The organism is Streptomyces sp. NPDC051105, from assembly GCF_040682795.1.
Taxonomy (GTDB): Bacteria; Actinomycetota; Actinomycetes; order Streptomycetales; family Streptomycetaceae; genus Streptomyces.
This window is the reverse complement of record NZ_JBFBBR010000004.1, coordinates 513,697-629,039: the sequence shown is the minus strand read 5'-3', so window position 1 is coordinate 629,039 and position 115,343 is coordinate 513,697. Positions and strand designations below refer to the sequence as shown.

The window sequence follows — 115,343 nt, the reverse complement described above, 5'->3', positions numbered from 1 at the left end:
TCGCGGAGATCGTCTTCGACTTCTTCGACCAGTTGAAGTCGAAGACGCGCGGTTACGCGTCGCTGGACTACGAGCCCACCGGCGAGCAGACGTCCAGCCTGGTCAAGGTCGACATCCTGCTGCACGGCGACAAGGTGGACGCCTTCTCGGCGATCACGCACAAGGACGCGGCGTACGCGTACGGGGTGCGACTAGTCGCCAAGCTGCGCGAGCTCATCCCCAGGCAGGCCTTCGAGGTGCCCATCCAGGCCGCCATCGGCTCCCGGGTGATCGCCCGCGAGACCATCCGCGCCATCCGCAAGGACGTCCTCGCCAAGTGCTACGGCGGTGACATCTCCCGTAAGCGCAAGCTGCTGGAGAAGCAGAAGGAAGGCAAGAAGCGGATGAAGATGGTGGGTTCCGTGGAGGTTCCGCAGGAGGCCTTCATCGCCGTCCTCAGTAGCGATGACAGCGCGGGATCGGCCAAGAGCAAGAAGTAACCGCCGGTAACAGTCGGCGACGGCCGCACATCGGGTGCAACGGGGGTCCGCCGTACGAAAGTGCGGCGGGCCCCTACGCGTGCGTAGGGTCGCTCTGCGTGGAATATGCGGGGAAACAGACAGGCCGATGCCCCTTACGCACAGGCCGATCGCGGCTTACTCTGATCCCTGCTCGATAGTTACTCGCGAGTTAAACAAGAGTGCGAACCGCACCGTGAGTAGACCCAGCCGCACTGAGCCAGCCGCACCGTCGCGGGCCCCCGGAGGATGTCGTGAGCGACACGCAGACACTGATCGAGAACCGCCCGCCGTCCGTGGCGGCCCTCTTCCTGGAGCGCGTGGCGGCCACACCGGACGCCGAGGCCTACCGGTATCCGGTGCCCGCCGCCTCCGGTCAGGGCCCGGACGACTGGAAGTCGCTGAGCTGGGCGCAGACGGCCGAGCGCGTCTACGCGATCGCGGCCGGCCTCATCGAACTCGGCATCCAGCCCGAGCAGCGGGTCGCCCTCGCCGCCTCCACCCGCGTCGAGTGGATCCTCGCCGACCTCGGCATCCTGTGTGCCGGAGCGGCCACCACGACCGTCTATCCGCAGACCAACGCCGAGGAGTCGGCGTTCATCCTCTCCGACTCCGGCAGCCGGGTGCTGATCGCGGAGAACGCGGCACAGGTCGCCAAGGCCGTCGAGAAGCGCGCCGAGCTGCCCGAACTCACCCAGGTCGTCGTCATCGACCCGGAAGGCGTGGAGACGGGCGACTGGGTTCTCACCCTCGCCGAGCTGGAGGAGCGCGGTGCCAAGTACCTGGAGAAGCACCCCGAGCTGATCAGGGAGCGGGTCGGCGCGATCACCAAGGACCAGCTCGCCACGCTCATCTACACCTCCGGCACCACCGGCCGTCCCAAGGGCGTGCGGCTGCCGCAGGACAACTGGTCGTACATGGCGAAGGCGACCGCCGCGACCGGGCTGATCAGCCCCGACGACGTGCAGTACCTCTGGCTGCCGCTCGCCCACGTCTTCGGCAAGGTGCTCACCTCCGGGCAGATCGAGGTCGGCCATGTCACCGCCGTCGACGGCCGCGTCGACAAGATCATCGAGAACCTGCCGGTCGTGCAGCCGACCTACATGGCCGCCGTACCGCGCATCTTCGAGAAGGTCTACAACGGTGTCGCCGCGAAGGCCCGTGCCGGTGGTGCGGCCAAGTACAAGATCTTCCAGTGGGCGGCGGACGTGGCCCGCGAGTACGCCAAGGCCACCCAGGACAACTTCCGCCGCACCGGCTCCGCCACCGCGCCCTTCGGGCTCACCGCCAAGCACAAGGTCGCCGACGGGCTCGTCTACTCCAAGCTGCGGGAGGCCTTCGGCGGGCGGCTGCGGGCCTGTATCTCCGGGTCCGCCGCGCTGGCCCCCGAGATCGGCTACTTCTTCGCCGGCGCCGGTGTGCACATTCTCGAGGGCTACGGTCTGACGGAGTCCTCCGCCGCGTCCTTCCTGAACCCCGGCGAGGCCTACCGCACCGGTACGGTCGGCAAGCCGCTGCCCGGCTGCGAGGTACGGATCGCCGACGACGGGGAGATCCTGCTCCGCGGCCCCGGCATCATGCAGGGCTACCACGGACTGCCCGAGAAGACGGCGGAGGTCCTCGAAGCCGACGGGTGGTTCCACACCGGTGACATCGGTGAGCTGTCCCCGGACGGCTATCTGCGGATCACCGACCGCAAGAAGGACCTCATCAAGACGTCCGGCGGCAAGTACATCGCGCCCGCCGAGGTCGAGGGACGGTTCAAGGCGGTCTGCCCGTACGTCTCCAACATCCTCGTCCACGGCGCCGACCGGAACTACTGCACGGCCCTGATCGCCCTCGACGAGGTCGCGGTCCTGGAATGGGCCAAGGAGAACGGCCTGGACGGCAAGTCCTACGCCGAGGTGGTGGCCGCGCCGGCGACCGTCGAGATGGTCGACGGATATGTCAAGGAGCTCAACGAGGGTCTGCAGCGCTGGCAGACCATCAAGAAGTTCCGGCTGCTGCCCCGCGACCTGGATGTGGAGCACGGGGAGATCACGCCGAGCCTCAAGGTGAAGAGGCCGGTCGTGGAGCGGGATTACAAGCACCTGATCGACGAGATGTACGCCGGTACGCGCGAGGCGTAGGGGGTGGCGGGGGACGTGTGGCGGCCGCGGGTTCGTGGTGGCTCGTCGCGTCCACGCGGCCGAGCCGCGCGTCGTCGCAGTCTCCCGCCCCTCTCAGCCGGACCGCTTAGCGCTGCTTAACAGTCGACGCAGTTCCCTGACTTCTTCCCGTAGCGTCACTACGTCGACGGGTTCGTTGGACAGCTGATCCTCCAGAACCGTCAGCCGTTTGCCCAACTCGCCGAAGTCCGCCTGTTCGCGTGCCAGCAGTGACTGCAACTGCTGGTTCTTCCGGTGCAGTTCCAGGAAGACGTTGACCTTGGCCCGCAGCACCCATGGATCGAAGGGCTTCGTCAGATAGTCCGCCGCGCCTGTCGCGTAGCCGCGGAACGCGTACCCGGCGTCCTCCTCGGCTCCCGTCAGGAAGATGATCGGGACGTCCTTGGTCTGGTCGAGGCGTTTGATGTTCGCGGCTGTTTCGAAGCCGTCCATGCCCGGCATGCGGATGTCGAGGAGGACCACGGCGAAGCGGCGGCGCAGCAGGGCCTTCATCGCCTCCTCGCCGGAACGCGCGCGTACTATCGGCTCGTTCAGGGATGCCAGCACGGCCTCCAGCGCGATCAGGTTGTCCTCCATGTCGTCGACCAGGAGGATGCCGGCCCGCTCGTCAGCGATCATCGTCCCGTCCGTTCCTTGTCGGCGGGCTCGCCGCCTTCCGTGCTGTCGGGGTCCAGGAGTGCGCAGACGACGGTGAGCAGCCGATCGACGTCCACGGGTTTGGGCACGTAGTCGTTGGCGCCGCGTGCGATGGACTTCTCCCGGTCGCCGGGCATCGCCTTCGCCGTCAGTGCGACGATCGGCAGGCCGGTCCAGCGGGGGGCGCGGCGAATGGCCGCGATGGTCTCGTAGCCGTCCATCTCCGGCATCATGATGTCCATCAGGACCAGTTCGACGTCCGGGTTGCGTTCGAGGGTCTCGATGCCCTCCCGGCCGTTCTCCGCGTAGAGCACGGGCATGCCGACGCGGCCCAGGACGTGGGTGAGCGCGAAGACGTTGCGGATGTCGTCGTCGATGATCAGGACGCGCCGGCCGGGCAGGATCTGGCCGGCGCGTCCGGACTGCCACGCCTCCAGCTTGGCCGGAGCCGGCCAGGAGTCGTCGGTGTCGGGGGCGGCGGCCGGGGCGGGGCCGAGGACCGGTGGGGCGTGGTCCTCCAGGGTGGGGCCGCCCGCCGTGTGGCCGGGGCTGACGACCGGGACGTACAGCGTGAACGTCGAGCCCCTGCCCTGTTCGCTCGCCGCGACGATACGGCCGCCGAGCAGGCCCGCGATCTCGCGGCTGATGGACAGGCCGAGGCCGGTGCCGCCGTACTTGCGGTTCGTGGTGCCGTCGGCCTGCTGGAACGCCTCGAAGATCACCGGGAGTTTCTCGGCGGCGATCCCGATGCCGGTGTCCGTCACCTCGAAGGCGATCACCTCGCCGCTACCGCGGACGTAGTGCTGGTCGGGGTCCTTCACCCGGTCGACCCGCAGTTCCACCCGTCCCTTGGCGGTGAACTTGATCGCGTTGGAGAGCAGGTTGCGCAGGATCTGCTGGAGGCGCTGTTCGTCGGAGTACATCTCGCGCGGTACGTCCTCGCCGACCGCCACCTCGAAGGCCAGACCCCGGTCCAGGGTCAGCGGGCGGAAGGTGGCGTGGACGTAGTCGAGGAGTTTGATCAGGGGCAGGCGCTTGGGGCGTACGTCCATCCGGCCGGCCTCGATCTTCGACAGGTCCAGGATGTCGTTGATGAGCTGGAGGAGGTCGGAGCCCGAGCGGTGGATCGTCGTCGCGAACTGGACCTCCTGGTCGGAGAGACGGCCGTCCGGGTTGTCGGACAGCAGCCGGGCCAGGATCAGCAAGGAGTTCAGCGGAGTGCGCAGTTCGTGGGACATGTTCGCCAGGAACTCCGATTTGTACTGGGAGGACGTCGCCAGCAGGGCGGCTTTCTCCTCCAGTTCCGCGTTCGAGCGTTGCAGTTCCGCCTGTTGTTTCTGAAGTTCGTCCGAGCGTTCCTGGAGCTGCATCGCCAGGCGTTGCGACTCGCCGAGCAGGGACTCCGTGCGGGAGTTGGCGATGATCGTGTTGATGGCCACGCCGATGGTGTTGACGAACTGGTCGAAGAAGGCCAGGTGGACGTCGGAGAAGCGGGAGAAGGAGGCCAGTTCGATCACGCCGAGGAGTTTGTCCTCGAAGAGGATCGGGATGATGACGATCGTCGTCGGTGCCGCTTCGCCGAGACCGCTGTTGATCTTGATGTAGTCCGGCGGTGCCTCCTCGACGAGGATCCGCTTCTTCTCGCGGGCCGCCTGGCGGACCAGGCCGTGCACCGGCAGGCCGCCGGTCTCCACGATCGCGCCCTGTGCGGAGCCGTAGCCGGCGATGAACGCCAGGCCTTTCGCCGGTACGGCCGTCCGTACCGCCGCGCCGTCCTCGTCCGGGTCGGCCAGGAAGAACGCGCCGTACTGGGCGTTCACCAGCGGGGTCAGCTCGCGCAGGATCAGGTCGGCGACCTCCATCAGGTCCCGGTGGCCCTGCATCAGCGCGGCGAGCCGGGCCAGGTTGGACTCCAGCCAGTCCTTCGCGCGGGTCGTCTCACGCAGGTTGGCCACCATCAGGTTGATGTTGTCCTTCAGCTCGGCGACCTCGCCCTGCGTCTCCACGGTGATCGACCGGGACATGTCGCCCTGTGCGACGGCGGAGGCGACCTCGGCGATCGCGCGGACCTGGGTGGTGAGGTTGAGGGCGAGTTCGTTCACGTTGGTCGTCAGGCGCTTCCAGGTGCCGTACACGCCCTCCACGCGCGCCTGGCCGCCCAGTTGTCCTTCGGAGCCCACCTCGCGGGCCACCCGGGTCACCTCGGACGAGAACGACGACAGGGTGTCGACCATCGTGTTGATCGTCGTCTTCAGTTCGAGGATCTCGCCGCGCGCGTCCACGTCGATCTTCTTCGACAGGTCGCCCTGTGCCACGGCCGTCGCCACCTGGGCGATGTTGCGCACCTGTGAGGTGAGGTTGTCGGCCATGTAGTTGACGTTGTCGGTCAGGTCCCGCCAGACGCCGGAGACGCCGAGCACCTGGGCGCGGCCGCCCAGCCGGCCGTCGGTGCCGACCTCGCGGGCCACGCGGGTCACCTCGTCGGCGAAGGCCCGCAGCTGCTCCACCATCGTGTTGACGGTGTCCTTCAGTTCGAGGATCTCGCCGCGCGCGTCGACGGTGATTTTCTTGGAGAGGTCGCCGTTGGCGACGGCTGTCGTCACCTGGGCGATGTTGCGGACCTGTGAGGTCAGGTTCAGCGCCATGAAGTTGACGTTGTCGGTGAGGTCTTTCCAGACCCCGGAGACGCCTCTGACCTGTGCCTGGCCGCCGAGGTTTCCTTCGGTGCCGACTTCGCGGGCGACGCGGGTGACTTCGTCGGCGAACGCCGACAGCTGGTCGACCATCGTGTTGATGGTTGACTTCAGTTCGAGGATCTCGCCTTTCGCCTCCACGGTGATCTTCTTGCCGAGGTCCCCCTGGGCGACGGCCGTGGAGACGAGCGCGATGTTGCGGACCTGGGACGTCAGGTTGTCCGCCATGAAGTTGACGTTGTCGGTGAGGTCTTTCCAGACTCCGGACACGCCTCTGACCTGCGCCCGGCCGCCGAGGTTTCCTTCCGTCCCCACTTCGCGGGCGACGCGGGTGACTTCGTCGGCGAACGCCGACAGCTGGTCGACCATCGTGTTGATCGTCGACTTCAGTTCGAGAATCTCGCCCTTGGCGTCGACCGTGATCTTCTGCGACAGGTCGCCGTTGGCGACGGCCGTCGTCACCTGGGCGATGTTGCGGACCTGTGAGGTCAGGTTCGACGCCATGAAGTTGACGTTGTCGGTGAGGTCCTTCCAGACGCCGGAGACACCCCGCACCTGGGCCCGGCCGCCCAGCTGGCCCTCCGTGCCGACCTCGCGCGCGACCCTGGTCACCTCGTCGGCGAACGCGGACAGCTGGTCGACCATGGTGTTGACGGTGAGCTTCAGTTCCAGCAGTTCACCGGTCGCCTCGACGGTCACCGTGCGGGTCAGGTCGCCGCGCGCCACCGCCGTCGTCACCAGGGCGATGTCGCGGACCTGGGCGGTCAGCCGGGACGCCATGGTGTTGACGGCCTCGGTCACGTCCCGCCAGCTGCCGGACAGGCGCTGCACCTTGGCCCGGCCGCCGAGCCTGCCCTCGGTGCCGACCTCGCGCGCGACCCGGGTCACCTCGCCGGTGAACAGGGACAGCTGGTCGACCATCTTGTTCACCGCGCGGCCCAGTCTGCGCAGATCGCCGCGCAACTGGCGGCTGCCGTCGTGCAGATCGACCCGTTGGGTGAGATCACCGCCGGCCACCGCGTCCAGCACGCGCGTGGCGTTCGCCGCGGGGGCGACCAGGGCGTCGAGGACCTGGTTGACGTCGTCGACGCGGGACCTCCAGGCGCCCTGGCCGGGGCTGGCCGACAGCCGTTCGTCGAGGCGTCCGTGGCGCACCAGCTCGCGTTTCACGCGTTGCGTCTCGGTGTTGAAGTGAACGCTGCGGTCCATGATCTGGTTGAAGACCGCGGTGAGTATGGCGACCATCCCGTCGCCGGTCTCGGGCGCTTTGGTGAAGTCGCCGTCGCGGGCGGCGGTCATCGCGGCGAGCAGAGGGCGCAGTTCGGATGCTCGGAGTTGTTCCGGTTTCTGTCCGTCTTCGAGCACACGCGTAGCACTGTTCTCACTCATGGCGGCCCACTTCGGTAACTCGGCGCTTATGGGCGCAGTCAGTCTGTCACTCTGTCCGCATCGATCGGGATGTATTCGTCCGAACTGCTCGGGGAGCTGGACATGGGGGCCATACCCACGCAACGGGAGACCGTCTCCCGGGTCCGTGAGGCGCCTGCGCGCGACGAGGCGCCCGCGCACGAGAGCGCGGGCGCGTACGCGCAGGGGCGCGCGACCTTGCCCGGGGGCCCCCTGGCGCCGGGTTCCGCCCGTGCGCTGGTGCGCGCCTGCCTCGACGAGTGGACCGACTGCGGCCTGCTGGAGCCGGGACGGCGGGTCGCCGAGGACGCCATGATCGTCGTCAGCGAACTCGTCACCAACGCCGTCGTGCACGCCGGCACGGACGTCGAGGTCGACTGGTGGCTGGAGGAGGCCCGGGAGGAGACGGCGTTCGTCGTCGAGGTCACCGACCACCATCCCTCCCGCGCGCCGCGCGACCACCCGGGCGAGACGCCGTACGAGACCCCGGAGTACGGGCGCGGGCTGCGTCTGGTCGCCTCGCTCGCCGAGTCCTGGGGCGTCACTTACCGCATCGGCGCGAAGACGGTGTGGGCCCGGCTGACCGGCCGGGGCGGCACGCTCCCCGACGAGCAGGAGCTGAAGGTGGCCGAGATCCTCGCGCCCGAGCCCCAGCGCCCCGACCGGGACGGGGACTGGCTGGACAGAGGCGTGCTGTCCTTCCTCGCCGAGGCCTCCGACCTGCTCGCCGGGCAGCTCGACGAGAACCTGGTGGCCGCGCTCGCCGGCCAGCTGATCGTGCCGCGGCTGGCCGACTGGTGCGCGGTGTGGCTGGAGGACGAGTCGACCGTGCGGTCCGGCGGCTGGGGCGACCCGAACGACGCGGGCGGGCCGCGGCTGGCCCGGGTCTGGCACGGCAGCGAGAACCGCATCGAGGAACTGCGCCGCGCCCTGGAGAAGGACCCGCCGTGCGCGAAGGACGGGTTACGGTCCGGGCCCGAGCCGTATCCCTGGCCCGGCGAGGCGCTCGGCCCGCAGGGCGCGCGCGGCTCGGCGCTCTCCTACCGGCTGATCGCGGGCGGCCGCCCGCTCGGCACGCTCGTGATCGGACGCTCCGGCCCGGCCGGTTTCCCGGACGAGATCACCGGTCTGGTCGAGGACTTCGGGCGCCGGGTCGCGCTCGCCATCGGCGCGGCCCGCCAGTACGCCCGCCAGGCCACCATCAGTGCCGTCCTCCAGCGTGGGCTGCTGCCGGGTGCGGTCGCCGAGATCCCGGGCGTGCGCAGCGCGCTGGTCTACGAGCCCCGCGACAAGGGCGGCCCCAGCGGTGACTTCTACGACCTGTTCCCGGCCGGCGACGGCCGCTGGTGCTTCGCCGTCGGCGACGTCCAGGGCAAGGGGCCCGAGGCCGCCGTCGTCATCGGCCTGGCCCGGCCCTGGCTGCGGCTGCTGGCCCGGGAGGGGTACCGGGTGGCCGACGTCCTCGACCGGCTCAACCAGCTCCTCCTCGACGACGCCACCGAGGCCGCCGACGCCGCCGCCCGCGCCCTGGTCGCCGCCGGCGGCCGCATGCCGCCCGGCGACGGCCCGCAGACCCGTTTCCTCTCCCTCCTGTACGGCGAACTCACCCTCCTCGAAGCGGGCGGTGTCCGCTGCACCCTCGCCTCCGCCGGGCATCCGCTGCCGCTGCTCCTCGGCCCCGACGGCGCGGTCCGCACCGCCGCCCGGCCGCAGACCCTGCTCGGGGTCGTGGAGGACGAGACGTACACCAGCGAGACCATAGAGCTAGAGCCGGGCGACAGCCTGCTGTGCGTGACCGACGGGGTCACCGAGCGCCGCTCGGGCTCCCGGCAGTTCGACGACGGCGACGGGCTCGCGCGGGCCCTCGCGGGCTGTGCGGGCCTGAGTGCCGAGCTGATCGCCGAGCGCATCAGGCGGCTCGTGCACGAGTTCGGCGGCGGGCAGCCGGAGGACGATCTGGCGCTGCTGGTCCTCCAGGCGGAGTAACCGGCGTCGTACGGGACAATGGGGGACATGCCTTCCGCACTTCCCGACGGCGAGCCGGTCCCCGACGACGGCGCGCTCCCGGCGCACGCGCTGGCCGGTGCCGCCGGCCGCCCCCTCGGGTTCTATCTGCACGTCCCCTACTGCGCGACCCGCTGCGGCTACTGCGACTTCAACACGTACACGGCGACCGAGCTGCGCGGCACCGGCGGTGTCCTCGCCTCCCGCGACAACTACGCGGACACCCTGATCGACGAGATCCGGCTGGCCCGCAAGGTGCTGGGTGACGACCCGCGCGAGGTCCGCACGGTGTTCGTGGGCGGGGGCACGCCGACGCTGCTGGCCGCCGGTGACCTGGTACGGATGCTGGGCGCGATCCGCGACGAGTTCGGTCTGGCCGCCGGGGCGGAGGTCACGACGGAGGCGAACCCGGAGTCCGTCGACCCCGCGTATCTGACGGCCCTGCGCGAGGGCGGCTTCAACCGGGTCTCCTTCGGCATGCAGAGCGCCCGGCAGCACGTGCTGCGCGTCCTGGACCGCACGCACACCCCGGGGCGCCCCGAGGCGTGTGTCGCGGAGGCCCGCGCGGCCGGCTTCCAGCACGTCAACCTGGATCTGATCTACGGCACGCCGGGCGAGTCCGACGACGACTGGCGGGCCTCGCTGGACGCGGCGCTCGGGGCCGGCCCCGACCATGTGTCGGCGTACGCGCTGATCGTCGAGGAGGGCACGCAGCTGGCCCGCCGGATCCGCCGGGGCGAGGTCCCGATGACCGACGACGACGTCCACGCGGACCGCTATCTGATCGCCGAGGAGATGCTGTCCGCGGCGGGCTTCGACTGGTACGAGGTGTCCAACTGGGCCACCTCCGAGGCCGCCCGCTGCCTGCACAACGAGCTGTACTGGCGGGGCGCCGACTGGTGGGGCGCGGGACCGGGCGCGCACGCGCACGTCGGCGGCGTGCGCTGGTGGAACGTCAAGCATCCGGGGGCGTACGCGGCGGCGCTGGCGTCGGGACGGTCACCGGGGGCCGGGCGTGAGGTCCTCACGGACGAGGACCGCCGGGTGGAGCGGATCCTGCTGGAGCTGCGGCTGCGGGAGGGGGTGCCGCTGACGCTGCTGAGGGAACAGGGGCTGGCGGCGTCGCGGCGGGCGCTGGGGGAGGGGCTGCTGGAGACCGGCCCGTACGAGGACGGGCGGGCCGTGCTGACGCTGCGGGGGCGGTTGCTGGCGGACGCGGTGGTCAGGGACCTGGTGGACTGACGGGACCGGGACCGGGACCGGGACCGGGGGCAGGGGGCAGGGGGTGCCCGGCTACGGGGCCGTGACGAAGTCGATGAGTTCCTCCACCCGGCCCAGCAGTTCCGGTTCGAGGTCCTTGTAGGAGCCCACCCGGGCCAGGATCGCCTGCCAGACGGCACCCGTGTTGTCCGAGGGCCAGCCGAGCGCCCGGCACACGCCCGTCTTCCAGTCCTGGCCGTGCGGGACGCGCGGCCACGCCTCGATGCCCACGGCGGCGGGCTTCACCGCCTCCCAGATGTCGATGTACGGGTGGCCGACGACCAGGGCGTGTGCGCTGGTGACCGACTGGGCGATGCGCCACTCCTTCGTGCCGGGGAGCAGGTGGTCCACCAGGACACCGAGGCGCGCGTCCGGGCCCGGTGCGAATTCGGCCACGATCGACGGCAGGTCGTCCACGCCCTCCAGGTACTCCACGACCACGCCCTCGATGCGCAGGTCGTCGCCCCAGACCTTCTCGACCAGCTCCGCGTCGTGGCGGCCCTCGACGTAGATGCGGCCCGCGCGGGCCACGCGCGCGCGTGCGCCGGGGACGGCGACCGAGCCGGAGGCGGTACGGGCGGGGCGTGCGGGGGCGGCCGACGTGGGGCGTACGAGGGTGACCGCCCGGCCCTCCAGGAGGAAGCCCCGGGGCTTCAGCGGGAAGACGCGGTGTTTGCCGAAGCGGTCCTCCAGCGTCACCGTGCCCGCCTCGCAGCGGATCACCGCGCCGCAGAATCCGGTGCCGGGTTCCTCGACGACCAGGCCGGGTTCGGCGGCCACCTCCGGTGCCGGTTTCGGCTTCTTCCACGGCGGGGTCAGGTCGGCGGAGTACTGGCGCATTCGGATGACGATAGGAGAAGCGGCGGCGGCGTGGTCACGACACGCCGAAACGGGTGGCCAGGACGTCGCGTTGCCGTCGTACGAACGCCGCGTCCACCACCGCTCCGTGACCGGGCACGTACCGGGCGTTCTCGCCGCCGAGGGCGAGCAGGCGGTCCAGGGCGGCCGGCCAGTGGGACGGTACGGCGTCGGGGCCGGCCTGGGGGGCGCCGGACTCCTCCACCAGGTCGCCGCAGAACACCACCGGCGGGTCGCCGGGGTCGCCGGGGAGGCCGGGGACGAGGACCGCGAGGTCGTGGGAGGTGTGGCCGGGGCCCACGTCGGCCAGCAGGGCCCGGCGGCCGTCGCCGAGGTCGAGGGTCCACTCGCCGGAGACCGGACGGCGGGGCAGGGGCAGCGCGTCGGCCGCCTCCTCGGCCTCCGGGGCCGGCAGGCCGTTGCGGATCGCGTCCAGGCGGAGCGCCTCGCGGCCGTGCGTGAGGACGGCTTCCGCGCCCGCCGCCACGTGCACGTCCGCGCCCGCGAACGCGGGGGTGCCGAAGACGTGGTCGAAGTGGGGGTGGGTGAGCGCGAGATCGGTCACACGGCGTCCGGCCAGCCGCTGTGCCTCCGTACGCAACCGCGCGCCCTCCGCCAGGCTCGACCCGGCGTCCACCATCAGGACCGGGCCCGCCCCGAGGACCAGCCCGGCCGTGCAGTCCCAGCCCGGCAGCCGGCACCGGCCGACACCCTCGGCCACCCGCTCCCAGCCCAGCTCTTCCCAAGTCACCGTCATACCGCGACGCTAACGGCAGAACGCCCCGGGTCCTCACCGACCTTGCCCAGTCGGTACCCGGCGGCCGTACACTGGGCCGGGGACGTTGGCACTCGGGATCGCAGAGTGCCAGGCGAAAGACCCGAAAGGCCGCGGGGACGACTTTCTGGAGGTGTGGCGCTGGATGCTGAGTGAACGCAGGCTTCAGGTATTGCGCGCCATCGTCCAGGACTATGTCGGCACCGAGGAGCCGGTGGGGTCGAAGGCGCTGACCGAGCGGCACAACCTCGGGGTCTCCCCGGCGACCGTGCGCAACGACATGGCCGCCCTGGAGGACGAGGGGTACATCGCCCAGCCGCACACCAGCGCCGGGCGGATCCCCACCGACAAGGGCTACCGGCTGTTCGTCGACAAGCTCGCCGGCGTCAAGCCGATGAGCGCGCCCGAGCGGCGGGCCATCCAGAACTTCCTCGACGGCGCCGTCGACCTCGACGACGTCGTGGCGCGGACGGTGCGGCTGCTGGCGCAGCTGACACGGCAGGTCGCGGTCGTGCAGTACCCGTCGCTGACACGGTCCACCGTGCGGCACGTGGAACTGCTCGCGCTCGCCCCGGCCCGGCTGATGCTGGTGCTGATCACCGACACCGGGCGGGTCGAGCAGCGGATGGTCGACTGCCCGGCGCCCTTCGGGGAGTCGTCGCTGGCGGATCTGCGGGCGCGGCTCAACAGCCGGGTCGCCGGTCGCCGGTTCTCGGACGTGCCCCGGCTGGTGGAGGACCTGCCGGACGCCTTCGAGGCCGAGGACCGCGGTACGGTCTCGGCGGTGCTCTCCACCCTGCTGGAGACGCTCGTCGAGGAGAACGAGGAGCGGCTGATGATCGGCGGCACCGCCAATCTCACCCGCTTCGGACATGACTTTCCCCTCATGATCCGGCCCGTCCTGGAGGCCCTGGAGGAGCATGTCGTCCTCCTCAAGCTCATGGGCGAGGCGGGGGATTCGGGCATGACCGTACGCATCGGTCACGAGAACGCCTATGAGGGACTCAACTCCACGTCCGTGGTGTCGGTCGGCTACGGTTCGGGCGGCGAGGCACTCGCCAAGCTCGGCGTGGTCGGACCGACCCGCATGGATTACCCGGGAACGATGGGAGCGGTACGAGCGGTGGCACGGTACGTCGGACAGATCCTGGCGGAGTCGTAAGTGGCCACGGACTACTACGCCGTTCTCGGCGTGCGCCGCGACGCGTCGCAGGAAGAGATCAAGAAGGCCTTCCGTCGGCTCGCGCGCGAGCTGCACCCGGACGTCAACCCGGATCCGAAGACCCAGGAGCGGTTCAAGGAGATCAACGCCGCCTACGAGGTGCTCTCCGACCCGCAGAAGAAGCAGGTCTACGACCTCGGCGGTGACCCGCTCTCGCAGAGCGGCGGCGCGGGTGCGGGCGGCTTCGGGGCCGGTGGCTTCGGGAACTTCTCGGACATCATGGACGCGTTCTTCGGTACCGCGTCGCAGCGCGGGCCGAGGTCCAGGACCCGGCGCGGCCAGGACGCGATGATCCGGATCGAGGTCGAGCTCGACGAGGCGGCCTTCGGTACCACCAAGGACATCCAGGTCGACACGGCGATCGTCTGCAACACCTGCAACGGTGAGGGCGCGGCGCCGGGCACTTCCGCCCAGACCTGTGACATGTGCCGGGGCCGAGGTGAGGTCTCGCAGGTGACGCGGTCCTTCCTGGGCCAGGTCATGACCTCGCGGCCGTGTCCGCAGTGCCAGGGCTTCGGTACGGTCGTGCCGACGCCGTGTCCCGAGTGCGCCGGTGACGGGCGGGTGCGGTCGCGGCGGACGCTGACCGTGAAGATCCCGGCCGGTGTCGACAACGGCACCCGGATCCAGCTCGCCGGTGAGGGCGAGGTCGGGCCCGGCGGCGGTCCCGCCGGTGACCTGTACGTCGAGATCCACGAGCTGCCGCACTCCACGTTCCAGCGGCGCGGCGACGATCTGCACTGCACGGTGACCATCCCGATGACGGCGGCCTCGCTCGGTACGAAGGTGCCGCTGGAGACGCTGGACGGGATGGAGGAGGTCGACATCCGGCCGGGAACGCAGTCCGGGCAGTCGATCCCGTTGCACGGGCGCGGTGTCACGCATCTGCGCGGCGGCGGGCGCGGTGACCTCATCGTCCATGTCGAGGTGACGACCCCGACCAAGCTCGACCCCGAGCAGGAGCGGCTGCTGCGCGAGTTGGCGAAGCTGCGCGGCGAGGAACGGCCGACGGGGCAGTTCCAGCCGGGGCAGCAGGGTCTGTTCAGCCGGCTGAAGGACGCGTTCAACGGGCGTTGACCCGTCGGCGGGCGCTGAGGGGCCGGCGTACGGGCGCCGGCGGCCCGTGGTGCGGGCTCTGACCGGTCGGCGCACGGGCGTGGACGGGGCACCGGGAGGGGGCGACGGCCCTTCGCGGCCCGGACATGTCTGGCATGTGCCAGAGGGACGGCCCGATTCGGTCTTGTTCGGAGGACGTGACAACATGCCGTCATGTCCTCCGCACTGACCGATCTCTTTCCCCTTCCGATCGTGCAGGCCCCCATGGCGGGCGGGGTCTCCGTGCCGCAGCTCGCCGCCGCCGTGTCCGAGGCGGGCGGGCTGGGGTTCCTGGCCGCCGGGTACAAGACCGCCGACGGGATGTACCAGGAGATCAAGCAGTTGCGGGGGCTGACCGGCCGTCCCTTCGGGGTGAACCTGTTCATGCCGCAGACGGAGCACGCCGAGACCGGGGCCGTGGAGGTCTACGCGCATCAGCTGGCCGGTGAGGCCGCCTGGTACAAGACGGAACTCGGCGACCCGGACAGCGGCCGGGACGACGGGTACGAGGCCAAGCTGGCCGTGCTGCTCGACAACCCGGTGGCCGCGGCCTCGTTCCACTTCGGAGTCCCGGGCAAGGACGTCCTCGACTCCCTCCGCCGCGCGGGAACCCTCACCCTGGTCACCGCGACCACCGCCGAGGAGGCGCTCGCCGTCGAGCGGGCCGGGGCGGACGCGGTGATCGCACAGGGCGTGGAGGCCGGCGGTCACCAGGGCACCCATCGGGACGTGCAGGACAACGAGGGGGCCGGAATCGGGCTGCTGTCGCTGGTCGCCCAGATACGGGAGACGGTGGGCATTCCCGTCGTCGCCGCCGGGGGCATCATGCGTGGCAGCCAGATCGCCGCCGTGCTGGCCGCGGGGGCGAGCGCCGCCCAGCTGGGTACGGCCTTCCTCGCCACCCCGGAGTCCGGCGCCACCGATCTCCACAAGCGGGCGCTGACGGACCCGCTGTTCATCCGGACCGAACTGACCCGGGCGTTCTCCGGGCGGCCCGCCCGGGGCCTGGTCAACCGCTTCATGCGCGAGCACGGCCCGTACGCGCCCGCCGCCTACCCGGAGGTCCACCACCTCACCTCCCCGCTGCGCAAGGCCGCCGCCAAGGCCGGGGACGCGCAGGGCATGGCCCTGTGGGCCGGGCAGGGCCACCGGCTGGCCCGCCCGCTGCCCGCCGGGCAGCTGGTGGAGACCCTCACGGCGGAACTCGCCGCCGCGTCGACAGCGTTGTCGGGCAAGGGCGAAGGGCACGAAGGGCACGAGGGGCACGAGGGGTACGAGGGGTACGAGGGGTACGAGGGGGGCAGGCGGTGACCGCCCCGGTGTTCGTGCTCGACCCGCTCGTGGTGCCCGACCGCTCCGGCGGCGAGGTCGTCCTGGACGGGCCCGAGGGACGGCACGCCGTCTCCGTGAAGCGGCTGCGGCCCGGCGAGGACGTCATCCTCACCGACGGGCGCGGACGCTGGACGGAGGGCGTCGTACGGGCCGCCGAGGGCAAGGACCGGCTGATCGTCCACATGACGTCGATCTCGGAGGAGCCGGAGCCGTCTCCCCGCATCACCGTCGTCCAGGCCCTGCCCAAGGGCGACCGCGGTGAGGTCGCCGTGGAGACCATGACCGAGGTCGGCGTCGACGTGATCGTGCCCTGGCAGGCCGCCCGCTGCATCACCCAGTGGAAGGGCGACCGGGGCCTGAAGTCCCTCGCGAAGTGGCGGGCCACCGCCCGCGAGGCCGGCAAGCAGTCCCGCCGGGTGCGCTTCCCGGAGATCGCGGACGCGGCGACCACCAAGCAGGTCGCCGCGCTTCTCGCCGAAGCCGACCTGGCCGCCGTGCTCCACTCCGACTTCGAGCACGGCAGCGACCCGCTCGCCGGGGCCCGGTTGCCCGCCGGGGGCGAGATCGTGCTGGTCGTCGGGCCCGAAGGGGGCGTCGCCCGGGACGAACTGGCGCTCTTCGAGGAGGCGGGTGCCAGGGCCTACACCCTGGGGCCTACCGTGATGCGGACATCGACCGCGGGCACCGCGGCCGCGGCCCTGCTGCTGGGCCGCACCGGCCGGTGGTCCTGACCCGTACGACACCTCAGGGGGAACACCGTGGAACTCGCCCAAGTCCGGCTCCTGGTCTCCGACTTCGCCGCCTGCTACCGCTTCTACGCCGAGGTGCTCGGGCTGAAGCCGCAGTCGGGGGCGAGCGAGGGACCGTACGAGAAGTTCAGCCCGCACGCCGGGTCGGCGGGGATAGCCCTGCAGGACCGGGCCATGATGGCCGAGGTGCTGGGCGAGTTGGGGGACACCGCGACCGGGCACCGTTCGCTGGTGGTGCTGCGCGTCGACGACCTGGACGCATACTGCGAGCAGATCGTCGCGCGGGGCGCGGTCCTGGTGCACGGGCCGGCGCCGATGACGCAACGCATGCGCGTCGCCCACCTCAAGGACCCGGAGGGCAACCTGGTGGAGCTCCAGGAGTGGCTGCTGCTGCGCACCTGAGGAGCCCGTCGGCCGGCCGGGGGACCTCTCCGAACACGTGAGTGGCCGTATGCCCCCTACCGTCACGGAGGAGACGGTGGCAGGCTGCCCTCCATGGGGGCATTGAGGCCGATTTGGCGCCGACCGGGCGTGACGCGCCGGTCGCGTGTGACCAGGGCGGCGGCTGTGGCGGGGCTCGCGGTGGTCGCCGTGGGCGGTGTGGTGGGCTGTCAGCCGACCGACCTGAACTCCGCGACCGTCGCGTACACCACCGACCGGACCGCCACCGCCGAGCTGAAACGGCAGCACGTCGACGTCAGCTGGCTCACCTGCACCGGCGACTACGGCTCGTCGGCGCAGAAGACGCCCTCGGCGTCCGAGACCACCGTCGTCTCCGTGGACTGCCGGGGCAGGACCAAGGACGGCCGGGACATCACCGTCACCGGACGCGTCACCAAGGCGGTCAGCGGCGCCTGTGTGCGCGGGAACCTCGTCGCGACGGTGGGCGGCAAGGAGTGGTTCCGGGTGAAGGGCCTCGGCGACTGCGACGCCACGCCCGGACCGATCTACAGCACCTACCGGCCGCCCACCTACGGACAGCGGCCGGGCCCCACCGTGACCGTGACGAAGACCGTCTGGTGCCAGGGCGATCCCAAGTGCTGGCCGGTGCAGGGCAAGTGATCGAAATCGGCCACCGCGATCGTGCCGCGATGCATAGGCTGAGCGGGTGACTCAGGGTGCAGCGACAGGACCGCGGTCCTACCTCCGATTTCCCCATGTCCACGGCGACCTGGTCGCCTTCACCGCCGAGGACGACGTGTGGCTCGCGCCCCTGGACGGCGGCCGGGCCTGGCGGGTCAGCGCCGACAACGTACCCGTGACGCTGCCGCGTATCTCGCCCGACGGGACCACGGTCGCCTGGACCTCCACCCGCGACGGCGCTCCCGAGATCCACACGGCCCCCGTCGACGGCGGCTCCGCGACCCGTCTGACGCACTGGGGGAGTTCCCACACCCAGGTGCGCGGCTGGACCGCCGACGGGCAGGTCCTCGCGATCAGCGCCTACGGCCAGTCCAGCCTCCGGCGCAGCTGGGCCCGCACCGTCCCGCTCGACGGCGGACCGTCCACCGTCCTGCCGTACGGCCCGGTCGGCCATGTCGCCTTCGGGCCGAACACCGTGCTGCTGTCCGCGCCGATGGGCCGGGAGGCGGCCTGGTGGAAGCGGTACCGGGGCGGTACGGCCGGGAAGCTGTGGATCGACCGGGACGTCCACGACGGGGAAGGAGCCGGGGAGTTCGTACGGCTGCACGAGGAGCTGGACGGGAACCTCGAAGACCCGGTGTGGGCCGGCGACCGGATCGCCTTCCTCTCCGACCACGAGGGGACGGGCGCGCTGTACTCGTCCCTCGCCGACGGCTCCGACCTGCGCCGGCACACACCTCTCGACGGTTTCTACGCCCGGCACGCGGCCGGTGACGGCACCCGGGTCGTCTACGCCTCGGCCGGTGAACTCTGGCTTCTCGACGACCTGGAGGGCGCCGAGCCGCGCCGGCTGGACATCCGGCTCGGCGGGTCCCGGGTGGACCGGCAGCCGCGCCCGGTCAACGCGGCCCGCTGGTTCGGCTCCGCCTCGCCCGACCACACCGCCCGCGGCAGCGCCGTCCTGGTGCGCGGCGGCGTGCACTGGGTGACCCACCGGTCGGGGCCGGCCCGCGCGCTGGCCGCCCAGCCCGGGGTGCGCGCCCGGCTGCCCGTCACCTTCCGCGCGGACGCGGAGGAGTGGGTGGTGTGGGTGACGGACGCCGAGGGCGACGACGCCCTGGAGTTCGCCCCCGCCACCGGTGCCGTGCCCGGCTCCACCCCGCGCCGGCTCGCCGCCGGGCAGCTCGGCCGGGTCCTGGACCTCGCCGTCGCCCCCGACGGCGGCCACGTCGCGGTGGCCGCGCACGACGGCCGGCTGCTCCTCGTCGAACGCGAGACCGGCGAGGTCCGGGAGGTCGACCGCAGCGAGGACGGCGACGTCTCCGGGCTGGCGTTCTCGCCCGACTCCGGCTGGCTCGCCTGGTCCCACCCCGGCGTCGGCGGGCTCTGCCAGCTCCGCATCGCCCACACCACCGACCTCACCGTCACCGAGGCGACCCCGCTGCGCTTCCGGGACTACGACCCCGTCTTCACCCGCGACGGCAAACACCTCGCCTTCCTCTCCACCCGCTCCTTCGACCCGGTCTACGACGAGCACGTCTTCGACCTGGCCTTCGTGGTCGGCGACCGCCCGCACCTGATCACGCTGGCCGCGACCACCCCCTCGCCGTTCGGTCCGCAGCGGCACGGCCGCCCCTTCGAGACCCCCGACAAGGACGAGACCCCGGACGCCGAGGGCACCCCGGCCACCCGGATCGACCTGGAGGGCCTCGCCGACCGGATCGTGCCCTTCCCCGTCGAGGCCGGCCGCTACTCCGGGCTGCGCGCCGCCAAGGACGGCGTCCTGTGGCTGCGCCACCCGGTGCGCGGCGTGCTCGGCGCCTCCCGCGCCCACCCCGAGGACCCCGACCCCAAGACCGAGCTGGAACGCTACGACCTCGCCCAGCAGCGCATCGAGTACCTCGCCTCCGGCGCCGACCACTTCGAGGTCAGCGGCGACGGCAAACGCGTCCTGCTGTGGTCCGACGGAAAGCTCAAGGTCGTCCCCAGCGACCGGCGTGCCTCGAACGACGACGACAGCGACACCAACATCACCGTCGACCTGTCCCGGGTCCGGCAGACCGTCGAACCGGCCGCCGAGTGGCGGCAGATGTTCGACGAGACCGGCCGCATCATGCGGGACCAGTTCTGGCGGCCGGACCTCGGCGGCGTCGACTGGAACGGCGTCCTCGACCGCTACCGCCCGCTCGTCGACCACGTCGCCACCCACGACGACCTGGTCGACCTGCTCTGGGAGGTCCAGGGCGAACTCGGCACCTCGCACGCCTACGTCACCCCGAACGGCGGCTACGGCCGCGGCGCCCGCCAGGGCCTCCTCGGTGCCGACATCTCCCGGCATCCGGACGGCAGTTGGCGCATCGACCGGATCCTGCCCGCCGAGACCTCCGACCCCGGCGCCCGCTCCCCGCTCGCCGCACCCGGCGTCGCGGTACGCCCCGGGGACGCGATCGTGGCCGTCGCCGGCCGCTCCGTCGACCCGGTGACCGGACCCGGCCCCCTCCTCGTCGGCACCGCAGGCAAGGCCGTCGAACTGACCGTGTCCCCCGCGGGCGGCGGCGAGCTGCGCCACCCCGTCGTCGTCCCGGTCGCGGACGAGGAACCGCTGCGCTACCACGCGTGGGTGGCCGACCGCCGGGCCCATGTGCACGAACTCTCCGGCGGCCGCCTCGGCTACCTCCACGTGCCGGACATGCAGGCACCGGGCTGGGCGCAGATCCACCGCGACCTGAGCGTGGAGATGGCCCGCGAGGGCATCGTCGTGGACGTCCGGGAGAACCGCGGCGGGCACACCTCCCAGCTCGTCGTGGAGAAACTGGCCCGCCGGATCGTCGGCTGGGACCTGCCGCGCGGCATGCGCCCGTTCAGCTACCCGAGGGACGCGCCCCGGGGCCCGGTGGTCGTCGTCGCGAACGAGTTCTCCGGCTCGGACGGGGACATCGTCAACGCGGCGATCAAGGCGCTGGGCATCGGCCCGGTGGTCGGCACCCGCACCTGGGGCGGTGTGATCGGCATCGACAGCCGCTACCGCCTGGTCGACGGCACGCTGGTCACCCAGCCCAAGTACGCGTTCTGGATGGAGGGTCACGGCTGGGGCGTGGAGAACCACGGCGTCGACCCCGACGTGGAGGTCGTCCAGACCCCGCAGGACTGGGCCGCGGGCAGGGACCCGCAACTGGACGAGGCGGTACGGATCGCGCTGGAGGCACTGGAGACGACGCCCGCGAAGGTGCCGCCGACGCTGCCGATGTAGGGGGAGGGGCGCCGGGTCCCACCCGGGGGCGCGGGGCCGCATCGGTGTGCGGCTTAGCCGCGTGGGCGCGATCAACCCCCACGCACCCGCGCCCGACGACGATACGATGCCCCCGAAGCTGATCACCGGTCGAGGAGAAGACATGGCAGGGGAACCCCAGGACGACTGCCTGTTCTGCAAGATCGTCGCAGGCCACGTCCCCGCGACGATCGTCCGGGAGACGGACACCACCGTCGCCTTCCGGGACATAAACCCCCAGGCACCCACCCACGTCCTGGTGATCCCCAAGGTCCACTACGAGAACGCCGCCGAGCTCGCCGCGGGCGAACCCGCCGTGGCCGCCGACATACTGCGCGAGGCGCAGGCCGTCGCCGACGAGGACAAGCTGGACAGCTACCGCATCGTCTTCAACACCGGCAGCGGCGCCGGCCAGACCGTCTGGCACACCCACGCGCACGTCATCGGCGGCCGCGGCCTGCAGTGGCCGCCCGGATAACCCCGGCACGTCACCGTGTCCGTCCGTGAACTGGTGGTCCTCGGCACCGCCAGCCAGGTTCCCACCCGGCACCGCAACCACAACGGCTACCTGCTGCGCTGGGACGGCGAGGGCATCCTCTTCGACCCGGGCGAGGGCACCCAGCGGCAGATGCTGCGGGCCGGGGTCGCCGCGCACGACCTCAACCGGATCTGCGTCACCCACTTCCACGGCGACCACTGTCTCGGCCTCGCCGGGGTCATCCAGCGCATCAACCTCGACAAGGTCCCGCACCCGGTCACCGCGCACTACCCGAAGTCCGGGCAGCGCTTCTTCGACCGGCTCCGGTACGCCACCGCCTACCGGGAGACCGTCGGCATCACCGAGGCCCCGGTCGACGCGGACGGCGACCTCGCCGTCACCTCGTCGTACACGCTCCAGGCCAGGAAGCTGTCCCACCCGGTCGAGTCCTACGGCTACCGGCTGGTCGAGCCCGACGGCCGCCGCATGCTGCCCGACCGGCTCGCCGCGCACGGCATCAAGGGCCCGGACGTCGGCCGGCTCCAGCGCGACGGCGTCCTCGGGGACGTCACCCTCGACCAGGTCAGCGAGGTGCGACGCGGGCAGCGGTTCGCGTTCGTGATGGACACCCGGCTCTGCGACGGCGTGCACGCGCTCGCCGAGGGCTGCGACCTGCTCGTCATCGAGTCCACGTTCCTCGACGAGGACGCCGAACTCGCCGCGGAGCACGGCCATCTGACCGCCGGGCAGGCGGCGGCCGTCGCGCGGGACGCGGGGGTACGGCACCTCGTGCTGACCCATTTCAGCCAGCGCTACTCGGAACCCGAGGAGTTCGAGCGGCAGGCGCGGGCCGCCGGCTACGAGGGCGAGCTGACCGTGGCGTACGACCTGCTCCGAGTGCCGGTTCCGAAGCGCAGGTGAAACGGCCTTACCATGCTCTGATGCCCCTCCCCAAAGCTGAACTGCACCTCCACATCGAAGGCACTCTGGAACCGGAGCTGGCGTTCCGGCTCGCCGCGCGCAACGGCGTCGAGCTGCCGTACCCGGACACGGACGCGTTGCGCGAGGCGTACCGGTTCAAGGACCTGCAGTCGTTCCTGAACCTGTACTACGAGCTCATGGCCGTCCTGCGCACCGAGCAGGACTTCGAGGAACTCGCCGACGCCTATCTGGCCCGGGCCGCCGCGCAGGGTGTGCGGCACGCCGAGATCTTCTTCGACCCGCAGGCGCACATCGCCCGGGGCGTGCCCATGGCCACGGTCGTGGACGGCCTGTGGCGGGCACTCGGCCGGAGCGTCGAGAACCACGGGATCTCCACCCGGCTGATCATGTGCTTCCTGCGGGACGAGTCCGCCGACTCGGCGCTGGAGACACTGGAGGCCGCACGGCCCCACCTCGGCCGGATCACCGGGATCGGGCTGGACTCGGCCGAGGTCGGGCATCCGCCGGCCAAGTTCCGCGAGGTGTACGCGGCCGCCGCCGACCTCGGGCTGCGGCGCGTGGCGCACGCCGGTGAGGAGGGGCCGCCCGCCTACATCACCGAGGCGCTGGACGTGCTCGGCGTGGAGCGCGTCGACCACGGGCTGCGCTGCATGGAGGACCCGGACCTGGTCGCCCGGCTGGTACGGGAGCGGATCCCGCTGACGCTGTGCCCGCTGTCGAACGTGCGGCTGCGCGCGGTCGACGTGCTCGCCGAGCACCCGCTGCCCGCGATGCTCGACGCGGGCCTGCTGTGCACGGTCAACTCCGACGACCCGGCCTACTTCGGCGGTTACGCCGACGACAACTTCCGCGCGGTCGCCGACACCCTGGGCCTGTCCGAGGAGCGGCTGCGGGAGCTGGCCCGCAACTCCTTCCTGGCGTCCTTCCTGGAGGACGACGAGGAGCTGCGGGCCCGGTACCTCGCCGAGGTGGCGGCCTACGAGTTCGGCTAGGCGGCGACGTCCAGCCGTACCGTCTCGTCGGTGAGCGCCGGGTGGGTCGTCGTGACGGTGGTGGACCTGCGCCGCAGCGCCACCGCCGTCAGCGGGACCGCGACCGCCAGCAGGCCCACCGCCAGGATCGTCCCCATCGCCGGGAAACCGGCCCGGGCCGACAGCAGGCTGCCCGTCATCGGGCCGACGGCCGTCCCCAGCGACGACGCCGACCCGACCAGCACCGCCCAGCGGCCCCGTGGGTCCAGGGCGGCGGCCAGGCCGATGACGTACGACAGGACGACCGGGTAGAGCAGGTTCCAGGCGATCTCGCCGGACGCGAACGTCGTCAGGTCCGTGGCGGACGCGCTGAGTGCGATGCAGCCCGCGATCAGGGCGGTGCCGAGGCCGATCGGCAGGGCCTGCCCGAGCCGCGGGCCGAGCGCGCCCGCCCCGACCACGCCCAGCAGACCGGCGCCGAGCGCCACCGCGAACACCACGCCCACGGTCACCTCGCTCAGATGCGCCTGCGTCAGACCGATCCGGCCGCTCACGCCCCACAGCGAGTTCTGCGCGGCCGACCAGCAGGGCATCGCGGCGGCCAGCAGCAGACCCGAGCGCAGGTGCGGGAGGCGGGAGCCGGTCGCGGTACGGGGCAGGGCCGGGGCGGTACGGGGGGACAGGCGGGCGGTCAGCGGCCAGACCGCCAGTGCGGTGAGCGCGATCGCGGCGAGGGGCTGCGCGTGGCCGGGGCCGAGGTGCGGGACCGTCAGATAGACGGCACCCGCGAGGGCGGAGACGCCGAGCAGGCCGAGGGTGGTGATGCGGTGCGGGTCCCTCGTCGCGGCGATGCCGGTGGCGGCCACCGCGGTGACCGTGCCGGAGCCGAAGCCGCCGGCGATCGCGCCGGCCACGACGGCCGGGACGTGGGTGGTGAGGGCGGCGCCGCCGTAGCCGAGGACGGCGAGGAGGAGGCCGGCGCGGGCGAGGGCGCGGGGGCCGACGCGGTCCACGCGGGACGCCAGCAGGAAGCCGGCCGCGGCGGAACTCAGCAGCAGGGCACTGCCGATGGCGCCCGCCTGGGTGGCGGAGATCGGGAGCCCCGATTCGAGCCTGCCGACGGTGGTCGGGAGGAGGTACGGCGCGAGGTACCCGGCCGTGAAAAGGGCGACGAGGGGCCAGGGGGTGGTGCGGGCGAACACGGGCGTTCCCAGGGCATGCGAAAGGACCGACGGAGGAGGGGGGTTGGGCGCAGGCCGTCGACGGACAGGAACGCGCGGGCAATTTGTATCAAGCGGGGGAGGGCGGAAGAAGGGCGGGTGGTGTGATGTGGGTCATGTTCCGTTTGAGGGGTGGGGGGAGGGGTAGAAGCGCCGCGCGCCGTAGGGGTTCGACGGGGGCGCGGGTGCGGGTCGCGGGTGGCTGGTGGCGCCCACGCGGCGGAGCCGCACATCGATACGGCCCCGCGCCCCTGGGTTGGTTGCGGAGCCGCGTGCTGACAGGTCCCGTGTGCCTGGGTCGCCTGCGGAGTTGCCTGCTGACGTGTTGTCGCGCCCCTGGACGGCGACGTTGCGGTCAGCGCCAGTTGACCGTGCCGCCGGGGGCTGTCGCCGACTCGATCCTTGCCCGGATCTCTCTCATCACCGTCACGATCTCCGCCTCGTGGTCCGGGGTCAGGCGGGTCGTCGGTACCGAGCAGCTGATCGCGTCCTGGGCCGGGGTGTCGTAGCGCAGGGCGAAGCCGAAGCCGATGATGCCGGTGACGGCTTCCTCGCGGTCGATCGCGTAGCCGCGGGCGCGGATCCCGGCGAGGTCGGCGGCCAGCGCGTCCCGCGTGGTGTGCGTGCGGGGAGTCAGCGGCTCGTACGGGCCCTCGGGGAGGTCTCCGGCGGGGCGTTCCGCGAGAAGTGCCTTGCCGAGGGCGCCCGCGTGGGCCGGCAGGCGTCGTCCCACCCTGCTGATCGTGCGCAGGTATTCGTGCGACTCCCGGGTCGCCAGGTACGCCACGTTCGGGCCGTCCAGGCGGCCCAGGTGGATCGTCTCGCCCAGCTCCTGGGACGCCTCGTCCAGGTAGGGGCGTACGAGGCGGACGCGCGGGTCGGAGTCCAGGTAGCTCGTGCCGGTCAGCAGGGTGCGGATGCCGACGCCGTAGAGGGAGCCGGTCGTGTCGGTGCGTACCCAGCCCCGTGTGATCAGGGTCTGGAGCAGGGCGTACATCGAGCTGCGCGGGACGCCGAGTTCGTCCGCCAGTTCCTGGAGCCGGGCCGGGCGGTCACCGCGGGCCGCGAGGAGCTCCAGCAGCTCCACCGTGCGCGCCGCGGACTTCACCTCGCGGACGCCTGCTGTCTCGGACATGTGCAGATCGTAAGGGGGCGGGGGCGGTGCGCCGTTGACGGGGGGTGTTCGCATATCTAGTCTTTGTTTCTATACATGGATGACGTCTACATGGGGAGATGAATGCGGTGGCCGGACAGCCGGAGGACGTGGTGCGGAGCCTGCGCGACGGGATGGCGGCCGGGGTGCTGTCGTTCCCGCTCACCGCCTTTCACGCCGACGGGTCCCTCGACGTGGACGGATTCCGGGAGTACGTCCGCGGACAGCTCGCCGCCGGGCCCGGCGCCGTCTTCCCGGCCTGCGGGACGGGGGAGTTCTTCTCGCTGGACGAGGACGAGTACCGGCGGGTCGTCGCCGTCACCGTCGAGGAGGCCGGCAGGGGGGTCCCCCCGCGCGAGGGTGTTGGAGCGCGGGGGAGGGTGCCCGTGGTCGCCGGGGTGGGGTACGGCTGGGCGCAGGCCGTGCGGTTCGCCCGGGTCGCCGAGGAGGCCGGGGCCGACGCCCTGCTCGTGCTGCCGCACTATCTCGTCGCCGCCCCGCAGGACGGGCTGGTCGCGCAGCTGGAGCGGATCGCGGCCCGGACGTCCCTCCCGCTCATCGCCTACCAGCGCGGACAGGTCGCCTTCACGGCCGACTCGTTGACCCGGATCGCCCGTATCCCCGGCGTCATCGGGCTCAAGGACGGGCACAGCGACCTTGACCGGCTCCAGCGCCTCACCCTCGCCGCCCCGGAGGACTTCCTCTTCTTCAACGGTGCCGCCACTGCCGAGGTCCAGGCCCGCGCCTACGCCGCCGTCGGCGTCCCCGCCTACTCCTCCGCCGTGCACGCCTTCGCCCCCGAGATCGCCGACGCCTTCTTCGCCGCCCTCGGCGCCGGCGACCACGGCACGGTCGACAAACTGCTGCGCGACTTCTACGTGCCGTTCGTCGAACTCCGCGACCGCGTCCCGGGCTACGCCGTGTCCCTCGTCAAGGCGGCGGCCCGGCTGCGCGGCCGTCCCGTCGGCCCGGTGCGCGCCCCGCTCACCGACCCGTCGGCCGCCGACCTGGCCGACCTGGAGGCCCTGCTGACCGCCGGACTCGACCTCGTGGGAGCATCCCGGTGAACCTCACGATCGCCGACGCTCCGCGACCGCGACGACGCGGCGGCGATGCGGGCGGCCGAGCCGGGGTGGACCACACCGGCCGTGCCGCGCTGGTAGCGACGCTGGTCGCGACGCTCGTTCGGGCGGTCGTACGGCGAGAGCCGCCGCCGCTGTCCCGGCATGGTGCAGACTGGCCGGATCCGCACCACGTCCAGGGAGCGCACCGTGACCGCGTCCAACGCGTTCGCCGGAGAGGAACCGGAGTACCTCGACGACGACACAGGAGCAACGACCCCGCACTGCGCCGCGCAGGTCGACCCGCTGGCCGGCCTGCGCACGCCGGACGATCCGCCCTGGGACGTCTACCTCACCGGCACCGTCTTCCTCGACATCATCTTCACCGGCCTGCACTCCGCCCCCGTACGGGGCACCGAGTCCTGGGCCCGGGGCATGGGCTCCAGCCCCGGCGGCATCGCCAACATGGCCACGGCCCTCGCCCGGCTCGGCCTGAAGACCTCCCTGGCGGCGGCCTTCGGCGACGACCACTACGGCGAGTACTGCTGGGACGCCCTCGAGCAGGGCGAGGGCATCGACCTCTCCCCGTCGCGGACCGTGCGCGGCTGGCACTCGCCGGTCACCGTGTCCATGGCGTACGAGGGGGAGCGGACCATGGTCTCGCACGGCCACGAGCCGCCCGCCGACACCCTGTTCCGCCAGCAGAACGCACCCGGCCGCCCCGCCCACGCCCGCGCCGCCGTCGCCTCCCTCACGCCCGGCAAACGCAACCCCTGGATCGCCAAGGCCGCCGCCGAGGGCACCCGGATCTTCGCGGACGTCGGCTGGGACGACACGGGCGCGTGGGACCTCGCGGGCCTCGCCGACCTGGAGCACTGCGAGGCGTTCCTGCCCAACGCGGAGGAGGCGCGGCGGTACACCGGCGCGGACTCCCCGCGGGCTGCCGCGCACGCCCTCACCGAGTACGTGCCGCTCGCCGTGGTCACCCTCGGGGCGGAGGGCGCCTACGCCGTCGACGGACGTACCGGCGAGTCCGCGGAGGTCCCGGCGATCGCCGTGGAGGCCCTTGACCCGACGGGTGCGGGTGATGTCTTCGTCGCCGGGTTCGTCACCGGCACGCTGGCGGACTGGCCGCTGGCCGACCGCCTCGCCTTCGCGGGCCTCACCGCGGCGCTCTCCGTCCAGGAGTTCGGCGGCTCCCTGTCCGCGCCGGGCTGGTCGGAGATCGGGGCGTGGTGGCGGAAGGTCCAGTCGGTGGCGGGGCAGGACCCGGCGGCGCTGCGGCGCTACGCGTTCCTGGAGGGCCTGGTACCGGAGGAGGACCAGGTGAGGCCGTGGCCGCTGCGGAGGGCGGTGCCCACGATCGGGTTCGGGCGCGCGGGGTGACTGCCGAGGTTGCGGGTGCGGGTGCGGCGCCGCCGTGGCTGGTCGCGCAGTTCCCCGCGCCCCTTCAGGTGGGACCAGCGCGGGCGCCCCGAAAGGGGCGCGGGGAACTGCGCGACAAGCCCCCACCGGCCCGCGGCCGACGACCGGTCCTCACCACCCCGAGGCTAACCTCCGAGCACCCCGGCGACCTGCTCCCGCAGAAGCTCCCGTCCCGGTCCCGACACCCCGGCCAGCGCCCCGGCGAACAGCTCCTCCACCTCGCCCCCCTCGGCGCCCACCCTCCCGCTGCTCACCACATACCCCTCCCGCACCGCGACCCTCAGCACACCCTCCGTGTCCACCGCCGCCGCGGCGATCGTGGGCACCTCGCCGCCCCCGGGGTCCGCCACCTTCGCGTACGCCCCCTTCACCGGCTCCCGCCAGCGCAGCGCCAGCAGCACCGGCGACTTGGCCTCCAGTTCGGGCAGACCGACCTCGTCCACCCCGTCCGCCGTGAGCACCTCGGCCCACGCGTCCAGCACGATCGCCGCCGGCAGCAGATCCCGCAGGCTCGACCCGGCGATGTTCCCGCCCACCGTCGCCGTCCGGCGCACCGCCCCCGTGCCGACCCCCTTCGCCGCCTTCCGCAGCACCTCCGGCACCCGGTCGTCCAGCTGGTGCAGAAGCACCGCGCCCCCCAGCACGCCCTCCCCGATCGCCGTCGCCTCCGGCACCTTCCGCAGGGACACCGCCTGTTCCGGGAAGCCGTCCCGCTGCCACCGGGCCCATATCAGGGTCGCACCGCCGAGGGGTATCGCCCCCTCGGCCAGGCATTCCCGGGCCTCGGACACCGACGTGGGCAGACGCAGCAGCACGGCTACCTGCTCTCTGTACGTACAGGTGGGCGTGGAGCGAACGCGGCCCCCCGACCACGCGTGGCAGTGACGGCCCGCATTCTGCCCCGGCGTACCGGAGCGCATGCAGGGCTCACGGCTGCAAAGGGGGCGCCTTCCCCTGCGAAAAGCCCTACGGCGTTGTCAGCCCCGCGTCGTACTCTTGGTATCGCGAGGCCGCCCTCAGCTACGCGGCCGTGATGAGGAGGAACCGCAGGCCTTAAGCGCCGGCCCATGACTCAGACACCCACAGCTCACACTCCCGCGCAGCAGCAGGCCCGAGCTCAGTTCGAGGTTCCCGCCCAGCACCCCATGGTCACCGTGCTGGGATCCGGCGACTCCCTGCTGCGCGTGATCGAGAAGGCATTCCCGGCGGCCGACATCCATGTCCGGGGCAATGAGATCAGCGCGGTCGGCGATGCCCGTGAAGTCGCCATCGTCCAGCGCCTGTTCGACGAGATGATGCTGGTGCTCCGCACCGGGCAGCCGATGACGGAGGACGCAGTGGAACGCTCGATCGCCATGTTGCGGGCGAGTGAGAACGGGGAGGGACCGGAGGAGACCCCGGCCCAGGTTCTGACACAGAACATCCTGTCCTCGCGCGGCCGCACCATCCGACCCAAGACCCTCAACCAGAAGCGGTACGTCGACGCGATCGACAAGCACACGATCGTCTTCGGCATCGGCCCCGCCGGTACCGGCAAGACCTACCTGGCCATGGCCAAGGCGGTGCAGGCCCTGCAGTCCAAGCAGGTCAACCGCATCATCCTGACCCGGCCGGCGGTCGAGGCGGGCGAGCGGCTCGGCTTCCTGCCGGGCACGCTCTACGAGAAGATCGACCCGTACCTGCGCCCGCTGTACGACGCGCTGCACGACATGCTCGACCCGGACTCGATCCCGCGCCTGATGGCGGCCGGGACGATCGAGGTGGCGCCGCTGGCGTACATGCGCGGCCGCACGCTCAACGACGCCTTCATCATTCTCGACGAGGCCCAGAACACCTCGCCCGAGCAGATGAAGATGTTCCTCACCCGGCTCGGCTTCGAGTCGAAGATCGTGATCACGGGTGACGTCACCCAGGTCGACCTGCCCAACGGGACCAAGTCCGGTCTGCGCCAGGTGCAGGACATCCTGGAGGGCGTGGAGGACGTGCACTTCTCGCGGCTGTCGTCCCACGATGTCGTACGGCACAAGCTGGTGGGCCGTATCGTCGACGCGTACGAGATGTACGACAGCCAGCACGGCACGGAGAACGGCACGCAGAAGGGCGGCCGCTCGAGGTCCGGGCACAAGGGGAAGTAGACAAGCACAGCGCCATGTCGATCGACGTCAACAACGAGTCCGGAACCGAGGTCGACGAGCAGGCGATCCTCGACATCGCCCGCTACGCCCTCGCAAGGATGCGCATCCACCCGCTCTCCGAGCTCTCGGTGATCGTCGTGGACGCCGACGCCATGGAGCAGCTGCACATCCAGTGGATGGACCTGCCCGGGCCGACCGATGTCATGTCCTTCCCGATGGACGAGCTGCGGCCACCGTCGAAGGACGAGGACGAGCCCCCGCAGGGGCTGCTCGGCGACATCGTGCTCTGCCCGGAGGTCGCCGCGAAGCAGGGGGCCGAGGCCGACACCCAGCACTCCATGGACGAGGAGCTCCAGCTGCTCACCGTCCATGGCGTGCTGCACCTGCTCGGCTACGACCACGAGGAGCCCGACGAGAAGGCCGAGATGTTCGGTCTGCAGGCGGCCATCGTGGACGGCTGGCGGGGGGAGAAGGGTCTGACCGGCCCTTCCCCGGCGCCGACGGTCTCCTAGCCGGGTGGTCGTCCTCGTATGAGTCCGCAGATCGTCGCCGGAGCGGTCGCGCTGGTCGTCGTGGCGTGGCTGGCCGCCTGCGCCGAGGCCGGTATCGCCCGCGTCTCCAGCTTCCGCGCCGAGGAGGCCGTGAAGTCCGGGCGGCGCGGCAGCGCCAAGCTCGCCCAGATCGCCGCCGACCCCACCCGCTACCTCAACGTGGCGCTGCTGGTCCGCGTCGCCTGCGAGATGGCCGCCGCGGCCCTGGTCACCTACGCCTGCCTCCAGGAGATCCCCGCCACCTGGGAGGCGCTGCTCGCCGCGATCGGCGTGATGGTGCTCGTGTCGTACGTCGCCGTCGGCGTCTCCCCGCGCACCATCGGCCGCCAGCACCCGCTGAACACGGCCACGGCCGCCGCGTACGTGCTGCTGCCGCTGGCCAGGATCATGGGCCCGATCCCGTACCTGCTGATCCTCATCGGCAACGCCCTCACCCCCGGCAAGGGCTTCCGGCGCGGCCCGTTCGCCTCCGAGGCCGAACTGCGCGCCCTGGTCGACCTCGCCGAGAAGGAGTCCCTGATCGAGGACGAGGAGCGCCGGATGGTGCACTCGGTCTTCGAGCTGGGCGACACGCTCGTCCGCGAGGTCATGGTGCCGCGCACCGACCTGGTGGTCATCGAGCGGTACAAGACCATCCGGCAGGCCCTGACGCTGGCGCTGCGCTCGGGCTTCTCGCGTATCCCCGTCACCGGGGAGAGCGAGGACGACATGGTCGGCATCGTGTATCTCAAGGACCTGGTCCGCAAGACGCACATCAGCCGGGACGCCGAGTCCGATCTGGTCTCCACCGCCATGCGGCCCGCGTTCTTCGTGCCCGACACCAAGAACGCCGGCGACCTGCTGCGCGAGATGCAGAAGGAACGCAACCACGTCGCCGTCGTCATCGACGAGTACGGCGGCACGGCCGGGATCGTCACCATCGAGGACATCCTGGAGGAGATCGTCGGCGAGATCACCGACGAGTACGACCGGGAACTCCCGCCGGTCACCGACCTCGGCGACGACCGCTACCGGGTCACCGCCCGGCTCGACATCACGGATCTCGGCGAGCTGTACGGCCTCGAGGAGTACGACGACGAGGACGTGGAGACCGTCGGCGGACTGCTCGCCAAGGCGCTCGGCCGGGTGCCCATCGCGGGTGCCGCCGCCCAGGTCGAACTCCCCGACGGACGGAAACTGGCCCTGACCGCGGAGGCCGCCGCCGGACGCCGGAACAAGATCGTGACGGTGCTGGTGGAGCCGGTGCCGGTGGCCGACGACCCGAAGGACGAGCCCGAGTGACCCCCGACCGGCTGCGCGCCTTCTGCCTCTCCTTCAACGCGGCGGAGGAGGACTTCCCGTTCAACCCGGACATCTCGGTCTTCAAGGTGCTCGGCAAGATGTTCGCGCTGAGCTGGATGGACGCCCGCCCGCTGAAGGTCAACCTCAAGTGCGATCCCGACGACGCGGTCCGGCTGCGCGCCGACCACGAGGGCCTGATCGTCCCCGGCTACCACATGAACAAGCGCCACTGGAACACCGTGACGGTGGACGGCGACCTCCCCGAGCGCCTGGTGAAGGAGCTGATCGAGGACTCGTACGACCTCGTCGTGGCCGGCCTGCCGAGAGCGGAGCGGCTGCGGCTGGACCGGGCCTGAGGCGGGTGGCCCGGGTGTCTGACCGGGTCAAGTTGTTCGTATGCTTCGGGGCATGACCGAGAGCAGCGCGCTTGATCCCGAGGACCGCAAGATCGTCACCCTGGCCCGGTCGGCGCGGGCCCGTAACGGGGTGCCCGAGGGGGCGGCCGTGCGGGACTCGACGGGGCGGACGTATGTGGCGGGGACCGTGGAGCTGGCCTCGCTGAAGCTGAGCGCGCTGCGGACGGCGGTGGCGATGGCGGTGGCGTCGGGGGCGGAGTCGCTGGAGGCGGCGGCGGTGGTGACGGTTGCCGACGGCGTTTCGGCCGAGGACCTTGCGGCGGTGCGGGATCTCGGGGGGCCGGGGACGCCGGTGCTGCTGGCGGGGTCGGACGGGGCGGTACGGCTCACTGTCCCCGCGTAGCTTTCCCACCCACCCGACTCGCTCCGCTGAGAAGCGAGGCGTTCTCTGACTCCGTCGAGGGAAGGGTGGGGGTTGGCTGACTGGAGGCGGGTGCGGCGCCGCTGTGGCTGGTCGCGCAGTTCCCCGCGCCCCTTTCGGGGCGCCACGATCGCGTGCATTTGAGACGGCGCCCTCGAAAAGCACCCCCACTGCTCCCACCTGAAGGGGCGCGGGGCTGTATCAAATTGCGGCTCCGCCGCGTGGGCGCGACCAGCCCCCACCCAGCCACCCCCGCCCTCCGGCCGCACCACCCCGTCGCAGTCGGCCAGATTTCAACTTGTCGGTCCCCATCTCTCGCGTATCAATGGGACCGTAAGTTCCGACGGACCGTCAGATTTTGACGGCGCGTCAGATTCGGCCCCGCGGTGTGCCCGCATCCACCCGGACCGGGGCCGCCATCCCCACATGGCATTCCCACGCAACGGGAAGGGAGCCCGATCTCCATGAAACGCTTGACCACCGGTGCGGCACTCGCGGCGGGGGCCCTCGCCGCCACGGCACTGGCCTTCGCGCCCTCGGCCGCCGCCGTCACCCCGACCACCGCCACCGTCACCGCCAGCTGCGGCCTCTTCGGCGGCGGCGCGGCCACCCTCACCGCGACCCAGAGCGGCACCTCGGCCACCCTCACGCTCACCTCCAGCGCGATCACCACCCCGCTCGCCCTGTCGGCGAACTCCATCGCCTCCACCCTCACCATGGCCAACTCCACCGGCAGCAACGTCGTCTTCAGCGGCACCGTGAACCCGGCCATGGCCGCCGGCAGCGCCGTCACCGTCGGCCCGCTGCCCGGCACCGTCGCCTCCGGCGACAGCCTCGACTTCCACGGCGGCTCGCTGAAGATGGTCATCTTCGGCATCACCGTCACCTGTACGTCCAGCGCCGCCCAGTCCCCGGGTCCGTTCGTCTTCTGAGCGTGCTGACGGGTTCGTTCCGGATGCCGCAGAAGCTGATGAACCGTCAGGTTTCTGCGGCATCTCCATTGACTTCTCACGCGCCCTCCACATCAATGGCCCCCTGTCGGCGCAGAGGAGCCGCTGCGCCCGCAACCCTCAGGAGGGGGCTTCCATGGGTTCACCCCCAAGATCACGAAGATCCCGACGGTGGCGCTGGATCTCACTGTTCGGGGCGACCGCGCTCGCGGTCACGACGGGGGGCGCGCTGGCCTGTCCGGCCGGTGCCGCCGGGACGAACGTCGACTTCGCCACCCACTGCATCCCGCCCGCCGTCGCGGGCCTGCCGCCGATCGACGGCACCACCACCGCCAGTATCTCGGTGGACGACACCACCCCCAAGGTCGGCGACACGGTCACCGTGACCTACACCGTGGTCACGCCCGCCGCCAACAACCCCACCGCCCTCGCCCTGCCGGCCGACATCATGACGCCGACCGGGAAGGTCACGCTGGGCGGGGCGCAGAGCGGGGCCATCACGGTGACCGGGCCGAAGAAGAACGACCCGGTGCCCGGCTACGGCACCTTCCCGTCGTTCTCCATGACCGGCACCTTCACGGTCACCTCGCCGGGCGCCATCACCCTCTCGCCCGGTGACTACAACATCCACACCAGCTACATCCTGGAGCTGGACACCCCCTGCACGGTCACCAACCCGCCCGCCCCGGTGTCGGAGACCGTCACGGCGACCGACTCGACCCCGGTCAACAACCGTGCCATCAGCCTGAGTTCGGCCTCCGGGAACCCCGGTGACAGCGTGACCGTCAGCGGGCAGCACTTCACACCCGGCGCGACCGTCACGCTCGCCGGGCGGTCCGGGACCAGCCAGACCGCGGACACGGCCACCGCGACCGCGGGTACCGACGGCTCCTTCAGCGCCCCGCTCACCGTCAACGACAAGACGACGACCGGGATCGTGGCCTACGAGGGCAGTGCGTGGAGCGACACGGCGGGGGCCGGTCCGGCCGCCTACGTCGTCAACGACACCACGCCGGTGCCGGCCGGAAGCCAGAAACTGACGACCACCGTCAAGGCGGGGACCCTGTCCATGTCCCAGGCCGGGGACTCCGTCGCGCTGTCGGCGGTCGACTTCGGTCAGGGCGGCGCGTCGACGGGCAACCTGCAGACCGTCACCGTCAAGGACTTCCGTGGCGGTCCGGCCGGCTGGTCGCTCACCGGCAAGGTCACCGACTTCACCGGACCCGGCGCCAAGATCGATGCCGGGAAGCTCAGCTGGACCCCGTCCTGTGCGACCAAGGCGGGCAGCCCGAGCACCTGCGCGGCCGGTTCCGCGGGCGCCGTCGGCGGTTCCGGAGCGACCCTCGCGTCGACCCCGGACTCCACCGTCACCGGCGGTGAGTTCACCGTCGGCGCCGGACTCTCCCTGAACGTACCGGCGTTCACGCCGCCGGGTTCGTACTCCGGAGTCCTGACCCTGACGCTCACCTGAGCCAACTCCCCTGTGGCGACCGGGCTTTCGAGCCAGCGCAGTCCCGGTCGCCACCCGACCGCTTCCGACCGGGGGTCCGCACCCATGCGTCGCGTCAAGCCGTATGTCCTCCTCCTGAGCCTGATCCTCGGACTCCTGTGCACGGCGGCTCCCGCGCACGCCGCCGACAACGGCAGCTGGTCCGTCTACCCGGTCGCCTCCAAGATCGCGGCGCGGCCGTACTTCTACCTCTCCCTCGATCCCGGGCAGACGATCACCGACAAGGTGGCCGTCGCCAACAAGACCGGCGAACCGCTCACCTTCCGGCTGTACGCGGCCGACGCCTACAACACCGCGCGGGACGGCGGGTTCGCCGTCCGGACGGTGAAGGAGAAGATGCGGGGGGTGGGGGCCTGGGCGAGCATCCCGAAGACGCGGGTCACCGTGGCGCCGCACAGGACGGTCACCATTCCCTTCACCCTGCGGGTGCCCCGGGGCGCCGAACCCGGGGACCATCCGGGGGCGATCGTGGCGCTGGACGAGCGCGTCGATCCGGGGGCCGGCTCCCTCGCGCTCGGTGTGCGGCGGGCCGTCGGCGCCCGGGTCTACCTGCGGGTGAGCGGGCCGACGCTGCCGGCCGTCGCTGTCGAGCACGTGCACCTCACCCACCACCAGCCGCTCGTGCCCGGCCTCGGCGACAGCACGACGACCGTCTCCTACACCCTGCACAACACGGGGAACGTGACGTTGAACCCCAGGGTGCGGCTGCGGGCCGAAGGGCTCTTCGGCCGTACGCTGCTCAGCCGAGACCTCACCGGTGTCCCCTCCGAGCTGCTGCCGGGGGAGCGCGTGCGGCTCACCGCGCCCTGGCGGGACGCGCCCCAACTCGACTGGGGGAACGTGACGCTGACGGCCAGCGCGACCGGCACCAGGGAGTCGGCGAGCACGTCGTTCCTCGCGCTGCCGTGGCTCGTGGTGGGGCTGGCCTTCGTCGCCGGGGTGGCGGGCGGCGTGCTCCTCGCCCGGACCCGCCGGGGCCGCGGTCTGCCGCGGCTGCTCAGAGGGCGTCGGGGCCGCGCTCGCCCGTCCGCACCCGTACGACCGTCTCCACCGGCAGTGCCCACACCTTCCCGTCCCCGATCTTCCCCGTCCGCGCGGCCTTGACGATCGCCTCGATCACCGGCTCGGAGTCGGCGTCCTCGACGACGACCTCGATCCGGACCTTGGGGACCAGGTCGACCTGGTACTCGGCACCGCGGTACACCTCGGTGTGACCACGCTGCCGGCCGTACCCGCTGGCCTCGGTCACGGTCAGGCCGTGCACCCCGATCTCCTGGAGGGCGGCCTTCACCGCGTCGAGGCGGTAGGGCTTGATGATCGCGGTGACGAGCTTCATGGGTGGGTCTTGACCTTCTGGGCGGAGGGGAGGACGGACGCGCTGACCGGGGCGCCGTGGCCCAGGACCCCGTGATCGTAAGCCGACTCGGCGTGCACCGTAAGGTCCAGGCCGGTGTGCTCCTGCTCCTCGCTCGCCCGCAATCCCAGCGTCCTGTCGAGCAGCTTGCCGAGGCCGTACGTCACCGCGAACGCGTACGCCGCCACGGCCGCCACCGCCACCGCCTGTTTGCCGAGCTGGGCGAGCCCGCCGCCGTAGAGGAGGCCCTCGGCGCCGCCGGTCATGGCCCGCTCCGCGAACAGGCCGATGAGGAGGGTGCCGATGACACCGCCGACCAGGTGAACGCCGACGACGTCGAGCGAGTCGTCGTAGTTCAGCCGGAACTTCCAGGAGACCGCGTACGAGCAGACCACGCCCGCGGCGAGGCCGACGACCAGTGCGCCGAGCAGCGAGACCGAGCCGCAGGACGGGGTGATCGCGACCAGGCCGGCGACGGCGCCGGAGGCCGCGCCCAGGGTGGTCGGGTGGCCGTCCCGCTTCTGCTCGACGAAGAGCCAGCCCAGCAGGCCCGTGCAGCCGGCGGCCATGGTGTTGAGGAAGGCGGCGGCCGCGAGACCGTTGGCACCGAGCGCGCTGCCCGCGTTGAAGCCGAACCAGCCGAACCAGAGCAGACCGGCGCCCAGGACGACCATCGGGAGGTTGTGCGGGCGCATCGCGTCCTTCTTGAACCCGAGCCGCGGGCCCAGGACCAGGCACAGGGCCAGACCGGAGGCGCCGGAGGTGATCTCGACGGGGAGGCCACCGGCGAAGTCCAGGGCGCCGAGGTGATGCAGGATCCAGCCACCCGGGCCCCACACCCAGTGCGCGACCGGAACGTATACCAGCAGCGTCCAGACCGGGACGAACACCAGCCACGCGCCGAACTTCGCCCGGTCCGCGACCGCGCCGCTGATCAGCGCGGCCGTGACGATCGCGAAGGTGAGCTGGAAGGTGGCGAAGAGGAGGGTGGGGACCGTGCCCTGCACGCTGTCCGGTCCGAGCCCGTGCATCCCGGCGTGCCGCAGCCCGCCGACGAGGCCCGCTCCGGCGTCCTCCCCGAAGGCCAGCGAGTACCCGCCCGCCAGCCACACCACCGTCACCAGCGCGATCGACACGAAGCTCATCATCAGCATGTTGAGGACGCTCTTCGTGCGGACCATGCCGCCGTAGAACAGGGCCAGGCCCGGGGTCATCAGCAGGACCAGGGCGGTGGCGGCGAGCAGCCAGGCGGTGTCGCCGGTGTCGGCGTGCGCGGCGGAGAGGATCACGGGCGTCTCCAACGTCGTGGGGGCTCGTCAGAGATTCACCGGAACGCGTTTCCGGTCGCGTACGGTTGTGTTTCCGTGACGTTTCGTTGCGTCGGGGTTACCGAATTCTCACGGTGCGGCGGGGTGTCGTGGATCAGGGAGAATGGGGGCCATGAGCGTTCGCAGCCAGTCAACCGAGCCGTCGGAATCGCCGGAGGCCGCCCACCGGGCGGGCTTCGCCTGTTTCGTCGGGCGCCCCAACGCGGGCAAGTCCACCCTCACGAACGCTCTGGTCGGGCAGAAGGTGGCGATCACCGCGAACCAGCCGCAGACCACGCGGCACACGGTACGCGGCATCGTGCACCGGCCGGACGCCCAGCTGATCCTGGTCGACACCCCTGGCCTGCACAAGCCGCGCACCCTGCTCGGCGAGCGCCTCAACGACGTGGTCCGCACCACCTGGGCGGAGGTTGACGTGATCGGCTTCTGCCTGCCGGCGAACGAGAAGATCGGCCCCGGTGACCGCTTCATCGCCAAGGAGCTGGCCGGGATCCGCAAGACCCCGAAGATCGCGATCGTCACCAAGACCGACCTGGTCGACTCCAAGGCCCTCGCCGAGCAGCTGATCGCCATCGACCAGATGGGCAAGGAGCTGGGCTTCGAGTGGGCCGAGATCGTGCCGGTGTCGGCGGTCGGCGACCAGCAGGTGAGCCTGCTGGCCGACCTCCTCGTCCCGCTCCTGCCCCAGGGCCCGGCCCTCTACCCCGAGGGCGACCTCACGGACGAGCCCGAGCAGGTCATGATCGCGGAACTGATCCGCGAGGCGGCCCTGGAGGGCGTCCGCGACGAGCTGCCGCACTCCATCGCCGTCGTGGTCGAGGAGATGCTCCCGCGCCCGGACCGCCCCGCCGACAAGCCCCTGCTGGACATCCACGCCAACCTGTTCATCGAACGCCCCAGCCAGAAGGGCATCGTCATCGGCCCCAAGGGCACCCGCCTGAAGGAGGTCGGCATCAAGTCCCGCAAGCAGATCGAGGCACTGCTCGGCACCCCGGTCTTCCTCGACCTGCATGTGAAGGTGGCCAAGGACTGGCAGCGGGATCCGAAGCAGTTGCGGCGGCTGGGGTTCTGAGGGGGCGGCGGTCCCCTCAGTCGTCCCAAGGGGTGCGCAGGGGTTTGCGGGACCATCGGTCGGGGAGTTGCGCGTGGTCCTTCGTCGGCCGTACCCAGGGACGCAGTGAACCCTCCGGGTCAGGAACGCTCGCCGCGTCGAAGCGGGTGTCCAGCTCGGCCAGCAGCTTGCCGAGCGCACCACCCTCGCGTGCAGCTGTGTGGTGAGGGAGCGGACGCGTTGCGGGTCGCCAGGCGTGGGGTCCCGGTCGAGGTCGAGTGGATGCCAGTCCGCCGGACGATACCCCGCCATAACCCCGCAACCCCCGTTGCCGTTCTTCACTCGTCGCGCGTGCGCCCCGGCGAAGGTATCGGGTGGGTCAAGTGCGGCTCGGTGTCATGTCCTGCAGTCCCACCACCCGTAGCAGTTGCAGGCGTTCGTGGGACTCGGTGCCCGGGCGGGCCGTGTGGATGACGAGGAGCTGGTGGTGGTCGGCGGAGAGAAGGACCTCGCAGTCCAACTCCAGGAGGCCGACGGCCGGATGGCGGAAGCGTTTTGTCGACGCCCGGCGTACCGAGACCTCGTGCTGCGCCCAGAGGTCGGCGAACTCCTGGCTGTGGGCGCGGAGTTCGGTCACCAGCGCGCCCGGCTCCGGGTCCGTCGGGCGGGCCGCCGCCACCGCGCGCAGGTTCGCCACGTGTTCGCGGGCCCGCACCGGCCGGTCCTCCGGCGGGAACAGGGTGTGGGACGCCGGGTCCAGGAAGAAGCGGCGGACCACGTTGCGATCACGGGACGGGCGGCCCGAGACATCGCCGTACAGGGCCCTGGCGAGGGCGTTCTGGGCGAGGACCTCGCCCAGGTCGGTGATCACGCTCGCGGGTGCGTCGTGCAGTCGGTCCAGCACCAGGAGGAGGCCGGGCCGGACGTGCGTGCTCGTCGCCTCCCGGCGCGGGGGTTCCTCGCCGCCCAGGTGGAACAGGTGATCGCGTTCGTCCTCCGTCAGGCGCAGCGCGCGGGCCATCGCCGTCAGCATCTGGCGGGAGGGGCGCGGGCCCCGGGACTGTTCGAGGCGGGTGTAGTAGTCCGCCGACATGCCCGCCAGGGACGCCACCTCCTCGCGGCGCAGGCCCGGGGTGCGACGGCGGGCGCCGGGGGCCAGGCCCACGTCGGCGGGGTCCAGGCGGGTGCGGGCGTGGCGCAGGAAGTCGGCGAGTTCGGGGCGGTTCACCCCTCCAGGGTGGCTTGGGGCGGCCGGTATATCCAGGGACTGCGGGTCCCCTGATCGGGAGGTCTCTCCCGGCGGGGTCCGAGGAAGCCGAGGGTGGTGGCGTCGGAGCGAAGGCGTAGAAGGAGAGAGCCATGATCACTCTTGTCACCGGTACCACGGGACAGGTCGGGCGCCGGTTCGTGCCCAGGTTGCTCGCCCAGACCCGGCCCGGGGAGCGGGTGCGCGTGCTCGTGCGGGACGTGGCCCGCGGCGAGCCGTTCGCCGGCCTCGGTGCCGAGGTCGTCGTCGGCGACCTGCGGGACGAGGAGGCGCTCGGCAAGGCCGTCGCCGGGGTGGACGCCGTGGTGAACGTCGCCGCCGCCTTCCGCGGGGTGCCGGACGAGGAGGCGCGGGCCGTCAACCGGGACGCGGCGGTGGCACTGGGGCGGGCCGCGCTCGGCGCCGGCGTACGGCGGTTCGTGCAGGTCAGTACCGGGCTCGTGTACGGCACCGGGCGCGGTCGCCCGCTGACCGAGGACGACGAGACCCGGCCCGGCGGTGACATGTGGGGCGTCTACCCGGAGTCCAAGGCGATCGCCGAGCGGGAGCTGCTCGCGCTGGACGGCGGCATGGAGGTCCGGATCGGGCGGCTGCCCTTCGTCTACGGCGAGGGCGATCCCCACCTCGCCGACTCCCTGCGCTGGGCGGCGCGCTGGGCACCGACCCAGCGGCTGCACATGGGCCACCACGCCGATGTCGGGCAGGGGCTGCTGCGCCTCCTGTACGCACCGGCGGTGGACGGCCCGGTCTACAACATCGCCGACGACGCCCCCGTCACGGCCGTGGACCTGCACCAGCTCAACGGCGTCGAGGTGCCCGCGGACCCGCACACCCGCACCGACCCCGACCCCTGGTTCGGGATCATGTCCACCCAGAAGATCCGCCGGGATCTCGGTTTCCGGCCGATCTACCCGAGCGTCTGGACCGCCCGTGACGCCGGAGCGCTCTAGCCGCTAGCGGAGGGCCTCGCACAGGTAGACGCCGGCTGAGCCGCCGAGGGCGACGCGGTCGTCGTGCGGATGGAAGGAACAGGAGGACAGGTGGTTGTCCACGCGCAGCCGGCACACCGCGGCCTCCTTCCCGGTGTCCCACAGGAAGGCGGAGCCCTCCATCGTGACAGCCACCAGGCGGTCGCCGTCCCGGGACAGGGCGACGGACCACACCGCTGATCCGTCGCCTTCGAGACGGCGGCGCGGCAGTCCCGTGGCCGGATCCCACAGTATGACGTGGCCGTCGTAGCCGGCGGTCGCCAGGTGTCGGCCGTCGGGTGACCAGGCCACCCCCGCGACCGAGCTGACGTGGCCCTCCCATGAGGCCACCGTCCCCGTGGGGCGGCCGCTCCCGTCCAGGTGGGCGACGCGCAACTCCATGGACGAGGTCGCGACGGCGAGCCGGGACCCGGTGGGCGAGAACGCGAGCGCGTTGACACTGGCGCCCGCCGGAATCCGGTGGACCCGCTGCCAGTCCGTCGTCTCCCAGAGCAGCACCTCGGCGTTGTCCCCGGCGGCCGCCCAGAGTCCGTCGGGACTCCATGCGACGGCCGCCGGGTGGGCCAGCTTCCGGGCCCGAGTGCGGATCACGTCGCGTCGGTCCGCGTCCCACAGGAGCAGCAGGCCGTCGTCACCGACGCTGAGCAGACGCCGCCCGTCCGGGGCCCAGGCCAGGGCCCGCAGCTCACCGCCGTGGCCGGGGGTCCAGCCCATGGTCCGCCGTCTGCCGTCGTGGCCGGACACCGCGTCACGCGGCCGGGCGGAAGGGCCCGGGATGTCGCCCGGCTCGACCATCAGCCTGCCCAGCGCGTCTCCGGCGGCAAGCGCCCCGTGGGGGGACCAGGCCACGGTGTTGACCCGGTCCGCCTGTCGCGAATCCGGGTCCGGGTGGGGGTCGGGGACCCAGAGCCGTACGGCGGGATGACGGGTGCCGACGGCGATCAGATCCTCGTGCGGGTGCGGTGCGATCGTCCTGGCCTGAACGCTGCGGGCGGAGAAGCTGTCGGTGAGCTCCAGGCGTGGCGTGTTCTCCTGCCAGGCGAGTTTCCAGACGAATACGGTCCCGTCGTTGTCGCCCGCGAGCAGGGTGTCCCCCGACGGTACCCAGGCCAGTGCCAGGGCCCAGGTGGCACCGGCCAGCTCCTTCACGAAGAACCGCAGGGAGGTGGGGCCTCCACCGCAGTCCATGAGGGTCACCTTCGCGGCGTGGCCGACGACGGCCAGCAGATTGCCGTCCGGATGCCAGTCCAGCTCCTGGACCGCGAGGTGGCTGGTGAGGAGTACCGCCGGTTCGTCCGCCACCTCCTCCCGCCACAGGTCGACCCGGCCGTTGCCGCGGCCGACAGCCAGCCCTCCCCGGGCGTGCCAGCTCACCGCCGTGCAGGGGGCGTCGCGGGGACCGAGCAGCGGCGGGCCCAGGCTGTCCTCGGTGAACGGCGCGTGCCACAGCCGTACGTCGTTGCCACAGGTCACGGCGATCGCCCCGGAGTCGGGGGCGAAGGCCGCCAGGACGCGTGGACGGTCCTCGTCGCCGATGGTCAGCCGCCGTACGATCCGCCCTTCCGCCGGGTCCACCAGCAGGACTTCGCCCCAGTCGGTGCCCACGGCGAGGTGGAGCACGTCCGGGCTCCACGACAGACCGATCACCGCGCCGGAGCCGGCCGCCGCGTCCACGACCAGGTCCGGTCTGCCGTCCTCCTCGATCCAGTGGATCCGCACGGTGCCGTCGCCGCTGCCGCTGGCCAGCACCCGGCCGTCCGGGCGCCAGCACAGGGCGTGCGCCGGGCCCGTGTGACCGGTCAGCACCCGCCACAGCCGTCCGTCGGGACGGTCGGGGAAGGGGGCCCGGGCCACCAGGCCCTCGGTGAGGACCTCATCGGTGTGGTGCAGCCGCTCCACCACCGGCTTCGCGACCAGGAAGCGGCTGTACAGGGTGGCCGCCAGGTCGATGCGCCGGGGGTGCCCGGCCAGCAGATGGGCCTCCGCGTGGACCAGTTCGCCGAGCTCCGTCGCATAGGGATCCCTGCCCGTAGGCAGGAACCGGTCCAGGCGGCGCGCCGCTTCCGCCGCCAGGGCCGCCGGTCCGCTGTGCCAGACCCGTTCGACGAGGAAACGGAAGTCGGTGGTGGTGCGGTCGAGGGCGGCAGCGTCGTCGGCCCCCGCGAGGTGGTAGGTGACGTTGTCCAGGAACGCGGGGTCGGCCCGGTGTCCGCCCAGGGCATGCCAGCCCTCCCCGTCGCACAGCGGGGCGTGCCCGTCCAGCAGGGCACGGTGGGCCCGCCGTATCGCCTTCGGGTCGCGGCGTCTGAGCACGTCACGGATGACGTCGTGCAGCCGTACGCCCTCCGCATCCTGCTGGGCCAGCAGGGAGTGGTCGTCCAGGTGTACGCACTCCCGCCGCGCGGTCAGCTCGGTGACTCCCCAGAGCCGGGAGAGCCAGCGGTACGGGATGTGCTGGTCCTCCGGGAAACAGGCCATGGCCAGCAGCCGGGCCAGGGAGTCGCGGCCGGTGTTCGGGATCCGGGCGAGCTCGTCGAGGCTGAGGTCGACGGTGGCTTCCACCGTGCGCAGGTGGGACTCCGCGTAGGCGTCGAGGGGTTTCCCCAGACCGTGGTGGCGCAGTTCGTCGATCATGTCGCGTACGACGTCGGGCAGGGCCATTCCGCTGCGCTGCACCATGCTGCGCAGCACGCCGTTGAGCAGGCCCAGGGCGAGCGGCCAGCGTCCGGAACGCTCGAACAGCGGCAGCACGGTGGTGTTGTCGGCTCCGTCGATACCCGCCGTCAGCAGGTTCAGGGACTGGGCCGGGGACATCCGGTCGATGCGGACCAGCGGCGTCGACTCGTCCAGGACGCCGCGCCTGCGCGTGGTGACCAGCCGGACACAGCCGCTGCCGCCCCGCAGGAACGGCTCCATCTCCTCCCGCTGCCACACGTCGTCGACCACCAGCAGGACCCGCCGCCCCTCCAGCGCTCTGCCCAACTCGATGCCCGCGGCCTCCGCGGTGGCGTAGGCCGGGGGTTCGGCGCCGGTGAGGAGTCTGACGAGATCGCGTGCCTCGGCGATGGTCCGCTGCTGCGACACGTCCTGGCCGAGCTGGACCCAGAGCACGCCGTCGGGGAAGGCCGCCAGTACGTCCGGATGGTGGCAGGCCCAGGCGGCCAGCGTCGTCTTGCCGAACCCACCGGTGCCGTGGACTCCGGTGACGGAGGAGGTCAGGCCCACGGTGGCGGGTGCGGCGGCCGTCCCTCCGCCACCGTCGGCCGGCCCGCGCTCGCCGGCCGGTGCCGCGGTCAGCAGCGACCGGACCAGGGCATCGCCCTCCGCGGGCCGTTCGACGAAGTCCGGCGCGACCTTGGGGGCCATGTGCGGGACGGCGGTGAGCCGCCGTGCGCCGCTCGTGAGCGGGCCGGGGGAGGGCGCGGTCTCCGCAGCGGCCTCCGGGAGACGGGCGCCGGGCTCGGTCGTGGTCTCCGCGGCGGTCGGTGGCAGGACCGCCGGGGCGGATGGCGGCGGCTTCACGTTGTGTCGTGCCAGTAACTCGCGGCCCGCGTGGGCCGCCAGCCGGAAGAACCGCCACCTTCCGTCGTCGCGGAGGCTTTCGTACGTGGTGAAGCGCAACGCCGTCGCCTGGACCGACAGGAGCAGCTGGTCCGACCACAGATCCCGCCAGCCGTCCGGGACGAATCCGGTGCAGGCGGCGTACACGCCGTCCAGGAGGTCCGCCAGCCAGGGGACGATGTGCCGGAGATGGGCGTCCTGTGGCTTCACCACCTGGGAGAGCAGCGCGAGTTCCTGCTCCGGGAGGAGGCCGACGGGCGCTTTCTCGGCCAGCACCGACAGCATCAGTGTCGCCACGTCCCGGGTGAGAGGCGCGGTATCGGCGAAGTCGGCCAGGTCGATCAGCCGATAGGCGTCGGGGCGGAGGGTCCCTCTGCGGTAGGGCACCATGACGTTCTGCAGATGCAGATCGCTGTGGGCCATGCCGCGCACCACCGGGAACTCCGGATCGGGCAACGACCGGTTCCCCTGGGCCATGAGCAGCGGATGGGGCGCGACCACGCCGTCGACCTCGATCCACGCGGTGTCCGGCAGGAGCGTGTCGACTCCGGCGACGTACTGCGTCACCGCGCCGTCCGCCGAGACCAGGTCGCCGAGTTCGGACTGAAGGAATTTCGAGAGGGCGACGGACTCGGCCTCCCGGTCCTCGATCCCCCTGTTCCAGTCGTTGACCAGTCCGGTGACCACGGTCCGGAAGGCGGAGCCCAGTTCGTCCCCGGACAGCTGCGCCAGCGTCACGACGTCCCGCAGACTGGCACCGGCCGGACTCTGGAACGTCAGCTGCCGCCCATCGCCCACCGGGTACGGACCGAAGACCTGCTCGGTCAGATGCCGCTCGGCGAAGTCCCCGCGCAGCCGGGAGGCGTGCCACGCCCGCATGTGGACCGCGTGCTCCGCTCGCTGGTCGGCGGGGCACAGCTTGACCACGACGGCTCCCTGCCGTGGGGTGACCGTCACCGCCGTCAGCGCCGCGCCCGTGTAGCCCTTGCCGGAGGGCTTCCAGCGAGGAGTGACCGGCGTGAGCGTCACGCCCTCCGTTTTCGCCCATTCCAGGAGCGCCCGCGCCGCGTCCTCGTCTCCCAGGCACTCGGTCAGTTCACGAAGCACAGTCATCGCCCCCCGCACGAAGGCCCCGGCACACCGGCCCGCCCCCCGAAGCCGAACCTGGCCATTCTGTCACCGCCGAGGGCGGCCCCCGAACCCCTGGCCATGTGTACATCCGGGGTGCCCGCGGGCACAGTTGACAAGTCAGCCGACGACGAGGGGGACGTCATGGGCAGTGAGCCGGCCGGGGGCTCCCGCATACTGTCGGAACAGAACGCCGAGACCTCCAGGCACCGGCTGCGTGCCATGACGGTCTCCCATCGCAGGGCCCAGCGGCTGGCCAACGCCCGCACGGGTGTGTCGCTGCTGCTGGCGGCTGCCGGACTCGCCACCGCGCTGCTGCCCGAACTCACCGTCCCCGTGACGGTACTCGGCGGACTCTGGGCCGTGGCATACTCCGTCGGCCTCACCTCGTGGGAGAGCAACGAGGCCCGCCGCGCGGCGCTTCTCCAGGAGTTGTTCGACGTCCGGCTGTTCCGTCTGGAGTGGAACAGCGCGATGGTCGGCCCCCCGCCCGCACCCCAGCAGATCAACAGCCTCAGTCGGCGGTTCAGGGGCGATGAGGCGGAGTTGCGTGACTACTACGAGATCCCTGAGCTGCCGCCTCCCTACGACGTGCTCGCGTGCCAGCAGCAGAACCTCGGCTGGGGTGCCCGGGTCCGCCGCCGGTACGCCCGGACCCTGCTGACGGTGATGATCGCCTGGCTGGCCCTGGGGCTGGTGGCAGGTCTGACGGCGCGCATGAGCGTGCTCGATCTGTTGCTGCTGTGGTACGTGCCCTCGCTCGGCGCGGTGATGACATGCCTCGACGTGTGCCGGACGCAGTGGGAGGTGGCCGCGGAGCGGGAGCGGGTGATGGCACTGCTGGAGACCAGGGTCGCCGCCGACGACGACCCGGTCGCCCTGCTGACTTTCGCCCGGCAGGTCCAGGACGTGATCTTTCAGTCCCGGCAGCGGCACACCCGGGTGCCGGACTGGTTCTTCCGCCGGTTCAAGAACACGGACCGGGCGGACTTCCAGGCCGCGATGGGTCATCTGCAGAGTGTTGTCGGCCGTACGACACCACAACCCGGCTGACTTTGTGGCAAGTTGGTACGACGCGGCATGCCGGCGGCGATCGCCGGGCCCACCGGGGACGTGCCGACCACGGCGGCGGGCACGGGCAGGTCCGGACGGGGGAAGGCATGGTGGAGGACGAAGCCGGCCTCAGGAATCTCCTCGACGACACGTCGGCCTCCGACGCCCTGGTCGAGTGGGCGAGGAAGGGAACGCACGGCGGCACGGTACGGCCGGTCGTCCCCGCCTGGCGGCCGTCCGGGGTGAGCGCCAGCGGAGCCCTGCTGACCGCGGTGTTCGTCGCCCCCTTCCCGGGAGCCGTGGTGGTCAAGGTGTCTGCCGCCGAAGACTCCGACGAGGGGCACGTCCATGCCCGGGCCCGGCGCACAGCACCGGATCATGTGGCTGAACTGCTCTGGACGTGGCCGGTGAGGGACGGCCGCATGCTGACGTTCCAGTCCCCGGCGGGCGAGAGCCTGTACGAGGTGGACACGATGGCGGGTCTAGGGGCCGGCGAACTCCCCGACGCCTGCGCCTTTGTGACGAATTGGCTGCTGACGGAATGGAACGACGGCCCGGGAGTCCGCAGCCCCGAGCCCACGAGCGTCACGGACCTGCTGCGCGGTGAACTCGGCGCGCTCGTCTCGCGCGGTGGCTCGGCGCTCGCCTACGGCGCGCGGATCACCCGTCTGGAGGCGGACACACCCTGGATCCGGTTCGACGGCCCGGACCTGCCGAATCCCCTGGCGATGGCCGCCGGCCACCCCGAACTGCCCGATCCGGACCTCTATGTGGCACGCGGGCGGGCGCACGGCGACCTCCATCTGCACAACATCATGGTGCCACGCTGGGAAGGCGTCCCCCGGTACCAGGACTTCCGCCTCATCGACCTGGCCACGTTCTCGGAAGACGCGCCGCTCTCCGGGGACGTCACGATGCTGCTCCTGTCCGCCCTGGCCCCGGACGTCCGGGCGGAGGCGGCCGCCGGCGGCGACACCCTGCTCCGGTATCTGGTGCGTCCGCACCAGGATCTCGTGGACGGCATCCCGCCCGCCACGTGCCGCCTGGTGCGTGCGGTCCGTCACACGTGTGCCGAAGCGGCCAAGGGCGGTCTGTACGACGTGTGGGCCACCCAGTTCCTGCTCTCCCTCGTTGTCACGGGACTGCGGTTCAGCACGTACGAGAACATGGGGGACGCCGCCCGGTGGTGGTACTTCCGGCTGGCGGCGCATGCCGGCGGCGAACTGCTGAGCCGTTACCACGACGGCCCGTTCCCCCGGGGACGGACGATCGGCGCGCCCCCACCGGCCGCCCCGCAGCCCCCGTCATCCACCACCCATGAGCCGCGCGGGCAGCGGTCCACGGGACCCGCACCGTCGGTGGACCCTCCGGCGCCGGGCGCCCTCACGACCGTTCCGCCCGTCCCGGAACCGCCCGAGGAGCTCCGCCGGTTACAGGCCTACAGCCGTACCGCCGTGATCGCCGCGGGCCACCAGGACGCCTCCGGCGCAGGCGCGCACCCGCTGGATCTGACCGCGCTCGCCGTCCCCAGGGACCTGGAGCGGTCACTCCTCGGCGCACTGGCCGACGGCCGTTCGGCGTGTGTGACCGGCGAGCCGGGCACGGGCAAGACCACGCTGCTCTGGCGACTCCACCACGAACTCGCGGCGGACCCCCACGGGCCACGCCCCTACTTCCTGCGCGCCGGCGATCTGTGGAACACGGCACCGGGCACCGGACTCACGCTGGAGACGGTGCGCGCCGCCTGCCGGCACCTGCGGGGCCCGGCGGTCTTCCTCTTCGACACCGCCGACCTGCTCGTCTCCGACACCTCCGGCCTCGTCCTGGTGCACGAACTGCTCACCGTCGCCGCCGAGCACGCCGTACGCGTGCTGATGACCTGCCGGAAGGAGGAGGCACGCGTCCTGCGGCCGTACGTGACCGAATTCGTCCCCGAGTGGAAGACACTCGGCCCCTACAGCCCGCGCGAGCAGGAGGCGGCCATCCGCTCGCATGCCCGGTACTTCTACGAGGGCCAGACCGAGGTCTCGGTGGACGAGGTCTGCCGCACGGTCGCGAACGCCGCGGTGCGGGGCCTGCCGATGCGCGAGGTGTGCCGGGTCCCGCTGACCCTGCGCATGCTGTTCGAGACCTTCGCGCCCAGGCTGCCGCTGGTGGAGGAGATCGACGCCACCACCCTGTACGACCTGTATTGGGAGCACCGCGTCGGCCGGGACCAGCGGGCCGGGGACACTCCGGAGGCGGGCGCGGCACAGACGCCCGATCTCTCCGCGGCCGGCGAGGGGGTGGCCCGGCTGATGCTCCAGGAAGGCCGTCTGGACCTCACCGTCGCGGAGGTCGGAACGGGCCTGCGCGCAGAGTCCCGGAGCCCGGGCCTGCTGGGCGACCTCCAGGGGCTCGTGACGCGCGGGGTGATCGAGCGCCTGGGCGCGGACGCCACCGAACGGTACTCCTACTTCCACCAGACCCTGTTCGAGTACGCCGCCGGCCGCGGTCTCTCCCGGACCGCCGTGCCGGACGGCAGGCCCTCTCCTCTCGCCCAGTTGCTCGACTGGCTGCGGGTGCATCCCGACGACCAGTTCAGGATGGCCGTCGCCGAGCAGGCCCTCGTCCAGGCCGGCCGCGCAGGTGGCCGGGTCGCCGAGGCGGCCACCGCCCTGCTGACCGCACTGTTCGCCGCGACCCAGGACGGCCCGCCCGAACTGCACGGTCTGCGCGCTCTGCAGATGCGCGTCTACGCCAGGCTGCCGGCGCCGGACACGCTGCTGCGGCGGCTCTTCGGGCCCGCTGTCGCCGCGCTGCCCCCGGTGCTGGGCAGGATCTACCTGGAAGCCCTGCCCACGGCCTGCCATCGGGACCACGACCGGATCGTCGACGAACTGCTCGGGATCTGGCGTGGTGGGCACGAGGAGCTGAGACAGCCGCTGCTCGTAGCCCTGAGCCGGCTCGCGGAGAGCCTTCCCGCGAGCGTGATCTCGGTCATCGACGCGGCCTGCCCGTTCGCGGTCCATGGCAACGGCGGCTGCCGCGGTGTCCGGTGTGCCCCTCGGGAATGCCTGTGGGCCTGGCTGCTGAACCGGCACAAGTCGGAGGTCTTCAAGTTCCTTGCCGTGCTGGAGGCCCTGGCGCCGAAGCGGCCCGAGTGGGTGTGGCCCCGGCTGCGCACGCTGCTGACGGATCCGTACAGCGACCTGGCACCGATGGCCCGCTGCCTGCGGCTCGCGGCGCGGCGGCAGGACTGGCCGGAGCGCCCCTACCCGGCGGTGCGGCCCGTGGTCAGGTACCGCTGGGGCCGGGAGCGCCCGCGCAACAAGGAGGGTTTCGAACTCCAGGTCGCACTGGGCCGGTTGACGGCTGCCTCGTGGCTCACCGGTGATCGGCCGCCGTCGCCGGCCGCCGTCCTCGCCGCGGCCGTCCGGCGGCCGGAGGACGCGATGTCGTATCCCCAGGTGCGCGCGGTGGGCGAGATGGCGCTGCGGGCGCCCGCCCACGAGGTGCGGCGGCTGCTGGAGGTCGTGGCACGGACCGCGGGACCCCCGGCCATGCCGCTGCTCACCGATCATCTGCTGTTGCCACTGCTGACCGCCGCGGACGGCGACGCCGCCACGCTCGGCGGCGACACCCCGTCGAGCCGGACCTCTGGCAAGGAACCCGGGGCCACGGCCACGGTCCGCGCCTGGCTGGCCGAGGAACTGCGGGCCCTCGACAGCCCCACCACCCCCGTCTCCTTCGCCCACCGGCTGGCGGAACACACCTGGAGCCGCGACCTCGACGTGGCCACCACGGCCCGGCTGGTGGCGGAGGCGTGGCCGGAGGACGGCGACCGGGCGGACCACGAACCCGGGCGGACGGATGCGGAGGCGAGACTCCGCCGGATCTGGCTCTCCGACCAGGGCGCCGTCCAGCTGCTGGTGGCCGCCGCGGCGGCCGGGCACCCGGATGCGCGAAGCGCCCTGCGGCTGTGGCGCGCCGACCGCGCGAGGAAGGGCCGCGTCGAGGGAGCCGGCCGCAAGCAGGGGGTGACCCAGGAGGACCAGAAGATCTCGCTCAATCTGCAGCGGCTGGTACCCGAGCATCCCGAACTGCTGGACGAGTTGCTCGCCCAGGGCGCCCTGGACCCGCGTCTGGACCCGGGCTGGCTGAACGAGGCGCTGGGGCGGCCCGGAGCCGATGTCGACCGGCGCCTGACCGCCGCGCTGCACCGCCACGCAGACACCCTGGAGCGGCTGTGCGACGCCACGTGGACCGGTGCGTACGGCTCGACGAACGCCAAGCGGTCCTTTCTGCTGCGCGGGAAACTCGTCGTCCGGGGTGTCCTCGAACCCCCCAGCGCCCGCCTCCTTGACGAGATCCTCGTCAGGGGCGGCCACCCACATCAGGTTCGCGCCGCGCTCCTGCTGGTCGAGACGGTCATCGACCACAGCCCGAACGGTGCGCTCGGCACACCGGAGTGGCGGCACCTGGAGGAGACCCTGCGCGGTTTCACGTCCACTGCCTCCACACAGGGCCGGCACCCGGACGTCCAAGTGGTGGCCCGCCGCTGCCTGACCGGCCTGGTGTGCCGGCACCACCAACTGCACACGCCCCGGCAGATCGCCCAGGCGTGTTCGAGCGCGCTCAGTCACCTGGCACGGGCCACCGAGGTGGACGACGTGACGGTGGTGGGGCGGTTCGTGGAGCGGCTCACCGAGGTCTCGCCCCAGGACGCCGTCGGTATGGTCAACGCGACCGCAGGGACCCTGCGCGCGCTTCCGCGGGGGCAGGTGATGTCCCTGGCCCAGCGCTGGTACCGCCCGCTCTCCGGCCTCGCCGAACGGGCGACGGGGGAGCAGTGGAAGGAACTCGTGGAAGGTTCCTGGGAAGGTCCCCAGGAGATCCTGCGGGTGCTGATCCGGGCCGGCATCCGCAAGCGCACCGACGATCCGTCGGCCCACCTGCTGGCGATCGCGGACAGCAGCCCATGGCCTGACATGATCCGCGAGACGGTCCGCGTCGGCACTCTCCTGAGCACCGAGAGCAGTCGTCAGCGCTGGCTTCCGTTCCCGGACGACCGGCCCTAGGGCCTGTCTGACAATTCCCGTCTGCCTCGCGACGCCATGCACGCACTCTCGCCGCACCGGGCGCAGACCCGAGTACGTCCAGTACGAGGGCCTACGCCCGGCGCGCCGAGAGCACGCACCTGACGCCGCGAGGCCGCCCTCCGGGCGACGACGGGAATTGTCAGACAGACCCTAGTCCACCCCTCTGATCCGCCCCACCAGCCACGCCCCCGCCAGCCCGATCACCGCCGCCGCCAGGTAGAGCACCCGGTAGCCGCCCAGGTACGTCACGACCGGTGCGGCGAGGGCGGGCGCCGCGACCTGGGGCAGGGCGTTGGCAACGTTGATGACGCCGAGGTCCTTGCCGCGGTCCAGGGCCTTCGGCAGGACGTCCGTCATCAGGGCGAAGTCGACCGAGGTGAACACGCCGAAGCCGATGCCCAGGAAGGCCGCCGCGACGATCGCCCCCGGCCAGGTCTGCCACGCCGCCAGCAGCGCCGTCGCCGCCGCCATCAGCATCCCCGACCAGACCACGAACGGCTTGCGCCGGCCCACCCGGTCCGACCAGACCCCGCCGACCACGACCGTGGCCATCAGCGTCAGCCCGTTCACCGCCGTCAGGATCAGGACGCCCTGGTCGGGGTCGTGGTAGTGCAGGCGGTCCCGTAGGTAGTACAGCAGGTACAGCAGCACCAGCGCGTTGCTCAGGTTGATCAGGAACCGGGTCAGCCAGGCCCAGCCCAGGTCCGGATAGCGGCGCGGGCTCAGCCAGAAGCCCGCCAGGAAGCCCCGCCGGGACCAGGGCGGCCGGTCCTCCGGGGCCAGCCGCAGATCCGGGTGGCGCAGCACGTACGGCAGCACGCCGACCGCCGTGAACACCGCGCACGCCACATAGCCCGCCCCGACACCCCCGGCGGCCGTCGCCAGCCCCGTGCCGCCGACCACCCCGAGGATCTGCGCGGCCCCCAGCCAGCCGCCCACCGAACCCCGCTGGCCCCTCGGCACCCGGTCCGGCACCGCCGCCGTCACCGCCGCGAAGGCCGCGTTCAGCGTCAGCTGGACCAGGCACCAGCCCAGCATCATCGTCCACATGCCGCCGGCGCCCGCGAGGAGCAGCAGCGACAGCGCCCCGCCCGCCGTACCGGCCACGATCCACGGCGTACGGCGGCCCCAGCGGGACGTCGTACGGTCCGACAGCGCGCCGAAGACCGGGTTCGCCGCCAGCGACACCACCGCGCCGACGCCCGTCACCCACGCCAGCATCGTCTCCTTCGACATCCCGGAACCGGGCGCGAAGTCCTTGGCCTGGGAGGCGAGGAGGATCTGCAGGGGGCCGTACCAGCCCACCCAGATCGCCCCGTTGGCGAGGGAGAGCGCCGACGTCCAGCCCCGGCCGACCCTCTCCGCCGGTTCCGCCAGCGCGGCCGGCGCCCCCGTGGTCGTCATCCCCGCGCCTGGAATCTCTGCGCCTGGAGTCTCTGCGCCCGGATCAGGTCCCGGAACCAGCCGTACGACGACTTCGGCGTCCGCGCCTGGGTGTCGTAGTCCACGTGGACCAGACCGAAGCGGCGCGCGTATCCCTCCGCCCACTCGAAGTTGTCGAGGAGCGACCAGACGAAGTAGCCGCGCACGTCCACCCCGGCCTCCACCGCCCGGTGCAGCGCCCGGATGTGGCCGTCCAGGTAGGCGATACGGTCCTGGTCGTCGAGGCCCTGGTAGGAGCAGCCGTTCTCGGTGATGACGATCGGCGGGAGCCTGTCGCCGTAACGGTCCCGGAAGCCGGTGAGGAGTTCGGTGAGGCCCTCCGGGACCACCGGCCAGCCGAAGTCCGTCACCGGCACGCCCTCGATGTCCTGGACCGAGAAGGGGAGTTCGGCGGGGAGGGTGAGTCCGCCGAACTCGATCTCGGCGCCCTGCGGGGCGCCCACCTTCGTCGGGGCGTAGTAGTTGACGCCGTACCAGTCGAGCGGCTCGGCGATCACCTTCAGGTCCGCGGCGACATCGCCCGGCATCAGCTCGCCCATGCCGTCGGGGTACTCGCCCAGCAGGACCGGCTCCGCGAACAGCCGGTTGAGGAGGAGGTCGTAGAAGCCGGCCGCCTCCAGGTCGGCCGGTTCCTGCGAGGCGGGCCAGGTCGGGCCGTGGGAGTTGGCGATGCCGATGTCGGCGGCGCCGGCCGCGCGCAGTGCCTGTACGGCCAGGCCGTGGGCGAGGAGCTGGTGGTGGGCGGCCGGGAGCGCGTCGAACATCAGCTGCAGGCCGGGGGCGTGGGCGCCCAGGGCGTGGCCGAAGAGGGTGTGTTCGGCGGGCTCGTTGAGGGTGATCCACTTCTTGACCCGGTCACCGAGCCGGTCCGCGACCGTCGAGACGTAGTCGGCGAAGCGCGCGGCGGTGTCCCGCTCCAGCCAGCCGCCCCCCGCGGCGGAGCCGCCATCGGACACAGTCTGCAGGGCCGTCGGCAGGTCCCAGTGGAAGAGGGTCGGGACCGGCCGTACGCCCGCCGCGCACAGCTCGTCCACCAGCCGGTCGTAGAAGTCCAGGCCGCCGGCCGAGCGCACCCTCGGCCAGGAGACCGAGAAGCGGTACGCGTCCACGCCGAGACCGGCCAGCAGGGCCACGTCCTCGCGGTGGCGGTGGTAGTGGTCGCAGGCCACCGCCGCCGTCGAGCCGTCCTTGATCCGGCCCGGCTCGGCCGAGAACACGTCCCACACGGAGGGCTCGCGCTCGTCGGCCGCGCCCTCGATCTGGTGGGCCGAGGTCGACACACCCCAGAGGAAGCCGTCGGGAAAACCCGGAAGACCGGGGACACCGGGTATCGGATGGACCGCGTCAGTCGCCATGGCCGGGATCATCCTTACCACCGGTAACAGAAGTCAACGTCCGCACGTGAACTACCCGTTACCGGTGCCGCTTAGGCGCCCTCCTTCAACACCCGTGAGATCAGCTCGCGTTGCTCGGAGGTCAGCCGCGGATCGGCCGCGTACACCGTCCGGCCGTCCACGGTGATCCGGTACGCGAACCCGTCCGGCACCCCGGGCGGCGGCGTGCCCCGGCCGGCCGCGAGCGCGTGCTCGGCCAGGGCCTGCCACTCATGGGCGTCGGGCCGCCCCGAGGTGTCCACCTCGGCCCGCCGCTCGATGCCCGCGAACCCGCCCGTACGCCTCACCTGAATACGCATGGGTCCCTGTGTAGTACGGGATCAGCCGGTCTGCACACCCACCTGCGCCCACGCCTTGAGGACCGCCTCGGTCTCCTCACCCTCCTCGAAGCGGGCCTTGGCCGCCGCCACGGTGAGCTTCGCGAAGTCCGTGAAGCGCGCGTCCGACCGCAGTTCGCCGCCGGTGAGCACGTCGTACCAGATCAGCCCGGCCCGCTCCCAGGCGTTGCCGCCGAGCGCACTGGCGAGGAGGTAGAAGGCGTGGTTGGGGATGCCGGAGTTGATGTGCACCCCGCCGTTGTCCCGGTTGGTCCTCACGTACTCCGCCATGGTCGCGGGTTGCGGGTCCTTGCCGAGGCGGGGGTCGTCGTACGCCGTGCCCGGGGCCTTCATCGAGCGCAGGGCCACGCCGTGCACGCCCGGGGCGAGCAGGCCCTCGCCGATCAGCCAGTCCGCCCGGTCGGCGCTCTGGCCGAGGGAGTGCTGCTTGATGAGCGAGCCGAAGACGTCCGAGACGGACTCGTTGAGGGCGCCGGACTGGCCGTAGTACTCCAGGTTGGCGGTGTACTGGGTGACGCCGTGGGTGAGCTCGTGGCCGATGACGTCGACCGAGCTGGTGAAGTCGGTGAAGATCTGCCCGTCGCCGTCGCCGAACACCATCTGCTCGCCGTTCCAGAAGGCGTTGTCGTAGTCGACGTCGTAGTGCACGGTCGCGTCGAGGGGCAGCCCCTCACCGTCGATGGAGTCCCGCTCGTACGCCGTCAGGTACAGGTCGAAGGTGGCGCCGAGGCCGGCGTAGGCGCGGTTGACGCAGGCGTCCTGGCCGGGCTCGGAGCCCTCGTCGCGGACCTTGGTGCCGGGCAGGTCGGTGCCGTGCCCGGCGTCGTAGATCGTGCGGTGCGGGGTGCCGGTGGCGGCCGTCGCGGTCGGGGCGACGGCGCCGCGGACCGTGGTGATCCGGCGGCGGGTGCGCTGCGCGGCGTCCTGCTGGAGGGTGCGCAGTGCGGAGTCGGCGAGCTCCCGGTCCTCGTGGGTGGCGAGGTGGTCGAGGATGTGCGGCGGCACGATGGTGCAGAAGACGGGCCTGTGGCCCCCGTTGGTCGTCATGGACCGCACCATCGCACTGAGTTATCCGACTGTCACTAGCCGCAACCATGATTGGTGAAATACGGTGACAATTGGCCACTCTCCGTGAGGGGGAGTGGTATAGCGCACTTTTTGTCTCATTTATCCCAGCGGTCCCGCATACTGATACGGCGCCCCGCGTCCGGAGGGGGCTCGGCTAGCATGCGGAGCATCATGCGTTTCGGGCTGCTTCTTCTTAGCTGCCGCGGCGAGGGCCTGTAGTCCAGGTCGACTCCCTCCCCGCGGAGCTTCGCGTTGCGTCGTCGGCCGTCCTTCCGGACACCCTGAGGAGCCCCGCAATCATGGCGAACCGCCAGCAGCCCACCACCATGCCGGTGCACAAGTACGGCCGCTACGAGCAGGTCGACATCCCGGACCGCACCTGGCCCCAGCAGCGCATCACCACCGCACCCCGCTGGCTCTCCACCGACCTGCGCGACGGCAACCAGGCCCTGATCGACCCGATGTCGCCCGAGCGCAAGCGCCGGATGTTCGACCAGCTGGTGAAGATGGGCTACAAGGAGATCGAGGTCGGCTTCCCGGCCTCCGGCCAGACCGACTTCGACTTCGTGCGCTCGATCATCGAGGAAGAGGGCGCGATCCCGGACGACGTCACGATCTCCGTGCTGACCCAGGCCCGCGAGGACCTGATCGAGCGGACCGTGGAGTCCCTGAAGGGCGCCCGGCGGGCCACCGTCCACCTGTACAACGCCACCGCCCCGGTCTTCCGCCGGGTCGTCTTCCGCGGCTCCAAGGACGACATCAAGCAGATCGCGGTGGACGGCACCCGCCTGGTGATGGAGTACGCCGAGAAGCTGCTGGGCCCCGAGACCGAGTTCGGCTACCAGTACAGCCCCGAGATCTTCACCGACACCGAGCTGGACTTCGCGCTGGAGGTCTGCGAGGCGGTCATGGACGTCTACCAGCCGGGTCCGGGCCGCGAGATCATCCTCAACCTGCCCGCCACCGTGGAGCGTTCGACGCCGTCCACGCACGCGGACCGCTTCGAGTGGATGCACCGCAACCTCTCCCGCCGCGAGCACGTCGTGCTGTCCATCCACCCGCACAACGACCGCGGTACGGCCGTCGCCGCCGCCGAGCTGGCGCTGATGGCCGGCGCCGACCGCGTCGAGGGCTGCCTGTTCGGGCAGGGCGAGCGCACCGGCAACGTCGACCTGGTCACCCTGGGCATGAACCTGTTCTCGCAGGGCGTCGACCCGCAGATCGACTTCTCCGACATCGACGAGATCCGTCGTACGTGGGAGTACTGCAACCAGATGGAGGTCCACCCGCGCCACCCGTACGTGGGCGACCTGGTCTACACGTCCTTCTCCGGCTCCCACCAGGACGCCATCAAGAAGGGCTTCGACGCCATGGAGGCCGACGCGGCCGCGAAGGGCGTCACCGTCGACGACATCGAGTGGGCCGTCCCGTACCTGCCGATCGACCCGAAGGACGTCGGCCGCTCCTACGAGGCCGTGATCCGGGTCAACTCGCAGTCCGGCAAGGGCGGTATCGCCTACGTCCTGAAGAACGACCACAAGCTGGACCTGCCGCGCCGGATGCAGATCGAGTTCTCCAAGCTCATCCAGGCCAAGACGGACGCCGAGGGCGGCGAGGTCACCGGCTCCGACATCTGGTCGGTCTTCCGGGACGAGTACCTGCCGAACCCGGAGAACCCCTGGGGCCGTATCCAGGTGCGGACGGGGCAGTCGACCACCGACACCGACGGGGTGGACACCCTCACCGTCGAGGCCACCGTCGACGGCGAGGACACCGTCCTGACCGGCTCCGGCAACGGCCCGATCTCCGCGTTCTTCGACGCGCTGCAGGGGCTGGGCATCGACGTACGGCTCCTGGACTACCAGGAGCACACGATGAGCGAGGGCGCCTCCGCGCAGGCCGCCTCCTACATCGAATGCGCGATCGACGACAAGGTTCTGTGGGGAATCGGCATCGACGCGAACACGACGCGTGCGTCGCTGAAGGCGGTCGTCTCCGCCGTCAACCGCGCCACGCGATAACCGCTCTGACCGGCGGTTTAAGGGCCCTGATCGCGCTGTACGGCGATCGGGGCCCCGTCGTTTACCGGCCATCCGACCGTGGAGGTCACGGAAAGGTCTCGTACGGGGTACTGACTCCACCTCACCGATGTGGCTAACATCACGCCAGCGGTGGCGATGTTGCCACGGCGTTAAGGAGGTGCGACGTGCTGCCAGTTCGGGGACGAGACGGCCGAACCGCCAGGCCTGCCCGCATTCTGGGCACCCGCACCGCATGGACACCCGTCGGCGACGGCGAGTTCTTCTGCCCCGGCTGCGGAGGCGACCGCAACTACCAGCGGCTCACCGGCCGCCGCCGCTTCACCCTGCTCGGCGTACCCGTGCTGCCGCGCGGCACCACCGGGCCGGTCGTGGAGTGCGCCGCCTGCCGTCACCACTACGGCACCGACGTCCTCGACCACCCCACCACCTCCCGCTTCTCGGCGATGCTCCGCGACGCCGTGCACACCGTCGCCCTCGCCCTCCTCGCCGCGGGCGGCGCCTGTGCCCGTACGTCCCTGGAGGTGGCCGCGGCCACGGTCCGCGCGGCCGGCTTCGAGGACGTCACGGAGGAACAGCTGAGCGCGCTCGTCGACGCGCTCGCCGCCGACACCGGCCGGCTCTTCGAGCAGCCGTGCGGGGCGGGCCTCGCGATAGAGCTGCACGAGGCCCTGGACCCGCTGGCCCCGCACCTCGCCCCCGCCGGCCGGGAGTCCCTGCTCCTGCAGGGCGCCCGGATCGCACTCGCCGACGGCCCCTACACCAACGCCGAACGCGAGGTCCTCGGCACGGTCGGCGCGGCCCTGACCATCTGTGCCGACGACGTGACCCGCCTGCTGGCGGCGGCCCGCACCCCCTCCTGAACCGCGGCGGACCACGGCCCGCGCAGCCTCCTGAGCGGTCCGCGGGCATGGCCTGTACGCCCTTTTGGGTCGTCTGCGGGGTATGGCCCGTACGCCCTCCCGAGCCGTCTGCGGGGCATGGCCCGTACGCCCTCCCGAGCCGTCTGCGGGGTATGGCCCGTACGCCCCCCTCGGCCCCCGCCCGGCCCCGCCCGGGACCTGACGGTGTGCCAAACAGCGTGACCCGTTCGGCCGTTGCGGGGATGCCGTGAAGGCGGCGGGGAGGAACATGGAAGGGTGAGCCATGTGTCTCCTGTGACCCGCGTGAGCCGGATCTCCCTCGCCGCCGCCCTGCTGCTCGGGGCGTTCGCCGTCGAACCCAGGGCCTGGGCGGCCACCTGCGAGTCCGCGGTGCCGTACGCCTCCGGCGAGGGCGGCTACACCCAGTACCGCATCCCCGCCGTCGTCCGCACGTGGCACGGCACCCTGCTCGCCTTCGCCGAGGGCCGGCACACCACCGCCGGCGACAGCGGTGACATCGACGTCGTGCTGAGACGTTCCTCCGACGGCGGCTGCACCTGGGGCCCGCTCCAGGTGGTGACCGACGGCAACGGCAACACCCGGGGCAACCCGGCACCCGTCGTCGACCCGCGCACCGGCGACGTCGTCCTGGTGACCTCCTACAACGACGGCTCGGTGAGCGAGGACCAGATCATGCGCGGCCAGGTCACCGAGGAGCAGAGCCGCCGGGTGTTCGTGCAGCGCAGCCGGAGCGACGGCCGGTCCTTCACCGCCCCGCGGGAGATCACGGCCCAGGTGAAACCCGCGGGCTGGCGTTGGTACGCCACCGGCCCCGGCCATGCCGTCGCCGTCACCGAGGGACCGCACCGCGGCCGTCTGGTCGTCGCCGCCGACCACTCCGGCCCACCGCGCCCCGGCTCCTCCGACACCGGCCGGGAGGCCAGGTACTACGGCGGTCACGCGATCTACAGCGACGACGGCGGCCGCAGCTGGCACCTCGGCTTCGTCGACGACTCCTACACCGGCCGCGACAACGCCAACGAGACGACCGCCGCCCAACTCCCCGACGGGCGCCTCTACTTCAACGCCCGTGACCAGAACGGCACCAGCCCCGGCAACCGTCTCAACGCCTGGTCGAGCGACGGCGCGGAAACCCTGGACGCGCAGTACACCGTCCAGCCGACCCTGAGCCGGGTCCCGGTGGTCGAGGGCTCGGTCCTCCAACTCCAGGGCTTCGGAGCCCCGTTGCTCTTCTCGGCCCCCTCGATCCCGACGGCCCGCCAGGCCATGGCCCTGTGGACCAGCACGGACGAGGGCATCAGCTTCGACAAGCTCCTCACCCTGTCCGGCCGGAAGGCGGCCTACTCGGACCTGGTCCAGGTGGACAGGAGCACGGTGGGGGTGCTGTACGAGACGGGGACGCGGACGGCGTACGACACGATCGAGTTCCGGCGGGTCGCGGCGCCCCGGGAGTGAGCCGTGGCCGGGAGCCGCCCCCCCCGCCCGGAGCCGCCCCCCGCCCGGAGCCGCCCCCCCCGCGGGAGCCGCCCCCCGCGGGAGCCGGCCCCCGACGTGAACCGGCCCCCGACGTGAACCGGCCCCCGCTGTGAACCGGCCCCCGCTGTGAACCGGCCCCCGCTGTGAATCGGCCCCCGCCCTGAACCGGCCGTTGCCATGAACCGGGCAACCGAATGGGGCCGGCCGGTGGTCTGGAGGGCGAGGGGGTGGCTGATGCAGGCCGAACTCGAGGCCCAGTTCCAGGAATTCGTCAGAGCGCGGTGGTCCCATCTCGTACGGACCGCCTACCTGCTCACCGGCGACCCGCACCACGCGGAGGACCTCACGCAGACCGCGCTGGCCAAGGCGTACCGGTCGTGGCGCCGGGTCTCCGGGACCGACCGCCCGGAGGCGTACGTGCGCCGCATGCTGGTCAGCTGCAACAGCGACCGGTTCCGCAAACGGCGGGTCACCGAGTCGCTGACCGCCGCCCCGCCCGAGCGCGCGGAGCACGACGACGCGGTCTCCCGGGCCGACGAGCGCGGCACGCTGCTCGCCGCCCTGGCGGAACTGCCGCCCAGGCAGCGCGCGGTGGTGGTGCTGCGCTACTGGGAGGACCTGTCCGAGGCGGAGGTCGCCGACGTGCTCGGCTGTTCCCCGGGCACGGTCAAGAGCCAGGCGTCCAAGGGCCTGGCGAAGTTGCGTACGTTTCCGGGGCTCGCGCAGACCATGAGCCACGCGGGAACCGGACAGGGAGGCACCAGGTGAGCGGCGAGAAGCAGGGCGCGGAGGCCGAGCCGGACTTCGAGGAGCGGGTCCGGGCGCTGCTGGCGGGGGACGCGTCGGCACTCAGGCCGTCACCGGTGCCGTACCCGGAGATCCGGCGGCGGGGCGTGCTGGAGCGCCGGCGACGGCGTCTGGCCGTGGGCGGGGCGGCGCTGGCGGCCCTCGCGGCGGTACCGGTCGGCGCCCACGCGCTGGGCGGCGGCAGCACCACGACGAGCCCGGCCGGCCCGAGTCCCACCGTGCGGTCCAGCCCGCGCCCGACGGCGACACCGAAACCGACACCGTCGGCCACCCCGACAGACCCGGCGCGGCCGGCTTCCGCGAGCCAGCTCCTGGACGGGATCACCTTCGAACAGGCCGCCGGCGGACTCGGCAAGTGCCTGGACTACAACAAGGCGAACCGGCTCCCCAAGGACCCGTCCTACACCGACCTGGGCAGACCCGCCGACTACCGGATCATCCTGGCGATGCGCAGCACCGGCGACTCGAACGCCCCCGGGGACGGCTACTTCGTGGTCGCGGTGCGCGAGAAGCCGACGGCGGCCCGGCTCATCTGCGACATCAAGGGCGGCGAGGCCGCCGGGCTGAACACCAGCACCGGGGACCCCTTCGGCGACTCGGCCATGCCGGTGATCCCGGACATCAACAGCGGCAAGCTGTACCAGCAGTCGTACCTCGACAAGGGCAACTGGAAGCTTCCGTTCCGCTGGGGGGTCATCGGCGGCTACCGCAGCTCGGTGGCCAGGATGACCGTGTCCTACGGCGACAGCAAGGGCGAGGCGGTCCTGGACCACGGCTGGTTCGTCGCCACCGGCACCCTGCACCGGCAGGTCACCGAGGCACCCCGCCTCAGGGGCTACGACGGGACCGGAAAGCTCGTCTACGACTCCGACCAGGACGGATCCTACGAGAAGACGCTGCCCTGACGGCGCCGCGGTGGCCGCCCGGCCGACCGCCCCCGCACAGCCCCTCCGGCGCTGGTCACCTCCCCGGTGGCCGGCGCCGTCCGCTGCCCTTTCCGCTGCCCTCTCGCGCCGCCATTGGTCCGACCTCTGATGGTTTACGCCATTCGTGTGCGCTGCCTTGACCGCCCCCAAACGCCCTCTTATGGTCGCGCTACACAGGACGTCCGACGTCTCCTTTCCCCCACGCTGGAGGCACCGTGCGCGACGAGGCGACCCACGGCCGCAGGACGTTCCTGAAACACGTCGGCGCCCTGGGGGCGGCCGCCTCGCTGACGGCCTGTGGCCCCAAGTCCACGATCGACCTCGGCGGCAGCGGCTCCGACCGCACCCTGACGGCCGTGATCGGCTACGGCAACGACGGCAGCTGGGACCCGACCCAGACCGCGTCCGCGTTCGCGATGGCCGCCAACAACCACATCTACGAGGGCCTCGCCGACACGGATCCCATCACCCGCGCCCCCTATCCGGCGCTGGCGACCCGGCTGCCCGCCGACCCGGACGCCACCACCTGGCGGTTCACCCTGCGCCCGGGCGCCACCTTCCACGACGGCAAACCGGTCACCGCCGACGACGTGGTCTTCGTCTTCGACCGGATCCTCGACCCGGGCACCCAGACCCTCGCCAAGGGCTTCTTCGCGAGCTGGCTGAAGGAGGCCCGGAAGATCGACGCCCGGACCGTCGACCTGGTCCTCAGGTTCCCCTTCCCGGACGGGATCGCCCGCCTCACCCTCGCCAAGATCATGCCGGAGCACGTGTTCTCCCGGCCCGGCGCCTGGGACGACGCGATCAAGGGACTCGCGGTGGGCACGGGACCGTACCGGCAGACCGGACACCACCCGAAGTCGAACACCACCTTCGCCGCGTACGACGGCTACAACGGCCCCCGCAAGCCCGCCTTCCGGCGGATGAACTGGCTGACGATCGTCGACGCCGCCTCGCGCGTGGCCAGGATCTCCGGCGTCGACGCGGGCGCGCAGATCTCCGACAACATCCCCTACGCCAACATCACCCGCCTCGAACAGGGCGGCCTGTCGGTCGGCGGCGGCGCCGGGATGAACAACCTGTTCCTGATGTTCAACACCCGGCACAAGCCCTTCGACGACGTCCGGGTCCGCCAGGCCCTGCACCACGCCATCGACAAGGCGAAGATCATCGAGGTCGCCCTCAAGGGCCACGGAAAGGCGGCGAGTTCGTTCCTGAACGAGACCAACCCCGGCTACCGCAGGGCGAAGACCGTCTATGACTACGACCCCGGCCGGGCGAAGGCGCTCCTCGAGGCCGCCGGGGTCAGCGGGCTCCACGTGAACATCCTCGCCGTCAACGTGAGCTGGATCGCCGACTGCCTGCCCACCATCAAGTCGTCCTGGGACGCGATCGGCGTCGCCACGACCCTGTCCCCGCAGGAGACCACGGCCGTGTTCACCAAGATGGACCAGAAACAGGACTACCAGGTCGTCGCCGCCGTCTCGAACCCCAACCAGTTCGGCCTCGACGCCGACCTGGTCATGCACTACAACTACGGCCCCGGGAACCTCTGGATGGGCTACGCCCGATGGGCCGACAACGCCGTCGCGAAACGGCTCTTCAAGGACATGGACGCGGCCACCCGCGAACCGGACCCGGACAAGAAGAAGACGATGATCCAGGACTACATCGACGTCGTCGCCGAACAGGCTGTCCTCTACCCGGTCGTCCACAACGAGCTGATCACCGCCTGGGACCCGCGCAGGCTCACCGGCATAAGGGCCCAGCCCTACCCCGGCATCAACGTCCTGACGGCCAAGTGGGCCTGACGGCATGAACGCCGTCCTGCGCATCCTGCTGCGCCGCGTCGCCCTGCTGGTGCCGCTGCTGCTCGGCATCGCCCTGTTCGTGTTCCTGGTGATGCGCTTCTCCGACGTCGACCCGGCGTCCGCGTTCTTCCAGGGCGCCAACCCCACCCCGCGCCAGCTCCACGACTTCCGGGAGCGCAACGGCCTCCTCGACCCGCTCCCGGTCCGCTACGTCCACTTCGTCGGCGACCTGTTCCACGGCGACCTCGGCACCAGCGCCCTCACCCGCACCCCGGTCCTCGACCAGGTCGTCACCGCCCTGCCGCTCACTCTCCAGCTGACCTTCCTCGGCCTCGGCATCGCGGTCGTCCTGGCGCTGGCCGGCGGCGTCACGGCGGCCATCCACCGGGACCGCTGGCCGGACCAGGTCATCCGGGTGCTCTCGCTCGTCGGCGTCGCCGCCCCCGCCTTCTGGCTGGCGCTGCTGATGATCCAGTACCTGGCGGTCGACCGGGGCTGGTTCCCGTCCGGCGGCTACATCAACCCGGAGGACTCCGTCACCGGCTGGCTGAAGACCATGGCCCTGCCCGCCCTCGCGCTCTCCCTCCCGGTCGCCGCCCAGCTCACCCGGATCGTCCGCACCTCGGTGGTCGAGGAACTCGACCGGGACTACGTCCGCACGGCGATCGGCAGCGGCCTGCCGCCCCATGTCGTGGTCGGCCGCAACGTCCTGCGCAACGCGCTCGTCAACCCGCTGACCGTGCTCGGCCTGCGGGTCGGCTACCTCCTCGGCGGCGCCGTCGTCATCGAGACCATCTTCGCCCTGCCCGGCATGGGCAAGCTGATGATCGACGCCGTGCAGAACGGCGACCCGGCCGTCGTCCAGGGCGTGGTCCTCACCACCGCGACCGGCTTCGTCGTCGTCAACCTCGTCATCGACGTCCTCTATCTGCTGGTCAACCCCCGTCTGAGGGAGGCGACATGACGACGTTCACCCGCGCGGCCCTCACCACCGCCCTGGCCCGTCCAGGCGTACGGCTGCGCAGGCTGTCCCCGCTGTCCAAGGCGGGCCTGGCCTTCCTGACGCTGGTGGTCCTGGTCGCGGTGTTCGCCCCCCTGCTGGCCCCCGACGACCCCCTCGCCCAGCAGGCGCCCGCCGACGGCACCGGGCACCCCTCCGCCGGCCACTGGATGGGCCAGGACAGCCTCGGCCGGGACATCCTCAGCCGGCTGATGTACGGCGCCCGCTGGTCCCTCGCCATCGGCCTCGGCGCCACCGGCCTCGCCCTGGTCGCCGGCGCGCTGCTCGGCGCGCTCGCGGCCACCTCCCGCAAGGGCGTCGACGAGACGCTGATGCGCTGCCTGGACGTGGTGATGGCGTTCCCGGGCATCGCGCTGGCCGCCGTCCTGGTCGCCGTCTTCGGCGGCGGCATCACGGTCCTGATCTGCGCGATCGCTTTCCTCTTCACCCCACCGGTGGCCCGCGTGGTCCGGGCGAACGTCCTCGACCAGTACGGCGAGGACTACGTCACCGCGGAACGCGTGATCGGCGCCCGCACCCCGCACATCGTGCTCCGCCACGTGGCCGTGAACTGCGCCGCCCCCGTCCTGGTCTTCTGCACGGTCCAGGTCGCCGAGGCCATCGTCTTCGAGGCGTCCCTGTCCTTCATCGGCGCGGGCGTCCGGCCCCCGGACCCGTCCTGGGGCAGCGTCATCGCGGACGGCAGGAACATGGTGCTGACCGGAGGCTGGTGGGCGACCCTCTTCCCCGGCCTGCTGATCCTGCTCACCGTCCTCTCCCTGAACATCCTCTCCGAGGGCGTCTCGGACGCGTGGGCGTCACCGGCGCCGAGGGAGGTGGAGCCGACGGAGGCCGATCCGGTGGAGGCCGTCGAGCGGGGCGAGGTCCTGGAGCTGCCCGGCCTGACGGAGGCGGGGGAGCGACTCCGCGCCCGGGCCCGGCCCCCCGTTTCGGGCGGCCGACCGGTACTGGCCGTGGAGAGACTCGCCATCGGCTTCCCCGACCGCCACCGGGGCGTGAACATCGTCGACGGCATCAGCTTCGAGGTGCATCCCGGTGAGGTGCTGGGCCTGGTGGGGGAGTCGGGCTGCGGCAAGTCCCTGACGGCGCTGACGATCATGGGCCTGCAGCCGAGGACGGCACGGGTGACGGGCGAGATTCTTTTCAACGCCGCCGCGTGGAGCGCCCCGTCAGGGGCGCGGGGCAGCATCACATATGCGGCTACCGCCGCGCGGGCGCGAGCAACCCCCACCGGCCCGCCCTCGCCGGTCGACCTCACCACCCCCCACCGTCGCCTCCTAGGCCACGAACTGGCGATGGTCTACCAGGACGCCCTGTCCTCCCTGAACCCCTCCATGACCGTCAACGCCCAGCTCAAGCAGCTGACAAGACGCGGCGGCCACCACACCCCGGCCGAACTGCTCGCCCTCGTGGGCCTCGACCCCGGTGGAACGCTCCGCAGCTACCCCCACGAACTCTCCGGCGGCCAACGCCAGCGCGTCCTGATCGCCATGGCCCTCTCCCGCGACCCCCGCCTGATCATCGCCGACGAACCGACCACCGCCCTCGACGTCACCGTCCAGGCCCAGGTGATGGAACTCCTCCTGCGCCTCCGCGAGGAACTCGGCTTCGCGCTGATCCTCGTCTCCCACGACCTGGCCCTGGTCGCGGACGTCACCGACCGGGTGGTGGTGATGTACGGCGGACAGATCGTCGAGAGCGGCGTCACCGCGGAGCTGGTCGCCGCCCCCACCCACCACTACACGCGCGGCCTGCTCGGCAGCGTGCTGTCGCTGGAGTCCGGGGCCGAGCGGCTGACCCAGATCCGGGGCGTGGTGCCGTCCCCCGCCGACTTCCCGGCGGGCTGCCGCTTCGCGGACCGCTGCCCGGCGGCGAGCGCGATCTGCCGTACGACACCGCCCAACCTCGTCGGCTCCCGCCTCCACACCGCGGCCTGCCACCACCCGGCCGTCGACCTGGCGAGCACGGAGGCGGTGACGTGAGCGCGGTGGAGCTGTCGGGCGTCCACGTGGTCCACCGGGCCCGCGGTGGGGGCGTGTTCGGCCGGGACCGGGTGTACGCGCTGACCGGCGCCGACCTCACCGTGGCGCCCGGCGAGACGGTCGGCGTGGTCGGCGAGTCGGGGTGCGGGAAGTCGACGCTGGCGAAGGTGCTGGTCGGCATCCAGCGGCCGACCGCCGGCACGGTCACCGTCCACGGCCGCGACCTGTGGGCGATGCCGGGGGCCGAACGCCGGTCGACCGTCGGCGCCGGCACCGGCATGATCTTCCAGGACCCGTCGACGGCCCTCAACCGCCGGCTGCCGGTCCGTCGTGTCCTCCGTGACCCGCTGGACGTCCACGAGCGCGGTACCCGGGCCGAACGGGAGGAGCGGGTACGGGAGCTGATGGGCCTGGTCGGACTGCCCCGGGCCCTCGCCGACGCCCTGCCCGGCCAGCTCTCCGGCGGCCAGCGCCAGCGGGTGGCGATCGCCCGGGCACTGGCCCTGGACCCCGACCTGGTGGTGGCGGACGAACCGACCAGCGCCCTGGACGTCTCGGTCCGCGCCCAGATCCTCAACCTCCTCCTCGACCTGCGCGAGCGGCTCGGCCTCGCCATGGTCTTCGTCTCCCACGACATCCAGACGGTACGGCGGATGAGCGACCGGGTGATCACCATGTACCTGGGCCGGATCGTCGAGGAGACCCCGGCCGCCGAGGTCACCGGGCACGCCCGGCACCCGTACACCAGGGCCCTGTTCTCGGCCACCCCCGGCCTGCTCCGCCCGATCGACCCCATCCCGCTCACCGGTCCGGTGCCCTCGGCCACCCGGCCGCCGTCCGGCTGCCCGTTCCGCACCCGCTGCTGGAAGGCGGACGACGAGTGTGCCGTCCGCATGCCTGACTTCACGGCCGCGTCACGCGAGGGTCACCGCTACCGCTGTCACCATCCTGTGCAGGAGGACCAGCCGAGCCACCGCCTGCCCACGGAGACCTGATGACCCTGACCACCCCGCTGACCGGTGTCGTACCGCCCGTCTGCACCCCCCTGACACCGGACCGCGAGGTGGACGTCCCGTCCCTGCGCAGGCTCGTCGACCATCTGGTGGCGGCCGGGGTGGACGGCCTGTTCGTCCTCGGTTCGACGTCGGAGGCGGCGTATCTGACGGACCGGCAGCGGGGGCTGGTCACGGAGACCGTGGTGACGCACGCGGCCGGGCGGCTCCCGGTGCTGGCGGGCGTGATCGACATGACCACCCCCCGGGTCCTGGACCACGTCGAGTCCGTCACCTCCGCCGGCGCGGACGCGGTCGTCGTCACCGCGCCCTTCTACACCCGCACCCACCCCGCCGAGATCGCCCGCCACTTCCGCCTGGTCGCCGGCCGCTCGCCCGTCCCGGTGATCGCCTACGACATTCCGGCCGCCGTCCACACCAAGCTCCCCGCCGGCCTGGTCCTCGAGTTGGCCGCCGACGGGGTGCTGGCCGGGCTGAAGGACTCCAGCGGCGACCTGGCGGCCTTCCGCGAAGTCGTCACCGGCAGCCGGGGCCTGCCCCGCTTCAGCGCGCTGACGGGCTCCGAGCTGACCGTCGACTCGGCCCTCGCGCTGGGCGCCGACGGGGCCGTACCGGGTCTCGCCAACGTCGACCCGGACGGCTATGTCCGGCTGTACCGGCTCTGCCGGGCCGGCGACTGGGAGCGGGCGCGGGCCGAGCAGGAGCGGCTGTGCGGGCTCTTCCGGATGACCGGCGCCGGGGACCCGGCCCGGATGGGCGGCAGCTCGGCGGCGCTGGGAGCGTTCAAGACGGCGCTGCACCTGCGGGGGGTGATCGGCTGCCCGGCCACGGCCGAACCGCAGGTGCCGCTGTCGCAGGCGGAGACCGAGTGCGTGGGGAAGTTCCTGGCGGGAGCGGGGCTGCTGTAGCCGGCCGCGCCGGGGTCCGGGACAGACTCCGGCCGAGTCTAGGCACGCAGCGCCACCTCAGTGATGCGAAGCGTGAAATTCCCGGGGGCGGGGGAGCCAGGTGAGGTGAACGCGAAGAACCTCCCCGTCGGCTCCTGTGCCGTCGACACCCGTACCGGACGGCTGGGCATCGTCATGGGGCACGAGGGTCCCTATGTGCAGCTGAGGCCGTACGGGGGAGGGCGTGAGTGGGACGCCCACCCGGACGCCGTACGGTCCGCGACCCAGGCCGAACGGCTCAGCGCGGCCACCGCCCACGTCAACGCCCGCAGCCGCGGCGAGGTGCCTTGAAGGTTCCGGTCCGGACCGTTCCCCTGCCACGGCAGGGCAGAATGGGCCCATGAGCCTGTTCCGCGACGACGGCATCGTGCTGCGCACCCAGAAGCCGGGTGAGGCGGACCGGATCATGCTGCGGCCACACGGGGGCCACGGCATCCGTGTGCGGCCGCGCCGCGGGCCGCGCCCGCAGCAGCCTCCGGTGGGTGCGCGATGAGTCTCTTCCGGGACGACGGCATCGTCCTTCGGACCCAGAAACTCGGTGAGGCGGATCGCATCATCACCCTGCTCACCCGCGGACACGGCCGGGTGCGGGCCGTCGCCCGTGGGGTGCGGCGGACCAAGTCGAAGTTCGGGGCGCGGCTCGAACCGTTCTCCCATGTCGACGTGCAGTTCTTCGCGCGGGGGAGCGAGCTGATCGGGCGCGGGCTGCCGCTGTGCACCCAGAGCGAGACCATCGCGCCGTACGGCGGCGGGATCGTCACCGACTACGCCCGGTACACCGCCGGGACGGCCATGCTGGAGACCGCCGAGCGGTTCACCGACCACGAGGGCGAACCGGCCGTGCAGCAGTACCTGCTGCTGGTGGGGGCGCTCAGGACCCTCGCCCGCGGCGAGCACGCACCTCACCTCGTCCTCGACGCCTTCCTGCTGCGCTCCCTCGCCGTCAACGGCTACGCGCCCAGCTTCGACTCCTGCGCCAAGTGCGGAATGCCCGGCCCGAACCGTTTCTTCTCGGTCGCCTCCGGTGGCAGCGTCTGTGTCGACTGCCGGGTGCCCGGCAGCGTCGTACCCTCGCCGCAGACCCTGGTTCTCCTCGGCGCGCTGCTTACGGGAGACTGGGAGACGGCGGACGCGGCCGAGGCACGGCACGTCCGGGAGGGCGGCGGGCTGGTGTCCGCCTATCTGCACTGGCACCTGGAGCGGGGGCTGCGCTCGCTCAGGTACGTAGAGAAGAGCTAGAGGGAGACGAGAAACACATGGTCGTACGCGGGATCCTGGGGAGCCGGCGCCGCGAGTACCGGACGCCGGAGCCACACCCGTCCGGTGCCCGCCCGCCGAAGCTCCCGGGCGAGCTGGTCCCGAACCATGTGGCCATCGTCATGGACGGCAACGGCCGCTGGGCGAAGGAGCGCGGGCTGCCGCGCACCGAGGGGCACAAGGTCGGCGCCGAGCGCGTCCTCGACGTGCTCCAGGGCTCCATCGAGATCGGCGTCCGGAACATCTCCCTCTACGCCTTCTCCACCGAGAACTGGAAGCGCTCGCCCGAAGAGGTCCGCTTCCTGATGAACTTCAACCGCGACTTCATCCGCAAGACCCGTGACCAGCTCGACGAGCTCGGCATCCGGGTGCGCTGGGCGGGCCGGATGCCCCGGCTGTGGAAGTCGGTCGCCAAGGAGCTCCAGGTCGCCCAGGAACAGACCAAGGGCAACGACCTGCTCACCCTGTACTTCTGCATGAACTACGGCGGCCGCGCCGAGATCGCCGACGCGGTGCAGTCGATCGCCGAGGAGGTGAAGGCGGGCCGCCTCGACCCGTCGAAGGTCACCGAGAAGACCATCCAGAAGCACATGTACTACGGGGACATGCCGGACGTGGACGTGTTCCTGCGGCCCAGCGGCGAGCAGCGCACCTCCAACTTCCTGCTCTGGCAGAGCGCTTACGCCGAGATGGTCTTCCAGGACGTCCTGTGGCCCGACTTCGACCGCCGCGACCTGTGGCGCGCCTGCCTCGAGTTCGCCTCCCGGGACCGCCGGTTCGGCGGCGCCATCCCCAACGAGGAACTGCTGGCCATGGAGGGCAACCACCCCGGCGACTGACGGCCATCCGCCGTTCACACGAGCCGTCCAGGATGCGGGAGATCATGCCAGGCCCCACGGTCTCCCGCCTCTGGAACGGTCCCTCATGAAGCGTGTCACCCCTGTCCTCGCCCTGGGCGCCCTGCTCCTCACCGCGCTGCCCGCGCACGCCACGGACAACGGGCCTGCCCACCGCGACAGTTACGGCACCAAGGCCGTGTACTCCCCGGGGCAGAACCCGCGCACCTACCAGCAGGCGCCCGCCGGGTACACCGCCGTGTTCACCGAGAACGTCTCCCGGCACGGGTCCCGCTCGGCCACCGACGGCGAGGACGGCGACACGGTCCTCGCGCTCCAGATCATCCCGCTGGCCACGCTGATGCGGCTGCCGGGCAGCGAGAAGGCCGCGACACCGGGCCGGACGTACACGTACGCGAACAACCCGTGGCGGGGTGCCGAGGTGGCCTCCCTGGCCTCCAACATCCAGTGGGACGTCTTCCGCAAGGGCGACGACTACCTGGTGCGGATGCTCTACAACGAGAAGGAGGTCGCCTTCAAGGCGGGCTGCAAGCCGGTCTCGAAGGGCAGCAAGTTCTACGACCTCGACGAGCTGGAGAAGTGCTTCGACCGGAGCTGACCGGCACCGCTACGATCCGCCCCATGGTCATGGACATGAACGTGGGGCGCGATGCCACGCCGGACACGGTGGAGTTGGAGTTCGTGCCGACGGCGAGGGACTTCGCCGCGGTGTGGAGACAGCGACGGCGGTTCAGCAAGGGCGGCCGGCGGGAGTACTGGATGATCGTCGTGGCGTCCCTGGTGGCCGCCCTGCAAGCCGTCCTGCTGGTGACCGGGCGGCAGGCCAACGTGGGTCTGCTGGCCGGGCTCGTCGTCTTCGTGGCCCTGTTGCTGGTCCTCCCGTGGCTGACGGGACGGGCTCTGCAGCGCATGGCCGCACGCAACGGCGTCTTCCGGACGGTCGTCACGGCGTCAGGGGTGACGGTGACCACCGACCACACCTCGACCACCGTCGACTGGGCGGCGCAGCCCCGCTACCGGGAGACTCCCGAACTCTTCATCACGTTCAGCGACACCAAGGGCGGGCTCGCCTTCACGCTGCTGCCCAAACGGGGTCTCGAGGACCCCGCCGACGCCGACCGGCTGCGTGCGCTCCTCGACCGGCACCTCACGCGCGGGTAGCTCAGCAGCTCCCGGCGGTCCCGGCGCAGTCCGCGCACGTCCCGAAGATCTCGACGGTGTGGGCGACGTTGACGTACCCGTGCTCGGCGGCGATCGCCTCCGCCCACTTCTCGACCGCGGGCCCCTCGACCTCCACCGCCTTGCCGCACACGCGGCAGACCAGGTGGTGGTGGTGTTCGCCCGTGGAGCAACGGCGGTAGACGGACTCGCCGTCGGACGTGCGCAGGACGTCCACCTCGCCGGCGTCGGCGAGGTTCTGGAGCGTGCGGTAGACCGTGGTGAGGCCCACCGAGTCGCCCTTGTGCTTGAGCATGTCGTGCAGTTCCTGCGCGCTGCGGAACTCCTCGACCTCGTCCAGGGCCGCCGCCACGGCTGCCCGCTGACGGGTCGAGCGGCCCTTCACGGGCGGTCCAGCGGTCGTCACCGGTTGCCTCCTCACTTCACTGCTTCTGCCGGGCCATTGTGCCAGCCCGGACTGTGCGCGGTCAGACGCCGACCTCGTCGGCGGTCCCCCGGCCGGCCGGAATCGCGCACTCCGCCGGGTCCCCGGCGGGCCGCCGCGCGGCGGCCGCGCGGGCGCGTCGCCGGGCCAGCGGTGCGGCCAGCAGACTCAGCACGATGAACGCGGCGATCGTCAGCAGCACGATCGTCGCGCCCGGCGGAACGTACTGGTAGTACGACGTGATCGTGCCCCCGGTCGTCACCGTCACGCCGATCGCGACGGCGATCGCGAACGTGGCCGCGAAGCTCCGGCTGAGCTGCTGGGCGGCGGCCACCGGGACCACCATCAGCGCCGACACCAGCAGCAGGCCCACCACCCGCATCGCGACCGTCACCGTGACCGCCGCGGTGATCGCCGTCAGCAGGTTCAGCGCCCGCACCGGCAGGCCCGTCACCCGGGCGAACTCCTCGTCCTGGCTCACCGCGAACAGCTGCCGGCGCAGGCCGAGGGTGACCAGGAGGACGAAGGCGGCGAGTACGCAGATCGCGGTCACGTCCGACTCCGACACCGTCGACAGCGAGCCGAAGAGGTACGACATCAGGTTGGCGTTGGAGCCGCCCGGCGCGAGGTTGATCAGCATCACCCCGCCGGCCATCCCGCCGTAGAAGAGCATCGCGAGGGCGATGTCGCCGCGGGTCCTGCCGTACCAGCGGATCAGCTCCATCAGGATCGCGCCGAGCACGGAGACGCCCGTGGCCATCCACACCGGGGAGGTCGAGAGCAGGAAGCCGAGGCCGACGCCGGTCATGGCCACGTGGCCGATGCCGTCGCCCATCAGGGCCTGGCGGCGCTGGACCAGGTAGATGCCGATGGCGGGGGCGGTGAGGCCGACCAGGACGGCGGCGAGCAGGGCCCGCTGCATGAAGGCGTAGTTCAGGAAGTCCATCAGCTCAGCAGTCCCGTGCGGATCGGCGCGTGCTCGTGGGGGTGTACGTGGTCGTGGCCGGGGAGGGCGTGCTGGCCGACCGCGCGCGGCGGCGGGCCGTCGTGCAGGACGCAGCCGTCGCGCAGCACGACCGCGCGGTCGATCAGCGGCTCCAGCGGGCCCAGTTCGTGCAGCACCAGCAGGACCGTGGTGCCCTGCTCGACCTGCTCACGCAGCGTCCGCGCGAGGATCTCCTGGCTGGCCAGGTCGACGCCCGCCATCGGCTCGTCCATGATCAGCAGTTCGGGCCGGGCGACCAGGGCGCGGGCGATCAGCACCCGCTGGTGCTGGCCGCCGGAGAGCGCCTCGACGTTGTCCTTGGCCCGGTCCGCCATCCCGACCAGGCCGAGCGCGTCCCGGACCGCCTGGTGGTCGGCCTTGCGGAAGAGGCCGAAGCGGGTGCGGGAGAGGCGGCCGGCGGAGACGACCTCGGTGACGGTGGCGGGGACACCGCCCGCGGCGGTGGTGCGCTGCGGGACGTAGCCGACCCGGGACCAGTCGCGGAAGGTACGGCGCGGGGTCCCGAACAGGGTGATCTCGCCGCCGCTGACCGGTACCTGGCCGATGATCGTGCGGATCGCGGTCGACTTGCCGGAGCCGTTCGCGCCGAGCAGCGCGACGACCTCACCGCGGTGCACGGTGAGGTCGATGCCACGCAGCACAGGGCGCGAGCCCAGCTCGGCGGTGACACCGCGCAGGGATATGACGGGCTCGCCGGTGGTCATCTCGTCTCCGCTCACTTGGTGCCCAGAGCCGTCTGGAGGGCCTTGAGGTTGGCTTCCTGGACGGCGAAGTAGTCCTTGCCGCGGGACTTGGCGGTGATGCCCTCGATCGGGTCGAGGACATCCGTCCTCAGTCCGGCGTCGGCGGCGATGGTCTTCGCGGTCTTGTCGCTGACGAGCGTCTCGTAGAACACGGTGCTGACGCCGTCGGCCTTGGCCATGGCCTCCAGGTCCTTCACGCGGGCGGCGCTCGGCTCGGACTCCGGGTCGAGGCCGTTGATGGCCTCCTCGGTCAGGCCGTAGCGCTCGGCGAGGTAGCCGAAGGCCGCGTGGGTGGTGATGAAGACCTTGGTCCTCGTGTTCGCCAGGCCGTCCTTGAACTGGGTGTTGAGGGCGTCCAGCTTCTCGACCAGGGCGGCGGTGTTCTTCCGGTAGTCGGCCGCGTGGTCCGGGTCGGCCTTCTCGAAGGCCTTGCCGACCCCCTCGGCGACCTGGGCGTAGCGGACCGGGTCCAGCCAGATGTGGGGGTCGAGGCCGGACAGCTCCTCGTTCTTCGAGGTGTCGTGCGTGGCCGCGTGGCCGCCGACCTCGTTGCCGTGCTCCTCCAGCGAGGTCAGGGAGGCCGCGTCGATCTTCGTCCGCACCGAGGACTGGGCGACGGCGTCGTCGACGGAGGGCTGGAGGTTCTTCAGATAGAGGACGGCGTCGGACTTCTCGATCCCGATGATCTGCTTGGGGCTGATCTCCAGGTCGTGCGGTTCCTGGCCGGGCGATGTGAGACTGGTGACGTGGACGTGGTTCCCGCCGATCCGGTCGGCGAGGAAGGCCATCGGGTAGAAGGACGCGACGACATCGAACTTGCCGGTCTGGGCCGCCGTGGCGTCACCTCCGCAGGCGGTGAGGGTCGCCATGCCGAGCGCGGTGACGGTGGCCGCGGCGGCCGCGGGTATGAGGCGGCGTCGTACGTTCATGAGAGTCATTTTCAACAAATATGGAAACCGTTGTCAACAACCACCGGCAAGACCTCGGTAAGCCCTGGGCGGTCTGTCCGTCATGGGGGACCGATTTGGTCGAGGGGGAGCCCCCGCCGGTAACCTGAAGCATTCGCTCTGAAGCATCTCGCTTCGTCGCCCGTCGTCGTAATGAAGAGAGCACCGTGGCCGCCGACAAGATCGACACCATCGTCAGCCTGAGCAAGCGCCGTGGCTTCGTATTCCCGTGCAGTGAGATCTACGGCGGACAGCGTGCCGCCTGGGACTACGGGCCGCTCGGTGTCGAGCTGAAGGAGAACCTGAAGCGTCAGTGGTGGCGCTACATGGTGACGTCGCGCGAGGACGTGGTGGGTATCGACTCGTCCGTCATCCTGGCCCCGGAGGTCTGGGTGGCCTCCGGCCATGTCGCCACCTTCACGGACCCGCTGACCGAGTGCACCGCCTGCCACAAGCGGTTCCGCGCCGACCACCTGGAGGAGGCCTACGAGGCCAAGCACGGCCGCCTCCCGGAGAACGGCCTGGCCGATGTGAACTGCCCGAACTGCGGCAACAAGGGCCAGTTCACCGAGCCCAAGCAGTTCTCCGGTCTGCTGTCGACGCACCTCGGCCCGACCCAGGACAGCGGTTCGGTCGCCTACCTGCGCCCCGAGACCGCGCAGGGCATCTTCACCAACTTCGCCCAGGTGCAGACCACCTCGCGCCGCAAGCCGCCGTTCGGCATCGCGCAGATGGGCAAGTCCTTCCGCAACGAGATCACGCCCGGCAACTTCATCTTCCGCACCCGCGAGTTCGAGCAGATGGAGATGGAGTTCTTCGTCAAGCCGGGCGAGGACGAGACGTGGCAGGAGTACTGGATGGAGCAGCGCTGGAACTGGTACACCGGCCTGGGCCTGCGTGAAGAGAACATGCGGTGGTACGAGCACCCGAAGGAGAAGCTCTCCCACTACTCCAAGCGCACCGCCGACATCGAGTACCGCTTCCAGTTCGGCGGCAACGAGTGGGGCGAGCTGGAGGGTGTCGCCAACCGCACCGACTACGACCTGGGTGCCCACTCCAAGGCCTCCGGCCAGGACCTCTCCTACTTCGACCAGGAGGCCGGGGAGCGCTGGACGCCGTACGTCATCGAGCCGGCGGCCGGTGTCGGCCGCGCGATGCTGGCGTTCCTGCTCGACGCCTACGTCGAGGACGAGGCGCCGAACGCCAAGGGCAAGCTGGAGAAGCGCACGGTGCTGCGTCTCGACCACCGCCTGGCGCCGGTCAAGGTCGCGGTCCTGCCGCTGTCCCGCAACCCCGAGCTGTCCCCGAAGGCCAAGGGACTGGCCGCCGCCCTGCGGCAGAACTGGAACATCGAGTTCGACGACGCCGGCGCCATCGGCCGCCGCTACCGCCGCCAGGACGAGATCGGTACGCCGTACTGCGTGACCGTCGACTTCGACACGCTCGAGGACAACGCGGTGACGGTCCGGGAGCGTGACTCGATGAAGCAGGAGCGGATCTCGCTGGACCAGATCGAGGGTTACCTCGCCGGGCGCCTGCTGGGCTGCTAGTGCTGTAACCGGCAAGGTTTGCCGGGCCGGTGAACCCTTCCGGTCCCAGCACTAGGTCCGGGGTCCCGCCGCTTTTCGCCCACCCTCCAGCCGACTCGGTCGGATGGAGGGTGGGCGTTTTGGGTTCGGTGGCTCTGCTCAGCGATGCTGCAGTGCCTTCACGTTGTCGCCGAACGTCCAGTTCTTCGAGCCGTCCCAGTTGAGCGACCAGGTCATCAGGCCCTTGAGGGACGTGCCGTAGTGGTTCCAGGCCTGGGCGACCAGGCTCGGTGACATGTAGCCGCCGCCCGCTCCCGACTGCGCGGGCAGCCCCGGCACCTGCTTGTCGTACGGCACCTTGATCGTCGTACCCTGCACGACCAGGCCCTTGTTGAGGCAGTCGGTCTGGGCAGTGAAGCCGGCCACCGTGCCCGCCGAGTAGGAGTCGCCGGAGCAGCCGTACATGCTGCCGTTGTAGTACTGCATGTTGAGCCACCACAGCCGGCCGTTGTCGGCGTACTTCTTGACGATCGGCAGATAGGCGCCCCAGATCGAGCCGTAGGTGATGCTGCCGCCGGTGACGTACGCCGTCTCCGGGGCCATCGTCAGGCCGAAGCCCGCCGGCATCTGGGCGAGGACCCCGTCGATGATGCGGACCAGGTTGGCCTGCGACGTGGAGAGCTGGGTGATCGACCCGCTGCCCACCAGGCCGGTCTCGATGTCGATGTCGATGCCGTCGAAGTTGTACTTCTTGAGGATCGGGACGATCGTCGCGACGAACCTGTCGGCCACGGCGGACGAGCTCAGGTCGATGCCGGCCGCGGCGCCGCCGATCGACAGCAGGACGGTCTGGCCGGCGGCCTTCGCCGCGCACATCTCCGCGGGCGTCGCCACCTTCACGCCCGCGTCCATGCCGTCCTCCCACAGGGCCGTCCCGTCGGAACGGATCACGGGGAAGGCCGCGTTGATCACGTTGTAGCCGTGGGCGGCGATCCGGGAGTCGGTGATCGGGGTCCAGCCGAAGGGCGGGTGGACGCCGTTGGCGGAGCCGTCCCAGTTCTCCCAATAGCCCTGCAGGACCTTTCCGGCCGGCCGCGACTTCACCGCGCAGGTGTCGGCGGCGGAGGCGGGGGCGGCGGCGGGGAGTTGGGTGAGGGTCGCGGTCGCGAGCGCTGCGGCGAGCAGGGCGAGGGCGCGGCGGATCATGCGGGGCCTCCCGGTGGGGTCGGGGTGGGGCGCACGGATGTCGTAGTCATGACAATGCTCGTGGTCCAGACCTCCCGTCAATAGGTCTGGACCAGTCGGGCGCTATGGAATGACAGATATTGAAATCTGTCAGCTGTCATGCCAGGGTGGAGCCATGACGATGCACACCACCACCCTCGGATCCACCGGCCCCCAGGTCTCCGCCCTCGGCCTCGGCTGCATGGGTATGTCCGCGTTGTACGGCGAGGCCGACCGTGCCGAGTCGATCGCCACCGTCCACGCCGCCCTCGACGCCGGCGTGACCCTGCTCGACACCGGTGACTTCTACGCCATGGGCCACAACGAGATGCTGATCGGCGAGGCCCTGCGCACCGCCCCCGCCGCCCTCCGTGAAAAGGCCCTGACCAGCGTCAAGTTCGGCGCCCTGCGCGACCCGGACGGTGGCTGGAGCGGCTACGACGGCCGCCCGGCCGCCGTGAGGAACTTCGCCGCCTACTCCCTCCAGCGCCTCGGCGTCGACCACATCGACGTCTACCGGATCGCCCGTGTCGACCCGGACGTGCCGATCGAGGAGACGGTCGGCGCCATCGCCGAACTGGTCGAGAAGGGGTACGTCCGGCACATCGGCCTCAGTGAGGCGAGCGTGGCCAACATCCGCCGGGCCGCCGCCACCGCCCCCATCGCCGACCTGCAGATCGAGTACGCGATCATCACCCGCGACATCGAGCGGGAGATCCTGCCCACCACCCGTGAGCTGGGTATCGGCATCACCGCGTACGGCGTGCTCTCCCGGGGCCTGATCTCCGGCCACTTCACCCGTGACCGGCAGCTCGGCGCGGGCGACTTCCGGGCCTTCTCGCCCCGCTTCCAGGGCGAGAACCTCCAGCACAACCTCGACCTCGTCGAGGCGCTGCGCAAGATCGCCGACGAGAAGGGCGTGACCGTCGCGCAGATCGCCATCGCCTGGGTGCTCTCGCGGGGCTCGCAGCACGACAACGACATCGTGCCGCTCGTCGGCGCCCGCACCCGCGAGCGGCTCGCCGAGTCCCTCGGGGCGCTGGAGGTCACCCTGGACGCGGCCGACCTGGCGGCGATCGAGGCGGCCGTACCGGCGGACGCGGCGGCGGGCACCCGCTACCCCGCCGCGCAGATGTCCCACCTGGGCACCGAGCACTGACGTCGGCGTTGGGTACCGTCTAGGTCATGGCAGCCACCTCCCCGCCCCCGACCCTCACCGCCGAACGCATCCTTCAGGCGACCGAGGAGGTCCTGCGCCGGCACGGCCCGGCCAAGGCCACCGTGGTGGACGTGGCCCGCGCGCTCGGCGTCAGCCACGGCAGTGTCTACCGGCACTTCCGGACCAAGGCGGCGCTGCGCGAGGCGGTGACCAAGCGGTGGCTGGACCGCACGTCGCTGGTGCTGTCGGTCATCGTGGCCGATGACCGGCCTCCGAAGGAGCGGCTGCGCGACTGGCTGTGGGCGCTCTTCGACGCCAAGCGCCGCAAGGCGGGCGACGACCCGGAGCTGTTCGCCACCTACATGGTGCTGGCCGACGAGAGCGGCCCGGCGGTCACCGAGCACATCGACGACCTGACCGGGCAGCTCGCCGAGATCCTCCGGGACGGGGCCGGCACGGGTGCCTTCACGGTGGCCGACCCCGCCGCGGCGGCCCGGGTCGTCTTCCAGGCCACCGGCCGCTTCCACGACCCGGGCTACGCCCGCGAGTGGGTGCGGCCGGAGGCCGAAGCGGACTTCGCCTCGTTGGTGGACCTGCTGCTGCGCGGCCTCAGCTCACCTTGACCGTCACGGCCGGCGAGTAGACCTTCTTGCCGACCGCGGAGATCCGCAGATGTTCGGTGCCCACGGTGTTGAGCTTCGCGGTCAGCGAGTAGGAGCTGCCGTTCTTGATCTTCGAGGTCGCCTTGAGCGGGATCCACTTGCCGGCCTTCTGGTGCTGGAGCACCAGCGGCCAGCCGACCTTCAGACCGGAGGTGCGGCCGGTGAAGGTCACCGAGCCACCGGCGTTCACCGATGTCGTGTTCGCCTTGATCGTGATCGAGGCCGCGGTGGACTTGGACGGGCTCGGCGTCGGCTTGGCGCCCACGCCGGGGCTCGATGCGGCGTCCGCGGCGAAGGCGCCGGCGGTACCGCCGGCGACCAGGGACACGGCGAGGGCACCGGCGGCGAGGGCACGGGACATCGGGTGCTGAGTGAGGTGCATGGAGAGCTCCTGTCGAGAGAGAGGAGGACTCCTCCAGGCTTGGCCCGATCGGGTGAACCGGCGACCCGGCAAGGCGCCGGGAGCGGTGCGAACGGCCTTGGAGCCGGGTAAAGCGGCAGGTGGCGGCCGGTGCGCTGACCTCGCGATGCTCACGTCCCATGTCACCCGAACGGCGTATTGCGCGAGCTACGCCGTGACCCGCCAGAAGTCCCGCATCAGCGGGTTCGGGGTCGGGCCCGTCATGGCCACCTGGGTCAGCAGGACCGTGACCGTGCCGGTGGTGGGGACCAGGTGCGCGGTGGTGCCGGTGCCGCCGACCCAGCCGTAGCGGCCGGGGACGTTCCAGGGGTCGGCCGGGGTGACGTCGACCTGGCCGCCGTAGCCCCAGCCCTGGCCCTCCAGGAAGAGGGTGGCACGCTCGCGCTGGGTCGCCGTCAGATGGTTGGTGGTCATCCGGCTGACCGAGGTGGCGGACAGGAGCCGGCGGCCGTCCGGGGCGGCGCCCGCGTTCAGCAGCAGCCGGGCGAACGCGAGCCAGTCGTCGGCCGTGGAGACCAGGCCCCCGCCGCCCGAGGGGAAGCGCGGGAGGCGGCTGAAGTCGCCGTCCGGGGTGTCCGTCAGGCGCGGGGTGCCGTCCTCGGCGGGGGCGTAGGACGAGGTGAAGCGGTCCCGTTTCGACGCCGGCACGTCGAACGCCGTGTCCCGCATGCCCAGCGGCTCGAAGATCCGCTCCGCCAGGAAGTCGGGGAACGTGTCGCCGGTCGCCCGGGCGACCAGGATGCCCTGCAGGGCGGACGAGGTGCCGTACAGCCAGGCCTCGCCCGGCTGGTGCAGCATCGGCACCTGGGCGAGCAGGCTCAGCCAGGTGTCCGGGTCCGGCCACTCCTGGAGGGGACGGCCGTGGTCCTGCACCGTGAACAGGGCCCGCGCGGCGGGCAGCGTGAAGTCGTCGGGAAGGCCCCAGCCGGCGCGGAAACTGAGCAGGTCCTCCACGGTGACCGGGCGGTCGGCCGGCACGACGTCGTCGACGGGGCTCGCGGGCGTCCGGACCACCACCGGCTTGGCCAGCTCGGGGAGCCACTCGGCCACCGGGTCGTCGAGCCCGATCCGGCCCTCGTCCACCAGCATCAGCACCGCCGCCGCGGTGACCGGCTTGGTGATCGACGCGATCCGGAAGATCGACTCCCGGGTCATCGGCGCGGACCCCTCGGCATCCAGGTCGCCGACGGTCACGACCTCGACGTCGGTACCCCGGGCGACCAGCCCGACTGCCCCGGGGACCGTTCCGTCCTCGACGTGACGGCGCAGGGTGGCATGGAGCGGGGACACGGTCATCGGTCGTCCTTCCGTCGGGTGCGGTCGTGTGTACGACTCTCCCGGCGGCGGAAACTCATCGGGAGGGCTGGGCTCCCGCGGGGTCCACCGTGGCCTGGTGGGCCTCGGCCAGGTGCTCCTCCGCCTTCAGCCAGGGCAGGAACTGCGCCCTCTGCCGCCAGCCGCAGGTGTCACACCTGATCGTGCGCTGGATGCCGGTGCGCTCCACCCGCACCGTGTGTTCCCGCCCGTGCTGGTCCCAGCGGCTGACCTTGCTCGAGTCGATCTGTGACATGACGCCTCCGAGTCGGTGCCCGATCTGCCGTTCGGCACGTGTCGACGCAAGGAGTGTGCAGCACGACCAACATCAACGGGGATTTCTTCACAGCGAGTTGGCCAAGCCGTGTCCGGCCGCCCGGGTTCCCGCCGCTGGACAGGCCGTTCCCGGTGCAGATCCGGGCCGCCGGACCAACCCTCGGACCACGAGCCCGACTTGGTGTACCGGCGGAAACCCTGGACACGGCATTGACCAAGGCTCAAGATGAGAGCGACCTTAACTGAAGCGGCCACCGGCACGGAGAGGCGATGCTGCCGGATCCTCAACGTTTCCTGGCCGTCTCCGGCCGCCGGATCGCTCGCGCCGAGGGCACGGTCCAGGTCGTCAGGGAGCTGTGCCTGTCGACCGTCCCGGACCTGGCGGACGGGGTGTTCGTCTACCTCGCCGAGCAACGGCGGGACCCGGACGGCCCGTTGCGCCTGCGGCTGGACGGACTGCCGGCCGAACTCGACGGCCTGATGGGCGGCACGCCCCCGGCCGTCGTCCCGGTGCCGTCCGACGGCGCGCTGGCCGGGTTCCTGCGGTGCGGCAGAACGCACGGCAGAGGACCGGACGACGTCGAGGAGGCTCTCAGTGAGCTGCTGGGGACCGCTTCCCGCTTCCCGCAGGGGAACAGGGTCCTGCTCGCCCCGCTGCGCGCGCCCGACGCCGTCGTGGGCGTGGCGGTGTTCCTGCGGCGCATGGACCGGGAGGACTTCGTGGTGGACGACATCGCCCTGGCCGACGCGCTGGCGGCACAGGCCGCGCTCGGCGTGAGCGAGGACACCGTCGCTCCGCAGCCCCGGCCCGCCGCCCTGCCCAAGGCCCCGGACGAGGACCGGCTGCGCTACGTCGGCGCCGCCACCCGCCGGATCGCCCGCGGCTTCGACACCGACGAGATCGTGCTCGGCCTGTGCCGGGCCGCCGTACCGACCTACTCGGACGCGGCCCTCGTCTATCTGCGCGACCCGCTGCCGGTCGGCGACGAACGCCCCGCAGGACCCGCCGTGCTGCGGCTGCGCCGCACCGACCGGATCAAGGGCCCCGGCGCCGAGGGCCTGGTCTGGCCGGCGGAGACCGTGGACGACGAGCAGGACGACCTGGACGCGGCCGACTGGAGCGAGGTGGTGCCCGGCGGCGCGCTCGCCGAGGTGCTGCGCGGGGTCCGGCCGGTGTTCGCCGACGACCCGGCCACCCGGGCCGCGCTGAGCGAACTCGTCGGCGAGGACAGCGCGTTGAACGGCTGGGCCGGTACGCACGCGATCCTCGCCCCGCTGCGCGGCCGCCGCCGGGTCACCGGCGCGGTGGTCTTCCTGCGCCGCCCGGAACGCCCGGCGTTCGAGCCCGCCGACCTCCTGGTCGCCGCCCAGCTGGCCACCCACACCGCGCTCGGCGTCGACAAGGCGGTGCTCTACAGCCGCGAGGCCTTCATCGCCGACCGGCTGCAGCGCGCGATGCTGCCGCATTCCCTGCCCCGGCCCACCGGCGTCCGGCTGGCCGTCCGCTATCTCCCCGCCGCCGAGACCGCGCGCGTCGGGGGCGACTGGTACGACGCGATCCCGCTGCCCGGCAGCCGGGTGGCCCTCGTCGTCGGCGACGTCATGGGGCACTCCATGACCTCGGCCGCCGTCATGGGCCAGCTGCGCACCACCGCGCTCACCCTGGCCGGCCTCGACCTGCCCCCGCAGGAGGTGCTCCACCACCTCGACGAGCAGGCCCAGCGGCTGGGCACCGACCGGATGGCGACCTGCCTGTACGTCGTCTACGACCCGGTCTCGCACCGCATCACGGTCGCCAACGCCGGCCATCCGCCGCCGATCCTGCTGCACCCCGGCGGCAAGACGGAGGTCCTCGCGGTGCCGCCGGGCGCCCCGATCGGCGTCGGCGGCATCGACTTCGAGGCGGTCGAGCTGGACGCCCCCGCCGGGGCGACCCTGCTCCTGTACACCGACGGCCTGGTCGAGTCCCGGCTGCGTGACGTGTGGACCGGCATCGAACAGTTGCGCGAACGGCTCGCCGCCACCGCCCAGTTGACCGGCCCTGACCGGCCGCCCCCGCTGGAGGCGCTGTGCGACGAGGTCCTCGACATGCTCGGGCCGGGCGACCGGGACGACGACATCGCGCTGCTCGCCGCCCGCTTCGACGGCATCGCGCCGAGCGACGTGGCCTACTGGACCTTCGATCCGGAGGTCGGCAGCCCCGGCCGGGCCCGCCGACTGACCCGGCAGGCCCTGGCCGGCTGGGGCCTGGAGGAACTCACCGACACCGCCGAGCTGTTGGTCAGCGAGATCGTCACCAACGCCGTACGGCACGCCTCCCGCCCGATCAGCCTGCGGCTGCTGCGCACCGACGTGCTGCGCTGCGAGGTCGGCGACGACGTGCCGCAACTGCCCAGGCTGCGCCGGGCGTCGCCCGAGGAGGAGCACGGGCGGGGCCTGTTCCTGGTGAACCGGCTGGCCCGGCGCTGGGGCACCACCCGGCTGGGGACCGGCAAGAACGTGTGGTTCGAACTGGGCGGTCCCGCGGGCTGAGGCCCGCTCAGCGCACCGTCCGCGGCAGCCGCAGACTGAGCAGTCCGGTCAGCACCACCAGACCCAGCTGCGCCAGCAGCGTGATGACCAGGGCGTCCCGGGTGCCCTGGTGCGGGACCAGGGAGAGGAACAGGGTGCCCAGGGTGGCCACGCCCAGGGCCAGGGCGGACTGCTGCGTGGTGACCATCACGCCGCTGCCGACGCCGGCCCGCGCGGCCGGCACCTCCGACATCACCAGCCGCAGCACGTTGGGGAGTTGGAGGGCCTGACCGGCCCCGGCGACCGCGACCCCGGGGAGCAGCCCGGCGAAGTCCAGGTGCGGCCAGTCCCGCCAGGCGGCCAGCATGATGAGGACGATACCGATCCCCTGGAGCACGGACCCGGCGGACACCACCCGGCTGCCGTACCGGGCGATCAGCCGCGGCCCGGCCAGCGACACGAACAGGAAGGCGACGGCCATCGGCGCGAGCGCCAGCCCCGCCGGGACCGGGTCCATCCGCTCCCCGCTCTGCAGGGCCACGGCGATCACGAACATGAACCCGCTGAAGCCGATGGAGAACGGCACCATCATCACCAGACCGCGGCGCAGCGAGGCGAGTTCGAACAGGCTCGGCGGGACCAGCGGGGTACGGCCGGCCCGGTCGGCGCGGCGCTCCACGGCGTAGAAGGCGGACGCCACCCCCGGGAACGCGGCCAGCGACAGCCAGGTCCACAGCGGCCAGCCCGCCGCCCGGCCCTCGGTGAGCGGGGCGAGCAGGGTCAGCAGGGAGAGGGCGAGCAGGACGGTGCCGGGTCCGTCGACGGGCTCGGGCTTCTGCGACCGCGTCTCCGGCACGAACCGCGCGCCGAGCACCAGCCCGACGACCACGACCGGCACGTTGACGAGGAACACGGCGCGCCAGCCGGTGCCCGCGAGGTCGGCGGCGACCAGCACCCCGCCGAGTATCTGCCCGGCGACCATCGAAAGGCCGGCGGTGGCGCCGTACAGGCTCATGGCCTTGGCGCGGCGGCCGCCGCTGGTGGCGGCCTGGATGGTGGCGAGGACCTGCGGGAGCATCGCGGCGGCCGCGGCGCCCTGGGCGACCCGGGCGGCCACCAGCGACCAGGCGCCGGGCGCGAGTCCGCAGGCCAGCGAGGTCAGGCCGAAGGCGGCCATGCCGGCGAGGAAGAGCCGGCGGCGCCCGAACAGGTCGCCGAGCCGGCCGCCGAGCACGAGCAGCACGGCGTAGGCGACGCCGTACCCGGCGACGACGAGTTCCAGGACCGCCTCGCCGGCGTGCAGATCGGTTCCGATGGTGGGCAGGGCGACATTGACGATGAAGAAGTCGACGAGGGGCAGGGCCGCGGCCAGCAGGACGGTGAACAGTCCGGGCCCGCCGAGCGCGGGTGGCGCGGACGGGGACCGTACGGCCGGAGTGGTGACGGTTTCGGTCATGGTCCTGAGCCTGCTGCGGCACTCAGAGTGGTACCAGAGTCTTCTTATCCTGGTAGAAGAAGTACCTGGCAACAGGATCCGCGGAGGGGCAGGCTGGAGCCATGACGACCTCGGCCCATGACGCGGTTCGCGCGACGGCGCCGGCGAGGGGGACCGCGCCGGAGCGGTGGACGGCGAGGGCGACCGCGCCCGCCCAGGCGAACCGCAGTGCCGGCATCCGGCGCAGCGAACTCGCCGTGTTCCTGCGCAGCCGCCGGGAGCGGATCTCCCCGGAGCAGGTGGGCCTGCCGCACGGCGCCCGCCGCCGCACGCCCGGCCTGCGCCGCGAGGAGGTCGCGCACCTCTCCGCGGTCGGCGTGACCTGGTACACCTGGCTGGAACAGGCCCGGGACATCCAGGTCTCCGTGCAGGTCCTGGACGCCCTCGCCCGCGCCCTCCTGCTCGACGGCAGCGAGCGTGCCCACCTCTTCCAGCTGGCCGGTGCCGTCGACCCGACCCCGGCCGCGAGCTGCACGGGCGTCACCCCGGCGCTGCATCAGATGCTGCGCGCCCTGGAGCCCTTCCCGGCCTGCATCCAGAACAGCCGTTACGACATCCTCGCCTACAACCGCACCTACGCCCGTCTGATGGGTGACCTGGAAGCGGTCCCGCCCGAGGACCGCAACTGCATGATCCTCGTCTACACCCACCCCGAGTGGCGCCGCTCGATCGTGCACCTGGAGGAGACCCGCCGTCTGATGGCCGCGAAACTCCGTGCCTCGATGGCCGGTCATCTCGGCGAGCCCGCCTGGAAGATGCTGGTCAAGCGACTGACGGCGGAGTCCGCGGAGTTCCGCGCGAACTGGGAGCGCTACGAGGTGGTGGACCCGCGCACCCGGACCAAGCAGTTCCTCAACCCGTACGTCGGCTTTCTCTCTCTGGACCACACGGATCTGTGGCTGAACCGCGAGACCGGGGCGCGCATGGTGACCTACACACCGACGGACGAGGAGTCGCGGGAACGGCTGGCGGAGTTGTACGCGCTGGCCTCCGCCGGGCAGGACTGAGTACGGGTACTCAGGACAGCGCGCCGCCGTCGGCCGACCATTCACTGAGGAAGAGGAACCGACGACCGGCCCCGGGGGGACGACCGATGACAACCGGCCCTGTGCGCACCCTTGTCCGGCTGACGGTCGCCAACCGGGTCTCGGTGGCCTATCTCGCCGTGGTCGCCGTCGTCGTCGCCAAGGCGGCGGCCGACTCCCTCGCCGCCGCCGACGGCCCGGACCAGGAATTCGCCTGGCTGTGGCCGCCGCTGGTCACCTTCCCCGCGTTCCCGCTCGTCTCGGCGCTCGGCAGGACGGCCTGGGACACGGCTGCGCCGGACTGGTTCTTCGTCGGCATGATCGTCGTGTCGGCGCTGCTGCAGGCCCTGGCCCTGGGCGCCCTGCGCGAGGCCGTCCTCGCCCGGCAGCGCCGCGCTATCCACTCCCCGTGACACCCGGGGCCGCCCCCGGGCCGCCACCGCCGAGCAGTTCGCGCGCGGCGGCGAACGCGGCCCGTACGGTCGTGGGGTCGGCGCCGGGGCGGGCGAGGGCGCTCATCGGGATGGGGGTGACGGCGGGCAGGCCGCCGTACCGGGTCAGGCCGTCCGGGGCCGCGCCGACCGCGGCGATGAGCGCGACGCCCTGGCCGGTGCGGGCGATGTCGAGGACGCCCGCGAGATAGCCGGCGTCGCCGACGACCGTGGCGGGGACGCCGTGGGCGGCGAGGGTGGCGATGGCCCGGTGGCGGATGGCGCAGGGCTCCTCGATGGCGACCAGCGGGACGGGGGAGGGCGCGTCGGGCCGCTGCCAGCCGGGGGTGGCGTGCCAGGAGAGCGGGAGCCCGCCGACGGGGGTGCCCTCGGTGGCGGCGGCCTCGGTGACGTACACCGCCACGTCGACACTGCCCCGCTCGACCGCCTCCACCAGGCGCGCGGAGCGGTCGATGCGGTAGCGGACCCGGCAGCCGGGCCGCACCTCCTGGACGGCGGCGGTCAGACGGGGCAGGAACTGGTCGGCCGCGTGCTCGGTGGAGCCGATGGTGACCGTTTCGCCGTCCGCGTCCAGGAGCACGCGCACGGCCTCGTCGTGGACGGCCAGGATCCGCCGGGCCTGTTCGAGCAGCAGGCGCCCCTCGGGCGTGAAACGGGTGCCGCGCCCCTCGCGTTCGACCACGGGGTGCCCCAGCGTCTTCTCCAGTCTGCGCACATGCTGGCTCACCGCCGACTGGCTGAGGGCGAGCGCGCGGGCGGCACGGTGGAAGCCGCCGCAGTCGGCCACCGCGGTCAGGCTGCGCAGGGCCACGATGTCGAGGACGGGGCGGGGCATACCGGTGACGGTAGCCGCTCACTCAACCGATCGCGATCCCTGATCGGTTTCGATGCGGAATCATCGTTGGACGCGTTCGGTCACCGCCGGTCATGATGGACGCATGTACGCGACCGCCACGGCTGCCCTTCTGACGCAGCGCCGAGTCATCGACTTCGGCGTGGCGTGCAGCGCCCGCTGTCGCTGAATCACCCGCGCGTACGCGCGTCTTCCCGCCGCCCCCACCGAGCCTGCCGCGTGACTGACACGTGCCGGTGACGGCCGCCTCTCCTCCCTTCTCCTACCCTCGCCCCCCTTCTCTTCCCTCCGCTTCCCTCCGCTTCCCTCCGCTTCCCTCCTCTTCCCCCTTTTCCTCCTCCTGCTCCGGAACGGGAGTTGCCCCCTCATGCCCTTCTCCTGGGACGAACCCGAAGGCCTCGCCGCACGCGGCACGCTGATCGTGCTGGCCGGCCGAGGCGAACACGGCGGTGTGTACGAGCGGTTCGGCCGCCGGCTCGCCTTCGACGCCTACCGCGTCCGCGCCCTCGGCGACCCGGTCGCCGATCCGGCGGTCCTCGACGAGGCCGCCAAACTCCTCTCGGACGAGTCACTGCCCGGCCCCAAGGTGCTGCTCGGCTCGGACACCGGCGCCCGCCACGCCGTACGGCTGGCCGCCGAACCGGCCCCCGGCGTCGACGCCCTGATCCTGGCCGGACTGCCCACCGGGCCCTGGACGGCGGGCGGCTGGGAGACGGAGATCGAGGCGCGCACCGGCTGCCCCACCCACCAGGCCCGGCTGACCGGCGATCCCGCCTTCCGGCGCGGCGCCCTGGACGAGACCCCCGACCTCCCCGACCTGCCCTGGGACCGGGTAACGGTGCCGGTGCTGGCCCTGCACGGCAAGGACGACGTGGTCAGCCCCCTGGCGGCGGCCCGCGCGGCCTACGCCGGCTCCCCGGCGCACCTGGTGGAGTTCGCCGACGGCCGCCACGACGTCCTCAACGACGCCCTGCACCGCACGGCAGCCGCTACCGTCGTGCTGTTCCTGGAACGGCTGCGGCTCTCGCCCGAGCTGCCCCTGATCGCGGAGGGCCTCGCATGAGCCGCCCGGTCACGACCACCGTCGCCGAACTGCGCGAGCTGCTCGACTCCGGCCGGCCGCCCACCGTCCTCGACGTCCGCTGGGCGCTGGGCGACCCGCACGGCCGGGACCACTACGCCGACGGCCACATCCCGGGCGCGGTGTACGTCGACCTCGACACCGAGCTGGCCGCGCCGCCTTCGCCGCGGGGTGGCCGGCACCCGCTGCCCGACCTCGCCGCTTTGCAGGCGGCGGCACGGCGCTGGGGCGTCCGGCAGGGCCGGCGCGTCGTGGTCCACGACGACCTGGGCAACACGGCGGCCGCACGGGCCTGGTGGCTGCTGCGGTACGCGGGGATCACCGACGTCACGCTCCTCGACGGGGCCCTGGGTGCCTGGCGGGCGGCCGGACTGCCGCTGGAGACCGGGATCCCCGCCGCTCCGGCGCCCGGAGACGTCGTACTCCGGGCCGGTGCGCTGCCCGTGACGGACGCCGACGGCGCCGCCGAACTCGCCGCCACCGGGCTGCTGCTGGACGCGCGTGCCGGCGAACGGTACCGGGGCGAGGTCGAGCGGGTGGACCCGCGTGCCGGGCACATCCCGGGGGCGGTGTCCGTGCCGACCGGCGAGAACCTCGCGGCCGACGGCACCTTCCTGCCGGCCGGCGCGCTGCGCGAGCGGTTCGAGAGGGCCGGCGCGGACGCGGGCACGCGGGTCGGCGTCTACTGCGGCTCCGGGGTCACCGCCGCCCACCAGATCGCCGCGCTGGAGATCGCCGGGTTCGAGGCGGTCCTGTTCCCCGGCTCCTGGTCCGCCTGGTCCGCCGACCCGGACCGCCCGGCCGCGACCGGACCCCTGCCGTCCGGGTCTGTGTCGTCCGGTCCGTCGGCGTCCGGCGCCCTGCCATCCGGGCCGTCGGCGTCCGGCGCCTTGCCGTCCGGTGCGTCGCCGTCCAGCCCCCCGCCTGCCGGTCCCTTGCCGTCCGGTCCGTCGCCGTCCAGCCCCCCGCCTGCCGGTCCCTTGCCGTCCGGTCCGTCGCCGTCCAGCCCCCCGCCTGCCGGTCCCTTGCCGTCCGGATCGCCTTCTGCCGTGGGGGGTTCCTCATGACGACCGAATCGCTGAAGGCCGCCGTACCCGCGCCGCAGGCCGCGCCCCCCGCCGGTCGGGTAACGATCCGCGGTACCGTCCGGCAGGGCCGTCGGCCGGCCGTGCCCCGTTCCGTGCGCCGCGCCGCCGGACCCGTCGGCCTGGTCCTGCTCTGGTTCCTGGCCTCGGCCACCGGCGTCCTCCCCGAGTCCGTGCTCGCCTCACCGGTGGACGTGATCAAGCAGGCCGTCGACCTGACCAAGGACGGCGAACTGCCCCGCGCCATCGCCGCCTCGGGCCGCCGGGCCGCCATCGGCTTCCTCATCGGCGCCACCGTCGCCCTCGTCCTCTCTCTGCTGGCCGGGCTGTTCCGGCTCGGCGAGGACGTCATCGACTCCTCGATGGGCATGTTCCGGGCGATCCCCTGGGTGGGTCTGATCCCGCTGTTCATCGTCTGGTTCGGCATCGAGGAGACCCCGAAGATCGCCTTGGTCGCCCTCGGCGTGACCTACCCCCTGTACTTCAACATCTACGGTGGCATCCGCTCCACCGACGCCCAACTCGTCGAGGCCGCCCGCATGATGGGGCTCGGCCGGCTCGGCCTCATCACGTACGTGATCCTGCCGAGCGCACTGCCCGGCGCCCTCGTGGGGCTCCGGTACGCCCTGTCGACGGCCTGGCTGGCGCTGGTCTTCGCCGAGCAGATCAACGCGGACGCGGGCCTCGGCTATCTGATGAGCAACGCCCAGCAGTACTTCCGCACGGACGTGATCGTGCTCTGCCTCGTCGTGTACGCCCTGCTCGGGCTGGTCTGCGACTTCGCCGTACGGATCCTGTCGCGCCGGCTGCTGACCTGGCGGGCCAACTTCGAGGGCGAGGCGTGAGCGTCATGGCCAACAGCGTGGAGACACGCGGACTTTCCCGGTCCTTCGACGGCAACACCGTGCTGCACGACCTCGATCTCGACATCCGGGAGGGCGAGTTCGTGGCCCTGCTCGGGCACAGCGGCTGCGGCAAGTCGACGCTGCTGCGGATCCTCGCCGGCCTCGACGACGAGATCGGCGGCGAGGTGACCGTGCCCGCGCGGCGCAGTGCCGCGTTCCAGTCGCCGCGGCTGCTGCCCTGGCTGAAGGTGTGGCGCAACGTCGTCCTCGGCCTGCCGGGCCGCCCCGACCGGGCGCTCGCCGCGAAGGCGCTGGACGAGGTGGGCATCGCGGACCGTGCCGGGGTGTGGCCGAAGACCCTCTCCGGCGGCCAGGCGCAACGCGTCTCGCTGGCCCGCGCCCTGGTCCGGGAGCCCGAACTGCTGCTCCTGGACGAGCCGTTCGGTGCCCTCGACGCCCTCACCCGGGGCAAGGTCCAGCAACTCGTCGCCGAACTCTGGCAGTCGCACGGCTGCGCGGTCCTGCTGGTCACCCATGACGTGGAGGAGGCCCTGCTGCTCGCCGACCGGGTGCTGGTCATGGACGACGGCCGAATCGCCCACGAGCTCACCGTCGACCTGCCCCGCCCCCGCGACCTGACCACCCTCGAGTTCGTGACCCTGCGCGCCCGCCTGCTGACCTGGCTCGGCGTGACCCGCACCCTGGAAGGAACCCCGTCGTGATCCGCAGAATCGCCGCCGCCACCCTGAGCATGACCGCCCTGCTGGCGCTGAGCGCCTGCGGCGCCGACTCCTCGGCGGACACCTCCGCCGGCCGGCAGGTCACCCTCACCATCGGCGACCAGGCCAAGACCCTCCAGACCATCATCGCCGCCTCCGACGCCCTCAAGGGCGCCGAGTACAAGGTGAAATGGGCCGAGTTCGAGGGTGCGGCCCCGCTCTACCAGGCCGTGCAGGCGGGCGCCGCCGACACCGGCTACTCGGCCGACCTGCCCGCCCTGCAGGCGCTCAGCGGCGGGGTGAAGATCAAGAACATCGCCGCCCTCAAGAACGACGGCACGCACGTCGGCATCGTCGTCCGCAAGGACTCCGGCATCGACAGCGTCAAGGACCTCAAGGGCCAGAAGGTGGTCGTCTCCTCTGCCAGGGGCAGCGTCGCGGAGTACCTGCTCGCCAACGTCCTCAAGCAGAACGGGCTCAGCTACAAGGACGTCCAGGTGCAGTACCTGCTGCCGACCGACGCGCAGGCCGCCTTCGCCTCCGGGAAGGTCAGGATCTGGGCCACCTTCGGTGTCTACCAGGCCGTCGGCCTGGAGCAGGGCGGCAGGCTGCTCGTCGACGGGGCGGACGGCCGGGTCAGCGGCGTCGGCTTCGTCAACGCCTCCGACAAGGCACTCGCCGACACCTCGAAGAAGGCCGCGCTGGCTGACTTCCTCAAGCGGCTCGGTACGGCGCTGAAGTGGACCAGCACGCACCAGGACGCGTACGCGAAGGCCATCGAGCAGCGCAACGGCGCCGACGCCTCCGTCGCCAGGACGCTTGCCTCCGCCGCGTACAGCCAGGTGCTGCCGGTCACCTCCGACGTGAACAAGACCGTCCAGGGCGTCGCCGACCTCATGAACGGCATCGGCGTCCTCGACCCGAACGTCGACGTGGCGAAGTCCGCCGACACCTCTCTCCTCAAGTGACTTTTACGACACAGGAGTCCACCATGCCCGTCGAGTTCATCAGCGCCGTCCACACCGACTCCGGAGCCTCCGGCCCCGCCGCCGCCAGCCGTACCGGCCTCGACGTCGACCACCTGCGCAGGTACGCCCGCGCCCTGGACGACGGCGGCTTCGACCACACCCTGGTCGCCTACCACTCGGCCTCCCCGGACGCCTTCCAGGTCGCCCAGTTCGTCGCCACCCACACCGAACGCGTCCGCCCGATCCTCGCCCACCGCCCCGGCGTGATCTTCCCGACCCACGCGGCCCGCGCCCTGGCCACCCTGGACCGGATCAGCGACGGCCGGCTCACCCTCCACATCATCTCCGGAGGCAGTGACGAGGAGCAGCACCGCGAGGGCGACTATCTCAACAAGGCGGAGCGGTACGAGCGTTCGGACGAATACATCCAGATCCTCCGGATGGTCTGGCAGGCCGACGGCCCCGTCTCGCACCACGGCAAGTACTTCACCTTCGAGGGCTACTACTCCGACGTGAAGCCGGTGCACGGCCTGGTCCCGATCTCCGTCGGCGGCTCCTCCCAGGACGCCTACCGGGTCGGCGGGCAGCAGGGCGACATCTTCGGGCTGTGGGGCGAGCCGCTGAAGGAGACGGCCGAGCAGATCGCCGCCGTCAACGCGGTCGCCGACGCGGCCGGCCGCCCGCACCCCCGGATCTGGGTCTCCTTCCGCCCGATCATCGCGCCCACCGAGGAACTCGCCTGGGAGAAGGCGCATCGCACCCTCGGCGTCCTCAAGGACCAGGCCCGCAACACCGAACTGCTCCGCCACTACCGCACCACAGGGCGCCCGGCGAACGTCGGCTCGCAGCGGCTGCTCGACATCGCCGAGCGCGGCGAGATCCACGACCGCTGCCTGTGGACCGCCCCCGCCGTCGCCACCAACGCGGCCGGCGCCTCCACCGCCCTCGTCGGCACCCCCGAGACCGTAGCCCGGGCCCTCCTCGACTACGTCGACATCGGCTGCGACCTGCTGTCGATCCGCGGCTACGACCCACTCAACGACGCCATCGACTACGCCCGGCACGTCCTGCCCCTGGTCCGCCAGGAACTGGCCCACCGCGCCGCGACCGCCCCCGCCGCCTGACACCCCACCTGCGAGCACCCCATGGAGCCCCCGTGTTGTTGCACCGCGCCCTGCGCGCGCCCGCCGCCCTGCTCACCGCCTTCCTGCTGCCCTTCGCCGCGGCCTGCGGCGGCAACGCGCAGGCCGACTCCGAGCACGACGTCACCCTCCGCGTCGGTGCCACCGGCTGGAAGGTCGAGGAGGCGGTACTGAAGTTCGCCCACCTCGACGACACCCCCTACAAGGTGAAGTGGAGCGTGTTCCAGGGCGGCGACCAGCAGCTCCAGGCCGTCCGCGCCGGAGCCCTGGACCTCGCCTCCTCCAGCGAGATCCCGCCGGTCTTCTCGGCCGCCGACGGCAGACCCAACTTCAAGGTCGTCGCCGTCCAGCGGGGCTCGACCCTCAACCAGGAGGTCGTCGTCCCCAAGGGCTCGAAGGTGACCGGCATCGCAGGCCTGAAGGGCAAGAAGGTCGGCTACGTCAAGAACACCACCGCCCACTACTTCCTCTACGAGCTGCTGAAGCAGGCGGGCCTGACCTGGTCCGACGTCGACGCCAAGCCCCTCCTCCCCAACGACGGCCTGGCCGCCCTCAACGGCGGCAGCATCGACGCCTTCGCCTCCTACGGCACCTCGATCATCACCGCCCACCAGCAGGGCGCCACGACCGTCGGCTCCGGCGCGGACATCCTGTCCGGCAACTTCCTCTGGTCGGCCCGCGACAGCGTGCTGGGCAGCTCCGCGCAGAAGGCCGCGGCGGCCGACCTGATCGCCCGGATCAGCAAGGCGTACGCCTACGTCCGCGACGGCCGCGAGGCCGACTTCGCGAAGGTCGTCGCCCAGAACACCCACCAGCCGGTCACCCAGGCCGAACGGGACCTGGCCGCCCAGCAGAAGCAGCGCCCCACCCGGGCCCGCACGGTCGACGACGCGGCGATCGCCTCCGAGCAGAAGGTGGCCGACGCCTTCACGGAGCTGGGCGCCCTCTCCGGGCACCTGGACGTGAAGTCCTTCTGGACCACTGCCCTCGACACCGACCTGAAGAAGGCGCTGTGACCGTCGACCGCATAGTCGAACTGGCGGCCGGGTACGACCGTTCCGGGGCGTTTCCCTCCTCGTCCCTCGAGCTGGTCCACGAGGCGGGCTGGCTGACCGCGACGGTCGGCCGGCAGTACGGCGGCCAGGGCGCCGGTGTTGAGCGGACGGCACGCATCCTGCACACCATCGGACAGGGCGACCCGTCCGTCGCCCTGATCACCGCGATGACCCTCGCCACCCACGCCCGGCAGGCGGCCCACCCGCACTGGCCGCGGGAACTGTACGCACGCGTGCTGAAGGAGTCCGGGGATCGGCCGGTTCTCATCAACCACGCGCGCGTGGAGCCCGAACTCGGCTCACCCGCGCGAGGCGGCCTGCCGGCCACCCTCGCCCGCCGCACCCCGGACGGCTGGTCGATCAGCGGCACCAAGAGGTTCGTGACCGGCGCGGAAGGCCTGGACTGGTTCCTGGTGTGGGCATCGACCGACGAACCGGAACCGAGGGTCGGCACCTTCCTGGTGCCGGGCGGATCGTCCGGCATCGAGATCACCGGCCGCTGGGACCAGTTGGGACTGCGGGCGAGCGGCAGTCACGACGTGACGTTCCGGGGCGTCGAGGTGCCGTACGAGCACGTCATCGGCATCGGCCCGCACGGTCCCGCCGCCGAGCAGGACAACCGGGCGGGCGCCTCCCTGCACCTGCCGCTGGCGGCGCTGTACCTGGGCGTGGCCCGGGCGGCGCAGGCCTTCTTCCACACGTTCGCACGGACGCGGGTGCCCGCCAACCTCGGCCACCCGGTGGCCCGTACGGAACGCTTCCGCAGGACGGCCGGCGAGATCGAGGTCCTGCTCGCGGCCGCCGAGCAGCTGGTGTTCGACGGGGCCGCCCGGGTCGACGCGGCCGAGCCGTCGTACACCCCCGAACAGGCCCTCGGCGCCCGCGTGCTGGCCGACCGGCACGCGGTACGGGCGGTCGAACTGGCCGTACGCCTGCTCGGCAACCCCGGGTTGGCCCGCGGCAACCCCCTGGAGCGGCACTTCCGCGACATCCAGTGCGCGCCGGTGCACGCACCCCAGGAGGACATCTCCCTGCTGGCGATCGGCACGAAGGCCCTGACCCCGTGACCACCGCAGACACCACCATCACGCCCACCACCGCCCCCGCCCGGCTGCTGGGCCTGCTCGCCCGCGACCTGCCCACCGACCGGCTGGCCACCGACCCCCGCACCCTGGCCGCGCACACGACCGACCGCTCCGGCACCCGCCCCGCGGGGCTGCCGCTGGCCGTCGTACGAGCCCGGCGCACCGAGGACGTGACGGTGACCCTCCGGCACGCGCACGCGCTGCGGGTGCCGGTGGTGGCCCGGGGCGCGGGCACCGGCCTGTCCGGCGGGGCGACGGCCGGCGAGGGTTCGCTGGTCCTGGACCTGTCCGGGATGAACCGCATCCTCGAACTGTCCCCGCAGGACCAGCTCGCGGTCGTCGAACCGGGCGTGATCACGGCGGAGCTGGACCGCGCGGCGGGCGCGCACGGACTGCGCTACGCGCCCGACCCGGCGAGCGCGGCACTGTCCACGATCGGCGGGAACATCGCCACCAACGCGGGCGGGCTGCGCTGCGCGAAGTACGGCGTGACCCGGGACAGCGTGCTCGGTCTTGAGGCGGTCCTCGCGGACGGCACGGTGATCGCCACCGGCCGCCGTACCGTCAAGGGCGTCACCGGCTACGACCTCACCGCGCTGCTGACCGGCTCGGAGGGCACCCTCGCGGTGATCACCTCGGCGACGCTGCGGCTGCGCCCGGTGCCTGCCGCCACGGCGACACTGGCCGCGTACTTCGCCACCTTCGAGGCGGCGGCGGAGGCGTCGTACGCCATCGCGCGCGCCGGTGTGGTGCCGGCCCTCGCGGAACTGCTCGACGGACCGGTCCTGGAGGCCGTCGACCCGGCCCTGCGCGAGCGCGGGGCCGCCCTGCTGATCGTGCAGTGCGACGGCGCCGGGGCGGCCACCGAGGCGCGGGCGGTGGCGGACGTGCTGGCCCCGCTGGCCACGAGCGTGCGGAGGGCCGACGACCCGGCCGAGGCCGACGCGTTGCTCGCCGCCCGCCGCCAGGCACTCCCCGCACTGGAGCGCCTCGGCCGTCCCCTCATCGAGGACATCGCGGTGCCCCGCTCCCGGCTCGCCGAGGCGGCCCGCGAGATCCGCGCGATCTCGGCCCGCCACCAGGTACCGGTCTTCACCCTCGCGCACGCGGCGGACGGCAACCTGCACCCGATCATCGTGGTCGAACCGGCCCTGGACCGGCTGCCGGACGCGGCCTGGGAGGCGGCCGGCGAGATCTTCGCCCTGGCCCTGCGCCTGGGCGGCACCCTCACCGGCGAACACGGGGTGGGCGTCCTCAAGCGGCAGTGGGTCGCCGACGAACTGGGCGCGGCCGCCCACGCGTTGCAACGGCGCCTGAAGGACGCCTTCGACCCGTACGGGATCCTCAACCCGGGCAAGGCCCTGTGAAACCGCCCGCCGCACACGCCGGCCGTCAGGTGGGGTCGAGGGCGGGAGCTCCTGCCGCTTCGGACGGGCGCGTACGGCGGCCTCGGTGTCCCGGGGCGAGTGCCGAAGCTCCGCGTACCGGTCGGCTGCGGGTGCCACCGGTCCTGCGGCGGCGATCAGCCGTGAGCGCGCGCGTTCGCTAGACCCGCCCCGCCGACCCCACGGCCTCGCGTATCTCCGGTGACGCCAGTCGCCGCGCGGCCCGCTCGGCCGTGGCGCGGGCCCAGCGGCCGTTCGTCAGGGCGCCCAGGAGCAGGACGGCGAGGCCGCAGCCCGCGAGGATCCACCAGCCCGGCCGGGCGGCGCCCACGAACGTGCCGGCGTACGACGACGAGCCGATCCCGGACGCCAGTACCGCGCCGATCACCGCGACGCCCAGCGTCTGGCCCAGCTGGCGGCTGGTCGAGGCGACCGCGGCGGCGACGCCCGCCTGGGACCTCGGCATGCCCGACACCGCCGTGTTGGTGATCGGGGCGTTCACGAAGCCGAAGCCGATGCCGAACAGGACGTAGCCGAGGAAGAGGGAGGTGTTCGAGGTCTCCGCCTCGAACGCCGCGAACAGCACCCCGCTCGCGGTCATCGCGGCACCGGCGATCACCAGCGGCAGGCGCGGGCCCCGGCTGCCGACGAGACGGCCCGCCAGCGGGGCGCACAGGAACATCGGAACCGCCATCGGCAGCATCCACAGGCCCGCGTGCAGGGCGTCCAGACCGCGGACGTTCTGCAGGTAGAGCGTGGACAGGAACAGGAAGCCGCCGAGCGAGGCGAACGCGCTGATCGCGATCACGGTCGCGCCGCTGAACGGCGCCGAACGGAAGAAGCGCAGGTCGATCAGGGGTTCGTCACGCCTGGGCTCGTACCAGAGCAGCCCGGCCAGGGCGACGAGGGCCACCGCGGCGAACGGCAGGACCGTGCCCGCACCGGCCGTCGGCGCCTCGATGATCGAGTACGTCAGCGAACCGAACAGGGCGATCACCAGCACCTGGCCGACCGGGTCGGGGCGGCGGGCCTTGGGCGCCCGGGACTCCGGCACGAAGCGCAGCGTCAGCAGGACCGCCGCCAGGCCCACCGGGATGTTGACCCAGAAGATCGCACGCCAGCCGACCGACTCCACCAGCAGGCCGCCGACCAGCGGGCCGGCGGCCATGGATATGCCGACCACCGCGCCCCACACCCCGATGGCCCGGGCCCGCTCCCGCGGGTCGGTGAAGGTGTTGGTGATGATCGACATCGCGACCGGGTTGAGCATCGAGCCGCCCACCGCCTGGACCATGCGGAACGCGATCAGGGAGTCGAGGTTCGGCGCCAGGGAGCAGAGCAGTGAGCCGATCGAGAAGACGACCAGGCCCGTCATGAAGACCTTCTTGCGGCCGACCCGGTCGCCCGTGGAGCCCGCGAGCATCAGCAGGGAGGCCAGCACCAGGGTGTAGGCGTCGATGGTCCACTGCAGACCGGCCGTCGAGGCGTGCAGTTCGCGCTGCATGGACGGCAGGCCGACATTGAGGGCGGTGGTGTCGAGGCTCACGATCAGCAGACTCATGCAGCAGATCGCGAGCACGAGCATGCGTCGGCGGGGGCTCAGCTCGGGCATGCGTTCCATCGTACGCCCACTTCGATAGTGCGTCTAACTAATGAGTGTTACATGGTCATGACGGAGGGTGCGGACGGCGCGGTTGTCCACAGGCCGGCCGAGCACCGCGGCTCATACGCGACAATGGGGGAATGCCCGAGCCCACGACCCCGCTCCAGATCGGCCCGCACACCGTCCGGCCGCCGGTCGTCCTCGCCCCCATGGCGGGGATCACCAACGCGCCCTTCCGGACCCTGTGCCGACACTTCGCCGGAGGCGGAGCCTTCGCCGGGGGCGAAGCAAAGGCTGGAGCCAGTGGGGGCAAGGGACTGTTCGTCAGCGAGATGATCACGACCCGGGCGCTGGTCGAGCGCAACGAGAAGACCATGCAGCTGATCCGCTTCGACGAGACCGAGAAGCCCCGGTCCATCCAGCTGTACGGCGTCGACCCGGCCACCGTCGGCAAGGCCGTCCGCATGATCGCGGAGGAGGGCCTGGCCGACCACATCGACCTGAACTTCGGCTGCCCGGTCCCGAAGGTCACCCGCAAGGGCGGCGGCTCGGCCCTCCCCTACAAGCGGAACCTGCTGCGCGCCATCCTGCGCGAGGCGGTGAGCGGCGCCGGCGACCTCCCGGTCACCATGAAGATGCGCAAGGGCATCGACGACGACCACATCACCTACCTCGACGCCGGCCGCATCGCCGTCGAGGAGGGCGTCACGGCGATCGCGCTGCACGGCCGCACGGCCGCCCAGCACTACGGCGGCACCGCCGACTGGGAGGCGATCGCCCGCCTCAAGGAGCACGTCCCGGAGATCCCGGTCCTCGGCAACGGCGACATCTGGTCGGCCGAGGACGCGCTCAGGATGGTCCGGGAGACGGGCTGCGACGGAGTGGTCGTCGGACGCGGCTGCCTGGGCCGGCCATGGCTGTTCGCGGACCTGGTCGCCGCGTTCGAGGGCCGCCACGAGGACATCGCCCGCCCGTCCCTGCGCCAGGTCGCCGAGGTCATGGTCCGGCACGCCACGCTGCTCGGCGAGTGGCTCGGCGACGAGGCCAAGGGAGTCGTCGACTTCCGCAAGCACGTCGCCTGGTACCTCAAGGGCTTCGCGGTCGGCAGCGAGATGCGCAAGCGCCTCGCCATCACCTCGTCCCTGGCGGAACTCCGCGCCGGCCTGGACGAGCTGGACCTCGACCAGCCCTGGCCCACGGGCGCCGACGGGCCCCGTGGCCGTACGTCCGGCAACAACCGGGTGGTGCTGCCGGACGGCTGGCTGAAGGACCCGTACGACTGCGCGGGCATCGGCGAGGACGCCGAACTGGATTCGTCCGGCGGCTGAGCCGACACCCGCGGCGACCGGTGCCGCTGGTGCTGCGACCGGAAAGGTTCACCGGCTCGCGACGCCCGGCAAACCTTCCGGTCACAGCACTAGTTCGTCTTCGGGTGCGGCGTGGAGCCGTAGGCCGTCAGGAACCTGTCGCGGAAGGAACTCATCTTCCACACCGGGGCGTCGTGCGCCGGGCGCAGGCCGTCGGTCCAGTTCCAGGAGTCGATCGCGTCAAGGACCTTCGGGTCTTTAGCAACGATCGAGATCGGCACGTCCCGGCTGGCGTGGTTGCCGCTGACCCGGGCGATCGGCTGGTGGTCGCCGAGGAAGACGAGCACCGTGTCGTCGTTGCCGTAGCGCTCCAGCCACTGGGTGAGCGCGGTCACCGAGTACTGGATCGACTTGCCGTACTCCTGGCGGGACTTGGTGGTGTCGGCGATGACGTCCGACGCCTTGTTGCCGGCCTTCTGGATGGCGTCGAAGACCGAACCGTCGCCCAGCTGGTCCCACGGCACCATCTTCGGGATCGGCGCCCACGGCTGGTGGCTGGAGGTCAGGATCAGGAGCGACATCCGTGACTTGCCGTCGGCCGGCTGCTTGCTGTGCACCCGGTCCTGGAACTGCTGGAGGGCGTACTGGTCGGGCATCGTCGACCAGCTGAACTTGGGTCCCTTGTAGCCGAGCTGGAAGGCGTTGTAGACCTTGTCGAGGCCGTAGTAGCTCTGCTCCGGCCAGCCCTTCTGGATGCCCGGCATCACACCGACCGTGTCGAAGTCACCGGTCTTCTGGAACGCCTTGGTGATGCTGAGGTGATCGCTGGCCATGACGGTCCGGTAGCGCTGCTGGTTGCTCACCCACAGTCCCGACATGGTCGTGGAGTGCCCGAGCCAGCTGCTGCCGCCGTAGGTCGCCGACGTCAGCCACCCGCTCTTCGCGGCGTAACCGGCCTTGGTGAGCGCCTCGGTCTGGGCGTCGAGCGTCTTGTCGACCCCGGGCGCCATGATCGGGTCCTCGATGGCGCTGCGGCCGTAGCTCTCGATGAACGTGAAGATCATGTCCTTGCCGCGCAGGTCCGGCACCAGCTGGTCGGCCGGGGTGTTCCCGAAGGCGTCCACCTTGGCGACCTTCCGGAACTCCGCCTCGTCGCGCAGGGTGTCCCGCACCTGGCGGGCCTTGATCTCCAGTGCGCTGGCGGTGCGGTCGGAGGCCAGCGGCACACCGCCGGCGATCTGCAGGCCGAAGGAGGAGCAGGTGATCCAGACGACACCCGCGATCAGCGTGCCCCGGGTGGCCCGCCCCGGATGCCGGGCCAGCAGATTGCTCAGCCGTACCGTCGCCAGGGCGAGCAGCACGAACAGCAGCAGCACGAGGACGACGGCACCCACGCTGACGGCGACGGTGGCCGTCTTGCCCAGGGTGTCCTCCAGGTACGACTCCGCGTCGCTGAGCAGGCTCCAGTCCAGGATGGCGTTGAAGCTCCGGCCGAGGTACTCGTTGAACCCCATGTCGAGGAAGTTGATCAGGGTCAGCGCACCGAGGACGACGCCGAACACCGCGGCCAGCACGATCCGGGGCCGCCGGGGCAGCGCCAGCGCGACGGCGGCCGCGATGATCCCCTCGGACGGTATTCGAAGGAACTTCGCCGGCCCGAGCCCGACGACGGTGTTCGGCATCACCAGCGCGGCGATCACCAGCGCGGCGCACAGCACGGTGACACCGATGGACAGCGTGGAGGCAGCGGCGGGATGAGCGTCCCGCCAGGCCTCCCGCCGCACACGAACCCGCCCGCTCCAGGAGGCCCAGCCGCGACGGCGCGGGGCGGTCGGAGAGGGAGCGTCCGCGACGTCCGGGGCGGAACCGGGGACGGATTCGGGTCCGCTTCGGGCGGCGGAGACGGCTTCCGGGGCGGCGGTGGGTGCGGCTTCCGGGCCAGCTATGGATGCGGCATCGGGAGCGGAGTCGGAGTCGGCGTCGGGGCCGGGAGCGGAGTCGGAATCGGCGTCGAGGCCAGGAGCGGAGTCGGCGTCGGGGCCGGGAGCGGCGTCGGGGGAGGCGGCGGCTGGCGTCGACGGCTCGGCCTCGGCGTCGGCGGACGTCGGTGCGGGTGCGCGGGCGGCTTCCGGGGTGGGCTCGGGCTCGGCGGCGGATTCCGGGCTGGAATCCGGTCCGGATCCCGGGGGCGCTGCTTCCGCCGAGGCGCTCTCCACGGCCGTCTCCTCGGGCTCCGCGGGCGACGTCTCCGCAGTCGCGGCGGCGGGCTCGGAGGTCTCGGCAGCCGCTTTTCGCTCGGACTTCAGGGCCTCGGACTCCTCCGGTGCGCCCTCGCGTTCGGACGGCCCGGAGGGCGTGTCCGATGACTGGCGAATGCTCGTGTGCTGAGGCAACCCGGAGGTCCTTCCGTGCGAGACCCGTGAAACGGAATCGGCGGGCCAACGCCGAGGTCCCGGCCCGCCGTCTTCCCGTACGGCTCACACAAGCCCCCTGTTCAGGTCTTTCGGTAAACAAGGGGCAAATACAGCGTCCCTACAGGGGTTTGCGGGACCGTGTCGATATGCGGCCCCGCGCATGCCCCGCGCGGGCGCGGACAACTCCACCCGCCCGCGGCGCCCCCGACCCCCTACGCACCGCCCACAGCGGTGAGCAGCGCCAGCGGAGCCGCCGCCGACCGGGACTCCCGTACACACGCATGCGGATACGGCACCGGCTCCGGATGCGTGTCCCTCCCGTACCCGGCCAGCACCTCCGGCAGCCGATGCCCGCCGGCCGTCGCCGCGTCCACCAGTCCGTGTGCCACGGCCCGCGCCTCGTCGTGCAGCCCGTACCGCGCCAGCCCCAGCGCGATCAGCGCGTTGTCGTGCGGCCACACCGACCCCCGGTGGTACGACAACGGGTGGTACGCCGCCTGCCCCGCGGCCAGCGTCCGTACCCCCCACCCCGAGAAGAAGTCCGGCTCCAGCAGCCGCCGTCCGACCTCCTCCCCGTACTCCTTGTCGAGCAGCCCGGACCACAGCAGATGCCCGGCGTCCGAGGCGAGCGCGTCGACCTGCCGGCCCTCCCCGTCCAGGGCCAGCGCGGGGAAGGCGGACCTGTGCATCCAGAAGTCGCGCTGGAACCGGTCCCGCAGATCCGCGGCGGCCTGTTCGAGCAGCGCCGCGTAGGTCTCGTCGGCCCACACCGTCCGCGCCACCCACGCCGTCCGGCGCAGCGCGTCGTACGCGTACCCCTGCGCGCCCGCCGCCATCACGGTGCCGACCGGCCGGCTGCCGTCGGCGGAGCAGATCGCGCCGGGGGAGTCCTTCCAGTTCTGGTTGGCGAGCCCGCCCTTGTCGGCGCGGTAGACGAGATAGCCGCGCGAGGTCAGCCCGCCATGATCGAGCATCCAGCCGATGGCCGCACGGGCGTTGCGTTCCAGGCGCCGGGCCATGCCGGTGTCCCCGGTCTGCTCCACATACGCCCCCAGCAGGATCAGGAAGAGCGGGGTGGCGTCGACCGAGCCGTAGTAGCGGCCGTACGGCACCTGCCCGAAGTGGGCCAGCTCCCCGTGCCGTACCTCGTGGACGATCTTCCCGGGCTGGGCCACGGAGTGCGCGCCGGCCTCGGTGGCCTGGGTGGCGGCGAGCGCCGGGAGGGTGGCGGCGGCCAGCCGGGGCCGGTAGGGGAGGGCGAAGAGGGAGGTGATGAGGGCGTCGCGGCCGAGCAGGGTGAGGAACCAAGGCGCGCCGGCGGCGGGGACCTTGAGTTCCTCGCCGTCCGGGCCGGTGGCCGGCACCTGGAGCGCGGCGAGGTCGGAGAGGCCGCGGGCGCAGGCCGCGGCCAGCTCGGGCCAGCCGGTCGGGAAGGCCACGCCCTCCACGAACTCCCCTTCCAATGCGAGGAGTTGCTCGTTCAGAGCGGCCGGGTCGCGGGGGACGCGCAGAGCCCGCCGGTCGCCGTGCGGGCGCCCGATGACCCGTACGACCAGCTCGGCCGTGCCGTGCGGCGGGAGTTCCAGCGTCCAGACCATGCGCCGGGCGCCGGTCCCGGTCTCCTCGACGCCGTCCGGCGCCGGTTCGGCGGTGATCGTCGTACAGGACCGCCACTCGCCCCGGCGGTAGCCGAACTCCACCCCGTCGTCGAGGACCTGGCGGGAGCGTACGGCGCCGGCCTTGGTGTAGGTGCGGTGGTCGGCGCGGAGCTCGAACTGGTCGGTGAAGTCGGCGTCGGCGGTGATCGCGAGGCGAATGGTGCTCGGCACCGGACGGTTGCTGGTGACCCGCAGGGACTCCGCGAACGAGCCGTCGCCGACGGCCTGTTCACGGAAGAGGGTGTGCGCGGGCGGTTCCTGACGGCCACCGCGCGGGACCAGCACACACCGGGCGCCGTCCCCGCCGGAGACCGGCGTGAGCACCTCGGGCAGCGCCCCGTCGACCGTCAGCTGCCAGCGGCTGAGGTGCCGGGCGTCCCGTACGAATAACCCGTCCGGGGAGCCGCCGCCCCGGACGCCGCTGATGTCTCCGCGGTGGTCCACGGCGGCGAACGTCGCGCCGTGCACGAGCAGATGATGCCGGTCCGTCATCCCCGGTCCCCTCCTTTGTTCCCCAGGTCGAACGTGCGGTGCCCGTCGAAGACACCCCGTTTTGTCAGCTCTTGTCCATACTTTGACGCTCTTGACGCTCTTGACGCTCTTGAGGCCCTTGGCGCTTTTGAAGTGATGGGCGCTCATCGAGCGGTGCGTGCCGCCGGTGGTGCAGATCGAGCGCGAGCGCCGCCGTCCAGCTGAACCCGGTCGCGCCGCACGCCTCACCCGTGTACGGGTCGACGTACTCGGCGAACCCGGTCGCGCCGGCCGTCCGTACGACCGCCTCGCCGAGCGCGTCCGCCCGCTCCCGCTCGCCGTGCTCGCGCAGCCCCCGCTCCAGCAGCCAGCCGGTGTTGGCCCAGGCCGGGCCGCGCCAGTAGCGGTGCGGGTCGAAGGCCGCGCCGAGCAGGTCGTAACTGGGAACCAGATGGGTGCCGGTGCCGAAGTGCGGGCCGCCGAGCGTCCGGACCAGCGCGGCGGCGATCTCGCGCGGCAACTCCGGGAGGATCAGCGGGATCAGACCCGAGACCCCGCGTTCGGGGATCAGTCCGCCACCGCCTCGCAGATCCCGGCAGAGGAAGATCTCCCGCTCCGGATCCCACAGCCGGTCCACCAGCGCCGCCGTCAGCCGCTCCGCGCGCGCGTGCCGGGCCGTCCCCGTGGCCCCCAACTCCTGTGCGATCCGCGCGAGGGCGTGCTCGGAGGCGATGAGCAGCGCGTTGAACGCCGGGTCCTCGACGGCGAACTCCCGCCGCCGGTCGGCGTATTCGGCGTCCCGGTAGTCCGTCGCCAGCCGCACGTACCGCCCGTAGTCCAGATCCGTCGGCCGGTCCTCGGCGGCGCCGTGGTCCAGGTCGGCGCGGCGGAAGGAGCGCGTCGGAGCGGGCACGACACGGGCCAGCGGGGCGTCCCAGCAGGGGCTGTTGTCCATACCCTGTTCCCAGGGGTGCACGACGGACGCGAGACCGCCGCCGCCGAGGTCCCGCCGGTGCAGCAGATAGCGGTGCCAGGCGGCGAGCCGGGGATAGGCGGTGGCCAGGAAGCCGCGCGCCCGCGACAGGCCGGGATCGGCGAGGTGCACCAGCCAGGCGGCCAGCGCGTGCACCGGCGGCTGCACGATCCCGGAGGTCTGTACGGTGCGGGGGGCGCCCGCGGCGCGCCCGGCGGTCGAGGAACGCCAGAAGTCGGGGCTCGGGAAGTACGCGTCGAGGGGCACGGAGGGGTTGAACACGATGTGCGGGATCCGCCCGTCGGCCCACTGGGCGGCCAGCAGCGTCTCCAGCTCCGTCTGCGCGCGCAGCGGCGACAGGTGCCTGAGGCCGATCGCGATGAACGCCGAGTCCCAGGACCACTGGTGCGGGTACAGGCTCCGGGAGGGCACGGTCGAACTGCCGGTCCAGTTGTCGGCGAGCACACGTGCGGCTCTGACGTGCAGGGACCCGGGGCCGGTGGTGCCGGGGGCGCGCGTGGACGGTGGATCGTATGCGATCTCGGAACCGAGCACATGGGCTGTGAGCTGGGCAGTGCGATCCACTCGGGGCTCCCCGAAGACGTCCGGCCGACCGGGTTTGGCTGTGGCTACCGTAGGGTTACGTCTATTTAACACGCAAAACTCAATATGTAATGCAAGCTTGAGAAACACAAGGGGGTGCGCATGACCGGACGTCCCGGCAGGACCGGCAAGGGCGGCGGACAGGCGAGCTCGGGCGAACTGCTGGAGCTGGTGCGCAGCGGGCGGGCCGTGACGCGGGGCGCCCTCCAGCAGGCCACCGGACTCTCCCGCGCGACCGTCGGCCTGCGCCTGGAGCGGTTGTTCCGCGCGGGCTGGCTGCGTGAGGGCGCCGGCGGCCCCGTCGACTCCCCGCTGGGCGGCCGCCCCTCCATCACCCTCGAATTCGACGACTCGCACGCGGTGGTCCTCGCCGCCGACCTGGAGACCCGCCATGCCAGGGCCGCCGTCCTCTCGCTGACCGGCGAGATCCTGGCCGAGCACTCCGGCACGCTGGTCATCCAGGACGGCCCGGACGCCGTACTCACCGAACTCGGCCGCTGGTTCGCCGAGTTGCTGGAGAAGGCCGGCCACCTGGCGACGGAGGTGTGCGGGATCGGCCTCGCCGTGCCGGGCCCGGTCGACACCGAGACCGGCCGGGTCGTGCAGCCGCCGATCATGCCCGGCTGGGACGGCTACGACATACGCGGCCGCATGGCCAGGGCGTTCACCGAGCACACGGGCGCGCCGTCGGGCGTCCCGGTCCTGGTGGACAACGACGCGAACCTGATGGCGTACGGCGAACAGCGCGCGACATGCCCGGACTGCTCGGCGTTCGTGCTGGTGAAGGTCTCGACCGGTATCGGCGCCGGGGTGGTGGTCGACGGCTCGATCTACCGGGGCATCGACGGCGGTGCCGGGGACATCGGCCATATCCGGGTGGGCGCCGAGGCGCAGTGCCGCTGTGGTTCGTACGGCTGCCTCGCCGCCGTCGCGAGCGGTGGCGCGGTGGCCCGGCGGCTGGCGGAGGCCGGGGTTCCGGCTGCCTCCGGCTCAGATGTGCGCGATCTGCTCGCCTCGGGTCATCCGGAGGCGGCGGCACTGGCCAGGGAGGCCGGCCGCCGGGTCGGGGACGTACTGGCGACGGTGGTGACCCTGCTGAACCCGGGCGTGCTGATGATCGCGGGGGATCTGGCGGGCACCTCGTTCCTCACCGGCGTGCGGGAACTGCTGTACCAGCGGGCGCTGCCCCGCTCCACCGCCCACCTGGACGTCGTGACCTCCCGGCTGGGGGACCGGGCCGGGGTGATCGGCGCCGGGGCGCTGGTCGTGGAGCACCTGTACGCGCCGGAACGGGTCGAGGAACGGTTGCTGGCGCTCGGGATGTGAGGCGGCCGCCTCGCGGGAAGGACGGCATGGCCGTCGCCGGTGGGACGGGGTGGCTGTCGCAGGCGGACGGCGCGGCCGTCGCCGGCGAGACGGCCTGCCTGCCACCGGTGAGATGACGCGGTTGTTACCGCCCGCTTTCCGCGTCCATTCCATGTCCGCATGGTGAAATCCCGGCGTCTGTGGCAGCGTGATTCTCGCCACCCTTGATAAGGGTTGCGCTCAGATGAGCGGATCATGAGCGACTGCACTTCTCCAAGGGGTGGCACTGGGTGCCACCCCTTGATCGTTCATCGATCGAAATCAGGCGTGCAGTTACTCCGCTCATCTGAGCGAAAGAGTGCGGACCTGAGCGAACTTGCGTTCAAGAAGTGAAAACATCAGCCCGTCTCCGCTTGCCAAGCTTTGACTTTCGATCCAGTGGCGGACGATCGGTTACGGGCGCATGACACGCGAGTAGACGTACCCAGGCGCCTTCGATCTGGGTATGTTCCTCGCCGTCAGGGCAGCCACCGCGTCCTTCAGGGAGTCGAGACCCGTGTCGGAAAACAAAGAACCCCACGTAGCGAAGTTCGTTTACGACTTCACCGAGGGAAACAAGGACCTCAAGGACCTCCTGGGTGGCAAGGGCGCGAACCTCGCCGAGATGACCAACCTCGGCCTCCCCGTTCCCCCGGGCTTCACGATCACGACGGAAGCCTGCAAGGTCTACCTCGACAGCGGCGAGGAACCGGTGGCACTGCGTGACGAGGTGAGTGCGCACCTCGACGCGCTGGAGCAGCGGATGGGCAAGAAGCTGGGGCAGGCCGACGACCCCCTTCTGGTCTCGGTCCGCTCCGGCGCGAAGTTCTCCATGCCCGGCATGATGGACACGGTCCTGAACATCGGCCTCTCCGACAAGTCCGTGCAGGGCCTGGCCAAGCAGGCCGGCGACGACCGGTTCGCGTGGGACTCCTACCGCCGGCTCATCCAGATGTTCGGCAAGACGGTCCTCGGCGTCGACGGCGACCTCTTCGAGGAGGCCCTCGACGCGGCGAAGGACGCCAAGAAGGTCACCGTCGACACGGAGCTGGAGGCCGCCGACCTCAAGAAGCTCGTCACCAAGTTCAAGAAGATCGTCAAGGCGGAGGTCGGCCGGGACTTCCCGCAGGACCCGCGCGAGCAGATGGACCTCGCGATCCGCGCGGTCTTCGACTCCTGGAACACCGACCGCGCCAAGCTCTACCGCCGTCAGGAGCGCATCCCCGGCGACCTCGGCACCGCGGTCAACGTCTGCTCGATGGTCTTCGGCAACCTCGGCCCGGACTCCGGCACCGGCGTCGCCTTCACCCGCGACCCCGCCTCGGGCCACCAGGGCGTCTACGGCGACTACCTGCAGAACGCGCAGGGCGAGGACGTGGTCGCGGGCATCCGCAACACGGTCCCCCTGGCCGAGCTGGAGAACATCGACAAGAAGTCGTACGACCAGCTGATGCAGATCATGGAGACGCTGGAGAACCACTACAAGGACCTCTGCGACATCGAGTTCACGATCGAGCGCGGTCAGCTGTGGATGCTCCAGACGCGCGTCGGCAAGCGCACCGCGGGCGCCGCCTTCCGCATCGCGACCCAGCTGGTCGACCAGGGCCTGATCGACGAGACGGAGGCCCTCCAGCGCGTCACCGGCGCCCAGCTGGCCCAGCTGATGTTCCCCCGCTTCGACGAGCAGGCGAAGGCGCAGTCGGTCGGCCGGGGCATCGCGGCGTCGCCGGGCGCGGCGGTCGGCAAGGCGGTCTTCGACTCGTACACGGCGGTCAAGTGGTCCCGCTCCGGCGAGAAGGTCATCCTGGTCCGCCGCGAGACCAACCCCGACGACCTCGACGGCATGATCGCGGCGGAGGGCATCCTGACCTCCCGGGGCGGCAAGACCTCCCACGCGGCCGTGGTGGCCCGGGGCATGGGCAAGACGTGCGTGTGCGGCGCGGAGGAACTGGAGGTCGACACCAAGCGCCGGCGGATGACGGTCCCCGGCGGCCATGTGGTCGAGGAGGGCGACGTCATCTCCATCGACGGCTCCTCCGGCAAGGTCTACCTGGGCGAGGTCCCGGTCGTGCCCTCCCCGGTCGTCGAGTACTTCGAAGGACGGATGCACGCGGGCGCCCAGGACGCCGGCGAACTCGTCGAGGCGGTGCACCGCATCATGGCGTTCGCGGACCGCAAGCGCCGGCTGAGCGTGCGCGCCAACGCCGACAACGCCGAGGACGCCCTGCGGGCCCGCCGCTTCGGCGCCCAGGGCATCGGCCTGTGCCGCACCGAGCACATGTTCCTCGGCGACCGCCGTGAACTGGTGGAACGCCTGATCCTGGCCGACACGGAGGAAGACCGGGAGGAGTCTCTGCGGGCCCTCCTCCCCCTCCAGAAGAAGGACTTCGTAGAGCTCTTCTCGGCGATGGACGGCCTCCCGGTCACGGTCCGCCTTCTCGACCCCCCACTGCACGAGTTCCTCCCGGACATCACGGAACTCTCGGTCCGGGTGGCCCTCGCCGAGTCCCGCCAGGAGCCGCACGAGAACGAACTCCGCCTCCTCCAGGCGGTGCACCGCCTGCACGAGCAGAACCCGATGCTGGGCCTGCGCGGCGTACGCCTGGGCCTGGTGATCCCCGGCCTGTTCACCATGCAGGTCCGCGCGATCGCCGAGGCAGCGGCCGAACGCAAGAACGCCAAGGGCGACCCGCGTGCGGAGATCATGATCCCGCTGGTGGGCACGGTCCAGGAGCTGGAGATCGTTCGCGAGGAGGCCGACCGGGTCATCGCCGAGGTGGAGGCGGCGACGGGCACCAGCCTCAAACTCTCGATCGGTACGATGATCGAACTCCCGCGTGCCGCCCTGACGGCGGGCCAGATCGCCGAGGCCGCGGAGTTCTTCTCCTTCGGCACCAACGACCTCACCCAGACCGTCTGGGGCTTCAGCCGCGACGACGTCGAAGCCTCCTTCTTCACCGCCTACCTGGAGAAGGGCATCTTCGGAGTCTCCCCCTTCGAGACGATCGACCGGGACGGCGTCGGCTCCCTGGTGGCAGCGGCGGCGAAGGCCGGCCGCGCGACCCGCCCGGACCTCAAACTGGGCGTCTGTGGCGAGCACGGCGGCGACCCGGAGTCCGTCCACTTCTTCCACGAGGTGGGCCTGGACTACGTCTCCTGCTCCCCGTTCCGTATCCCGGTGGCCCGTCTGGAGGCGGGCCGGGCGGCGACGCAGTCGGCAGGCAGCGACCACCGCTGAGGCGTTGCCGACGCGGAGGCCGGTGAGATGACCGGCCTCCCCTGAACCCCGGGTCCGCCGTCCGTCCCCGACCCTCAAGACCGATGGACGGCGGCCCCGGCACGCAAGAGAGGGGCGGCACCCTGTGCGGGGGTGCCGCCCCTTCGTGCATGAGCGGCGGAGGTTGTCAGGCTAGACCGCTGACCAGGCGAAATGGCCTTTGCTCGCGTTGGCTGTCGTTGAACCCGCGCGAGGCCGTTGTGCCCTCGTCGTGCCCTCCTGATGCGGCTGCGTCCTGCGACCGATTCCCTTTAGGGGACCGCAGTTGTATGCCAACGTGCATGTCACCGGTTGATGTCAGTACTCCAGCCGTAGACCGTGATCTTGCTGGCTGGGGCTGAGCACCTCCGGCATCGCGCTCAGCCAGCCGCTCCGGCTACCCTCGGCCCATGGAGCAGGACCACCCTCTCATTCGCGACGTCTTCCCGGATCTCATCGCCGAGCTGACTGCCCTCCTGGAGGATGAAGGAGAACGGGAGCTGGCTATCTGCGCGTGGGATCTGCGTCTGGTTGACGAGTGCGGCTGCGGCGATGACTTTTGCCAGAGCATCCGGACGGCAGATCATCCGCAGGGGGAGCCGTACGGCCCGGGCCATCGGTGCGTACCTCTCTTGCCCTCGAAAGGCATGCTGATCCTGGACGTCGTGTGCGGCCGGATCATGTACATCGAGATACTCGATCGGCCGCCCATGCACCGTCAGGGCGCACAGCCGTGACGTTCGCCCGAGCGGAACGCGAAGTGCGGGCTCGGACTCGCCAACTCGGTGCCCAGGCCTACTGGTGGGGCCTGGTGCGGGTGCGGGCACGGCCACCGGTGATGCTCGTGCTCGTTTCACAGCCAGCCGCGTCGGGTGGCGGTGATGCCCGCCTGGAAGCGGGTGGAGGCGCCGAGTTGGCACATGAGCTGGTGGACGCGACGCTGCGTGGTCCGCTCGCTCCAGCCCTGGGCGCGCGCGATGGCCGTGTCGGTGAGGCCGGAGGCGAGCAGGGCGAGCAGGGACCGTGTCTCCTCATCAGGCTCTGCGTTCTCGGATTCGGCCGCGGTGGTGGCGTCGCCGGGTGGCGTGGCGGTGTCCGACAGCGGCACGGCGCGCTCCCATTGCGCCTCGAAGAGCGATTCCAGGGCTACGAGCACGGGGGAGCGGTGGACCAGGTAGGCGACTGACTGACCCCCAGGCCCGAGGCTGAAGGGGAGGATGGCCGCCCGGTCGTCGCTGATGACGAGTTTGAGGGGCAGCTCAGGGTGTACCCGTGCCTGCTCGCCTGCCTTCATGCTGGGCACGATGTCGTTGTTCAGCCTGCCGGGCCAGGCCACCGCTTCGCGGTCGTAGATCACCCGGAAGACCACGCCGCGCCGCTGCTGCTGGAGCTGGCTGTCGAGGTTGCTGCCGGGGCCGTCGAAATAGGGCGGCCGGTCGCACACACGCACCTCGTGGCGGGCGTCGACAGTCAGTCGGAGTACCGTGGCGTTGATGTGCTCACGGCTGGTGAGCAGTTCGACGGCCATGTCGCGTTGGCTGATCCGGGCCGCCTCCCGGTGGGTCTCGGTCAACCGCCGTACCAGGGCTCGTGCTTCCTTGAGCTGGTGCTCGCGCTGGTCGATCAGCGCGGTGACGGCGACATCCGGGGGAGTGGCGGTGAAGCGTGGCGGGCGTCCGGCGTCCTGCACGGCGAGCCCGATCTTGACGAGTTTGGACAGCAGTCTTCCCACGGTGGTCGCAGGCATGTCGCAGACGCCGGCCAACTCCGAAGAGGTGCAGTGAGGCTGCCGGACCAGTGCCACGTAGACGTGTTCTGTTTCTTCCGCAAGCCCGAGCACGTCAAATTCCATACCGTCCGCCACTTTTCCGTGGCGGATTCCGCCACCTGGCAGGGATCCGCCAGCCTCTTAACCTTGTGTTTCGTTGGTCGCGGTTGACATCTTTCACGCTGAAGTCGGCGCTGTCCTGACCATGTTCGAGCGGGCAGAGCCTTCCGGTGCGGATCCGTGCTCGCGGATTCGCTCCCTGAGAAAGGTGTCCCATGACGTATGCCCACACGCGCGGCAGACGGCTTGGTGCCGTCGGTGTCGCGCTCGTGGCCATCACCGCGGCCGTAACGATACCCGCGGCCGCGGTTCCCTCAAGCTCCCCCGGGTCCGGCTCCGCGGCCACCGATTCCGGCCGGTCGTCGGCCGTCAAGACCCCGCTCGGCACCAGCTCATCAGCGGCACAGCCCGGTGCGGGGGCCGCGCTGCCCTCCCCGCCCGGATCCTCGGCGCTCGGTCCATGGCGCTCGTTCCTGAAGCCCACGCCCGTGCAGTCGTCGAAGAACAGCCCCCACCAGGTCCTTGTGGTACTCGGCTCGGCCACCCAGGTGACGGGCACGTCGCTGGGCAAGCAGCGCAATCTGCGGGCCCGTACCCCGATGACCTCGGACACCGCGGTCAACACCGCGCTCCGGCGGGCCCACGCGGTCTCCATGCGGCCCCTGGTGCCGGAACTGTCGGCCGCCCAGGCGAAGCAGTTGCGCTCGGCCGCCCAGGCGAAGCTGGGCTCGGGGGCGATCGACCTGTCCAAGGTCCAGGTCGTCCAGCTCGCCGGTGGCGACGCCTCGGCGGCCGCCCGGGCGCTGGCCGCCACACCCGGAGTCGTCTACGCGGAGCCCGACCAGACCGTCTCCCCCATGAACACCGGCTCCGTGCCGCTGCCGTCCTCGGTGAGCGCGGCGGCGGGGAAGGCCGGCTCGTCGGAGAAGGGGCAGGACGGCGGTGCGACCGGCTCCGACGGCGTGCCCGGCAACGCGGCTCTCGGCACCTCGGCGCAGAGCTTCCTCAACGCCGGCGGCGTCAACGCGACGGGCGCCTTCAGTGTGCTGAAGCAGAAGTTCGGCCAGCTGCCGGGCGCCGGTGAGACCATCACGAACGTCTCGGTCGGCGACCTCACCGACGCGGGGACGCCCGACCTCGCCCCGAGCGGGCCGACGACCGTCGTCCGGAACGGCCGGCGGTACCTGGACATCCCCACGATGCCCTTGATCCCCACCTATACCGCGGACGCGACCGGCGCACTCGACCCGACCGGATCGACCCAGGGGCAGGACCCCGCGCTGGGCGAGGTGCTGCTGGACTTCTCCGTGATGGCGCCGCTTCCGCACGAGCTGCAGCGCCCGGGCATGCGGGGCAGCGGGTCCTCCGATCTCCTGGGCATCGCCCCGGGCGCGAACTACCGGCTCGTCGTCCCGCAGCAGCCGACGTTCAGCCAGATCGCGGTGGCGCTGCTGGCCGCGGCCCGGCAGCAGCCGCGACCCGACGTGATCACCGCCAGCCTCGGCTACGGCACCGACGCCCAGGGGCTCCCCGGCCGCTACCTGGAGGACGACCCGGTCCAGCAGGCCGTGATCGCGTCGATCGTGCAGCAGTACGGCATCACCGTGGTGGTCTCGTCGAACGACGGGACCAGGCTGTACACCAACGCGGCCGTCGGACCCGACGGAGGCAGCACCGCGACCGACGTCACGCACAAGGCCGCCGACACCACCCGGATCGACGACG

93 protein-coding genes and 1 pseudogene (2 of these 94 only partly in view) are annotated in these 115,343 nt (G+C 71.8%); 64 read left to right on the top strand and 30 right to left on the bottom strand.

What is annotated here, in order from left to right; translation table 11 throughout:
- Both lepA and AB0N16_RS13555 read left to right on the top strand, forming a co-directional pair.
- On the top strand, positions 1 to 479 hold the final stretch of the coding sequence (gene lepA, locus AB0N16_RS13560; RefSeq protein WP_365796143.1) for a translation elongation factor 4. 1,396 nt of this gene lie to the left of the window's left edge; only the last 479 of its 1,875 coding nucleotides appear in the window; the start codon falls outside the window, past its left edge; its stop codon occupies positions 477 to 479.
- A 272-nt stretch (positions 480 to 751) separates the two neighbouring features.
- Positions 752 to 2,626, top strand: a complete 1,875-nt coding sequence (locus tag AB0N16_RS13555; protein ID WP_365796141.1) for an AMP-dependent synthetase/ligase — start codon at positions 752 to 754, stop codon at positions 2,624 to 2,626.
- 93 nt (positions 2,627 to 2,719) lie between these two features.
- Here AB0N16_RS13555 and AB0N16_RS13550 read toward each other — a convergent pair whose 3' ends face one another.
- The gene (locus AB0N16_RS13550; RefSeq protein WP_365796139.1) at positions 2,720 to 3,283 is read right to left on the bottom strand and encodes a response regulator; all 564 of its coding nucleotides are present in this window, start codon (positions 3,281 to 3,283) and stop codon (positions 2,720 to 2,722) included.
- Positions 3,280 to 7,383, bottom strand: a complete 4,104-nt coding sequence (locus AB0N16_RS13545; protein WP_365796137.1) for a HAMP domain-containing protein — start codon at positions 7,381 to 7,383, stop codon at positions 3,280 to 3,282. Before AB0N16_RS13545 ends, AB0N16_RS13550 begins: the two co-directional genes overlap by 4 nt.
- Before the next feature lie 102 nt (positions 7,384 to 7,485).
- Here AB0N16_RS13545 and AB0N16_RS13540 point away from each other — a divergent pair, with 102 nt between their 5' ends.
- Both AB0N16_RS13540 and hemW read left to right on the top strand, forming a co-directional pair.
- Complete coding sequence (locus tag AB0N16_RS13540; protein WP_365796135.1) at positions 7,486 to 9,387, top strand: SpoIIE family protein phosphatase; 1,902 nt, start codon at positions 7,486 to 7,488, stop codon at positions 9,385 to 9,387.
- A gap of 27 nt (positions 9,388 to 9,414) precedes the next feature.
- Positions 9,415 to 10,647 (top strand): radical SAM family heme chaperone HemW, encoded by a 1,233-nt coding sequence (gene hemW, locus AB0N16_RS13535; RefSeq protein WP_365796133.1) that lies wholly within the window; start codon positions 9,415 to 9,417, stop codon positions 10,645 to 10,647.
- A gap of 51 nt (positions 10,648 to 10,698) precedes the next feature.
- On the opposite strand, the gene AB0N16_RS13530 is transcribed toward hemW, so the two are convergent.
- A complete protein-coding gene (locus AB0N16_RS13530; RefSeq protein WP_365796131.1) occupies positions 10,699 to 11,505 on the bottom strand; it encodes a DUF3097 domain-containing protein in 807 nt (268 codons plus the stop codon).
- Positions 11,506 to 11,539: 34 nt separating this feature from the next.
- Positions 11,540 to 12,280, bottom strand: a complete 741-nt coding sequence (locus tag AB0N16_RS13525) for an MBL fold metallo-hydrolase (protein WP_365796129.1) — start codon at positions 12,278 to 12,280, stop codon at positions 11,540 to 11,542.
- 163 nt (positions 12,281 to 12,443) lie between these two features.
- On the opposite strand from AB0N16_RS13525, the gene hrcA reads away from it, so the two are divergent.
- The 10 genes from hrcA (at position 12,444) to AB0N16_RS13475 (ending at position 23,459) form a co-directional block, all read left to right on the top strand.
- Positions 12,444 to 13,460: a heat-inducible transcriptional repressor HrcA gene (gene hrcA / locus AB0N16_RS13520; protein WP_360484040.1), complete on the top strand. Its 1,017-nt coding sequence runs from the start codon at positions 12,444 to 12,446 to the stop codon at positions 13,458 to 13,460.
- Positions 13,461 to 14,597, top strand: coding sequence for a molecular chaperone DnaJ (gene dnaJ / locus AB0N16_RS13515; protein WP_351691315.1), 1,137 nt, complete (start codon positions 13,461 to 13,463; stop codon positions 14,595 to 14,597).
- A gap of 192 nt (positions 14,598 to 14,789) precedes the next feature.
- Positions 14,790 to 15,926: a nitronate monooxygenase gene (locus AB0N16_RS13510; RefSeq protein WP_365796127.1), complete on the top strand. Its 1,137-nt coding sequence runs from the start codon at positions 14,790 to 14,792 to the stop codon at positions 15,924 to 15,926.
- Positions 15,923 to 16,678 carry a 16S rRNA (uracil(1498)-N(3))-methyltransferase gene (locus tag AB0N16_RS13505; RefSeq protein ID WP_365796125.1) on the top strand — a complete coding sequence of 252 codons (756 nt, stop codon included), beginning with the start codon at positions 15,923 to 15,925 and terminating at the stop codon, positions 16,676 to 16,678. Before AB0N16_RS13510 ends, AB0N16_RS13505 begins: the two co-directional genes overlap by 4 nt.
- Positions 16,679 to 16,705: 27 nt before the next feature.
- On the top strand, positions 16,706 to 17,098 hold the full coding sequence (locus tag AB0N16_RS13500; protein ID WP_365796123.1) for a VOC family protein: 393 nt from the start codon (positions 16,706 to 16,708) through the stop codon (positions 17,096 to 17,098).
- Positions 17,099 to 17,263: 165 nt separating this feature from the next.
- Positions 17,264 to 17,758, top strand: coding sequence for a hypothetical protein (locus AB0N16_RS13495; RefSeq protein ID WP_365796121.1), 495 nt, complete (start codon positions 17,264 to 17,266; stop codon positions 17,756 to 17,758).
- A 46-nt stretch (positions 17,759 to 17,804) separates the two neighbouring features.
- Positions 17,805 to 21,029, top strand: coding sequence for a S41 family peptidase (locus AB0N16_RS13490; protein WP_365796119.1), 3,225 nt, complete (start codon positions 17,805 to 17,807; stop codon positions 21,027 to 21,029).
- Between the two features lie 142 nt (positions 21,030 to 21,171).
- Complete coding sequence (locus tag AB0N16_RS13485; protein ID WP_365796117.1) at positions 21,172 to 21,525, top strand: histidine triad nucleotide-binding protein; 354 nt, start codon at positions 21,172 to 21,174, stop codon at positions 21,523 to 21,525.
- Between the two features lie 15 nt (positions 21,526 to 21,540).
- Positions 21,541 to 22,446: a ribonuclease Z gene (locus AB0N16_RS13480; protein ID WP_365796115.1), complete on the top strand. Its 906-nt coding sequence runs from the start codon at positions 21,541 to 21,543 to the stop codon at positions 22,444 to 22,446.
- Positions 22,447 to 22,466: 20 nt separating this feature from the next.
- Positions 22,467 to 23,459: an adenosine deaminase gene (locus AB0N16_RS13475; RefSeq protein ID WP_365796113.1), complete on the top strand. Its 993-nt coding sequence runs from the start codon at positions 22,467 to 22,469 to the stop codon at positions 23,457 to 23,459.
- Here AB0N16_RS13475 and AB0N16_RS13470 read toward each other — a convergent pair.
- Both AB0N16_RS13470 and AB0N16_RS13465 read right to left on the bottom strand, forming a co-directional pair.
- Positions 23,456 to 24,640 (bottom strand): MFS transporter, encoded by a 1,185-nt coding sequence (locus tag AB0N16_RS13470; protein WP_365796111.1) that lies wholly within the window; start codon positions 24,638 to 24,640, stop codon positions 23,456 to 23,458. The genes AB0N16_RS13475 and AB0N16_RS13470 overlap by 4 nt on opposite strands.
- A 373-nt stretch (positions 24,641 to 25,013) precedes the next feature.
- On the bottom strand, positions 25,014 to 25,793 hold the full coding sequence (locus AB0N16_RS13465) for an IclR family transcriptional regulator (protein ID WP_365796109.1): 780 nt from the start codon (positions 25,791 to 25,793) through the stop codon (positions 25,014 to 25,016).
- 107 nt (positions 25,794 to 25,900) lie between these two features.
- On the opposite strand from AB0N16_RS13465, the gene AB0N16_RS13460 reads away from it, so the two are divergent.
- Together AB0N16_RS13460 and AB0N16_RS13455 are read left to right on the top strand one after the other, a co-directional pair.
- Positions 25,901 to 26,878, top strand: coding sequence for a 5-dehydro-4-deoxyglucarate dehydratase (locus AB0N16_RS13460; RefSeq protein WP_365796107.1), 978 nt, complete (start codon positions 25,901 to 25,903; stop codon positions 26,876 to 26,878).
- A gap of 204 nt (positions 26,879 to 27,082) precedes the next feature.
- Entirely contained in the window at positions 27,083 to 28,258 is a 1,176-nt protein-coding gene (locus AB0N16_RS13455; RefSeq protein ID WP_365796105.1) for a PfkB family carbohydrate kinase, read from the top strand.
- A gap of 164 nt (positions 28,259 to 28,422) precedes the next feature.
- On the opposite strand, the gene AB0N16_RS13450 is transcribed toward AB0N16_RS13455, so the two are convergent.
- Entirely contained in the window at positions 28,423 to 29,112 is a 690-nt protein-coding gene (locus AB0N16_RS13450) for an FAD binding domain-containing protein (protein WP_365796103.1), read from the bottom strand.
- A 252-nt stretch (positions 29,113 to 29,364) separates the two neighbouring features.
- On the opposite strand from AB0N16_RS13450, the gene AB0N16_RS13445 reads away from it, so the two are divergent.
- From AB0N16_RS13445 to AB0N16_RS13410, 8 genes are all read left to right on the top strand, one after another.
- Positions 29,365 to 30,432: a PhoH family protein gene (locus AB0N16_RS13445; RefSeq protein WP_365796101.1), complete on the top strand. Its 1,068-nt coding sequence runs from the start codon at positions 29,365 to 29,367 to the stop codon at positions 30,430 to 30,432.
- 14 nt (positions 30,433 to 30,446) lie between these two features.
- Positions 30,447 to 30,944, top strand: coding sequence for an rRNA maturation RNase YbeY (gene ybeY / locus AB0N16_RS13440; RefSeq protein WP_351691360.1), 498 nt, complete (start codon positions 30,447 to 30,449; stop codon positions 30,942 to 30,944).
- Between the two features lie 18 nt (positions 30,945 to 30,962).
- Positions 30,963 to 32,264 carry a hemolysin family protein gene (locus tag AB0N16_RS13435; protein ID WP_365796099.1) on the top strand — a complete coding sequence of 434 codons (1,302 nt, stop codon included), beginning with the start codon at positions 30,963 to 30,965 and terminating at the stop codon, positions 32,262 to 32,264.
- Entirely contained in the window at positions 32,261 to 32,620 is a 360-nt protein-coding gene (locus AB0N16_RS13430; RefSeq protein WP_365796097.1) for an MmcQ/YjbR family DNA-binding protein, read from the top strand. The genes AB0N16_RS13435 and AB0N16_RS13430 overlap by 4 nt, the downstream gene beginning before the upstream one ends.
- A 52-nt stretch (positions 32,621 to 32,672) precedes the next feature.
- A complete protein-coding gene (locus AB0N16_RS13425) occupies positions 32,673 to 33,023 on the top strand; it encodes a cytidine deaminase (RefSeq protein WP_365796095.1) in 351 nt (116 codons plus the stop codon).
- 476 nt (positions 33,024 to 33,499) lie between these two features.
- On the top strand, positions 33,500 to 33,973 hold the full coding sequence (locus tag AB0N16_RS13420) for a hypothetical protein (RefSeq protein WP_365796215.1): 474 nt from the start codon (positions 33,500 to 33,502) through the stop codon (positions 33,971 to 33,973).
- A gap of 154 nt (positions 33,974 to 34,127) precedes the next feature.
- On the top strand, positions 34,128 to 35,462 hold the full coding sequence (locus tag AB0N16_RS13415) for a beta-xylosidase (RefSeq protein WP_365796093.1): 1,335 nt from the start codon (positions 34,128 to 34,130) through the stop codon (positions 35,460 to 35,462).
- Positions 35,463 to 35,546: 84 nt separating this feature from the next.
- Positions 35,547 to 36,605: a DUF916 domain-containing protein gene (locus tag AB0N16_RS13410; protein WP_365796091.1), complete on the top strand. Its 1,059-nt coding sequence runs from the start codon at positions 35,547 to 35,549 to the stop codon at positions 36,603 to 36,605.
- Here AB0N16_RS13410 and AB0N16_RS13405 read toward each other — a convergent pair.
- A complete protein-coding gene (locus tag AB0N16_RS13405) occupies positions 36,499 to 36,837 on the bottom strand; it encodes a P-II family nitrogen regulator (RefSeq protein WP_365796089.1) in 339 nt (112 codons plus the stop codon). The two genes, AB0N16_RS13410 and AB0N16_RS13405, sit on opposite strands and share 107 nt — an antisense overlap.
- A complete protein-coding gene (locus AB0N16_RS13400; protein ID WP_365796087.1) occupies positions 36,834 to 38,144 on the bottom strand; it encodes an ammonium transporter in 1,311 nt (436 codons plus the stop codon). Before AB0N16_RS13400 ends, AB0N16_RS13405 begins: the two co-directional genes overlap by 4 nt.
- Positions 38,145 to 38,286: 142 nt before the next feature.
- Between AB0N16_RS13400 and era the strand changes: the two genes are divergently transcribed.
- Positions 38,287 to 39,255 carry a GTPase Era gene (gene era, locus AB0N16_RS13395; RefSeq protein WP_365796085.1) on the top strand — a complete coding sequence of 323 codons (969 nt, stop codon included), beginning with the start codon at positions 38,287 to 38,289 and terminating at the stop codon, positions 39,253 to 39,255.
- Between the two features lie 358 nt (positions 39,256 to 39,613).
- Here the strand turns inward: era and AB0N16_RS13390 are convergent, their stop codons facing one another.
- Positions 39,614 to 40,462: a helix-turn-helix transcriptional regulator gene (locus AB0N16_RS13390; RefSeq protein ID WP_365796083.1), complete on the bottom strand. Its 849-nt coding sequence runs from the start codon at positions 40,460 to 40,462 to the stop codon at positions 39,614 to 39,616.
- Positions 40,463 to 40,593: 131 nt separating this feature from the next.
- On the opposite strand from AB0N16_RS13390, the gene AB0N16_RS13385 reads away from it, so the two are divergent.
- Positions 40,594 to 41,451, top strand: coding sequence for an NAD(P)-dependent oxidoreductase (locus AB0N16_RS13385; RefSeq protein ID WP_365796081.1), 858 nt, complete (start codon positions 40,594 to 40,596; stop codon positions 41,449 to 41,451).
- A gap of 3 nt (positions 41,452 to 41,454) precedes the next feature.
- Here AB0N16_RS13385 and AB0N16_RS13380 read toward each other — a convergent pair whose 3' ends face one another.
- Entirely contained in the window at positions 41,455 to 46,164 is a 4,710-nt protein-coding gene (locus tag AB0N16_RS13380; RefSeq protein ID WP_365796079.1) for an NB-ARC domain-containing protein, read from the bottom strand.
- Positions 46,165 to 46,323: 159 nt separating this feature from the next.
- On the opposite strand from AB0N16_RS13380, the gene AB0N16_RS13375 reads away from it, so the two are divergent.
- Positions 46,324 to 47,232, top strand: coding sequence for an S-4TM family putative pore-forming effector (locus AB0N16_RS13375; protein ID WP_365796077.1), 909 nt, complete (start codon positions 46,324 to 46,326; stop codon positions 47,230 to 47,232).
- 107 nt (positions 47,233 to 47,339) lie between these two features.
- Complete coding sequence (locus AB0N16_RS13370; RefSeq protein ID WP_365796075.1) at positions 47,340 to 52,292, top strand: hypothetical protein; 4,953 nt, start codon at positions 47,340 to 47,342, stop codon at positions 52,290 to 52,292.
- Between the two features lie 171 nt (positions 52,293 to 52,463).
- Here the strand turns inward: AB0N16_RS13370 and AB0N16_RS13365 are convergent, their stop codons facing one another.
- The 4 genes from AB0N16_RS13365 to AB0N16_RS13350 all read right to left on the bottom strand — a co-directional run bounded on the left by AB0N16_RS13365 (position 52,464) and on the right by AB0N16_RS13350 (position 56,535).
- Positions 52,464 to 53,717, bottom strand: coding sequence for an MFS transporter (locus AB0N16_RS13365; RefSeq protein ID WP_365796073.1), 1,254 nt, complete (start codon positions 53,715 to 53,717; stop codon positions 52,464 to 52,466).
- Positions 53,714 to 55,111: a GH1 family beta-glucosidase gene (locus AB0N16_RS13360; protein ID WP_365796071.1), complete on the bottom strand. Its 1,398-nt coding sequence runs from the start codon at positions 55,109 to 55,111 to the stop codon at positions 53,714 to 53,716. The genes AB0N16_RS13365 and AB0N16_RS13360 overlap by 4 nt, the downstream gene beginning before the upstream one ends.
- Before the next feature lie 71 nt (positions 55,112 to 55,182).
- A complete protein-coding gene (locus AB0N16_RS13355) occupies positions 55,183 to 55,449 on the bottom strand; it encodes a protealysin inhibitor emfourin (protein WP_362565885.1) in 267 nt (88 codons plus the stop codon).
- A gap of 21 nt (positions 55,450 to 55,470) precedes the next feature.
- On the bottom strand, positions 55,471 to 56,535 hold the full coding sequence (locus AB0N16_RS13350; RefSeq protein ID WP_365796069.1) for a M4 family metallopeptidase: 1,065 nt from the start codon (positions 56,533 to 56,535) through the stop codon (positions 55,471 to 55,473).
- Positions 56,536 to 56,855: 320 nt separating this feature from the next.
- On the opposite strand from AB0N16_RS13350, the gene leuA reads away from it, so the two are divergent.
- The 16 genes from leuA (at position 56,856) to AB0N16_RS13270 (ending at position 72,737) form a co-directional block, all read left to right on the top strand.
- On the top strand, positions 56,856 to 58,577 hold the full coding sequence (leuA, locus tag AB0N16_RS13345; protein ID WP_365796067.1) for a 2-isopropylmalate synthase: 1,722 nt from the start codon (positions 56,856 to 56,858) through the stop codon (positions 58,575 to 58,577).
- A gap of 185 nt (positions 58,578 to 58,762) precedes the next feature.
- Complete coding sequence (locus tag AB0N16_RS13340; RefSeq protein WP_365796065.1) at positions 58,763 to 59,458, top strand: TerB family tellurite resistance protein; 696 nt, start codon at positions 58,763 to 58,765, stop codon at positions 59,456 to 59,458.
- Between the two features lie 294 nt (positions 59,459 to 59,752).
- Positions 59,753 to 60,934 (top strand): sialidase family protein, encoded by a 1,182-nt coding sequence (locus AB0N16_RS13335; RefSeq protein WP_365796213.1) that lies wholly within the window; start codon positions 59,753 to 59,755, stop codon positions 60,932 to 60,934.
- A 255-nt stretch (positions 60,935 to 61,189) separates the two neighbouring features.
- Positions 61,190 to 61,723, top strand: a complete 534-nt coding sequence (locus AB0N16_RS13330; RefSeq protein WP_365796063.1) for a SigE family RNA polymerase sigma factor — start codon at positions 61,190 to 61,192, stop codon at positions 61,721 to 61,723.
- Complete coding sequence (locus AB0N16_RS13325; RefSeq protein ID WP_365796062.1) at positions 61,720 to 62,667, top strand: hypothetical protein; 948 nt, start codon at positions 61,720 to 61,722, stop codon at positions 62,665 to 62,667. The genes AB0N16_RS13330 and AB0N16_RS13325 overlap by 4 nt, the downstream gene beginning before the upstream one ends.
- A gap of 236 nt (positions 62,668 to 62,903) precedes the next feature.
- On the top strand, positions 62,904 to 64,499 hold the full coding sequence (locus AB0N16_RS13320; protein WP_365796060.1) for an ABC transporter substrate-binding protein: 1,596 nt from the start codon (positions 62,904 to 62,906) through the stop codon (positions 64,497 to 64,499).
- 4 nt (positions 64,500 to 64,503) lie between these two features.
- Positions 64,504 to 65,463: an ABC transporter permease gene (locus AB0N16_RS13315; RefSeq protein ID WP_365796058.1), complete on the top strand. Its 960-nt coding sequence runs from the start codon at positions 64,504 to 64,506 to the stop codon at positions 65,461 to 65,463.
- Entirely contained in the window at positions 65,460 to 67,502 is a 2,043-nt protein-coding gene (locus AB0N16_RS13310; protein ID WP_365796056.1) for a dipeptide/oligopeptide/nickel ABC transporter permease/ATP-binding protein, read from the top strand. Before AB0N16_RS13315 ends, AB0N16_RS13310 begins: the two co-directional genes overlap by 4 nt.
- The gene (locus AB0N16_RS13305; RefSeq protein ID WP_365796054.1) at positions 67,499 to 68,497 is read left to right on the top strand and encodes an ABC transporter ATP-binding protein; all 999 of its coding nucleotides are present in this window, start codon (positions 67,499 to 67,501) and stop codon (positions 68,495 to 68,497) included. The genes AB0N16_RS13310 and AB0N16_RS13305 overlap by 4 nt, the downstream gene beginning before the upstream one ends.
- Positions 68,497 to 69,423, top strand: coding sequence for a dihydrodipicolinate synthase family protein (locus AB0N16_RS13300; protein WP_365796052.1), 927 nt, complete (start codon positions 68,497 to 68,499; stop codon positions 69,421 to 69,423). The genes AB0N16_RS13305 and AB0N16_RS13300 overlap by 1 nt, the downstream gene beginning before the upstream one ends.
- A gap of 105 nt (positions 69,424 to 69,528) precedes the next feature.
- Positions 69,529 to 69,753: a hypothetical protein gene (locus AB0N16_RS13295; RefSeq protein WP_365796219.1), complete on the top strand. Its 225-nt coding sequence runs from the start codon at positions 69,529 to 69,531 to the stop codon at positions 69,751 to 69,753.
- A gap of 49 nt (positions 69,754 to 69,802) precedes the next feature.
- Positions 69,803 to 69,955 (top strand): hypothetical protein, encoded by a 153-nt coding sequence (locus tag AB0N16_RS13290; protein WP_365796050.1) that lies wholly within the window; start codon positions 69,803 to 69,805, stop codon positions 69,953 to 69,955.
- Positions 69,952 to 70,701, top strand: a complete 750-nt coding sequence (gene recO, locus AB0N16_RS13285; RefSeq protein WP_351691460.1) for a DNA repair protein RecO — start codon at positions 69,952 to 69,954, stop codon at positions 70,699 to 70,701. Before AB0N16_RS13290 ends, recO begins: the two co-directional genes overlap by 4 nt.
- A 17-nt stretch (positions 70,702 to 70,718) precedes the next feature.
- Positions 70,719 to 71,558, top strand: coding sequence for an isoprenyl transferase (locus AB0N16_RS13280; RefSeq protein ID WP_365796048.1), 840 nt, complete (start codon positions 70,719 to 70,721; stop codon positions 71,556 to 71,558).
- A gap of 85 nt (positions 71,559 to 71,643) precedes the next feature.
- On the top strand, positions 71,644 to 72,174 hold the full coding sequence (locus AB0N16_RS13275) for a hypothetical protein (RefSeq protein ID WP_365796046.1): 531 nt from the start codon (positions 71,644 to 71,646) through the stop codon (positions 72,172 to 72,174).
- A gap of 23 nt (positions 72,175 to 72,197) precedes the next feature.
- Positions 72,198 to 72,737: a YcxB family protein gene (locus tag AB0N16_RS13270; RefSeq protein ID WP_365796044.1), complete on the top strand. Its 540-nt coding sequence runs from the start codon at positions 72,198 to 72,200 to the stop codon at positions 72,735 to 72,737.
- Between the two features lies 1 nt (position 72,738).
- On the opposite strand, the gene AB0N16_RS13265 is transcribed toward AB0N16_RS13270, so the two are convergent.
- The 4 genes from AB0N16_RS13265 to AB0N16_RS13250 form a co-directional block, all read right to left on the bottom strand.
- Positions 72,739 to 73,161: a transcriptional repressor gene (locus tag AB0N16_RS13265; protein ID WP_093503239.1), complete on the bottom strand. Its 423-nt coding sequence runs from the start codon at positions 73,159 to 73,161 to the stop codon at positions 72,739 to 72,741.
- Between the two features lie 61 nt (positions 73,162 to 73,222).
- Entirely contained in the window at positions 73,223 to 74,125 is a 903-nt protein-coding gene (locus AB0N16_RS13260) for a metal ABC transporter permease (RefSeq protein WP_365796042.1), read from the bottom strand.
- The gene (locus AB0N16_RS13255; protein WP_365796040.1) at positions 74,125 to 74,889 is read right to left on the bottom strand and encodes a metal ABC transporter ATP-binding protein; all 765 of its coding nucleotides are present in this window, start codon (positions 74,887 to 74,889) and stop codon (positions 74,125 to 74,127) included. The genes AB0N16_RS13260 and AB0N16_RS13255 overlap by 1 nt, the downstream gene beginning before the upstream one ends.
- An 11-nt stretch (positions 74,890 to 74,900) precedes the next feature.
- A complete protein-coding gene (locus AB0N16_RS13250) occupies positions 74,901 to 75,857 on the bottom strand; it encodes a metal ABC transporter substrate-binding protein (RefSeq protein WP_365796038.1) in 957 nt (318 codons plus the stop codon).
- Between the two features lie 185 nt (positions 75,858 to 76,042).
- Here AB0N16_RS13250 and AB0N16_RS13245 point away from each other — a divergent pair, with 185 nt between their 5' ends.
- On the top strand, positions 76,043 to 77,425 hold the full coding sequence (locus AB0N16_RS13245) for a glycine--tRNA ligase (protein ID WP_362565860.1): 1,383 nt from the start codon (positions 76,043 to 76,045) through the stop codon (positions 77,423 to 77,425).
- A 138-nt stretch (positions 77,426 to 77,563) separates the two neighbouring features.
- Here AB0N16_RS13245 and AB0N16_RS13240 read toward each other — a convergent pair whose 3' ends face one another.
- The gene (locus tag AB0N16_RS13240) at positions 77,564 to 78,610 is read right to left on the bottom strand and encodes a chitinase (protein ID WP_365796036.1); all 1,047 of its coding nucleotides are present in this window, start codon (positions 78,608 to 78,610) and stop codon (positions 77,564 to 77,566) included.
- Positions 78,611 to 78,770: 160 nt separating this feature from the next.
- Between AB0N16_RS13240 and AB0N16_RS13235 the strand changes: the two genes are divergently transcribed.
- The gene (locus AB0N16_RS13235; protein WP_365796211.1) at positions 78,771 to 79,787 is read left to right on the top strand and encodes an aldo/keto reductase; all 1,017 of its coding nucleotides are present in this window, start codon (positions 78,771 to 78,773) and stop codon (positions 79,785 to 79,787) included.
- Between the two features lie 26 nt (positions 79,788 to 79,813).
- Positions 79,814 to 80,410 carry a TetR family transcriptional regulator gene (locus AB0N16_RS13230; protein WP_365796034.1) on the top strand — a complete coding sequence of 199 codons (597 nt, stop codon included), beginning with the start codon at positions 79,814 to 79,816 and terminating at the stop codon, positions 80,408 to 80,410.
- On the opposite strand, the gene AB0N16_RS13225 is transcribed toward AB0N16_RS13230, so the two are convergent.
- From AB0N16_RS13225 to AB0N16_RS13215, 3 genes are all read right to left on the bottom strand, one after another.
- On the bottom strand, positions 80,397 to 80,831 hold the full coding sequence (locus AB0N16_RS13225; RefSeq protein ID WP_365796033.1) for a hypothetical protein: 435 nt from the start codon (positions 80,829 to 80,831) through the stop codon (positions 80,397 to 80,399). The two genes, AB0N16_RS13230 and AB0N16_RS13225, sit on opposite strands and share 14 nt — an antisense overlap.
- A 186-nt stretch (positions 80,832 to 81,017) precedes the next feature.
- On the bottom strand, positions 81,018 to 82,160 hold the full coding sequence (locus tag AB0N16_RS13220; protein WP_365796209.1) for a serine hydrolase domain-containing protein: 1,143 nt from the start codon (positions 82,158 to 82,160) through the stop codon (positions 81,018 to 81,020).
- A gap of 61 nt (positions 82,161 to 82,221) precedes the next feature.
- Positions 82,222 to 82,440 (bottom strand): hypothetical protein, encoded by a 219-nt coding sequence (locus AB0N16_RS13215; protein ID WP_365796031.1) that lies wholly within the window; start codon positions 82,438 to 82,440, stop codon positions 82,222 to 82,224.
- Between the two features lie 290 nt (positions 82,441 to 82,730).
- Here AB0N16_RS13215 and AB0N16_RS13210 point away from each other — a divergent pair, with 290 nt between their 5' ends.
- Complete coding sequence (locus AB0N16_RS13210; protein WP_365796029.1) at positions 82,731 to 84,992, top strand: SpoIIE family protein phosphatase; 2,262 nt, start codon at positions 82,731 to 82,733, stop codon at positions 84,990 to 84,992.
- 7 nt (positions 84,993 to 84,999) lie between these two features.
- Here AB0N16_RS13210 and AB0N16_RS13205 read toward each other — a convergent pair whose 3' ends face one another.
- Positions 85,000 to 86,427 carry an MFS transporter gene (locus tag AB0N16_RS13205; RefSeq protein ID WP_365796027.1) on the bottom strand — a complete coding sequence of 476 codons (1,428 nt, stop codon included), beginning with the start codon at positions 86,425 to 86,427 and terminating at the stop codon, positions 85,000 to 85,002.
- 101 nt (positions 86,428 to 86,528) lie between these two features.
- Between AB0N16_RS13205 and AB0N16_RS13200 the strand changes: the two genes are divergently transcribed.
- Complete coding sequence (locus tag AB0N16_RS13200; protein ID WP_365796025.1) at positions 86,529 to 87,473, top strand: helix-turn-helix domain-containing protein; 945 nt, start codon at positions 86,529 to 86,531, stop codon at positions 87,471 to 87,473.
- Positions 87,474 to 87,559: 86 nt separating this feature from the next.
- Entirely contained in the window at positions 87,560 to 87,904 is a 345-nt protein-coding gene (locus AB0N16_RS13195; RefSeq protein ID WP_365796023.1) for a hypothetical protein, read from the top strand.
- Here the strand turns inward: AB0N16_RS13195 and AB0N16_RS13190 are convergent.
- The gene (locus AB0N16_RS13190) at positions 87,888 to 88,778 is read right to left on the bottom strand and encodes a LysR family transcriptional regulator (protein WP_365796021.1); all 891 of its coding nucleotides are present in this window, start codon (positions 88,776 to 88,778) and stop codon (positions 87,888 to 87,890) included. The two genes, AB0N16_RS13195 and AB0N16_RS13190, sit on opposite strands and share 17 nt — an antisense overlap.
- 385 nt (positions 88,779 to 89,163) lie before the next feature.
- Here AB0N16_RS13190 and AB0N16_RS13185 point away from each other — a divergent pair, with 385 nt between their 5' ends.
- The 9 genes and pseudogenes from AB0N16_RS13185 to AB0N16_RS13145 all read left to right on the top strand — a co-directional run bounded on the left by AB0N16_RS13185 (position 89,164) and on the right by AB0N16_RS13145 (position 98,143).
- Positions 89,164 to 89,859 (top strand): lysophospholipase, encoded by a 696-nt coding sequence (locus AB0N16_RS13185; RefSeq protein ID WP_365796019.1) that lies wholly within the window; start codon positions 89,164 to 89,166, stop codon positions 89,857 to 89,859.
- A pseudogene (locus AB0N16_RS13180) lies at positions 89,856 to 90,698 on the top strand (sulfurtransferase); the annotation flags it as partial. The gene AB0N16_RS13185 and the pseudogene AB0N16_RS13180, both read left to right, overlap by 4 nt.
- A 242-nt stretch (positions 90,699 to 90,940) precedes the next feature.
- Positions 90,941 to 91,807 carry an ABC transporter permease gene (locus AB0N16_RS13175; RefSeq protein ID WP_365796017.1) on the top strand — a complete coding sequence of 289 codons (867 nt, stop codon included), beginning with the start codon at positions 90,941 to 90,943 and terminating at the stop codon, positions 91,805 to 91,807.
- A 5-nt stretch (positions 91,808 to 91,812) separates the two neighbouring features.
- Positions 91,813 to 92,529 (top strand): ABC transporter ATP-binding protein, encoded by a 717-nt coding sequence (locus tag AB0N16_RS13170; protein WP_365796015.1) that lies wholly within the window; start codon positions 91,813 to 91,815, stop codon positions 92,527 to 92,529.
- Positions 92,526 to 93,494, top strand: coding sequence for an aliphatic sulfonate ABC transporter substrate-binding protein (locus AB0N16_RS13165; protein ID WP_365796013.1), 969 nt, complete (start codon positions 92,526 to 92,528; stop codon positions 93,492 to 93,494). Before AB0N16_RS13170 ends, AB0N16_RS13165 begins: the two co-directional genes overlap by 4 nt.
- A gap of 23 nt (positions 93,495 to 93,517) precedes the next feature.
- Positions 93,518 to 94,618, top strand: coding sequence for an LLM class flavin-dependent oxidoreductase (locus AB0N16_RS13160; protein WP_365796011.1), 1,101 nt, complete (start codon positions 93,518 to 93,520; stop codon positions 94,616 to 94,618).
- Positions 94,619 to 94,650: 32 nt separating this feature from the next.
- Positions 94,651 to 95,652, top strand: coding sequence for an ABC transporter substrate-binding protein (locus AB0N16_RS13155; protein WP_365796009.1), 1,002 nt, complete (start codon positions 94,651 to 94,653; stop codon positions 95,650 to 95,652).
- Positions 95,649 to 96,758 carry an acyl-CoA dehydrogenase family protein gene (locus tag AB0N16_RS13150; protein ID WP_365796007.1) on the top strand — a complete coding sequence of 370 codons (1,110 nt, stop codon included), beginning with the start codon at positions 95,649 to 95,651 and terminating at the stop codon, positions 96,756 to 96,758. The genes AB0N16_RS13155 and AB0N16_RS13150 overlap by 4 nt, the downstream gene beginning before the upstream one ends.
- Positions 96,755 to 98,143, top strand: a complete 1,389-nt coding sequence (locus AB0N16_RS13145) for an FAD-linked oxidase C-terminal domain-containing protein (RefSeq protein WP_365796005.1) — start codon at positions 96,755 to 96,757, stop codon at positions 98,141 to 98,143. Before AB0N16_RS13150 ends, AB0N16_RS13145 begins: the two co-directional genes overlap by 4 nt.
- A 178-nt stretch (positions 98,144 to 98,321) precedes the next feature.
- On the opposite strand, the gene AB0N16_RS13140 is transcribed toward AB0N16_RS13145, so the two are convergent.
- A complete protein-coding gene (locus tag AB0N16_RS13140) occupies positions 98,322 to 99,773 on the bottom strand; it encodes an MFS transporter (protein ID WP_365796003.1) in 1,452 nt (483 codons plus the stop codon).
- A gap of 131 nt (positions 99,774 to 99,904) precedes the next feature.
- Between AB0N16_RS13140 and dusB the strand changes: the two genes are divergently transcribed.
- Complete coding sequence (gene dusB, locus AB0N16_RS13135) at positions 99,905 to 101,092, top strand: tRNA dihydrouridine synthase DusB (protein WP_365796001.1); 1,188 nt, start codon at positions 99,905 to 99,907, stop codon at positions 101,090 to 101,092.
- Between the two features lie 89 nt (positions 101,093 to 101,181).
- On the opposite strand, the gene AB0N16_RS13130 is transcribed toward dusB, so the two are convergent.
- The 3 genes from AB0N16_RS13130 to AB0N16_RS13120 form a co-directional block, all read right to left on the bottom strand.
- Complete coding sequence (locus AB0N16_RS13130; protein ID WP_365796207.1) at positions 101,182 to 102,753, bottom strand: sulfatase-like hydrolase/transferase; 1,572 nt, start codon at positions 102,751 to 102,753, stop codon at positions 101,182 to 101,184.
- 944 nt (positions 102,754 to 103,697) lie between these two features.
- Complete coding sequence (locus AB0N16_RS13125; protein ID WP_365795999.1) at positions 103,698 to 105,635, bottom strand: glycogen debranching N-terminal domain-containing protein; 1,938 nt, start codon at positions 105,633 to 105,635, stop codon at positions 103,698 to 103,700.
- Positions 105,636 to 105,699: 64 nt separating this feature from the next.
- On the bottom strand, positions 105,700 to 107,172 hold the full coding sequence (locus AB0N16_RS13120) for a hypothetical protein (RefSeq protein ID WP_365795997.1): 1,473 nt from the start codon (positions 107,170 to 107,172) through the stop codon (positions 105,700 to 105,702).
- 120 nt (positions 107,173 to 107,292) lie between these two features.
- Between AB0N16_RS13120 and AB0N16_RS13115 the strand changes: the two genes are divergently transcribed.
- The 3 genes from AB0N16_RS13115 to AB0N16_RS13105 all read left to right on the top strand — a co-directional run bounded on the left by AB0N16_RS13115 (position 107,293) and on the right by AB0N16_RS13105 (position 112,527).
- Positions 107,293 to 108,516 (top strand): ROK family protein, encoded by a 1,224-nt coding sequence (locus AB0N16_RS13115; protein WP_365795995.1) that lies wholly within the window; start codon positions 107,293 to 107,295, stop codon positions 108,514 to 108,516.
- 535 nt (positions 108,517 to 109,051) lie between these two features.
- A complete protein-coding gene (gene ppdK / locus AB0N16_RS13110; RefSeq protein ID WP_365795993.1) occupies positions 109,052 to 111,772 on the top strand; it encodes a pyruvate, phosphate dikinase in 2,721 nt (906 codons plus the stop codon).
- A 428-nt stretch (positions 111,773 to 112,200) separates the two neighbouring features.
- Positions 112,201 to 112,527, top strand: coding sequence for a hypothetical protein (locus tag AB0N16_RS13105; RefSeq protein ID WP_365795991.1), 327 nt, complete (start codon positions 112,201 to 112,203; stop codon positions 112,525 to 112,527).
- Positions 112,528 to 112,643: 116 nt separating this feature from the next.
- Here AB0N16_RS13105 and AB0N16_RS13100 read toward each other — a convergent pair whose 3' ends face one another.
- A complete protein-coding gene (locus AB0N16_RS13100) occupies positions 112,644 to 113,642 on the bottom strand; it encodes a helix-turn-helix domain-containing protein (protein ID WP_365795989.1) in 999 nt (332 codons plus the stop codon).
- Between the two features lie 191 nt (positions 113,643 to 113,833).
- Here AB0N16_RS13100 and AB0N16_RS13095 point away from each other — a divergent pair, with 191 nt between their 5' ends.
- Positions 113,834 to 115,343, top strand: the 5' end (the start) of a protein-coding gene (locus AB0N16_RS13095; protein ID WP_365795987.1) for a hypothetical protein. 2,729 nt of this gene lie beyond the right edge of the window; the window shows 1,510 of its 4,239 coding nt (coding positions 1-1,510); it begins with the start codon at positions 113,834 to 113,836; the stop codon falls past the right edge of the window.

Bases quoted from the DNA above. Each gene is read 5' to 3' on its own strand.
- dusB (WP_365796001.1), top strand. From the start codon at position 99,905: ATGCCCGAGCCCACGACCCCGCTCCAGATCGGCCCGCACACCGTCCGG.
- AB0N16_RS13370 (WP_365796075.1), top strand. From the start codon at position 47,340: ATGGTGGAGGACGAAGCCGGCCTCAGGAATCTCCTCGACGACACGTCG.
- AB0N16_RS13485 (WP_365796117.1), top strand. From the start codon at position 21,172: ATGGCAGGGGAACCCCAGGACGACTGCCTGTTCTGCAAGATCGTCGCA.
- AB0N16_RS13140 (WP_365796003.1), bottom strand. From the start codon at position 99,773: ATGCCCGAGCTGAGCCCCCGCCGACGCATGCTCGTGCTCGCGATCTGC.
- AB0N16_RS13225 (WP_365796033.1), bottom strand. From the start codon at position 80,831: ATGCACCTCACTCAGCACCCGATGTCCCGTGCCCTCGCCGCCGGTGCC.
- AB0N16_RS13105 (WP_365795991.1), top strand. From the start codon at position 112,201: ATGGAGCAGGACCACCCTCTCATTCGCGACGTCTTCCCGGATCTCATC.
- AB0N16_RS13310 (WP_365796056.1), top strand. From the start codon at position 65,460: ATGACGACGTTCACCCGCGCGGCCCTCACCACCGCCCTGGCCCGTCCA.
- AB0N16_RS13410 (WP_365796091.1), top strand. From the start codon at position 35,547: ATGCGTCGCGTCAAGCCGTATGTCCTCCTCCTGAGCCTGATCCTCGGA.
- AB0N16_RS13215 (WP_365796031.1), bottom strand. From the start codon at position 82,440: ATGTCACAGATCGACTCGAGCAAGGTCAGCCGCTGGGACCAGCACGGG.
- AB0N16_RS13545 (WP_365796137.1), bottom strand. From the start codon at position 7,383: ATGAGTGAGAACAGTGCTACGCGTGTGCTCGAAGACGGACAGAAACCG.
- AB0N16_RS13465 (WP_365796109.1), bottom strand. From the start codon at position 25,793: ATGTCCGAGACAGCAGGCGTCCGCGAGGTGAAGTCCGCGGCGCGCACG.
- AB0N16_RS13510 (WP_365796127.1), top strand. From the start codon at position 14,790: ATGTCCTCCGCACTGACCGATCTCTTTCCCCTTCCGATCGTGCAGGCC.
- AB0N16_RS13190 (WP_365796021.1), bottom strand. From the start codon at position 88,778: ATGCCCCGCCCCGTCCTCGACATCGTGGCCCTGCGCAGCCTGACCGCG.
- AB0N16_RS13375 (WP_365796077.1), top strand. From the start codon at position 46,324: ATGGGCAGTGAGCCGGCCGGGGGCTCCCGCATACTGTCGGAACAGAAC.
- AB0N16_RS13330 (WP_365796063.1), top strand. From the start codon at position 61,190: ATGCAGGCCGAACTCGAGGCCCAGTTCCAGGAATTCGTCAGAGCGCGG.
- AB0N16_RS13355 (WP_362565885.1), bottom strand. From the start codon at position 55,449: ATGCGTATTCAGGTGAGGCGTACGGGCGGGTTCGCGGGCATCGAGCGG.
- AB0N16_RS13365 (WP_365796073.1), bottom strand. From the start codon at position 53,717: ATGACGACCACGGGGGCGCCGGCCGCGCTGGCGGAACCGGCGGAGAGG.
- AB0N16_RS13405 (WP_365796089.1), bottom strand. From the start codon at position 36,837: ATGAAGCTCGTCACCGCGATCATCAAGCCCTACCGCCTCGACGCGGTG.
- AB0N16_RS13300 (WP_365796052.1), top strand. From the start codon at position 68,497: ATGACCCTGACCACCCCGCTGACCGGTGTCGTACCGCCCGTCTGCACC.
- AB0N16_RS13230 (WP_365796034.1), top strand. From the start codon at position 79,814: ATGGCAGCCACCTCCCCGCCCCCGACCCTCACCGCCGAACGCATCCTT.
- AB0N16_RS13175 (WP_365796017.1), top strand. From the start codon at position 90,941: ATGACGACCGAATCGCTGAAGGCCGCCGTACCCGCGCCGCAGGCCGCG.
- AB0N16_RS13315 (WP_365796058.1), top strand. From the start codon at position 64,504: ATGAACGCCGTCCTGCGCATCCTGCTGCGCCGCGTCGCCCTGCTGGTG.
- AB0N16_RS13360 (WP_365796071.1), bottom strand. From the start codon at position 55,111: ATGGCGACTGACGCGGTCCATCCGATACCCGGTGTCCCCGGTCTTCCG.
- AB0N16_RS13235 (WP_365796211.1), top strand. From the start codon at position 78,771: ATGCACACCACCACCCTCGGATCCACCGGCCCCCAGGTCTCCGCCCTC.
- AB0N16_RS13170 (WP_365796015.1), top strand. From the start codon at position 91,813: ATGGCCAACAGCGTGGAGACACGCGGACTTTCCCGGTCCTTCGACGGC.
- AB0N16_RS13425 (WP_365796095.1), top strand. From the start codon at position 32,673: ATGACCGAGAGCAGCGCGCTTGATCCCGAGGACCGCAAGATCGTCACC.
- leuA (WP_365796067.1), top strand. From the start codon at position 56,856: ATGGCGAACCGCCAGCAGCCCACCACCATGCCGGTGCACAAGTACGGC.
- AB0N16_RS13100 (WP_365795989.1), bottom strand. From the start codon at position 113,642: ATGGAATTTGACGTGCTCGGGCTTGCGGAAGAAACAGAACACGTCTAC.
- AB0N16_RS13475 (WP_365796113.1), top strand. From the start codon at position 22,467: ATGCCCCTCCCCAAAGCTGAACTGCACCTCCACATCGAAGGCACTCTG.
- AB0N16_RS13275 (WP_365796046.1), top strand. From the start codon at position 71,644: ATGAAGCGTGTCACCCCTGTCCTCGCCCTGGGCGCCCTGCTCCTCACC.
- AB0N16_RS13415 (WP_365796093.1), top strand. From the start codon at position 34,128: ATGGGTTCACCCCCAAGATCACGAAGATCCCGACGGTGGCGCTGGATC.
- AB0N16_RS13115 (WP_365795995.1), top strand. From the start codon at position 107,293: ATGACCGGACGTCCCGGCAGGACCGGCAAGGGCGGCGGACAGGCGAGC.
- ybeY (WP_351691360.1), top strand. From the start codon at position 30,447: ATGTCGATCGACGTCAACAACGAGTCCGGAACCGAGGTCGACGAGCAG.
- AB0N16_RS13250 (WP_365796038.1), bottom strand. From the start codon at position 75,857: ATGAACGTACGACGCCGCCTCATACCCGCGGCCGCCGCGGCCACCGTC.
- AB0N16_RS13160 (WP_365796011.1), top strand. From the start codon at position 93,518: ATGCCCGTCGAGTTCATCAGCGCCGTCCACACCGACTCCGGAGCCTCC.
- AB0N16_RS13200 (WP_365796025.1), top strand. From the start codon at position 86,529: ATGACGACCTCGGCCCATGACGCGGTTCGCGCGACGGCGCCGGCGAGG.
- AB0N16_RS13445 (WP_365796101.1), top strand. From the start codon at position 29,365: ATGACTCAGACACCCACAGCTCACACTCCCGCGCAGCAGCAGGCCCGA.
- AB0N16_RS13525 (WP_365796129.1), bottom strand. From the start codon at position 12,280: ATGACGGTGACTTGGGAAGAGCTGGGCTGGGAGCGGGTGGCCGAGGGT.
- AB0N16_RS13290 (WP_365796050.1), top strand. From the start codon at position 69,803: ATGAGCCTGTTCCGCGACGACGGCATCGTGCTGCGCACCCAGAAGCCG.
- AB0N16_RS13350 (WP_365796069.1), bottom strand. From the start codon at position 56,535: ATGACGACCAACGGGGGCCACAGGCCCGTCTTCTGCACCATCGTGCCG.
- AB0N16_RS13255 (WP_365796040.1), bottom strand. From the start codon at position 74,889: ATGACCACCGGCGAGCCCGTCATATCCCTGCGCGGTGTCACCGCCGAG.
- AB0N16_RS13210 (WP_365796029.1), top strand. From the start codon at position 82,731: ATGCTGCCGGATCCTCAACGTTTCCTGGCCGTCTCCGGCCGCCGGATC.
- AB0N16_RS13240 (WP_365796036.1), bottom strand. From the start codon at position 78,610: ATGATCCGCCGCGCCCTCGCCCTGCTCGCCGCAGCGCTCGCGACCGCG.
- AB0N16_RS13540 (WP_365796135.1), top strand. From the start codon at position 7,486: ATGGGGGCCATACCCACGCAACGGGAGACCGTCTCCCGGGTCCGTGAG.
- hrcA (WP_360484040.1), top strand. From the start codon at position 12,444: ATGCTGAGTGAACGCAGGCTTCAGGTATTGCGCGCCATCGTCCAGGAC.
- AB0N16_RS13380 (WP_365796079.1), bottom strand. From the start codon at position 46,164: ATGACTGTGCTTCGTGAACTGACCGAGTGCCTGGGAGACGAGGACGCG.
- hemW (WP_365796133.1), top strand. From the start codon at position 9,415: ATGCCTTCCGCACTTCCCGACGGCGAGCCGGTCCCCGACGACGGCGCG.
- AB0N16_RS13280 (WP_365796048.1), top strand. From the start codon at position 70,719: ATGGTCGTACGCGGGATCCTGGGGAGCCGGCGCCGCGAGTACCGGACG.
- AB0N16_RS13195 (WP_365796023.1), top strand. From the start codon at position 87,560: ATGACAACCGGCCCTGTGCGCACCCTTGTCCGGCTGACGGTCGCCAAC.
- recO (WP_351691460.1), top strand. From the start codon at position 69,952: ATGAGTCTCTTCCGGGACGACGGCATCGTCCTTCGGACCCAGAAACTC.
- AB0N16_RS13130 (WP_365796207.1), bottom strand. From the start codon at position 102,753: ATGCCGAACACCGTCGTCGGGCTCGGGCCGGCGAAGTTCCTTCGAATA.
- era (WP_365796085.1), top strand. From the start codon at position 38,287: ATGGGGGCCATGAGCGTTCGCAGCCAGTCAACCGAGCCGTCGGAATCG.
- AB0N16_RS13125 (WP_365795999.1), bottom strand. From the start codon at position 105,635: ATGACGGACCGGCATCATCTGCTCGTGCACGGCGCGACGTTCGCCGCC.
- AB0N16_RS13550 (WP_365796139.1), bottom strand. From the start codon at position 3,283: ATGATCGCTGACGAGCGGGCCGGCATCCTCCTGGTCGACGACATGGAG.
- AB0N16_RS13270 (WP_365796044.1), top strand. From the start codon at position 72,198: ATGGTCATGGACATGAACGTGGGGCGCGATGCCACGCCGGACACGGTG.
- AB0N16_RS13385 (WP_365796081.1), top strand. From the start codon at position 40,594: ATGATCACTCTTGTCACCGGTACCACGGGACAGGTCGGGCGCCGGTTC.
- AB0N16_RS13205 (WP_365796027.1), bottom strand. From the start codon at position 86,427: ATGACCGAAACCGTCACCACTCCGGCCGTACGGTCCCCGTCCGCGCCA.
- AB0N16_RS13530 (WP_365796131.1), bottom strand. From the start codon at position 11,505: ATGCGCCAGTACTCCGCCGACCTGACCCCGCCGTGGAAGAAGCCGAAA.
- AB0N16_RS13260 (WP_365796042.1), bottom strand. From the start codon at position 74,125: ATGGACTTCCTGAACTACGCCTTCATGCAGCGGGCCCTGCTCGCCGCC.
- AB0N16_RS13185 (WP_365796019.1), top strand. From the start codon at position 89,164: ATGCCCTTCTCCTGGGACGAACCCGAAGGCCTCGCCGCACGCGGCACG.
- AB0N16_RS13435 (WP_365796099.1), top strand. From the start codon at position 30,963: ATGAGTCCGCAGATCGTCGCCGGAGCGGTCGCGCTGGTCGTCGTGGCG.